Raw genomic sequence first — 115,343 nt, forward strand, 5'->3', positions numbered from 1 at the left:
ACATCCTCGGTGATCAGATAGCTCTGACCGTGTCCTTGCTCGGGCAGCTCGTACATGATGTCGAGCATGATCGATTCGATAATCGAACGCAGCCCGCGGGCACCGGTCTCTTTTTCCTGGGCCCGTTCCGCGACGGCCCGCAGCGCCGTCTCGGTAAACTGCAACTGCGAGTTTTCGAGCGAGAACAGCTTCTGGAACTGGCGCACCAGGGCGTTGCGCGGTTCCTGCAGCACCCGTACCAGGGCATCGGTATCGAGCGGCTTGAGCGCCGTGATCACGGGCAGACGGCCAACCAGTTCGGGGATCAACCCGAATTCCAGAATGTCGTCGCTCGTGACTTGGGAGAGCAGCTTCGACAGGTCTGATTCACTGCCCGGCGCGGCGCTTTCCTGGCCAAAGCCAATCGTGCGGCGGCCCAGCCGTTTGCTGATGATCTTGTCGATGCCGACGAACGTTCCGCCGCAGATGAACAGGATGTTGCTCGTGTCCATCTGGATGTACTGCTGCTCGGGATGCTTGCGGCCGCCTTGGGGAGGCACGTTGGCCAAGGTGCCTTCGAGCATTTTCAGCAAAGCCTGCTGCACGCCCTCGCCCGATACGTCGCGTGTGATCGAGACGTTCTGGCTGGTCTTGCCGATCTTGTCGATCTCGTCGATGTAAAGGACGCCGCGTTGGGCCGCTTCGAGATCGAAATCGGCGGCGTGCAAGAGCTTCAACAGCAGGTTCTCGACGTCCTCGCCGACGTAGCCCGCCTCGGTCAGGGTGGTGGCGTCGCCGATCGCGAAAGGAACGTTGAGAATGCGGGCCAGCGTGCGGGCGAGCAGCGTTTTGCCGCAGCCGGTGGGACCGAGCAGAAGGATGTTCGACTTATCGATTTCAACGTCCGAGGGCTCGCTGCCGAGCATCAGCCGCTTGTAGTGCGTGTGCACCGCGACGGCGAGGACTTTCTTCGCTTCCTCTTGCCCAATGACGTACTCGTCGAGCTGCGTGACGATTTCGCGCGGCGTGGGCACCTTGTTGAACAGTTGCTTGCTGCTGCCGCGACGGCGCCGCTCCTGTTCGAGAATTGACTGACAGAGCTCGATGCACTCGCCGCAGATGTAGACGTCGCCGGGGCCTTCGACCAAGGGCCCTACGTCTCGATAGCTTTTGCGACAGAACGAACAAAAGGCGTTTTTCTTGGTCGTGCCGCCACCTCGGCGGGTGCCGCCCAGATCCCGACTACCAGCCATACCAACTCCTTTTCGAATCAGACTTCGCGGTGGCGCGTCGTGGATACCGCGAAGAATGAAGGGACTCCAGTTGTCGCTCGAGAGGCTTGGCCTGACCGTCCTAGTCTGGGAATTGCGTCGAGCCGCATTTGCTTACGAGATCACGTGGTCGCGTGTTCAGCCAACCTGCCCTCTCCGATCCTGGCAGATTGTCTCACAAGAGTGGTGCTATCGGCAAAGAGATTACCGGCGGTCGATTTCGTTACAATCTAGCGCCAGCGGCCTTAACCCTCTTTGCCGCTATCCTTTAACTCGTCTTGCAGACGGGCTGACAGCGTTGCTTTTATTGTTCGGTATTCGACGTCCGTTAGCTCACCCTGGCTGTGCAATTCTCGGAAATTCGTGAGCATCTCGTTGGTGGTCATGCCGTCTTCGCGGAAGCTGCTTTTCACTCTGCCAACGACGTAAATTCCGATGGACGCCAGAATGGCGACTGCGGCAACTCCCAGGGTCACCTGCGCCGTCGGCGATCGCAGAAAATCCCACATAGATTAGCGTCACGGGCGTACGAAGGATGCGTGCCCCGCCCTCCCCTTTTGCCTCACTCAACTATTATGCATATGCGGCCCGCTACCGTCTAGCATTGCGCGCACTTCCGGCCATGATAGCGAAGTTAAGATCGGCCGTGGCCCGCCCGTAGCACAGTTGCGACCGAACCGCCGCACCATTTCGCTTTTACGCTAATCAATCGAGGAATTTGATGGATAAGGAAAGCAGCCTGCAACGGATTTTGCGCACCGGCATCGTCGCCATCCTGCGCGCCGACGACGGCAGCCGATTGGCCGACGCGGCCGAGGCTTTGGCCGAGGGGGGTGTCGACATTGTCGAGGTCACGTTCACGGTTCCACGGGCCGAGAAGGTTCTGGCCGAGGTCGCCGAGCGCTTGGGAGACCGCGTGCTGTTGGGCGCCGGGACGATCCTCGATACCGAGACGGCGCGCGTGGCCCTGATGTCCGGGGCACGGTTCCTCGTTTCGCCGGTCGTGCGTCCGTCGGTGATCGAGCTGGCCCGGCGCTACGCGGTCCCCGTTTTTCCCGGAGCCTTTACGCCTACCGAAGTTCTCACAGCCTGGGAGGCGGGCGCCGACGTCGTGAAGGTCTTCCCGTCCGATGCGGTGGGGCCTGGCTATTTGAAGGTGCTGCGCGGACCGCTTCCGCAAGTGCGGCTAATGCCCACCGGCGGCGTGAATCTGCAGACCATCGGCGATTTCCTTCGCGCGGGTGCCTGCGCCGTGGGGGTGGGCAGCTCCCTGGTCGAGCCCCAGGCGCTGGCGGCTGGAGACTTTGCCCGCATGCAATCGCTGGCGCGGCAATACATCAAAGCCGTCGCGGAAACGCGCGAGCAGCTAGCGAAGAAGTGACCGGCCGCCGGCCGCGACTTATTGTCCTGGCACCGACCATATTGGCTTGCCACAAACATTCAGATTCGCCGTGACGGTCCCCTCGTTTGCCCGGCGGAGGACACTGGCAACTGCCAGCCTCCCACCCCTGACCATTCAGTTTACGCAGTTCCGCGCGGCGGTGCTCTCTACTCAAGCCGCACGATCGGCAAAGCCGATATCTGATTGCGTGACGGTGCGCCCTTGCGCTTCGGCGGCGCTCGGAATGCGCCGCGCGCAAACGACGCCAATCGCTTCCACCGAGAGACAATCTGTCACGTCAAAGATGCGGCTTAGCTTGAGCGTCCTCGCGATTCTGTTTGCTGCTCCCGTCGTGGGCTGGGCTGAGAATGCGCTTGTGCCCGAGGCACCAAAGCCCATCTACACGCGGCAGAATTCGTTTGGCGTTCCCTTCGTCATGGATCCAGCCGAGCCGGGGGCACGTAAGGCGACGGAAGTGCAACTGCACGTCTCGGAAAATGGCGGCCCCTGGCGTTTGTATGCGAAAGCGGCTCCCACGAGCGGCAGCATTCTCTTCCGCGCGACGCGCGACGGAGACTATCGCTTCCTGGTGCGCACCAAGGATGACCATGGCGAGTTGCAGCCGGCCGGGCCGCCGCATCCCGAGCTGACAGTCGTCCTCGATACGGATCCGCCGGTGCTGGAATTGCTCGCCGAGCGCGGCCAGGGGGGCGAGATGCACGCCCGCTGGCGCGTGCGCGACGCCCATCTCAAGCCCGACAGCTTGCGCCTCGAGTACCAGGTCGGACCCGATGGTCCGTGGGTGCCCGTGGCGATCGACCTGCCGGTGGTCGGCGCGACGACGTCGGCGCGCGAGGCGACCTGGGTTCCCGAGGCCCGCAGCGTGCCGATCACGGTTCGCGCGGAAGTCAGCGACTTCTCCGGTAACTTCGCCAAGACGCAACGCACGGTGGCCGGGATTGTTGCCAAGCCGGATCCGGCGGCCGAGAAGGAAGACACTTTTGCGCACTGGCCGGGCGAGCGCACGCAAAGCACGCCCCTCGGCCCGCATGATCCCCCCGAGATGCCCGGCAATTTCCCTTCGCGGTATGGCGACGTTCGAAATCTCGCGGGCGTTAAACGATACGGCACTATCGCTGAGCAGATTGGTCCGGGCCTGCTCCCTCCTGCGGCCGAAGTACTGCCAGCGCCCCCAGCCGCGGAAGAAGTGGCCGGCGTGCCGGCCGCCGAACGGGCCCTACCGATTCCCAATCAGCCCGAAGAGGTCGGCCTGCCGCCTTCGGCCAATGAAGCACGCCAAAGCGCACCGCGCACGCGTCGCGATTTGGAACAAATCGATGGACCACGTCTGCCGGGACCAGCCGCGCTTCCCGCGTCGACAGAGGCTGGCGTTGCGAATCCCGGCACACCGCCCACAAACGGCGCGGCCACGTCGCCCGCGGATGAATCGCTGCCGCCCGGTGTGCAACCGCGCATGTTCAACACGCGGCGCATCGAGCTGGACTACGACGTCGAATCGATGAGCCCGGGCAGTGTTCCCACGATTGAAATTTGGGGCACGCGAGACAGTGGCCGCACGTGGGCGAAATATGGCAGCCACGACAACGAGCATGGGCCGGCCTCGGTCACCGTCGACGGCGACGGTCTGTACGGCTTTCGCATTCTTGTATCCAACACCGGCGCCACGACCGAGGATGCGCCACGATCCGGCGACACGCCCGACATCTGGATCAATGTCGACACGCAAAAGCCTGCGGGCCGCATCGTGTCAGCCGCGGCGGATGCGAGCGCACCGGGCACGCTCGTCATTCGCTGGGAAGCCGGCGATTCGTTCCTGGCCGCGCAGCCCATCTCACTCTATTGGAGCACGACGGCCACCGGCCCTTGGGCGCCGATCGGACTGGACCTGGCCAACAGTGGCACGCACGCCTGGCAGCCCAACGCGAACACACCTGGCCCGGTCTTTCTGCGGCTGGAAATCCGCGACCGGGCGGGCAACTTGCACGTGACAGACACTCCCTCGCCCGTACCGCTCTCACCCGCTCGTCCGAAAGTTCGCATTCGCGACGCGCGCCCGGCGGCAGCGCCCGCGGCTCAATCGCCTGCTGTCCCAGCGACAGCACCTGCGGCGCAGGCACAGCCGGTGTGGCAGGAATTCCGCCGCTAGCGTGCCGCGCTTGTTAAGTTCCACGCAAGCCAAGGGCCGCTACTTCAAGAGCTTTTCCATGGCCCGCAGCAACACGGGCTCGACGCTCGGCGCCACGCGCGAGGCGATACCCGTTTCGTAGCCTCCCTGCGAATAGGATATTTCGGTGCCGATGTAGCCGGGACCGTAATCGCCGTAGGCCGCCATGGCCACGATCGATTGCGGACGCATCCGCTGGGCGGCCAATTGGTACTCGATAAATAGCTCCGCCGGCATGTGCATCACGTAGGTGTCGCCCAGCCGCAGGCAGCCGATATCGACCGGGTCGCGGCGCTGCGAGCGCGCGAGCCAAGCCAGATCCATGCCCGCCCGCACACGCTGCTTGATGTCCGCCGCCGCATTGCTCAACTCTTGACGTAGCGAGTCTTCGTTCATGCGCGGGCTGACGGGCAGGGTCACCGGCTCAAAAGTCCAGGCTACGTCGGCGCCTTTGATCGGCCGCCGCTCGACCGCCTCCCACGCCTGGCGCATTCCGGCGGCGACCCGCTCGGCCAGTTGATCGCGGCTCTCACGCGTGCCGTCGTAATACTTGCCGACCGTGACGTTGCCCGAGGCCCCGTCGAAATGAATGTGCGCCACGCCGGGAAGCGCGCGCTCGCGCATCGCGCGGGCCAGCCCCACCGTGTCGCCGCTGACAGCTCCTTTGCCGTGATAGCTCTGCGGGTGTGTCGCGTAATACGTCACAAGGACGAGCGGCCGGTCGCCGTCCCAAAAGCTGATGAGCTGCATGTAAGGGTCAATCAAGCCCTCGGGCGCGTCGCGCGCCTCGCGATCGGCCGTGAAGCTCCAGCGGACATGCTTGACGTTGCCGTCCGGCCCGAGGATGCGGCGGTTCGCGGCAACTTTTTCGACCTTCGCGCGCCCCAACCCCAAGTGGCTCACCGGCTGAGGATGTTTGATGCAATCGCGAATGGCGTCGGCCGTAGCGGCAATCGTCCGGCGCGCGAAATCGGCATCGAACATCTTGTTAGCCAGGCCAACGCCCGCCAGGATTTCATCGGCCAGAAAATCGCAACCCGGCGCGTCGTGCTGGTGTAGCGTTTGCACGGCCACGCGATGAATATCGGTGCCGGCGGCGTCGGCCAAGGCCTGGCGCCAGGCGCGATGCCCGTCGTTGCCGATGCCGACCCAATCCACGGCACACAGCACGATCGGCTTTTCATCGGTCAATAGCACCACGCCGCGCGCCGAGAGCGGATCGTCGATCTTTGCCACCGGCGGCACGGCAGCGTCGCACAGCGGAGTTCCCAAGGGGGGCGTCGCGTCGACGCGGAATGTGGCAATGCGCAACGTTCCTTCCGCGGCCACCACGGCGCCGGCGACAAGGCCGCAAAGCACGAAGACGGCGGGCACAACTCGGCGCATGAGGTCACCTTTCGAAAGAGCGGGGTTACCGAGCCTTGGGTCACCTTCGGGATTGTCCTAACGCCACGGCGGAGTATGAACCATGCACGAGCGATTGCAAGCGCGCCGCGGTTGCCATCGCGTAACCCGCAGACGCGTCGACACGGTCCCGATACAATGAGCGGCGACGATTGAGCGTTGCAAATCAGGTCGGCCAATTTACTTTCTCGCTGCCAGCGAATCACCGCATGCCGGGCGTCACTCTCACAGGACTGGAGTTTCTCGACAAGCCTCCGGCCACGATCCCGGCCGTGTGCGTCGTCTTTGGCGACGAAGCATTTCTGAAGCGCGAGTCGCTCGAACATTTGCGCGAAGCGGTGCTGGGCACGGAAGACGCCGATTTTTCGTTTTCCGAGTTCGACGGAGAAGACGCCGAGGTTCACGAAGTCTTCGACTGCCTTTCAACCGTGGCGCTGTTTGGTGGCGGGCGACGGCTGGTCGTCGTGCGCAAGGCCGACGACTTCGTCTCACGCAATCGGCCGGCGCTTGAAGATTACGTCGCGCACCCAAAGGCAAGTGGCGTGCTCGTACTGGAAGCCGGCACCTGGCCGGCGAACACCAAGTTGGCCAAGGCGATCGCGGCCGAAGGGTTGTCGATCGAATGCAAAACTCCCGCGCCGCAGGCAATTGCCAAATGGCTGGTCAGCCGCGCCACGAAAAAACACCAGGCCAGGCTTGATCGGCAAGCCGCCGATCTGTTGCTCGATAGCGTCGAGCCTGATCTGGGACTGCTCGACCAGGAGTTGGCGAAGCTGGCGCTCGCGGCCGGTGAGAATGGCGCGATCGACGCGGCGCTGGTGCGCGAAATGGTCGGCGGCTGGCGCTCGAAAACGACCTGGGACATGCTCGACCTGGCTGCGGGTGGTCACGCCGCGGAAGCCATCTTGCAGCTCGATCGGCTGCTCTCGTCGGGCGAAAGCCCCGTGGCGATACTCGCGCAAATCGGCTCCACGCTGCGGCGCTTTGCCGCGGCGGCCCGCACGGTAGAGCAAGCGGAGTGCGCCGGGCGCCGCACGACGCTCAAGCATGCGTTGGAGGCAGCCGGCTTTCGCTCCTTCGTCGTTGCCAAGGCGGAGAATCAGCTACGGCAGCTCGGCCGGCAGCGTAGCGCGGGTCTGTATCGAGCGATGCTGGAAGCCGACCTGGCGCTCAAAGGATCGAGTTCCGCGCCGACGCGCGCGCGGATTGTGCTCGAGCAGCTCATTGCGCGCATGTCGCGCGCCGCCGACACGGCTGAAGCCCGCTGAGCCAGTGCCAGCATCCACGATAGCGAACCAACGATTCTCACGCCTGCGCAGCTTCTCGCGCGGGCCATCACCCGTTTTGCCCTGTTTATCGCAACCGCGCAGCTCATGGTCCGGCAAGACGGCTACCGGGCCATGCCTTGCGGCAAAATCGGGTTTCTCCTATCCTCTCGCGGCCAATTGCGGAGGAGCAGGCGTTACACGACCGGGCCTCATCGGTCGCCGCAGCGCCCTCGATGGCCTTGCCTCTATCCACCTCGTCGGCTGAAGGTTCGTCTGCAAGGGTCCCGAACGATATGCCTGGGCTTTCAATGATCAGGTTCGCCTCCTGCCGCGGGACATGGCTCGCCGCATGCCTGCTGGCAGTCGCGCTCGCCGGCTGCTCGCTTGCGCCGCCGCCGCCACTGGCCACCGGAAATGTTCCGCGACGCGGCTTCGGTTGGTTCGGCGGGCGCTCAGCCACGAACGATCCCTTGCTCGACGCCGATCAAGACGACCCTCGCGCCGGCAGCACGCTGGCGAAGGGAAAGAGCGCGTCGAACTCCACTGCCGTCGATCCTCGGGCTCTCAATGACGTGATGACGCAGCTTCGCGCGGTCGGCGCCGTCGATCCGGCCGTGCAAGCCAAGCTGATGGAGGACATGCAACGGACCGATCCGTCGCTATGGCCGCTGTTGATGCAGACATACCGCTCGTCGCTGGCGTATCAGAATCAGAGTCGGACGGCGGGGATCGGGGCAAAACCTGGCGTAAATGGTGCAACTTCCTCGCTCGCGCCTGGCGCCACTCTGCCCTCTGAAATTCGCGACGGGCGCGCCGTCGCGCCCGCGCCCAATTCGCAAGCAGCACAAACGCTGGACCTAAAATCGCCGGCCACGGCGCTTGTCCCGCCGGCCAAGGCGCCCGCCGACCAGGTCGTGCTGGCAAGCGTCGCGTCCGCGCCGCCACCACCGGCTGCGAACCCGCCCACCCCCCCTGCCCCGCCACCGGCGACGGCCATCGCTGCGTCGCCAGCATCAGCCGCGCCGTCACCTGCTGCCCCGACGCCTGCTGCGCCCGTAATCGCATCGGCAACCGCGTCATCGGCGCAGTCGCCGGCCGAACCTCCTCCCTTGCCCACGACAACGGCGACGCCGATTGCTCAGGCCACGGCCGCGCCAGCAACCGCATCTGATGGAAAAGTCGAGCAGGCCGCGTTCACCGCACCGGCGCCGAATGCGGCCGCTGCGCCTGACCTGGCCGGAACGATCGCGATGCTCGAGAAGCAGGCCCAGTCGCCGGTGAAGGATGCCGGAGACGTGTCGCGCCAGGTGAGCTTGCGGATGCTGTATCTATCGGCCGGGCGGCGCGACGATGCGCTGCGCCCGATCGACGGACTTAGCGCGCCGGAGCAGGAGTATTGGAACAAACAGTTGGCGAGCGTGGCGGCCCTGCTCGACGCGAGCGGCGAACCCGACGCTGAAAAACGTGCCTCGCTCGCCAGTCAGCAACTCTACGAGGCCGCCGGCCGCCTGGCACAACTCAGCCCGTTGGCCGTGCGAAACATCGCCTTCTGCACAGAGGTGGTCAGCTACGGCGTGATTACGCCATTCAAGGAAACCGAGTTCACGCCGGGGCAGCAGGTCCTGCTGTACGCCGAGGTCGACAATTTCAAGATCGAGCAGGCTCCCAAGGGTTATCGCACCGCGCTCAAGGGCAGCTACCAGGTCGTCGACAAAGACGGGACGAAGATGGCGGGCACCGAGCCGCAGACGATGGAAGAGGTGTGCCAGAATCCGCGGCGCGACTACTTCGTGCGCTATCGCATGAACCTGCCCAAGCCTCTCCCCGACGGCGCCTACAAGCTACAATTGACGATCGAAGACACCTTGAGCCAGAAGACGGCCAAGGCGTCGCTTGATTTCACGATCAAGAACAAGTAGCTTCCAAAAGCCGCGATTCGACGATTTCTTGCGGCCTGTACCTCTCTGACTGACGAGACGCTGCGCGCGGTATGTCAACGTTTGACGTGATTGTGCTGGGAACGGGCGGCATCGGTAGCGCCGCCCTGGCGATGCTTGCCCGGCGCGGGGCCAAGGTGCTGGGACTGGATCAATTTCCGCCGGCGCACGATCGCGGCAGCTCGCACGGCCGCACGCGTATCATCAGGCAAGCGTATTTCGAGCATCCGGATTACGTGCCGCTGCTGTTACGTTCCTACGAATTGTGGCGCGAGCTCAGCGAGCGCACCGGAGAGCGTCTCTTTCAAGAAACGGGGTTCCTGCAAGTCGGCCCGGCCGATGGCGTCGTGGTGCCAGGCGTGTTGGCAAGCGCCGCCGAACATGGGCTAAGCGTGGAACGGCTCGCAGCGAACGAAATCACGCGGCGCTGGCCCGGCTTTGCCGTCGCCGAAAGCGCCGTGGGCGTTTACGAGCCGCGAGGCGGCGTCTTGGCGGTCGAAGCGTGTGTGGCAGCGCACTTGCGCGACGCGCAAGCCGCGGGCGCCGCACTGAAAACCGACGAACCGGTCGTTGAGTTTCAACCGACGACGAGCGGCATCGTCGTGCGCACCGCGCGACAGGAGTACTCCACCCAGCGATTGATCGTCACGGCCGGGCCGTGGGCTGGGCGGTGGCTGGGCGACCTGGGCACGCGACTGGTCGTGCGGCGGAAGCCGCTCTTCTGGTTCGCGACCAATTCGAACGTGTATCGGGCGGAGAACGGATGTCCGGCGTTCCTTTACGAAATGCCGGAAGGCGTTTTCTATGGCTTCCCGGAAGTCGACCCGGGTGAAATCAAGATGGCCGAACATAGCGGCGGCGAACCGGTCGATGACCCACTGGCGGTCGATCGCGAGTGGCGAGCCGAGGACCAGGCGCGGTTGGAATCGTTCATCGCGCGTGCGTTGCCCGACGTGTCATCGACGCGAACCGCACACGCCGTGTGCATGTACACGATGAGTCCCGACGAACACTTTATCGTCGACCATCACCCGCGCGACGAAAGAATCTGCTTCGCCGCCGGCCTGTCAGGACACGGATTCAAGTTCGCGCCGGTGCTGGGCGAGGTGCTGGCCGATCTGGCGCTTGCGGGGCAGACAAAGCTGCCGATCGCGTTTCTCTCTTGCCGCAGACCGGCACTCACGTCGAGCCGCTAGCCACTCGCCTTAAGGTTGCGGTGCTGGGGAAGGACTAGGCGCTCTCGGGCCATTGATGTGGCACGGATATTGAAGTGCGACGTTCTTCAGTCTCGCAATTTTTGCTTCCAGCGCTTGCTGGGCGGCCCGTTGATCCTGCCATCTTCCGACGGCATCTCGCCCCAACGGCAAAACTACTGCCGCCAATGTGATCGCCACGATGAGCGCCCGTAATGAGAACTGCAACCATCGTCGTCGGGCGTGTGGCATGGGGTGTGTCGTGGCGTCGCTAGGTAACCTTTACCACGCGTAGTACAAAACGTATGTCGTATTTTGGGCGTGGAACACGCGCAGCTGCTTACCGCTGGGCTCCCGTTCCGTAGCAAAGGCCTTTCCTGCGAGACCACTTCCCAGCCACTCTTGTTCATCGGGATTGTACAACGCGTCCGATGTGTACGGTTGAAGTTTCCACGGATGCGCGCCGACCCATTGATCGAATTCGGGCTCCGTCATTTTGTATTTCGCGTGCAGAGTATTGAACCCCGGCTCGTACTCAATGCAGGGGAAGTCGCTCGGCACAATGGTGTTTTGCGCTTGATGCCACCAAACGAAGAAGCGCTGGTGGAAAACCGAGTTTGACGCATACATCAGTACCGGAGCCAGCAACACAACGCACAAAATGGCCAACTCTCGCGCTTTAGTCACCCGCATTAATACATAGGCGGTCGCTACCGATAGCAATACGGATAGAACACATAGGATCAGGAACGACTTAAACGCGATCGCGCCAAGGTTCATAGTTAAGAATGCGGGCGGATGCTTGGTGGACTGGTTCAAACACCATTTTACGCGGCCTTCAGAGCGAATCGAACACCGCGTTGTCGGTCCGACCTGCTCTGGCGCAGCGATTGGTGGCATTTCCCGTCGCCACGGCTTATCCTGCGGGTTGTCCACGCAGTCGCTGTTTCTCGCCCCCCTGCCCTGCCCCGTTCCTGAAAATCCCCATGCGCTCTACGTCCGCTTCGATATCCTTGCGAGACTGGTTACTGGCAAGCCTTTACGTTGCTGCCGTGGCGGCGACGACCGCGGCCGATGACCGGCTATCGGTGCTCTTCTTGGGCGACCAGGGGCACCATCGCCCGGCCGCGATGCACGAGTTGGCCGCGCAGGCGCTCGGCAAAGAGGCAATCGACCTCACGTATACCGGCGACGTCGCGACATTGACGGCCGAAAGGTTGGCCAAGTACGACGCGCTTTTGATCTTTCGCGACAGTGGCGATCTGCCGGCTGAAAACGAGGCAGCGCTATTATCTTTCGTAGAAGCTGGCAAAGGACTGGTCGCCGTACACTGCGCGTCGCATTGCTTTCGCAACAGCACGAAATACACGGCGCTGGTCGGTGGGCGTTTTTCGCATCACGACTCGGGCACATTCCGCGCGAAGATCGTCGACGCCCAGCATCCGGCCCTGCGCGGCGTTGAAAGTTTCGAAAGCTGGGACGAAACCTACGTCCACAACGAATTGACCGATGATCGCCGCCTGCTGATGGTGCGCGAGCAGGAGGGCGGCTACGAGCCCTACACCTGGGCGCGCGAGCAAGGTCAGGGACGCGTTTATTACACGGCGCTCGGTCATGACGAGCGCACCTGGCGCAACCCAGCGTTTGCCAAACTGCTGGCAGCGGCGCTGCGCTGGACCGCGGGCCGCGTGAAAGACGACCTTCCTCCGGTGGAATACGTCGACGCGGGCGACGGACTGCCAAACTACATCGCCGGCAAGAAATGGGGGACCGAAGGAGACCGTCTCAAACGGATGCCGAGGCCGCTGGCCCCCTCCGAATCGCTGCGGCAGATGCACACGCCCGAGGGTTTCGACGTCGAGCTGTTCGCGGCCGAACCGGACATCGCCAAACCGATCGCCATGTCGTTCGACGAGCGTGGTCGGTTGTGGGTGATCGAGAGCGTCGATTACCCGAACACTCTGCGGGACGATCCGCACGAGAACGGCGAAGATCGGATCAAAATCTGCGAAGACACCGACGGTGACGGTCGGGCTGACAAGTTCACAATCTTCGCCGATCGGCTGAATGTTCCGACGAGCGTGCTGCCCGTGCGCAACGGAGCGATCGTGGCCGTGGCGCCGCACCTGGCCTATCTCGAGGACACCGACCAGGACGGAAAAGCCGACCGGCGCACCATTCTCTTCACGGGCTTCGGCCGCCGCGACACGCATGCCGTGACGTCGAACTTGCACTATGGGCTGGACAACTGGATCTACGCGGCGGTCGGCTATAGCGGCGGAACGGTAAAAACGGGCGACATCGCGCACAGCTTCAAGCAGGGCATCTATCGCTTCCGCCCTGACGGCAGCGCCTTCGAGGTCCTTACTTCGACCAGCAACAACACCTGGGGCTTGGGCTTGTCGGAAAGCGGCGAAATCTTTGCATCGACCGCGAACAACGAGCATTCCGTGTTTCTCGCCATACCGAACCGGTATTTCGAGATGGTGCGCGGCTGGCACGGAGCCGGTAGCGCCGGAATCGAAGATCACAAGCATTACGATCCGATCGCGGCCGACGTGCGACAGATGGATTGGCACGGCGCTTTCACGGCAGCGACCGGGCACGAGCTGTACACGGCGCGAGCTTTCCCACGCGAGTACTGGAATCGTGCGGCGCTCGTTTGCGAGCCGACCGGGCACCTGGTGCATCTCGATTGGCTCGTCCCGCGAGGAAGCAGCTACGTCGCTCGCGATGGCTATAACCTGCTGGCGAGCACCGACCCGTGGAGCGCGCCCATCGCCGCGCAAGTCGGTCCGGACGGGGCCGTATGGGCGTTGGATTGGTACAACTACGTGGTCCAGCACAATCCGACGCCGCAAGGTTTTGAAACCGGTCCTGGCAACGCTTACGAGACGCCGCTACGCGATCGAACGCATGGCCGGGTCTATCGCGTTGTGGCGCGCGACGCTAGCGCTAGCGCGGCGCCGCATCTGGATCGCAATGATCCAACTCAACTCGTGGCCGCGCTGGGGCACGACAACTTGTTCTGGCGTTTGCAAGCGCAACGATTGCTGGTCGAGCGTGGCCTGGCCGACGTCGTGCCGCAACTGGTGAACCTGGTCGGCGCCGCCGAACAAGCGCCGGCAGTTCTACACGCCCTGTGGACGCTAGCCGGATTGCGCGACGGCGGCGCCATCGCCCGGGAGCCGGATCCGTTCTCGCAGCTAGGGCTGATCGCTTTGAAGAGCGCGGATTCTGCAGTCCGCCGTGCGGCCTTGAAGTTGTTGCCGCGCACCGGCGACTCGGGGGCTGCCATCCTCGCCGCCGGCTGCCTGAGGGATGCCAGTCCCGGAGTGCGGCTCGACGCTCTCTTGGCACTGAGCGAGATGCCGGCCTCGGCCGCGACGGCGGGCGCACTCGTCGAATTCCTGTCGTCGCCTGACGTAGCTCAGGATCGCTGGCTGCCGCTGGCGGCAACCTGCGCCGCGGCGCGTAACGACGCACCGTTTCTCGACGCGATTGCAACGTTTAACGGAGCGCCGCCGGCGCCCTTGCTAACCGCCGCGCGCGTCGTCGCTGAACACTTTGCGCGTGGCAAGCCGGGAGATGCCGTCGCGCCGCTCCTGGCTCGTTTGCCGGAGGCCGACGTCGCGATCAGTACGGCGCTGATTGGCGGCCTGGCGGCCGGATGGCCCGAGGGCGCACCGCCGACGATCGGCAAGCCGCTGGAAGAAGCGCTGGCGGCCACGTTGCGCGCGCTCCCTGGCTCGGCCGGTTTGCCCGTCATCACGCTTGCGAATCGCTGGGGCGCTGGCGACAGTCTCGCTGCCGTGGCGGACGAAATGAAAACGGCTCTGTTGCGCGAAGCGGCCGATGCTGCGCTCGCTGACGAAGCGCGCCGGCAAGCCGTGGTCGGGCTGCTGGCTCTCGATCCGGCGGCCAAGAACGCCGCGCAGATCATCGCCCTCATCACGCCACGCACGAGCCCTGAGCTGGCGGCAGACCTTCTCGACGCTCTTGGGCAATCGACCGCGGCCGAGGTAGGGGCCACGATCACGGCCGGCTGGTCGCAATACACGCCTGCCACGCAAGCCAAGGCGGCGGCCGTTTTGCTGCGCCGGTCCGAGTGGACCAAGGCGCTACTCGACGGCATCGAGAATGAATCGGTCGCGCTTGCCAACTTGTCGGTCGAAACCGAGCAGCGCTTGGCGCAACACCCTGACAGCAATTTGCGCGAGCGAGCGGCGAAACTGCTCGCGGGCCGTGGGCGGCTCGCAGATCCCGACCGGCAGAAAGTCTTTGACGCGTTGCGCCCGCTCGCCGATCGCCGCGGCGATGCCGTGGCCGGCAAAGTCGTGTTCGAAAAGAATTGTGCGAAGTGTCATCGTCACAGCGGCGAAGGCGGAAACGTCGGCCCCGACCTGACCGGCATGGCGGCCCGCAAGCGTGCCGATATCTTGTCCGATGTGTTGGATCCGAATCGGTCGGTAGAAGGGAACTTTCAGCAATACACGGTGACCACGACCGACGGGCGAATTCTCTCGGGCCTGTTGGCCGCCGAGACGCGCACCACGATCGAACTGGTCGATGCCGAGGCCCGCAAGCAAATCATCTTGCGCGAGGACATCGACGAGCTCGCCGGCTCGAAGCGATCGCTCATGCCCGAGGGTTTCGAGAAGCTGCCGGCGGATGAGCTCGTCAATCTGTTGGAGTTCCTGGCCGCGCGCGGGCGTTATTTTCCGCTGCCGCTCGACAAAGCGGCGACGGCCGTCAGCACGATCGGCATGTTCTACGACCACGCGGCGACGGCCGAGCGATTGATTTTTGCCGATTGGAAACCGCGCACGTTGTGTGGCGTGCCGTTTTATCCGATTGACCCTCGGGATGACCGGGTGCCAAACGTCGTGCTGCTGTACGGCCCGCAGGGCGCGTTTCCTCCGCAGATGCCGAAGTCGGTCAGCGTGCCGTGCAACGCCACGGTGAAGGCGATTCATTTATTGAGCGGCGTAAGCGGGTGGGGGTATCCGCTGGGGATGAAAGGATCGCTGACGATGACGGTGCGGCTGGTGTACGCCGATGGAGAGAGTGAGGATCATCCTCTTTTGAACGGCGAGCACTTTGCCGATTACATTCGCCGCGTGGATGTGCCCGGCTCGAAATTCGCGGCCCACCTGCGCGATCAACAGATTCGCGTCATCACGATCGAGCCGGCTCGGCACAGCGCAATCGATCATGTGGAACTGATCAAGGGGGACGACGCCACAGCGCCCGTCGTCATGGCCATGACAGCCGAAGCCGGAGAATGATCTCAAACGCCGCCAAGCGACTCGTGCCGCGCATCAGCCAGCCGCTTGGATCGGTGGCGCCGGGCACTTGAGTCGGAACAGGCCGAAAATCTCTTCCTGCGACATGCCGAGCCGCGGCGTGGCGGCGTCAGAGAAAATGGTATCGAACAGCTCGCGCTTGTCGCGCAACACCTGATCGATGCGTTCTTCGATCGTGCTGGCGGTGAGAAAGCGCGTTACGATCACCGGCCCGGCCGCGCCGATGCGATGCGCACGATTGATGGCCTGGTCCTCGACGGCCGGATTCCACCAGCGATCGAAGAGAAAGACATAACCGGCGAACTGTAGATTCAGCCCCACCCCCCCTGCCCCGTAGCTCATCAGCAGCACGTGGCGGCGGCGGTTCTCGCGAAACTCTGCGAGAATATCGTCGCGCTGCGCCGCCGGGATTCCACCGTGATACTCCAGCGGCTTGAAGCGCCCGAGCCGGTCCTTCAGAGTCTTGAGCGTGTCGACCCACTGGCTGAAGACGAGCGCCTTTTGTCCGCTGGCGGCAACCTCGGACAGATCGGCGGAAAGCCGTTCGAGTTTCGCGCTGGCGCCGGTGGCGCGATCGAAATTGCAGATCTGTTTCAGCCGTAGCACCAGCTCGAAAACATGGTGAATCGTGGCGGCGTCCCCCATCTCGGTCAGACGCAAGACCCCTTCCTCTTCGGCCAAACGGTACGACTCGCGCTGCTCGGGCGTCAGTTGCAGTTGCGGATCGCGGAACAGCTTCGGAGGCATGTCCGTCAGGACTTCCTCCTTGGTGCGCCGCAGGATGTAATCGCCGGCCAGGCGGCCCATGCGCCGCGGCTTCATCCCAGGGTTCAAATGGCCCGGGCGAAGAAAATCGAAGATGCCGACTAAGTCCTCAGGGCTGTTCTCGACCGGCGTGCCGGTGAGCGCCCAACTGCGCGAGCGCGACACGGCACGAATGATTTGCGCCGTGGTGCCCGAGCGGTTCTTGATTCGCTGCGACTCATCGAGCACGACCAGGTCGAAGTGCAAGGCCGGATCGTTCACGATGTCGCCATCGCGCCGCAGAATCTCGTAGTTGGCCACGACCACCGGCGCGTCCGTCTGTTGCCACTGCCAGCGCCGCTTGGCGCGGTCGCCTTCGATCACGAGCACCGGTAGCTCGGGAGCCCAGAAGCTGAACTCGCGCTGCCAGTTGGTCACCAGCGGCTTGGGACAAACGAAGAGCACGTGCCGCACTTCGCGGGTATGGACCAGCAATCGCACGGCCGTGATGGCCTGCATCGTTTTTCCCAGGCCCATTTCGTCAGCCAAGAGAGCCGCCTGACGAGGATAGAGGAAAGCCACGCCCTGCATCTGAAACGGAAACGGCTGCGCGGGAAACTCGAGGCTCGATCGATTCAAGAGCAGCTCCAGCGGCGGCTCCAGGAGCATCGAGAGCCGATCGCTCAATCCCACAACGTCCTCGGGCGGAGCGACGCGCGTGTAGCGGCGCGACGCGCCGCGGGTGCTGCTCTCCCGCTCGCAGATCGAGGCGGCCGCCGAGGTTTCCGGCGTGGCGAGCGGTTTTTCGTCCGCGCGCGGCGTGAAGTAGTAACTCCGCACGGCGATGCGCGAGGCTCGAAAATCGCTGGATGTAACGACGATCGGCGCCGCGCTGGCGCTGGCTGTGTCAGTCCCCAAAAGTGCGGCAAGAGGTTGAGGGCCGGCTACTGCTGCGCCGTCGATCGACTGCTCTGCCGGCGCCAGGACCAGCGAATGCACGATGGGCGCTGAACTGGCCGCGGCGTACCAGGAACTGGCGATGCCGGCGCTCATCGCCAACCTCGTTGCGATTCCTGGATGGCGGCGCGAATCCGCTCGAAGGGTTCCAAGAGATCGATCGTGGCGGCAAACTCGGGGAGTCGCTGCTCCAGGCTTTCGGCGGATAGGCGTGCAGGAAGCTTCGACACAGGCGCTGGAACAAGAACATTGTCGCCGCAGCGAACGGGAGCCGACGGTTCTGACGAGATAGCAGTCGACGTGGGAACCGTGCGATCGTCGGTGTGAAGCGCCCTCGCCCTGCCCTCTCCCGGAGGGAGAGCGTTTTTGTTGGGAATGCTAAGCTTCTCGCCCTCAACGCCAGCCGGGCGCGGTATCACCCACCACAGTGGCGCCAGGATATGATCGGCCGCAGCCAGCGCCGGTTGGCAGTCGGTAAATACCGCGAGGGGCGAAAGCCGAGAAGCTTTGATCAATGTCGCGCCGATTTGTTCGCCGTACAGATACGGCTCGAGCGTCGCCCCGTAGAGAACTTCTTGTGCGCGGTTTGCGCGAACCGGCGCGGTGCAATGAAACTCGAGCGGTCGGGCGTGCGCGTTGAGCAGCAGGTAGCCACCGATCAACCCCTGCGAAGGCAGCTCGATGACGGAGAGGAAGCCGAGCGCCGCCGGAGACGCGTCAGTCGTTTCGATCTTCATGGATGGAACGTCAGGCGCGTGCTGCGTGGGAAGCTGTCCGGGGCGACTGCCCCTCGTGTGGCAGGATGGAGGCGTTATTGAGTCCTATCGAACCGACCTTCCTCGGACTTGATCGCCGGCACCGCCAGGAGCGCAAACCGCTCTAAGCCGAGTTGTGCAAATGAACACCGACTGCATTACCAGCATCCGGAATCTCGGGGGGAGTGACCGGCTTGGACCACGTTCATTAAGTCCAAGCGGCGCGGGGCTTAGGCGCGAAATGCTCGACTTTATCCCCCCGAACTGCTTATACTGGACGCAGTTCCACCTGCCCCCGGGAAAGGTATTTTTGATGCAAGACCGCCAGCCCACGCCCCCGCTGTTTACCCAGGTCGAGATTTCCGCCGGCACACTGAGCAGTGCCCCGATTCAGGACCGCTCGGATAGCGAGCAAGTGCGCCTGTTACGGGACCTGGTGGCCGCGCAGGACCGCCAGAACGAGCTTCTGGAAGAGTTGGTCGGTCAGGTGACCACGGCCGTGAATCAGTTCAGCGCATCGCAGCGGCAGCGCACGCAGGAACTAACGCAGTGGAAAGACGCCAACCCGACACTGGCCCGGGATTGCCGAACGGCGGCCGAGGCGTTGTGCCGGGTACAGACCGAGTTCCTCAACACTCTCACGACGGAAGTGAACGAGAATGCCGAGGCTCTGGCCGACGGCGAGTTCATGCTCACTGAGTTCGTGGACCGTTTCGGGCCGCGTTTGGCCCATCTGAACGGCGTCTTGCAAGTGCTGGCGCAATTGGGGAGCGCAGGCACTGCGCAATCAGGGCAAGCAGGCTCGTAAGCGACGATTCGTTCAAGTAGCGCCAAACGTCGACCCACTTCGCGCACGCGCGATGCCGCGGCTACTTTGCGCGCCGCGGATGCGGCAGGTATGATTCACCGCGGCGTGTAACACTTCGCCCGCGGCCTGTGTCCGGAGCGCGCGCTTGCTCGTCGATCTAATTAATGTGACGACCGAAGACGGCCTGCGGCTCGACGGCGCGCTGCGCGCCCCCGCCGCCGAGGCCCGTCCGTCGCTGGGGGCCGACGCGGTGCTCTGCCTGCACGGGACGGGGAGCAACTTCTACGCCTCGAACATGATGGCCAGCCTGACGGCGGCCTTGGTCGCCAACGGCGCGGCGGCGCTCGCCGCCAACACACGCGGGCACGACGGCATTAGCTCGACCAACGCGCCCGTTGGGCGACGGCTGCAAGGCGCCGCGTACGAGATCATCGACGCATGCTGCCACGACGTAACGGCCTGGCTCGCGCTACTGGGCGAGCGCGGCTATCGGCGCCTGGGCATCCTGGGACACAGCCTGGGCGCCGTGAAAGCGATCTACGCACAGGTGCATCGCGCACATCCGGATGTCGCCTGGGTCGTCGCGATCTCACCGCCGCGCTTGTCGTACTCGGGCTTCCTCGATGACTCGCGCGCGGAAGAGTTCTTGCGCGACTATGGCCGCGCGCACGACCTGGTGCGGCAAGGGCGCTCGCGGGAGTTGATCGAAATCCTGTTTCCGTTGGCGTATGCGATTTCGGCCGAAGGCTTTCTCGACAAGTACGGTCCCGAGGAACGCTACGACGTGCTGAAGCTGATTCCGCGCGTCGCTTGCCCCTTGGTCATCACCTATGGCACGGCGGAACTGCCCACGAGCGCGGCCTTTCGCGGCATGCCCGAGGCGATTGCCGAACTACCCGGCGGCGAACGTCGGCAACTTTTTCTAGTCGGCGGGGCTGATCACTTTTATGCAGGGATGTACTCCGAGCTGTGGGCCAGGATCGCGTTGGGCCTTGGCCGGTTGCCACGCGTTTGAGCTCCTGCGCCATCCAAGTTCGGGCTGTCGCGTTCGGCGTTTTCGGCCAGGTTTCCCCCATCGGTAGGACTCCTCCTCTGCTGGCCAGCCGGCAGCCGAGCAGTTACAACTAAGGGGTTGATCGATCGGAGGTTTGAGCCAGCCGGCAGGCTGTGTTCGCTTCCCCTGCCTTGCCCCGCCTGAATCCCGCGCCTTTCATTGTTCCCGCTGGAGTCGAGAATGAGCGTTACCGAATCGGCCAAGAGCACCGCTTCGCCGGCCGCCGTCAAAGCGGCTCGCGACAAGCTCGATGCCCACACGCACGAAATCGTGCAATGGCATTTTCATGAATCAACGGGCTGTCCTTTCTGGCTGGAATATGCCAAGAGTCTGAAGTTCGATCCGCTCACGGAGATCAAGGGATTCGGCGACCTGGCGAAGTTCGAGCCGTTTCAAGACGAATGGCTGCGCGGCGGCCCTGTGCGGCGGTGGGTGCCGAAGGCATTTGCCGACAAGCCGATTTACGTGTTCGAAACCGGCGGCACGACGGGCATTCCCAAAAGCCGCATCGCGATCGACGACTTCCGCACGGACTACTCGCTCTTCAGCGACACGCTGCCGGACGAATATTTCCCCAAGGGATCGAACTGGTTGATGCTGGGCCCGTCGGGCCCGCGCCGCTTGCGTCTCGCGGTCGAGCACCTGGCCCAGCACCGCGGCGGCATTTCCTTTTGCATCGACCTCGATCCGCGCTGGGTGATCAAGCTGATCAAGAAGGGGTGGATGGAACATCTCGAGGCCTACAAGGAACATTGCATCGACCAGGCGATCACGATCCTGGGCGCGGGGCACGACATCCGCTGCATGTTCACGACGCCCAAGCTGCTCGAAGCCCTGGCCATAGCACTCGAAAAACGTGGCTCGAGCATTCGCAAGGCGGGCATCACGGGCATCTTTTCCGGCGGCACGGAATTCACGCCGCAATGGACGCGTTTCGCCACCGAAGAATTCCTCGACGGCGTCTACATGACCCCCACCTACGGCAACACGCTGATGGGCCTGGCCTGCTCGAAGCCGGTCACGGCCGCCGAAGGCTACAAAATCAGCTACTACGCCCCGCAGCCGCGGGCCGTGGCCGAAGTGGTCGATTTCAAGGATTCGAACCGGGTCGTCGGTTACGGCGAGACCGGGCGCGTCAAGCTGACGACGCTGACCAAGGAGTTCTTCGTTCCGGGCTTTCTCGAACGCGACGAAGGCGAGCGCGAGCCCCCCTACGAGAAATACCCGTGGGACGGTATCAGCGGCGTTCGCCCTTTCCACGAGTTGGCCGAAGCGACGACGGTGGGCGTGTATTGACCGCCGGCGGGCCGCTGCAATGATTCGTCTGCCCACGACAGACGCGACGCACACGACAACGATTTCGCCGGAGACTCATTTGATCTTCGGCCAAAAATGCCACGCCCAGGGAGATTTGTGACGTGTTGAACCTGCCCATCCTGCGTTGGGGAAAGCCCTACGATTCGCTCGAGGTCGACCAGGTCCTGCACTTCGTTACCGGCGAGCCGATCGCCAAGGTTAGCCAGGCCAACGGCGGCTTGTTGCAACGCGACATGCGTTTCGCCCAGCGGGCACGGGACGTGCTACGCGAGTTGTCTCCGGAGGATTTGATCTCTCGCGTCAAGAAGGCGGCCGACCTGTATCTCAACGGCACGCTGCCGATGGGTGACGGGCAGCAAAGCCCCCAGGAATTTGCCCGCCAGCAAAGCGCCTCGACCGGGTTGCCCGAGCACATGTGCACTGGCAACATGCAGAAGAACTATTTCGTGCTGACGAATATGGATCGCATGCTCGACGCGTTGACGCGCGGGCTTGATTTGTCGATCCTGTCGCGCGGCTACGGCGTCGAAGGGCGCGGCGTGGTCGTCAGCTATCAGGCGCAAGCGCCGGCCGTGGGCCTGGTATTGCCATCGAATTCACCGGGCGTACATACGCTGTGGATGCCGGTGATCCCGATGCAAGTCGGTCTGGTCCTCAAGCCGGGTCCGCAAGAGCCCTGGACGCCTTACCGCATGGCAGCGGCGTTCGCCGAGGCGGGCATCCCGCGCGAAGCGATTTCGATCTATCCCGGTGGCGGCGACGTCGGCGCCGCGGTGCTGGCGAATTGCGATCGCAGCATGATCTTCGGCGGCACGGCGACCGTCGAACGCTACAAGGGGGACCCGCGCGTGCAGGCGCACGGACCGGGCTTCAGCAAGATTCTGCTGGGCGACGACGTGGTCGATGACTGGGAAAAGTATCTCGACATCATGGCCGACAGCGTGTACCTCAACAGCGGTCGCGGCTGCATCAACTGCTCGGGCATCTGGGCCTCGCGACATACCGAGAAGATCGCGGCCGCGCTCGCCGAGCGCCTCGGCCCGATCGCTCCCTTGCCGCCCGAGGATCCGAAATCGGGCCTGGCGGCCTTCACCGTGGCGGGCGTCGCTCCGGCCGTGTGGAAGGCGATCGAAGCCGACCTGCGCGAGTCGGGCGTGAAGCACTCGACCGAGAAGTTCGGCCCCCGGCTGGTCGAGCAGGAACGCTGCGCATACTTGCGGCCGACCGTCGTCGAATGCGATTCGCCGGAACGGGCCATCGCCAAGAAAGAATACATGTTCCCCTTCACGACGGTCGTGAAATGCCCACAGGAAAAGATGCTCGAATCGATCGGGCCGACGCTGGTGTGCAGTGCCATCACCGAGGACGCGAAATTCCAGCGACAATTGACCGACGCGGTTCACATCGACCGTTTGAACATCGGACCGATCCCCACCATCAAGCTGGATTGGCTGCAGCCGCACGAAGGGAACATCGTGGAATTCCTGTTCCGCGCGCGGGCCTACCAGCTCGTCCCCGAAGCGGTGAAGCGCGTCGAAAAAGAGATGGCCGCCGCCCACGCCTAGGTTAATGCAGAATGCAAAATGATGAATGATGCGCAATAGCCGCGTTGCCCGAGGGCGCGTGCTTCTGCCGCTTATTGTTCATCAACATCGTTCAGCGCTTGTGCCTGCATGGACTCTTTTGATTTTCAACCACGAACGCGCATCGTCTTCGGCGCCGGGCGGCTCGCCTCGTTGGGCGAATTGGCCAGCGAACTGGGGGCACGGCGGGCGCTCGTCGTAAGCGATGCGGGCATCGTGGCGGCCGGCCATACGGCGCGGGGCATCGCGGCTCTCGAAGCGGCCGGCATCGAAACGCACTTATTTAGCGACGTCGGCGAGAATCCCACCACCGATCACGTCGAGGCCGGCCTGGCGGTCGCCAAGCGCTATGAGCCGGAGTTGCTCGTCGGCCTCGGTGGTGGCAGCTCGATGGATTGCGCCAAAGGGATCAACTTCGTCTACTCCGGCGGCGGCCGCATGCAGGACTACTGGGGCACCGGCAAGATGACGCGCCCCATGCTTCCCATGATCGCCGTCCCCACAACGGCCGGCACCGGGAGCGAGACGCAATCCTTCGCCCTCATCTCCGACGCCAAGACGCACACCAAAATGGCGTGCGGCGACAAGAAAGCGACCTGTCGCGTGGCGCTTTTGGACCCCGAGCTGACCGTGACTCAGCCGCGGCGCGTGACGGCACTGACCGGCATTGACGCGATCGCGCATGCTCTCGAAACATACGTGACGAAACGACGCAACCCGGTCTCGACCGCTTTTAGCCGAGAGGCGTGGCGTTTGCTATCGGCGAACTTCACGCGGGTGCTCGACCTGCCGGATGATTTGGAAGCGCGTGGCGGCATGCAACTGGGTGCGTGCTTCGCGGGGTTGGCGATCGAAAACTCGATGCTGGGCGCCACGCATGCGCTGGCGAATCCCTTGACCGCTCGGTACCAGGTACCGCACGGCCAGGCGATCGCGCTCATGCTACCGCATGTTGTGCGGTTCAACGCCGTAGAAGTCAGTCGCTGGTACCGCGAGCTGGTCGAGTCGGTGCCTGTCAATGGTAAGCCGCGCCCGGCCGCGATCGCCGAGGATCTGGCAGAGACGATTTCCGAATTCGTCGCGAAGGCCGGGCTGGCGCAACGGCTGGCGGATTGCGGCGTCGAGCGCGAGCGCTTGAGCGAACTGGCAACGGCGGCCACGCGCGAATGGACCGGCGGTTTTAATCCCCGCACCGTGACCGAAAGCGACTTGCTGGAGCTGTACCGGGCCGCTTATTGAGTCGGAAGGAAACAAGGCGAATCGATGGCTAGTCGCACGACATTGCTCGGGCTGGGTTTGATGCTCGTCGTCGGTTGCACCCCGGCCACGCAAGCACCGAAGCCGGAACCGGCGTCAGCGACATCCACTTCCGATGTCAAAGCCGGGGGACCCTCCGCCACCGCCGGGCCACAAGCGGCTGCAGAGGATACCGGCGAGTGGCCCGTCTTCCGCGGCAACGCGCTGTCCGACGGTGTCGCCCAAAGCAGCCTGAGCGAGAACCCGATGCTCGTATGGAAGAAGTCGTTCAAGGAAGGGATGTTCGAATCGACGCCCGTGATTGTCGACGGCGTCATCTATGTCGGTGGTCTCAACGGCTACTTCTACGCGCTCGACCTGGCCACGGGTGACGAGAAATGGAGTTATCACTCCGAGCTGGGATTTCGCGCACCGGCGGCCGTGCGCGATGGGTTGGTCTTCGTGGGCGACACCGAAGGGCTGTTCGTCTGCCTCGACGCGGCAACCGGCGAAAAGAAATGGAGCCTGTCGACCGATGCCGAAATCAACGCCGGCGCGAACTTCTACAAAGACAACGTGCTGATCGGTTCGCAGAATGGCTCTCTCTATGCGCTCAATGCCAAGACGGGCGAGCAGGCCTGGAAATACTCGATCGACAACATGATCCAGTGTTCGCCGACGATCGTCGAGGATCGCATCTTCCTGGCGGGTTGCGACAGCATTCTGCACATCATCAACGTCGAGACGGGCGAGCGCGTGGCGCAAGTCGATATTCAAGACCCGACCGGCGTCACGCCGGCCGCCAGCGGGGACATGATCTATTTCGCCACCCAAGGCGCGCGGGTGTTTTGCGTCAACTGGCGCGAAGCCAAAGTGGTGTGGGTCTACGAGCACCCGAAAAAGAAATCACCCTACCAGTCGTCACCGGCAATTGCCCAAGGGGTCGTAGCCATTGGCGGCCGCGACCGGATGATTCATGGGCTGAAAGCCGCCGATGGCGAAGAACTGTGGACGTTTCCCACTCGCCGGAATGTCGACGCCTCCCCCGTCATTGTGAAAGACCGCGTTTACGTGGGCACAGGCGACGGGCGGATCTACGGGTTGAATCTGGCCAGCGGAGAGAAAGTATGGGAGTATGAAGCAGGCGGGGATTTTGTCGGCTCGCCAGCGGTGGCATCCGGGCGGATGGTGGTTGCCAACGGCGGCGGCGACGTGCTCTGCTTTGGCACGGCCGCGCCTTAAAACGTGAAAGGCCGTGAAAGATCGTCCCGAGCGTAGTGAGGATTATGTCTACCGAAACGGTCAAAACCGAAGTCGGCAGTTACTTCATCGCCAACTATCCGCCTTTTTCGCAGTGGACGACCGACGGGCTGGCCGACGTCCGGCGCGCACTCGAAAGCCCGCCGGCTGACGTGCCGCTGGGCTTGTACTTGCACATCCCGTTCTGCCGCAAGCGCTGCAAGTTCTGCTACTTCCGCGTCTACACGGACAAGAACGCCGAAGGTGTCGAGCGGTACGTGGCGGCGCTCGCGCGTGAGATCGAGCTCGTGAGCCGGCTGCCGGTCATGGGGGGGCGGCCGTTCCGCTTTGTTTATTTCGGCGGCGGCACCCCATCATTCCTAAGTGCTCGGCAGTTGACCTCGCTCGTGGACCGGTTGCGCGCGAACATCAATTGGGATCATGCCGAGGAAGTCACCTTCGAGTGCGAGCCGGGCACGCTGTCGCAGCCGAAGCTGGCCACGCTCAAGGAGCTGGGGGTCACGCGGCTCAGCCTGGGCATCGAGAATTTCAGCGACGCCGTGCTGGAAGAAAACGGCCGCGCCCACCTGTCGGGCGAGGTCTACAAAGCGTGGGACTGGATCACGGCCCTCGGCTTTCCGAACACGAACATTGATCTGATCGCCGGCATGGTCGGCGAGACCGAGGCCAACTGGCGAGACTGCGTCCGCCGCACCATCGACCTGGGGCCCGACAGCGTCACGATCTATCAGATGGAGTTGCCCTTCAACACCGTCTACTCGCAGGACATCCTGGGCAACAAGATCGAGACACCGGTGGCCGACTGGCCGACGAAACGCGCGTGGGTCGATTATGCGTTCGACGAGCTGTCGGCGGCCGGCTACTCGGTATCAAGCGCCTACACGATGGTGCGCGACACGTCGAAAGTGAATTTCAGCTATCGCGACAATCTGTGGCGCGGCAGCGATCTGCTCGCGACGGGCGTGGCCAGCTTTGGGCACGCTTCGGGCGTTCATTATCAGAACCTGCCTGACTGGGATGGCTACTTGAGCACGCTCGAACGGGGCGAGCTGCCGCTATCGCGAGGGCTAAAACCCAGCCGGCATCAGCTGCTGGTGCGCGAGTTGATCCTGCAGCTGAAGACGGGCAAGATCAACGCGGATTACTTCCGCAAGAAGTTCGGCGTCGACGTGCTGGCCGATTGGCGGCACGTCTGGCAGCATTATCAGGACGAAGGCTGGCTGTCCGTGGACGGCGATCGCGTGACTCTGTCGCGCGAGGGGCTACTGCGAGTCGACTCTTTGTTGCCGCCGTTTTTCGAGCCGGAACACCAAGGGGTCAGATACACGTAGACCTATTCAGGCGCAAGCGCGCCCCTGCACTCCCCTGCTCTGCAACCATCGCACGCCCACCAGAGCCCTGCCCCGAGTAACCCCCGCCGAGACGAAACTGTGTTGGAAACCGATGCTCCGCAACCGTTGACGCCGGATCTGGCGACGCTCGTCGCGCTGTTCTATGAGTCACCGCAGATCCTCGGAACCTTTGACGTTGTTCAGCCGGCCGAGATGCCGGCGCGCTACGCCAGCCTGCTCGCCCACGAAGCCCATATGACCGTGACGGTCGAGCGGTTTCACAAGAGTCCTGTAGACGTGGCGGTGCTGGATCGCCAGGTGACCGACTCGCATTACGCCCGCAAAATCCTGCTGTCGCGGCAAAGCGACGGCCGTGTCGTACAATATGGCATCATGCGGGTGAATTTCGCGTACCTCGAACCAGCCGTGCGCCGGCAGATCGAGGCCGAGGACACGCCGCTCGGACGCGTGCTGATCAATAACAACGTGCTGCGCAGCGTGCATCTGGCGAGCCTGTGGCGCGTGGCCGCGGGCGAGGAGTTGGCCCAGCTTTTCGACATGGCGCCGGGCGAGATCACCTACGGTCGCACAGCGCTGATTATGTGCAACGAGGAGCCGGCCGTAGAATTGTTGGAAATCGTCACGCCGCTCGACTAGCCCGACTTGCGAGCCAACGAGCGCGTGCGGGAACAACCGAGTCCATCGAGTGCGCTTTGGTACATCGCGCTATTCGCGGTATGAAAATCGTCTATCTAGCCGCCGGGGCGGGAGGCATGTATTGCGGCAGTTGCCTGCACGACAATACCCTGGCCGCGGCGCTGATGCGGCTGGGCGAAGATGTTTTGCTCGTGCCCACCTACACGCCCATCAGGACCGACGAGCCGGACGTCAGCCAGAAGCGCGTCATGTTCGGCGGCATCAGCGTGTACTTGCAGCAGAAATGGGCGCTGTTCCGGCGCACTCCTTGGTTGCTCGACAAGCTGTGGGACCGCCCGCGGTTGATTGATTGGCTTGCCAAGCGCAACATCAGCACCGCCGCTGAAGAACTGGGAGATATAACCGTCTCGATGTTGCGCGGCGAGGAGGGAAACCAGCGCAAAGAAGTCGAGAAGATCGTTTACTGGCTCGAACATGACGTGCGGCCCGACATCGTTCACCTCTCGAACTCGATGCTGGTCGGCATGGCCCGCGAGATTCGCCGCCGGTTGAACGTGCCGATCGTCTGCACGCTATCGGGCGAGGACATTTTTCTCGAAAAGCTATCGGCCCCCTGGTATCAAAAAGCGCGGGATGCGCTGCGCGAGCGCGTGCAGGACGTAACGGCCTTCGTCGCGCTCAACCGATACTATGCCGACTTCATGGTCGACTACGCGGGAATCGAGCGCGAGAAGATCCACATCATCCCACACGGATTGAATCTCACCGGACACGGCACACGGTCCCGCGCGGAAAATCAGCGCGAATTTCGTATCGGATACTTCGCGCGGATTTGCGAGGACAAGGGACTGCATCATTTGGTCGATGCGTTCGCACTCTTGGCGCAAGACGGCGATCTGCCGCCCGTTGTCCTGCGCGCGGCGGGCTATATGGGCCAGGCCGATCGGCCGTACCTGGAACGCTTGCAGGCCAGATTGCGGGCCGCCAACTTGCACGACCGCTTTGAATATGTTGGCGAGCTCGATCGCGCGGGCAAGATCGATTTTCTCTCGTCGCTGGACGTAATGAGCGTGCCCACGGTCTATCACGAGAGCAAGGGCCTGAGCATTCTCGAAGCCTGGGCCAACGCCGTGCCGGTCGTCCTGCCCGCGCATGGTACTTTCCCGGAGTTGATCGAGGACACAGGCGGCGGCATTCTGCACGAGCCCGAAAACCCGCGAGCCTTGGCCACGGCGCTGCGGCAGATGATCCTCGATCCGGCGGCGGCGGCGCGCCAGGGGCTTGCGGCGCAGCAGGCGATTCGCGATCGTTATACCGACGACGTGATGGCCCGCCGCACCCTGGATTTATACCGCAGCCTGGTGCGCACTTCCGTACCCGAAAGGGCAATGCTGACGTGAGCCGATCGACGAAACGCCCGCCCGCCGGACCGCTGACCTATCAAACTTCGCGGCGCGTCGAATTCCGCGATACCGACGCCGCGGGCATCATGCACTTCTCGGCCTTCTTCAATTACATGGAGCAGGTCGAGCACGAATTTCTGCGCCACCTAGGTCTGAGCGTCATCACGCACGACGAAGAGGGCACCATCAGTTGGCCGCGCGTCAGCGCCAGTTGCGACTATCGTGGCGCCGTGCAATTCGAGGACGTGCTGGACGTCGAAGTGCAGGTCGTGCGCCAGGGCGAGAAGAGTATGACCTACGGATTCGTCTTTTCTCACGACAAACGCCCCGTCGCCCAGGGCCAACTCACCACGGTCTGCTGCCGATTGGACGCCAAGGCGCCGCCGCGGTCGATTCCGATTCCGGATTGGATCCTGGCGAAGTTGGCCGGCGGCACGCGGCGCAAGCGCCGCGGCTAAATAGTCCATGCACGTGTACGTCGTTAGTTATTATCCGCCGCGCCCTAGCCCCGGACTGTTCGTTTCATGCCCGACTTGATCGTTCAAGACCTGGTTCGTTCCTTTCCGACGCGCGGCGAGCCACTGGTCGTGCTGCGGGGCTGTTCCTTGGAACTCAACGGCGGTGACAGCGCAGTGATCGTCGGGCCGAGCGGATCAGGCAAGAGCACGTTTCTGTACATTGTCGGCACGCTCGATCGCCCGACCGGTGGAACGGTCACGCTGGCCGGCGAAAATCCTTTCGCGCTCGACGAGCCCCGCCTGGCGGCCTTTCGTAACGAGCGCATCGGCTTTGTTTTTCAAGATCATCATCTCTTGCCGCAGTGTACGGTGCTGGAAAACGTGCTGGTGCCGGCGCTGGCCACGGGAGGTGTTTCGCCCGAACTGACCGAGCGGGCCCGTGAGCTACTCGCGCGCGTGGGCCTGGGCAACCGGCTGGAACATCGGCCCGCCGAGCTATCGGGAGGAGAGCGTCAGCGCACGGCCGTGGCCCGGGCGCTTTTGCGCCGTCCGCGATTGGTGCTGGCCGACGAGCCGACCGGAAACCTTGACCGCACCACGGCGGCGGCGATCGGCGACCTGCTGTTGGAAATGCAAGCCCAAGAGGGGACGATGTTGATCGTCGTCACCCACAGCGTGGAACTGGCGCGGCGTTTTGAGCGGAAATACGAGCTCGACGACGGGCGACTGAAGTCGATCGAATTGTAAGTCGCATTGCGAACCGCTACGCCACGAACGCCAGCACGTAGAAAATCCAGCCCGTAAGCGCCGTGAAGCCCATGTCGATGGCCGCCAGCCAGGCCCAGAACTTGTGCTGGGGGCTGTAATCGTTGGGCGCGGGGGGCTTGGGAAAGCGCCGCAGCGCCTGCACGATCACGCCAATCCACAACAGCGCCGTGGTCACGGCGAAAAACAAGTGGACCGCGAGTGACGTGAAGACCAGGCCCGGCACTTCGGGTCTGTGCAGCAACTTCAAATACACGGTCGACAGCAGCCACGGCGGCGACTGCATTGGTCCGTAGAACTTCGACGCCGCGGCACGGTCCATCCAGCCGTTGATGCGCATGTCGGCCTCGAACAGCGCGACCGTGACCAGTAACACGATGCCCAGGAGCAGTTGGATGCGCTTGTGCCAGACATAATGACGGCGGTAACGAACCAGGTAGATGCTGGCCGCCAGGATGACCAGCACGGCAAACATGGCCAGAAACACCACGTCGAGCATCAGCGACGCACGGGTCCCCAAGAAGCCGTCGAAACGGAGGTGTTCCATGAAATCCGTCGTTCGAATCAGAGGATTGCCCACGACCGGGCGCGGACGTTGTGCCGCGATTTTATCGCCACAAGACGCAGCACCATAGGGGGGCTTTCGCCGGTACGGCGTACCTCCCTGACGTGAAATCCTCAAGCAGAGCGCGTCTCCGCGACCGCGATGCGGTAGAACTCGTAACCGCGCAGCAGCCGGGGTACGGCTGGCAAGTAGAGGGCGCGATAGTCGACCGAGCCAACGTCTTCGAGCAAATGAAAACCTCGCGACGCCAGGTACTCGGGCAACTCGGCCGGATCGAGACCGAAGGTCCACACTTCGCCGGCTTGCGCCAGGGTCTTCTGCAAAGCGGCCTTTCCAGGAAACTCGGCGACGCCGTCCAGAGCGCCGCGATGCACGTACGTGAAAACCAGGCGGCTCCGCGGCGCCGACGTGCGCATGGAATCGAGCGTGGCGCTGACGGCCTCGCCGGAGAGATAATTCGTGACGCCTTCCCAAATCCAAAACGTAGGGGTATCGGCAGAAACTCCCTCCTCGGCAAGGCGAACGTCCAAGCCTTGCGAGTTGAAATCGACGGCGACGAAGCGCACGTGACCGGGCAACGCATCGAAGCATCGCCCGAGGCACGCGCGCTTGGCACGCTGCGTCGCCGGATGATCGACTTCAAACACCCGGGTTCGAGAAAGTTGTGGCAAGCGGTACGCGCGGCAATCGAAACCCGCCCCCAGGATGACCACCTGACTCATGCCCTCATCGAGTGCTGCGATCAAGCGATCGTCGATGAAGCGTGTCCGGGCGACGGCCGAGGTTCGCGCGCCTGGCCAGCGCCCATCGATCAGCCATGGAATCCACGAGCCGAACACGGGCAGCCGCGCGGCGCTCACGACGCGCCGCAAATTCGGGCTGAGAAACTCACAGGCGAACGGATCATCGAATAGCCGGTCCTGCGGTGCGCGGCCCGACTCCAAGGCGCGAAACAGCGCCATGTATTCGGCTGTCCTGCTCGCCTGGTTGGACTTCATGCTTGCCGATCTCAGACTCCGCGCACCTGGCGAATCGCCCGGGACGAATTACGAATTCTGCGTGACTCACAGCTACTTCGCTCGTGAAGCCAGAATCTTGGCCACTACGAAGTGAAGAGTTCCGGATACGCGAATAGTCCCGCCGAGCCGCCGGTGTGCCAGAAGACAACGGTATCGCGCGAAGTAAAACCGCCTTTCCGCACCAGGTCGATCAAACCCGCCATCGCCTTGCCCGTGTAGACAGGGTCGAGCAGGATACCTTCCAACTCGGCAACGAGGCGTACGGCTTCGATCATACCGGGTGTCGGCTGCCCGTAGCCGGCGCCGATGTACTGGTCGAGAATACGAACGCGCGCCGCAACCGCCGCCGGATCGAGGGCGTGACCCGCCAAGCCAAGTGCGTCAACGGCCAGTCGCGTCACGAGCGGTGTACGCTCAGCCGCCGCGCCCGAGACCGAGATCCCGGTGACCGGAACCGCATGGCCGTCCGCGATCAAACCGGCGACGATGCCCGCGTGCGTGCCACCGCTGCCGCTGGCGACGACGATCGCCGTGGGGTTGCAGTCGGAAGCGTGCGCCTGGGTGAAGAGTTCAGGCACCGCCGCCATGTAGCCAAGGGCTCCGAGCGCGGTCGATCCGCCGATGGGGATGAAATACGGCTTTCGGCCCGCGGCACGCAGGCGCTCGAGCGCGGCGTCAAACGTCTCGGGCTTAAAATCCTCTTTGGCGAGAAACTGCACGTCGGCGCCGAACAGTCGATCAAGCAGCACGTTGCCCGACTCTTCATAGGCGGGCGAACGTCCGGCGACGAGCCGCGGCAACAGCAACTGGCATTTCAGCCCAAGGCGGGCCGCGGCCGCGGCCGTTTGGCGCGCATGGTTCGATTGGGGGCCACCGGTGGTCACCAGCGTGTCGCAGCCCTGGGCCAGGGCGTCCGCGACGAGGAATTCGAGCTTCCGCGCTTTGTTGCCGCCGGTGGCCAGCCCAGTTTCATCATCGCGCTTGATGTAGATAGCCGGTCCGCCCAGGTGCGCCGAAAGTCGCGGCAAGGACGCAAACGGCGTCGGCAAGTGTGCCAACGAGACGCGTGGAATTTTCGACAGGTCCATAAGGTCCTTCTTTTGCGCGGGCGAGAGCCCCCTTTTCGTGGGCAAGCATGCCGCAGATATACCGGCCCGCCCGCGTGCCGACAATCGGGCCGCCTGGGCCACGAAGCGCTCGAGTCCGCCAGGACGCGGCGAAGCCGCCTCCGCAAGCAGCCCGCGCCAGCCGCGGTTATACTCCGCTCATCCCTGCCTACGGCCCCACCTGGAAGCCTCTGCTATGCAGCGCACCCTCGGTAAGCGGCTTGTTGTCAGCGTCTACGTTCTGGCCATAGGCGTGTTCCTGGCCGCGTCACAACGGACGACGGCCGCGGACATCAAACAAACGCCCCTGTATACGCGGATCAAGGCCACGATCGACGCGGTCCCGGCGATCGACACGCACGACCACCTGCGCCCCTTCGATCAGTTGCCGAATAAAGACGAGACCGACCGCGGACCGGGCATGACGCTGCACAGCATTTTTGCCGGGGGTTACTACCCTGGCATCAATCGGCTCTCTCCCTGGCCGGCCGGAAAATCGTTCGACGCCTGGTGGAAGGTCGCGAAGCATGATTTCGACGACGCCCGCGCGACCAGCTTTTATCGCTATCTGCTGCCAGGCTTTCGTGACCTCTACGGTGTGGACTTCGACACAATTACCGACGAGCAGGCGCGCGCGTTGAACGACAAGATCTTCGCCAATTACCAGAACGACGCCTGGCTGCTGGACGTCATCACGCGTCGCGCCAATATCGAGCTGATGTTCATCGACCCCTATTGGAACCGCCTGCAATTCGCCCGGGCGTACAAGTTCTCGGTGCCCGTTTTGAACGTATCGATGATGATCGGCGGAACGCACCCCAGCCGATTCACGAGTGCCAACGACAGCCCTTACGCGTTCGCGGAGAAGCAAGGCAAAAAGGTCGCGTCGCTGGATGATTATTTGGCAACGATCGAAGAGATTTTTCAACAGGCCGTGGCGGCCGATACGGCTTGCCTGAAATCCACGCAGGCCTACCAGCGGACGCTGCGCTACGAGGATGTGCCCAAGGAGCGCGCGGCGAAGGCCTTTGGCCGCAAGGCCGACGAACTGACGGACGCCGAATTCAAGGACTTCGAGGATTTCATGTTCTGGCAGATCGTCAAGCTCAGCGCCAAGTACGACCTGCCGTTTCAGATTCACACCGGGCAAGCGCGCATCCAGGGCTCGAACCCGATGCTGCTCGTGGACCTGATCCAGGCCAACCCACAAACCAAGTTCATCCTCTTTCACGGGGGCTATCCGTGGGTCGGCGAGACAGCCGTCATCGGCATGAAGTATCGCAACGTGTGGATCGATTCGTGTTGGCTGCCGACGCTCAGCTATACGATGGGCAAGCGCGCCTATCAGGAATGGCTCGAGGCCATGCCGTCGGATCGGATCATGTGGGGCGCCGACACCGCGCAGGCCGAGGGGATCTACGCCGCGACCGAATTCACGCGACAGTGCCTGGCCGAAGCGCTCGCTGAAAAAGTCGAACGCGGCGAGCTGCGCGAAGAACACGCCGCGCGCATCGGCCGACAGGTGATGCGCGACAATGCGCTTAAGCTTTTTCCGAAATTGCGCCGGCAATTATGGCGATCGACCGATTGATCGTTCCCCAACCATTTCGCGGCCTTTGCAACCTGGCGGAGCACGGCCACGACAGGGCTTCAAACCAGTGGCCTGGCCGAAAAATGGCCATTTGCTAGCTGCGGTCTTTGCTCAAAGGCCGTCGTGAGATAGGCTTAAGTCAGAGGGACATACCGCCAGTGACGCCACGGCGGGCAGCGGCATCCAATACAAGGAGGTACAGTCATGCAAAAGATCGAAATTCTCGACCGCGTGCTCGCCTTCTGCGATGTCCGCGGCGATACATTCTTGTGGCGCAACGAGCCGTTCCGTAGCGAGCTGTTCGCCTTGTTCCAGGAATCGCACTGCGGGCCGGCCGTCAGCGGCGATGAGATCATGGCTCACGTGCGCTGCCACATGGAGCCGGCCGGTCGTTGGCACGTCCCCATGCAGGAGCGGGTCGCCGACATTTGCACGGCGTGGGACGATTGGGACTACGCGGCCCAGCAGCTTCTGGAGACGGTCGACAACCGCTAGAGGCGGGCGGCCCCTCGTGCTGGCGCGTGCGCTTCAGGCGCTGCGGCACGCGATACGCGGCGTTTCTTCGAACTTCTTCGCGTCCGCCGCGGGAACGGCGCCCATTCCTAGCGTGCCGCAGATGATCCGCGCCGCGATATGTCCGGCCGGCTTCATGGTTTGTGCTTGAGCTCGACCAGAATGGTCACTTCCGCGGCCGTAGCGGATTCGTTCGGCGCGATGCGCACGTCCGCCACCATGGCACCGGGCGGCAGCAATTCGTTCATCTTGCCCGATCGAAATGCCAGCAGCGCGGCGTTTTCAGCCGTGTGCGGAACTTTGAACTTCAGACTACCACCCAAAAACTTGGCATTCATCGCAATTGAGCTCGCTGTCTCAATTGCCCCTGATATCTCTACGCAAGCATATCATGCCCGCGCAATCTCGGCTTTGGACAATCGGCAAATACGATAGAACCGTGCGAGCGCAGCAAGGATTTCGGCGGCAAATCCACTGTGTCTCCGCAGATTGTTACGCGTCGAGCGCTTCGAGAAGCTTTTTCGGAGCCCTGTTGGCCCAGGCCGCAACGAGCGCGGGAAGGAGCGTGGCCTTGGTGGCTTTCTTCAGCAGCACATTGGTGCTCCCCTTCCGGCCCCACGCACCTTTGACAGGCACAAACACGTCCGCATTCAAAGCGACGAAGTACGTCTGCTGCTTCGGCGTCAGTTTGACCATTCCCCAATGCGCGTCAGGGTAGCCGAGTGTGGCAAAGATTTTTCCGGCGACGCGCAGATCCTCGTGGCCTTGGTGCGCGCCCGCGCACGTTTCGGGCAGCGTAAGCGTCAAGCGGCGAAATTGATCGGCTGTCATCGAATTCCCTTGTGTTGGTCGGCGAGCGGCGTCGCGCGCTAGCGGCATTTTACCGCGTATGTAAATCGGCCCTCGGTAGCCCCGTCGCCTGTCACACGAACGTCGCCGTGCCGCGAAACTTGAGCGCCCCGTCATGGCAGCGGCAAACTCTTCGCTGAGCGCTGGCTTTATCGTTCGAGCATGCCCACTTAAGGACTTACTCACCGCACTCGCCCTGCTATCACCCAAATTTGGTGCCTTGCTTGAATCGTGGTCAAAAATCGGCCGATAGGCAAAGACTAGTGTGTATATGGCAAATATGGCAAATCAAGGGCTCGGAAAAATGTGCCGGTGGTCGATTGTGATTTTGGTGGCCTCGATCTTGGGATTGAGCACTAATCTTGCCGCGGACGTCGTGGACAATCTTGCGATCGCGAACGCGGCGGCTGGAAACGGGGCGATCGACAACAGTGCGATCGCCGAGGACGCGTCCGCAGGCGATAGCGACTCGTGCGATTCGACCGGCTGTTGCGAGCAGGCAATCTGTGACTCGTGCGGCTGCTCGAACGATTTTGCCGAATGCTGCGACTCCTTCAACAATCGTAAGCGCTTCCTCGGGTTCTTGCCGAGCGACCATTGCTTCGACAATTTCATCAGTCCGATTTCGAATCCCTTCTTCTTCGAAGATCCGCGCTCGCTCACGGAGTTCCGCGGAATCTTTATCGATAACGCTTTGCCGGCGGGGCAGGTCGGCGGCGGGGATGCACAAATCTGGGCCGGCCAGTTCCGCGGCCGGGTCACGGATCGCTGGAGCATTATCGCTCCGCGCCTCGCTTACTTCACCGTCAACCAGGCCGACAGCGGTGGCAGTCCGGTCGGCTTCCTCTCCGCACCGGTCGGCGCCAAATACAATTTGATCCGCGACGTGCAGAATCAGTTTCTGGTATCGATCGGGCTGACGTACTTCATTCCCGGCGCGCCCAGCGCGCTAGCCAACTTCGGCAACGGCGATTTTCACCTGTTCTTGACCGGCGGTAAGCAGATCCTCGGCAACGGTCATTGGCTAAGCGGCACGGGCTTTCGCCTGCCCGAGGATCGCAACTGGGGCACGCAGCTCTGGTACTGGTCGAACCAGTGGGATTACCGCTTGCCGGGCGGCATTTATCCGCTCATTGGCGTGAACTGGTTCCACTACATGGATAGTGGCGCCGTGCCGATAGGCGTTCCGTTCGGGACGCTCGACATCTTGAACCTGCCCTCGAGCGGCGTTGCCGGTTCGAATGTGGTGACCAACGTCATCGGAGCCCGCTGGAAGCCTGGCGGCCATTTCGAACTCGGCTTTGGCTGGGAATACCCGATGACACAGCGCGAGGACGTGCTGAAGAACCGCGTCTACACGGACTTCATCCTGCGCTACTAAGAGCGCCCCGGCGTACCTGCCCTCCGGTAGAAGGCGTGCTGCTAGCCGCGGCTCCCTCGACCATCGACGACCAGGTACAGGGGTTCCTGCCGCCTTTCTCGGCCTGGATCCAGCCTTCGCGGCGCGCGCTCACCTTGCATGGCGCCGATGCGGTACAATGAGCTTCCGGTCCGCGCCCGGTGTGCCGCCGCCGGACGGCGTTGGCGCTTTTGCTTCGGGCGCGACCACTCGCTACTAATCCCCCGATACCCAAACACCGTATCAGGAGCCTTGCGATGTCATTTCGAATCGCCGCCGTTGTGACTCTCGTATGCCTCGCTCCTATTGCTGCCAAAGCCGACGAAATCCTCAACATCGGCGATCCGGCGCCCGCCCTAAAAGTGTCGGGCTGGGTCAAAGGGGACAAAATCGAACGCTTCGAGCCCAAGAAGATCTACGTCGTCGAATTCTGGGCAACCTGGTGCGGACCCTGCCGCGCCAGCATTCCCCATCTGACGGAACTCGCGCACAAGTTCAAGGAGCAAGGCGTGCAGTTCGTGGGCGTTGACGTCTTCGAGCATGACGTGCAACTGGTCGAACCGTTCGTCACCGAGATGGGCGACAAGATGGACTATAGCGTGGCCCTGGACAGCGTCCCTGCGGACAGCGAACCCAAAGACGGCGCCATGGCCAAGGCATGGATGGACGCGGCTGACGAGCATGGTATCCCCACGGCCTTCGTGGTTCACGATGGCACGATCGCCTGGATCGGCCACCCTCTCAGGCTTGACGAACCGCTGGCTAAAATTCTTGCCGACGACTGGGACGCCGGTGAGATGGCCAAAAAGCGGCTCGTCGATAAAGCCCAGGAGCGCGCGGTCCGGCTCGTGCGCCAAAAGATTTACGGACCGTACCGCGCGCACGACTATCAGGGCACGCTCGCGGCCATCGAGGAGGTGACCAAGGAGAGCCCGGAGCAAACCGATCGCTACGAATCGCTGAAATTCATCTGCCTCGCCAACAGCCACAACGTCGAGGCGGCCCTGACGCTCGGCCACGCGCTACTCGAAAAGTACGATGACCAGGCCGACAACCTGAATAACATCGCCTGGGAAGTGATCGATCCGAACTTAAAGCGGGATCCCGATCCGCGAGTCGCACAACTGGCGCTGAAGGCGGCTCAGCGCGCGGTTCAATTGACCGAAAGCGGCAACCACTATTACCTCGACACCTTGGCCGAAGCCCAGTTCCGCACGGGCGACGCGAGCGCGGCCATCGCGACCGAGGAGAAGGCCATCGCGCTGCTCAAAGCCGACAAAGATGGCGGTTCGCCGGCGAACGCCAAAGAACTCGAGCAGCACCTCGAGCGCTACCGCCGCGGCACGAAAGACGCGGCCGGCGGGTAAACCGATCGCGCATCGAAATGCACTAGATGAACCGGCGATTCGCGACCGCCCGCGGCCTGGTCATCGCGCGGACATGTCACGGCGCGAAAGCCTTCTGTAGCGCGGACGTGATCGACTTCGACATGCTGTAACCCGGCAAGCCGGGCTGCGGTTTGAGCGGCGGCAGCGGAGGCCTCTCCTCGGCCTCTTGGTGCCATTGGCTCTTGTATTTTGCGACGTCGATCGGCATGGCGTTCCGCTTGACGTCTTCTTCCCAATAGGCATTGTGTTTCGTCGCGCCGGCGGCCACCACAATGCCCACGACGATGGTTCCCAGAGTGAACCACCCAAGACCGATCCCTGCACTCTGCTCACGCATGTGCGTCCCTCTTCCACGTGTTCCGTTCCATTCCGCAGTGAATAGTACAGTGCGAGGCGGAAATTAATTAGGCCCTCGTTGGGGTGGCTACTAGCGCGCTGAAATATGGGGCGACACTCGCTGTGCGATGTGCAATCTACAGTTACCGGCGCTGCTGTTGTCTTTCGTCTGTCGCGCGAAATTCTTAACGATTTGTCACGAGAAACGATGAAATCCAAATCGATGCACCGGTGTTGCGAGCGCGCAATACGAGCTATCGCGAGCTCAATACGATGAGCAATCCCACGAAGCGCGAATAATCAAAGAAGCGAATGGATACGGCGCTAATGGAATCCGCCGCTTAACTGTGCTCAGAGACCCGTCGCCGTACCTTTATGTTCGCGCGCATTCGGGAACGAACGTTTGTGATTCGTGGCCAGTTTTCGACGGACTCTTAAGCTCGTGCTCCGACTCGTGAAAAAATCGAAGCGCCTAGCGCGGCGAAGACGATCGCCGGATAACGCCTCTCGGCGCGGGCATGCGAACAGGAATCGTTCGCGCGGCTAACCAAGCGAGCGCCGCCGCCATGCGTAACGTCGAGAGATCATCGGCATGCGCGATGTCGCCGCCTTTCGATGTCGTCGCCTTGCGTGGTCGAACGGTGCGACGAGGTAGAACAAGCGTTCGTGCAGTCGATTTGACGATCAGCAAGCAACGCTAATAGCTAGCAACGCTGGAAGAGTCGGGGAGGGCTTCGCCTGCCACGGCATATGGGGGGCGTTGTCAATTTCTCCGGCAATCGATAGACTCCTCCGCGGATGCTGGCGGGACCTTCGACGATCCCCACTCCACCTTCGTCGTCGCGTCCCGGCGTTTTTTCTTGCCTTGGTGACCAAGGCGCCGATGGAACGCTCGCACGTCGCTCTTTTTTCAGTCGATTTCGACCCGGTCGTCGCGGTCCTCCAGCTTTCCCGCGATCGGAGAAGATGACGTGGCGCCGACCCATGCCATGTCCATTCTTGGCAATCTGAATTGCATCGCCAGCTCGTTATGGCGCGTGAGATAAGCAATAAGGGACTCGCGGTCCCTCACCTGACTTTGCAGCGTATATAACGACTCGAGTTCTTCTCTATCTGCGACTGCCCTTAGCCATGTTTCGGTTCGCTCGATGTTGAATCTGATTTGTGCGACGGCGGCAGCGTCCCAGGGAATGAGGGCGAACAATGCGATTGCTGCGACGCTCATTGCCGACATAAACGAATACGTCGTTACGTAACTCCGAAAAGGAAGGTCGTCCACTTCCCTCTGTAATTCCTCAAGGGTCATGGACGACGCACGGCCCCGCGCGATGTCCACGTTTGCCTGAACCCGTTCAGTCCTTAAATGCAGAGAATACGCCATAAGAGCGGTTGCGATCAGGACGGACGCCAAGAGCAATGCTGTCGGTAGCCGAATGAAATAGGCAGTGGACCCTGCGTCCGCGCTCGTGACCGCTCGAAGGACGAGTCGAGCTAGCCACCAGCGCCCGAACCTTCCAAGCAGAAGGAGGGCTCGCGGACTGATCCGCCTTAACATCCACAGGAGCGCGAAAAAAAGGACCGTGACCAGAAACTTGTCGAATAACTCGCGCGCATAGTCAAGCATCTTCTTGCGTGGCCCTGTAGCTATCGGTAAGGATCGCCTGACGCTGCGCCGAGGATGCAGCAGAGGTGCAGCACCAAACCGGGAACGATGAGGGCAGCATAGCCAACCAGGACGACTATGCACCATATGACTCCATTAAGGAGTTGACCCTTATAGAGTTGGCCGAGTCCCGGAAAAATGAGGCTGAGCAGCGCCGCGACCGCCGGGCTCCAGCGCTTATAGCCCTGTTGCTGTCCGATTACATTCGTGTTCACGTTGGTGATGTTAATCACTGGTTGCTGGTAGCCGGGCGGCATCTGCGCCATTACTTGTGGCTGCGGGGCGACGGGCGCGGGCTGTTGTTGCTTGGCTAGCTCGCGATCGCGTTCGGCTGCTATTCGTTCGTTAGCCAGCTTGGCCAGCTTGATTTCATGGCGACGCTGCGAGCTTACAGCGATGGCACTTTTAGTGGCAGATGCGGCTTTGACGATTGGCTGTGTGACGACCCGCGCCGTGACCTTCGATGCCCGCAAGATGGCGAACACCGGTCCCGCTAGCTCTTGCATATCAGTAGGCGGCGCCGCCGGGGCTTCAACGACTGCCGGCACCTGAACTGACGCAGCTTGCTGTTGCTGCGGCACCATCGCTGTCGATGCGGCGGGGAGTGCCTGCGCGAGCTTTGTCTTAGCGACTACTGACCACGGGCCGCCTGGCTCCTTGGCAATCTCGTCAGTGGGCAATAGCTTGCCCTCGCTGGCCCACAGTTTCAGTTGATCGGTCGAGTTGGGACCAGCGACCTTGTCGCCTCGGCGAATGTAGTAACCGGCCACGCGTTACACCCCTGTATCGCGAAGAGCACTGGCGAATGCCTCAGCGGGTAATTATATGCCAGCAACTTCTCACCGCTCCACTGGGGGGAGCGAACTTTCTTCGATCTCGGCGCGGGGCATGAACATACGTCCCGCATAGCTAACTGTAGGTAGTTGCTAATTAGATAATATCTCATTATTCGCAACGCATTTGCGCGAGCACAATTCGCGCCTCGCGCGTAGGATGCCCTAACGACAGGGACACCAGCCGCGGGGACTATTGCTCCTCCGGCTCACCTGGCCCAGCAATTGGGGAACGGTAGGACAGTCAGGCGACTTCTTTTCTAGGAATCGATGAATGCACGACGACGAGGACGGCACGATGCTGACCGATCGGGCAGTCGCTCTCCACGAGGCAGCGCACGCTGTAGCGGCTTGTGCCTCACGGCATCGCGTTTCGGCATGTGACTGTCGCTTTCTACCGCAGTAAGGGACCACGATGTGAGCTGTTGAGCGAAAAGCACTGCGACGCGGAAGCCGATAGTCCCGAGTGGCCAGCGTGCAAGGATGGTCATTTTGTGATGTTGCTGGCCGGCGGCGCGGCCGTGAAGAAGTTTGCTCCAAAAGCAGCACACGATGGCGGCTCATGCGACGTTGTGGAGGCTCGGAAACTCATTCACTCTCGCTATGGCGCCGAAGCGGTTGAAGCGCAATTGCGCCGGTTGCTGGCCCGAGCGAGGGCATTTGTTGCCGTCTGGCAGGGGCCGATGGACCGAGTCGCGCGTGATCTTGCGGATGACGGGATCTTATCGTCAGAAGATTTGCAGTCGCAATGCGAAAGTATGCTGCGCGAGCCCTGGAGAAATGAAGTGGGAAGGGTCGCGAAGGGATCAGAGAGCGACGAATGAAAGCCCTCCTGCGCCACCTACTCGTCCTGCAGGCATCCCCCAAGGCGCTGGCCATTACGTCGCCGGCAAACTCCCTTTCGTCCTCGGTAGCGAGGTGTCGCGAAGCTCATCCAAAAAGGAAAAAGCCAGGACCGACATAAATGCCGTCCTGGCTTAGCCTTGAATAGAAAAGGCGCTGGTGGGAGTCGAACCCACGGTGGCGGATTTGCAATCCGCTGCCTTAGCCACTTGGCTACAGCGCCCAGAATTCCTCGGTAACTTAGGGGAACTGGCCGGAAGGGTCAAGTCGAGCTGGCAATGACGCTGCCAGGCTCTGGCGCGAACGTAACCCTCAGTCCCCCAAAGTCATCTCCCCCAAAGTCATGGCGTCGCCACGACGCCATCGCTCGCCGACGGTGCGACTCTGCCGACGCTAGCAGAACGGCTGAAGATTATCACCGCGCGAATCGATCTGTGGATACTGACGGAGCGCACAAGGCGGCCGCCGCGATTTCAAAGCGGCGCGGCCATGGCAAGGAGGCCACCGTTGGGGCAGAACGAACAAGCGACGTTGCGTCGCGCGGCCGCGGGTTGATTTCCGGCCGTCAACACAAGGTGCCGCCGGCCGCGCCTCACGCGCGTCCGGAGGGCACGGAAGTCTTTCTTGGGAAAGGAATCCGGACGAATGCCATTGCTCACCTTCCTTGCTGATTTGCGCGCCGCCCGTATCGTCGATGAATTCACGCAAAACCTCGCCCGCCAGACGTATGGCACGCTGCGCCACATGTGCGAGCGCCGTGTGTTGACGATGACGCACGCCGAGGCGCGCGGGTACGTCTGGGCCAAAGCGCGGCCCGTCGTCACGACCGAAGTGGCGGCAGTCGCCGTGGCCCACCCGACCTTGAATGCACGCACCCTGCAGATGCTCAGCGAACAGACGCACGATCGTCTGGTGCGCTCGGTCGTGAGCGACCTGATGCGCGAGCGCGTCGAGCAGGCGCGGTCTCGTCGGGCCGCGTAGCACATCGGCGACGGCGCAAAGCTTGAGATGGGCCGGGAACCGTTGCGCGCCGCCTCGTCGGGAGGAGGCGGCGCGTCAGATCTCGGGCCAAGACTGCGGACCGTCGTCGACGTCACGCTCGATCGTCTTCTGGTCGTACAGGCGGAAGCCGCGCGCCTGGTAATGGGCGAGGGCCCGAGGATGATCGAGCGTGCAGGTGTGCAGCCAGACGCGCTTTGCGCCGCGCTGCCAGCCGCGCTCGACCGCGTGTACGAGCAGATGCCCACCGATCCCCTGCGCGACGAAGTCGGGCAGCATGCCGAAATTCACGATCTCGGCGTTGCCCTCGGGCTGGAGATCTTGCTCGTAGTAGCCGGCCGGCGTGCCCGCGACGTACAGGACCCAGGTTTCGAGCTCGGGGCGTCCCATGTAGGCGAGCCACCGCTCGCGCGACCATTTGAGCCGCTCGCGCCAAAAATAATCGCGTCCCACGGCGACGTACAGAAACCGGTTCAGTTCCGGCAGCGGCCGTTCGGCCTGGCGAATGTCGATCGGCACGGTGGGATGGCGCGCCGGCCGTAGCGCCGCGCGATCCGTGATTTCCAGGTAGTAGGTCGTGACTTCTCTGCGCATGCGCTGCGGCGTCCTCCGTCTTAAAGGCCTTGCTCCGGCGCAGCCGTGATTTGCCGCGCACTCATCGGTCGAGGCTGCGGCCGCCGATCTTTCTCCGTCGCGCCAACAGTATAGAGTCTGTCGGGTGCCCTGTGGCACCATGACCCGAACACTTTCGTTCGTGGTGCGCATTGCGCACCCTACAATTCCCGACCTCACTGGGGCCGACAACAGAAGGCACGTTCGCAAATTATCGACTTTGCAGTTCTCCTGCGCGCGTCCGTCGCATCGTTGCTCACGGGCGGCAGCGGGGGTACAATCGCGGGCTTTGAAACGGGCGGAAAAAGGCCGTCGGGCCCCGGATCTCTGTCGGCACATTCGCGGCAGCCGCGCTCGATGGACTAGAAGTTCCCCTGCCCCAGCACTCGAACATCATCTGCGTTAGCAAGCAATCCTCATGACGCGCCCTCGCAATATGGTCATCGCCCAGAGCGGTGGCCCTAGCCCGGTCATCAACAACAGCCTCCGCGGCATCATCGAGACGGCCCGCGAGCTCGACGAAGTGGTCACGGTCTACGGCGGCCGGCACGGCATCGAAGGGGTACTGAAAGAAGAGCTGCTCGACCTGTCGGCGCAACAGCCCGAGGAAGTGGCTTTGCTGCGTTGCACACCGGCGGCCGGTTCGATCGGCACGTGCCGCTATAAGCTGCGCGAGCATCAAAAGGAGGATTTCGACCGCGTGATCGACGTCTTCCGCGCGCACAACGTCGGCTATTTCTTGTACATCGGCGGCAACGACTCGATGGACACCGCCAACAAGATCGCCGCCCTGGCGCGTGAACGTGGGCTGGACCTGGTGGCGGTCGGCGTTCCCAAGACGATCGACAACGACGTCGGCGACAGCGCGTTCAAGCTGATCGACCACACGCCGGGCTATGGCTCGGTGGCGAAATACTGGATGCACGCCGTCCAGAACGCCAACGAAGAGAACGCCGGCTCCTGCCCGGCCGATCCGGTGCTCGTGATGCAGGCCATGGGACGCAAAATCGGGTTCATCCCGGCGGCGGCTCGGCTGGCGGATCCGGCGCGCGAGATGCCGCTTTTGATCTATCTGGCCGAAAGCCCCTGCTCGCTTGCGCAACTGGCCGACCAGGTGAACGACCGGCTGAAAAAGCACGGCCGCTGCCTGGTCGTGGTGAGCGAAGGGTTCGACGTCGGCGAGCTGGGCGCGGTGAAAGATTCCTTCGGGCACGTCATGTTCAGTTCGAGCCAGACGACCGTCGCGCAGACCGTCGTGAATTATTTGAATCGCGCGGGGCTGGCCGCGAAGGGAGCGGCACGCGGCAACGTGTCGGGCACCGATCAGCGACACTCGATGGCTTACGCCTCGACGGTCGACCTTGAGGAGGCGTACCGCAGCGGGCAGATGGCGGCTTTACTGGCCGCGCGCGGTGAAAGCGGCTACATGTCGACCATCCTGCGCGAGGCAGGCGACATCTATTCGGCGCGTTACGACAAGGTGCCGCTGGCCGAAGTGGCCAACAGCGAGCGTGCGTTCCCCACCAGGTGGATCACGCCCGACGGCTGCGACGTGACCGACGATTTTATCAAGTACGCGCAGCCGCTGGTCGGCGAGGACATGGTGAGCCTGCCGATGATCGGGGGGCGTCAGCGTTTGACGCGATTCTCGCCGATTTACGCCGATCAGAAGTTACCCCAGTACACGCCCGAGGCAGATCGAAAGTGAGCCTGCGCGTGGCGCCGGCTCGATGGATTTCACTGTCCGCAGAACATCCACGGATTTAACCACAGCGACGCATGTTTGACCTCACGCCCAAGCATAAGTATCTGGTTGGCATCGACTCGGACGGCTGTGCCTTCGACACGATGGAGCTGAAGCATAAAGAATGCTTCATCCCGAACATCATCAACAGCTACGAGCTGCAGGGCGTGAGCAAGTACGCCCGCGAGGCAGCCGAGTTCGTCAACCTGTATTCGAAGAGCCGGGGGATCAATCGCTTTCCGGCGCTCATTGAAACGCTCGAATGGCTGCAAAAGCGGCCCGAGGTGACGGCGCGCGGCATCAAGATTCGTGTGCCCGACGGACTGGTCGCGTGGTTGAAAGTGGAAACGAAGCAGGCGAACCCAGCGTTATCCGCGGCGGTGGAAAAAAGCGGCGACGCGGACCTGCGGCAGGCCCTTGCCTGGTCGAAAGCCGTGAACGAGACGATCGCCAACGTGGTCCGCGGCGTCCCCCCCTTCCCTTTCGTGCGCGAATGCCTGGAAAAGCTGCAGGGCAAGGCGGACGTGCTCGTCGTGTCGGCCACGCCGAACGAGGCGCTTGTGCGTGAATGGGAGGAGCACGGCCTCGATAAGTACGTGGCGGCAATTTGCGGCCAGGAAATCGGCACCAAGAAAGAAACGCTAGCCAACGCCGCCAAGTATGCGGCGAACCATACGCTGATGATCGGCGACGCGCCGGGCGACCATAAGGCGGCCATCGCGAACCATGCGCTGTTCTTCCCGATCAACCCGGGCGCCGAGGAAGCAAGCTGGCGACGCCTGTACGAAGAAGGCATCGATCGCTTCTTCGCCGGCACCTTCGCCGGCGACTATCAGCAAAAGCTGCTCGACGAGTTCGACAAATGCCTGCCGGAACACCCGCCCTGGCAAAAGCGCTAGGAACGGATCACCGAATATCGCAGCGCTACGCGTCAACTGACTACTGTCTACCGACTACTGACTACTGCTACTACCATGAAAGAAACTTGCGACATCGGCCTGATGGGCCTGGCCGTGATGGGCGAGAACCTGGCCCTGAACATCGAAAGCCGGGGCTTCAAGATCGCCGTCTTCAACCGCACGACCAAGGTGGTCGACGAGTTCGTGGCCGGCCGCGGCGCCGGCAAGCAGGTCGTGGGCGTCCATACGATCGAGGACCTCGTCGCCAGCCTGAAGCGGCCACGCAAGGTCATGATGATGATCAAGGCTGGTCCGGCGCTGGACGAGGTGATCGACCACCTGATTCCGCTCCTGGCGCCCGGCGACGTGATCATCGACGGCGGCAACACGCACTATGCCGACACCGAGCGGCGCACGCGCTACGTCGAATCGAAAGGCTTGCTGTACATCGGCACGGGCGTCTCGGGAGGCGAAGAAGGCGCGCTCAAAGGACCGAGCATGATGCCCGGCGGCAGTCAGGCGGCCTGGCCGCTGGTGAAGCCGATCTTCCAGGCGATCGCCGCCAAGGTCGGCCCCAAGAACGATATTCCGTGCTGCGAATGGGTGGGCCCGCGCGGCGCCGGCCATTACGTAAAGATGGTGCACAACGGCATCGAGTACGGCGACATGCAGTTGATCTGCGAAGCGTACGCGCTCTTGAAGAACGTGCTCAATCTCTCGAACGACGAGTTGTACGACGTCTTCGCCGAATGGAATCGGGGCGAGTTGGACAGCTATCTGATCGAAATCACGCGCGACATCTTCAGCGTCAAAGACGATCAGACCGGCAACAGCCTGGTCGATATGGTCCTCGATACCGCGGGCGCCAAGGGGACCGGCAAGTGGATGAGCCAATTGGCGCTTGACCTGGGCGTGCCCAGTACACTGGTGACCGAGGCCGTGTACGCCCGCTCGCTGTCGGCCCTCAAAGAGCAGCGCGTGCATGCGAGCAAAGTGCTGCCCGGCCCGACGGCAAAGTACAGCGGCGACCGCAAGAAGTTCGTCGAGCAGGTGCGGCAAGCACTCTACGCGGCCAAGATTTGCAGCTACGCCCAGGGCTTCGTGCAAATGCGCGCGGCCGCCAAGGAGCACGACTGGCCACTCGATTACGGCAACATCGCGATGTTATGGCGCGGCGGGTGCATCATTCGGGCCCGCTTCTTGGACCGCATCAAGGAAGCCTTCGACGCCGACAAGGCGCTCGAGAATCTGCTGCTCGCTCCGTATTTCACCAAGGTCGTTTCGAACTCGCAGGAAGCGTGGCGCCACGTGGCAGCCACGGCGATCGAGTTGGGAGTGGCAGTGCCGGCCCTGACGACGGCGCTAACCTATTACGACGGCTACCGCAGCGAACGGCTGCCGGCCAACCTGTTGCAAGCGCAGCGCGACTACTTCGGCGCCCACACCTACAACCGAACCGATCGGCCTGGGACGTTCCACTCCGATTGGCTGGGCTTGCGCCGGCAGCCGCAGCAGTAGTCGCGCGGACTGATAACGTACTCTTCGATTCTTGCGACGCGGCGGCGATTGCCATGGCCAACGAATATCTCGACCAGTTGTTTGGACTTGCCGGGCAGGTGGCCGTCGTCACCGGCGGGACCGGCGTCCTGGGGGGCGCGCTCGCCGAAGGGCTGGCCCGGGCGGGCGCCGCGGTCGTCGTCGCCGGGCGAAATGCCGAGCGCGGGCAAGAGCGCGTGCGGTCCATCCAGGCCGCCGGCGGCACGGCGTCGTTCGTGCCGGTCGAAGTCAGTGAGCGGCTATCGGTCGAGTCACTGCTGGCCGCCGTGCTCGCACGGCATGGACGCGTCGACATGCTGATCAACGGCGCCGGAGTCAACGCGGCGAGTGCGTACCTTGACGTCGCAGACGAGGATTGGAACCGCGTCTTGGCGAGCAACCTCACGGCCGTACACCGGGGGTGCCAAATCTTTGGCCGACAGATGATCGAGTCAGGCACAGGGGGCGCGATCCTCAACATTGCCAGTGTGACGGCCGACAAGCCGCTGTCGCGCGTTTTCGCGTACTCGGCCACGAAGGCGGCCGTCGTCAACCTGACACGCAATGTGGCGCGCGAATTCGCACCGCACAACGTGCGAGTGAACGCCTTGTGCCCTGGCTTCTTCCCCGCCGAGCAGAATCGCAAGATCCTCGATGCCGAACGAACGGCAAACATCATGCAGCAGACGCCGATGGCCCGTTTTGGTAAGCCGGAAGAGTTAGTCGGCGCGACTCTGCTCTTACTGTCGCGCCAAGCCGGCAGCTTCATCACCGGCGCGACGTACTACGTCGACGGCGGCTTCACGGGGATGCGGCTGTAGCCGCCCTCGTCCATCCGCTTGAGCGGCAATGGAAAAACAAAAGCGACCGCTCGACGGTCGGCTTCTCGCACCGGTCGCCCATTTGGGCGAAGTACCGCGAAAAAGCCTACTGCCGAGCGGCCGCGTCGTGTGGGCCGCCTGAGGACCGCGCGGGCGCGGTCCTTAGTGGATTCTGACTACAAGGGATTTTGATCCCTCGAGAAGTTAGACCATGTCCTTCAGGTTCTTCAGAGCGCGGATGGCGACCTTGTTGTAGGCCGGACGCGCCTTGACGTCCATCAACTCTCCCGGCTTGAAGGGGTTGGGCACACCCTTCTTCGCAGGACGAGCGGGAACCTTCTTCTTCGTGATCTTGACCAGGCCAGGAATGCCGAAGACACCCGGACCACGATTGCTGAGCGCCTTGCGCACTTCGCCGGCGAGGGCTTCCAGAACAGCCGAGACGTCCTTGCGGCTCACGTCGGTCGCGGACGAAATGTTGTTCAGGATCTCGCTCTTGCTCGGTGCTTTCTTGGCAGCGGTTGCGGCTTTCGCCATGACTGGGTGAACCTCCTTGCAAATGGGTAGGTAATGGGCTTTTGACCGCCGCGGCGGCGGTCGTGACTGATTAAAAATAGACTAAAACAAAAAAGCAACCCAAAAAACCCGGGTTTTTTTCAAGAAAGTGGCAAATTTCCCGGGAAATAAGCCATTTCAGCGTGCAAAATCGGCGTGAACCAGCGCACGCACGCGCCGCAAAAGGCGCACAACACGCACGACCGTCCGCGCGAGTGGTGATGATTTGTGCCGAGCGCGGGTGGGGTTGAGAAAGGCAAATTCGCTCTCCTGTCCCCCTCCTCACCCACACGCGCCGGTCGGCAAGCTTGGCTGGCGGCCGCGTAGGCAGGAGCGATCCTCCTGCGGCGATACGGTTGTGGAGCGCAGGTGTCTGGTTCATGCCCGCCGCGTAGGCGTACGCGACGTCGCTCGAAGGAAACGGGCCGAACATGTCGGTCGCACCGGTCGTAAGCGCTTCGGAGCGCGCTGGCCGGGGGTCGAGAAACTTGCTGGACCAGTGCTCTTCATGTAAGATATTGCTAAGGCTTGTCTTACGACGTGCCGGTAGCGGCGCCAGCTTACCTGCAGGGCTTCTGGACCCGGCGCCGCGCTCGGTTTTTCTCCGCGCGGAGCGAGAACTCGAGTGCCGTGAAACCTATCTAACCCTTACGGAGTCGGGGAGCGGTAGTTGGCGGAACATTGAGCACGCCCAGCTAGGCACACATCGGCGTGGTTCGGCGAACGCGTTCGTCGACCACGACACAGCTTGACCAGCAAGAACGGGCCTTGATCGGCAGGAAAGGGAAGGCGCATGGATCATGGTGGATACAGGGGCTGGCGAGCTCTTTGCGTCCTGGCCCTCTTCGTAGCGCTACTGGACGGCGGCGGGTATTTGCTGGCCGAGGAACCGGCGGCTGCGGACCCTTTCGGTACCGAGAAGCCCGCAGAGAAGCCTGCTCAGGCGGACAAAGCCAAGCGGGAGCCGGCCCCTGCCAAGACTCCGCCGCAGGCCGAACCTCCCAAGGTCCGTCCGCTGCCGGGCCAGCTTCAGATGCGCGGCGGCGCCGTGCCGCTGATCCGCGGTCGCATCGCCATCGGCCGGCCTGACGCAGTAGACGACGACCCGATCTTTTTTCCCGCCGATCGCGCCACCTTGCAACGACTGTCCAAAGCCGAGGAGCTGCTGAAGGAAAAGCGATTCGGCGAAGCCGTGCGACTGCTGGGCGACATCCTCGAAGCGCCGGAAGACTTCTTCTTTCAGCCGAAGCGCGACGAGCCGATCCACCGCAGCCTGAAGGCCGAGGCGCAGCGCTTGATCGGCGAACTACCGGCCGAGGGGCGCGAAGCGTACGAATTGCTGTTTGGCGAGATGGCACGCCGGAGTCTCGACGGTGCGGTTGCCAGCGGCGACACCTCGGCGCTAACCGAAGTGTCGCGCCGCTTTTTCCACACGAGTGCCGGCTACGAAGCGACCTACCTGCTCGCCGCTCAGCAGATCGATCACGGTCAGCCGCTGGCCGCGGCGCTGTCGTTGAAAAGATTGCAAGGCACGCCGGCCGGTGCGAAGTTCGAGCCGGCGTTGTCCGTCAAGCTGGCGGCTTGCTGGTTGCAGGCTGGCATGAGCGACAACGCGCGCGAAACGCTCTCCCAGCTCCTCCAGCAGGATCGGGCGCAGCGAGTGATTCTCGCCGGCAAGGAAGTGCCGCTGTTCCATCGCGATGACGAAGCCTTGAGCTGGTTGGCACAGGTGGCCCACGTCGAATCCACGACGCCGGTCGACGGCAGCGACCAATGGCCGATGTACCGAGGTAGCGCCAGCCGCAACACGATTTCCAGCGGCAGCAGCCCGTTGCTGAGCCGCCGCTGGGCGATTCCGACTTCCGACACGTTCGGCCCACCGGTCGAGGAGATGGTCCGGCAACTGCGCGAAACGTCGCAGGATCAGGGGAGCCTGCTCTTGTGCAGCTTGCACCCGCTGGCCGTGAAGGACCTGGTACTCATGCGCACGGTCGGCGGATTGTTGGCGGTCAATTTCACGACGGGAAAACGCGTCTGGCCGGGCCCGGTCGACGAATCGATACGCCACTTGCTCGATCCGGGCGCCCCTTCGCACTCGATCAATCAGCCGATGCGCGTCGGCGCCGCGCGGCAGGTGCCGAATCCGGCGCTGGCGAATGGTCCGCGCTGGCTCAGCCATCGGCTGTATGAGGACACGACGTACGGCACGATGAGCAGCGACGGTCTGCGCGTCTTTTGCATTGAGGACCTCGACTCCGGCCTGGGCGTGACCGACCAATGGCAGGTTGTGAACCCCAACGGCCGCCGCGTAACGCAAACCGTCGGTGCGCGATCGTTCAATCGCCTGGCGGCCTACGACATTGCCACCGAGGGAAAATTGAAATGGGAAGCGGGCGGCCCGCTCGGCGAGCCACAGTCGGAGCTGGCCGGCGCGTTCTTTCTAGGACCACCGCTTCCGCTGGCCGACAAGGTCTACGCACTCTCGGAGCTCAAGGGTGAAATTCGCCTCGTGGCGCTCGATGCGGCGACCGGCAAGGTCGAGTGGACGCAGCAACTGGCCGTGCTGGAAACCATTCTGGGCGCCGAGCAGGTGCGCCGCTCGGCCGGTTTGTGCCCGTCGTATTCCGACGGTGTCCTGGTCTGTCCGACGGCCGCCGGAGCCGTCGTAGCGCTCGACCTCACCACGCGCTCGCTCTTGTGGGGTTACCAATACGCGCGCAATGACGGCAACGCGCCGGAAGCAGTGCGCTTGGGCATGATCCGCAATCCGGCGCTGGCCGCCAACAACGTCGGCAACGGACAGCGCTGGACCGACGCCAGCGTCACGATTGCCGCCGGACACGTGCTGCTCACGCCGCCGGAATCGAATCAGCTCCACTGCCTGAACCTGCTTGATGGCAAGCTGCTGTGGCAAAAGCCGCGCGACGACGGGCTTTACGTCGGCTGCGTTCATGAAGACAAGGTTCTCGTGATCGGCCGGAATTCGCTCCGAGCATTGGCTCTGCGCGACGGTTCGTCGTGCTGGAACGAAGCCTCGTTGCCGCTGCCGGTGGGCAGCATTCCGACGGGCCGCGGCTTTTTTAACGGTAAGCGCTATCACCTGCCGCTCAGCACCGCCGAGGTAGCGGCCATCGACGTCACGACCGGGCAGATCGTGGCCCGCTCGAAGTCGCGGACCGGCACCGTCCCCGGCAATTTGATTTGCCATCGGGGGGCGGTGATCTCGCAAAGCGTCGACGTGATCGAGCGATTCGACCAGCGCGACGATCTTTGGCAGCAGATCGGCGCCGCGATCGAAGCCGATCCCAAGGATGCCGCGGCGCTAGCGCGGCGCGGCGAATTGCTCTTGGACGAAGGGAACTTCCGCAAAGCCACCGAAGACCTGCGGACGTCGTTCGATATCGCGCCGGACGCCCGCACCCGCGACCTGCTGGTCGATGCGCTGCTCGAGGGTTTGCGGGCCGACTTCCCCGCCTACCGTGACCAGTTGGCTGACATCGAAAAACTCATCGATCAGTCGGCGCAGCGGGGCGAGTTTCTGCGGTTGGTGGCCGTCGGCTGGCAAAAGGCAGGCAACGTGCCGGCAGCGTTTGACGCCTACATGAACATCGCCAGTTTGGGAGCAAATGCCAACGATCTGGAACGAGTGGACCACGTGCTGTCGGTCCGTCGCGATCGCTGGGTGCAGGCGCGGCTGAAGGAATTGCTCGAGGCCGCCTCGCCCGCCGATCGCGCCGCGATGGAGAAAACGATCGAGGAGCGACTGGCGACGGCCGTGCAAGCCGCCGGCCCGATCCCGCTGCGCACGTTCCTGACCTATTACGGAACGCTACCTATCGGAGACGTCGCCCGCGAAGCTTTGGTGGCGCGACTGGAGGAAGAAGGATCCTTCGCCGAAGCCGAGCAACTGCTGCGGCGGCTGGAGGCCTCGGGCGACCCGCGCCGGGCGGCCCGCGCCACGGCGCAGTACGCGGCCCTGTTGCAGTCGGCCAAGCGCTACGACGATGCGGCGATCTACTACCGGCGATTGGCCGATCGCTTCGCCGACGAGGAGTGCCTGGACGGCAAATCGGGACGGCAGATCGTCGAAGCGCTGCCGGAGAAATCCGATGTGAACAGGCTGCTGGCGATGACGAACCCCTGGCCCGTCGGGGTCGTCGAGCGCGAGGAAGGCAAGAGCCCGGTGGGCGTGGTAACGCGTCACTTCGCGTTGGATTTAAGCGGCCCGCTCGCTCCTTTTTATGACAATTCGACCCTCTGCGTGGATCAGCAGCAGCAATCGTTGGTCGGGTTCGATGGGGTCGGCCGTGAACGTTGGCGCGTGCCGCTTCGTGATACGACCTCGAACAATAACAACAACCACACGTTCTTCGGCAACGGCCAGATGAACCCGGCCCGGGTTAGCGGCCACGTCGTGCTCGTATCGATGGGTTACCAGGTTTTGGCGATCGACACCTTGGGCGGTCCCGGGACGGACGGCGCCCGCGTCTTGTGGCGGCACGACTTGATCGATCGCGCTCCGGCGGTCCCCTTTCAGCCGCAGCCGCACGTCATTCAAGTTCCGTGGGCGGTCCCGCGCCTGGTGGTAGCCGATCAATTGGGGCGCCCGCTGGGGAGCATCGGCCCGATCACGCCGGAGTTGGCCTGCTACCAGCGTATGCGTTCGGTGATTGCGGTACATCCGCTGACCGGTGAATCGCAATGGACGCGCAGCGACACCGAACCGGGCAGCGACATCTTCGGCGACGACGAAATGCTGTTCATCGTGGCGCCCAACAGCGAAGACGCCCTGGTCGTGCGTGCTCTGGACGGCTGCGAGTTGGGACGACGCAAAGTCGCCGCTTCGCCGCAGCGCATGCTGACCATGGGGCGGCGTGTGGTGAGCTGGGTCCTCGAGCGTGGCCACGTCACGCTGGAAGTCAAGGACGCGTGGGCGGAAAAGTCCATCTGGCAGCGCCAGTTCCATGCCAACGCCAAAGCCTGGGTCGTTCACGACGAGGCGGTGGGCGTGATGACGCCCGACGGCAAGTTCACACTCTTGAACCTGGCCGATGGCCAGGCGCTCGTCGACGAAAAACTCGATGCCGAACTGAACTTGAGCGAGATTTACGTGCTCCGCAGCCCCGACCAGTACATCCTGGCCACGAACCGGCCCATTCAGGTCCGCAACAACATCAATCGCCAGCCCGTCACCAGCAGCATCGGCAATCCTTTGATCACGGGGCACGTGCATTTCTTCGACCGCTCGTCGGGCAAGAAGATCGGCTCGCTGGAGGTCGATCGTCAGGGTTTGCTCCTTAGCCAACCCGCGTCGCTGCCCGTGCTGACCTTCGCCACGCACGTCTATGACCAGCGGAAAAACCGCTCACAAAACGTCGAGGCGGAATTGCTGTTCGTCGACAAGCGTACGGCCAAAATCGTCCACGAGGAAAAGCTGGCGCAGCCGGTTCAGCAGGGAATAGATATCTCGGGCGATCCAGAACTTCACGAAGTACTGGTCCGCGCCCATGGTGTCTCGCTGCGGTTGAAGTTCACCGGAAAGCCTCTGGCTGATGAAGCCGCGGCTCCCGCCAGCAACGATGACGCGAAGGAGTCCGACACCGCGCGCGCCGGCAAGGCCGTCATGCGCGGGTTCCAGAATTGGCTGCAGATCCTGGCTCCTCGACCACAATCGCCGGGGCCTCAACCGCAGGTGCCGAAGCCGGCGGCGCCCATGGGGGAGGCACCAAAATGAAGTCGTTACGATTGCTGCTTTGTGCCCTGGTGGGCGTTGTGCTCGGTGACGCGTCCTTACCTCCGCGCGCCGCGGCCGAACCAATCAACGATCCCAAGGTGCGCGCCGCCATTCATCGCGGCCTGGATTGGATCGCGAATTCCCAATCGCGGTTGGGCCACTGGTCGGCCAACGATGGTCGCTACTCGACGGCCATGACGGCCCTGGCGGGCATGGCTCTCTTGGCCGAGGGGTCGACCACCACGCAAGGCAAATACGCCCCCAACATTCGCCGCGCCGTCGATTACCTGGTTAGTCGGGCGCGCCCCAACGGGCTGATCGGCGAGCAGCGCGACGACCGCTATACCTACGGGCACGGCTACTCGATGCTCTTCCTCTCGCAGGTGCTGGGGGAGGAAGAGGATCTGGACCGCCGCGAAACATTGATCGAGGTCCTCACCAAAGCCGTGCAATTCACGGGTGAAGCCCAGACACAGGCCGGCGGTTGGGGCTACGTGAGCGCCAAGGACGGGCACGATTTCGACGAAGGGTCGACCACGATCACGCAAGTGCAGGGATTGCGCGGCTGCCGCAATGCCGGCATACCCGTGCCAAAAGAGATTATCGACAAGGCCATTAAATACATCCGGCAATGCACCCTGCCGGATGGAGGCGTGCAGTACAGTTCGAAGGGCGGTGGCGGCCGGCCGGCCATTACGGCGGCGGCCATCGCCTGTTTGTTCAATGCCGGAGATTACGACAGCGAGTACGTGCCCAAGCTGTTGGAGTACGCCAATCGGAACCTGGCGAACATCGGCAACGAGGGTTTTGGCCATTGGCATTACGCTCATTACTACTACGCCCAAGTGAAATACCGCGAAGGGGGCAAGATCTGGTCCGAGTATCGTGACAAGATTTTCGGCCGCATCGTTTCGGAAGCGAGCCCCAACGGCTCCTGGAACCAGGGCTACATCGGCACGATCTACACCACGGCCATCAACTTGACGATCCTGCAGCTGGAAGACGCCATGCTGCCTATTTATCAACGCTAGAAGCGCCGCACTTAGACACCGCAGCACCTTGAGGAATCGTGCATGACCGCCGACAGGACATCCATGAGCGACGCGTCCGCCATCCGGCAATTGGGACAGGCGCGCGAGAAGATTCTGCAGCAGCTTTCCGAAGTGATCGTCGGTCAGCATGAGGTGATCGAGGAGCTGTTGATCTCGCTTTTCAGTCGCGGCCACTGCCTGCTGGAGGGGGTGCCGGGGCTCGCCAAGACGTTGATGATCAGCACGCTCAGCCGCACGCTCAACCTGTCCTTCAGCCGCATTCAGTTCACGCCCGACTTGATGCCGGCCGACATCACGGGCACCGAAATCCTGGAAGAGAACCGCTCCACGGGGGCCCGCGAATTCCGTTTCCTACAAGGTCCGCTGTTCGGCAACGTGATTCTGGCCGACGAAATCAATCGCACGCCGCCGAAGACGCAAGCTGCGCTTTTGGAAGCGATGCAAGAACGACAGATCACGGCCGGGCGGGTGCGGCACCGGCTGCCTGATCCGTTTTTCGTGCTGGCCACGCAGAACCCGATCGAACAGGAAGGAACGTATCCTCTGCCCGAGGCGCAGCAGGATCGCTTCATGTTCAAGGTGTACGTGAAGTACCCGTCGTTCCAGGAAGAATTCGAGATTGCCCGCCGCACTACGAGCACCGTAACCGACCACGTGGTGCCGGTGCTGACGGCCGAAGAGATCATGGCCCTGCAGCGGTTGGTGCGCGAGGTTCCGGTTTCGGACCACGTGGTGCGCTACGCCCTGTCGCTGGTCCGACAGACGCGCGTCCGCGAGCTGGGTGCGCCCGACTTCGTGCAGGACCAGTTGAACTGGGGCGCGGGGCCGCGGGCCGTGCAATTCCTGGTGCTGGGGGCCAAGGCGCGGGCCCTGCTGCACGGCCGCACGCACGTCACGACCGACGACATCCAGGCCCTGGCCAAACCGGTGTTGCGGCACCGGTTGATCGTGAACTTCGCGGCCGAAAGCGAAGGGGTCACCACGGACCACGTCATCCAACAACTGCTCGAAGTGACACCAACGAAGGAAGACGAACTGACCAATGACGTCCGCTTCCAAAAGATTTTTGCATCCTGAGGCGATCGCCCGTATCGCGCACCTGGAAGTGCGCGCGCGGCACGTCGTCGAAGGCTTTCTCTCCGGCATCCACCGCAGCCCCTACTTCGGTCAGTCGATCGAGTTCGTGCAGCACCGCGAATATACGCGCGGCGACGATCCGCGGCACATCGACTGGAAAGTGTGGGCCAAGCAAGACCGCTACTACGTCAAGCAGTTCGAGGAAGAGACGAACCTGCGCTGCACGCTGCTGGTCGATGTATCGGCCAGTATGCGGTACGGCTCGCAGCCGCTGAACAAGTACGCCTATGGCTGCACCATCGCGGCCAGCCTGGCGTATTTGCTGTTGCGCCAGCAGGATTCGGTGGGCTGCGTGTCGTTCGACGCCGCGGCGCGCGTCACGGTGCCGCCGCGCAGCAAGCGCACGCATCTGCAATCCATCATTCAAGCCCTGGAGGTCAGCGAGCCCGAGGAAAAAACCGATCTGTTCCGCGTCCTGCGGCACATGGCCGAGCAGGATCCGCGCCGCGGCATGGTCGTTTTGATCTCGGACCTGCTGGTCGACCGCAGCGGACTGTTCAAGGGGCTGCGACTGCTCAAGCAGCGCGGACATGACGTCCTGGTCTTTCACGTCATGGACGACGACGAGCTGGATTTCGAGTTCAACGGGCCGATGCGCTTCGACGGGCTCGAAACCGCCGATCGCTTGACCTGCAATCCCCGGGCACTGCGCGAAGGATATTTGCAAGCCTTGCAGACGTATCTCGACGAAGTACGGCGCGGCTGCGCGCAGCACGTCGTCGACTACGCGCTGGTGCGCACCAGCCAGCCCTTGGACGTCGCCCTCACCACCTACTTGAACAATCGCCTGGGCATGCACCACCGCAACTGAAAGATCGAATTCCTCGAAATAGTTCCAACTGCGTGATCGGTTAAAGCGTTATGGCCTCGTTCGTTCATCCAGGGCTTCTGTGGGGTTTGGCGATCCTGGCCGTGCCAATATTGATCCACTTGATCAATCTGGTGCGGCACCGCCGAGTCCGTTGGGCGGCCATGGAGTTCCTGCTGGCCAGCCAGCGGAAGAACAGCACGTGGATCCGGCTGAAGGAAATGCTGCTCTTGGTCCTGCGCTTGGCCATTGTCGCCGGCATCGTGCTGGCGCTGGCGCAGCCGCTCTTGCAGAACCAATGGGGCCGCCTGTTTGGCGCCGTCAAAACGCATCATATCGTGTTGTTGGACGACAGCTTCTCGATGTCGGATCGTTGGGGAAACACCAACGCCTTCGAAGAAGGGCGGCGGTTGATCGGGCGATTGGCCGTTCAAGCTTCGCGGCAGTCGACGCCGCAGACCTTTACGCTGCTACGTTACAGCCAGGCCAAGCGCGACAGTGGCCAGCGCTTCGATCTGCTCCAAGAGCGCGTCAACACAAGCTTCGACCAGGAGCTCGATTCCCGCTTGCGGCGCATGGAACCCTCGCAAGAGGCGGTGGGCGCCGGTCCGGCGCTCGAGCGCGTGGAAGAGCTGCTGCCCGAGTTGACTGGTGACGACGTCGTCGTACACATCGTGTCGGATTTTCGTGCCCGCGACTGGCAAGATCCAGGCCCCGTGGCGGACAGCCTGGCCCGCATCAGCCAGGTGGCGGCGCAAACCTACCTGATCAATTGTGTCGACGCCGCGCGACCGAACCTGGCCATCACGGATGTCGCGCCGCTCGCGGGCACTCGCGCGGCGGGCGTGCCGGTGGCGATGGAAGTCACCGTACACAATTACAGCAGCGCGCCGGTCGAGAACCTGGCTGTGCTCTTGGCCGAGGATGGCCGCGAACGTCCGGCGATCACGATCGACCAGGTCGGCGCAGGCCAGAGCGAAACACGACGCTTCGAAGTGTTCTTTACCACCGCCGGAACCCATCAGGTCGAGGCGCAACTGGCCAGCGACGCGGTCTCGGCCGACAACGCGCGCTACTGTTTAGTCGATTTGCCCTTGGCGGTGCCGGTGCTGATCATCGACGGCGATCCCGACAATCGCAACGCCCATTTCCTCACCACCGTGTTTCAACCGGGCGGGTCGGCGCACACCGGCCTTCAGCCACAGGTCGAACGCCCTGATTTCCTGAACAAGCACGCGCTCGGGAAGTTTCAAGCGATCTACGTCACCGACGTCGACCGTCTTGATCCGCCGGCCGTGACGGCCTTGGAAAAGTATGTCGAGGCGGGCGGAGGGCTGATGTTCTTCGTCGGCCCGCGCACGCAAGCAAAGTTTTACAACGATCGCTTGTATCGCGACGGCGAGGGGGTATTTCCGCTGCCTTTGTTGCGCGATGCGCAACTGCTGGTCGATCGGCTGGAGAAAGCCGCCGATATCGAGCCGGCCGCCGACGGCGCCCTGAGCATCTTTTCGGGCGAACGAAACAGTTATCTGGCCGGCGTCACCGTCGAGCGATATTTTCTGGCCCCAAAAGGTTGGTCGCCGGCGCCCGACTCGGGCACAGAGGTAATCGCCCGGCTGCGCAACCACGATCCGCTGGCCGTCGAACACGAGTTCGGCAAGGGGCGATGCGTGGCGATGCTAACGACAGCAGCGCCGGTTTGGAACAACTGGGGGCGCAACCCGAGCTTCGTGGTGGCGCTGCTCGAGTTGCAATCGCACCTGGCGCAGGGGAGCGCGCCGCGGGAAACACGCCTGGTGGGTGCCCCCATCACGGTCGATCTCGACGCGTCGCGCTATCAGCCGCAAGTTCGCTTCCAGCCGCCAGGGGGCGATGTCGTACCAGTCACGGTCGATGCCGTGAACACGGCCCAAGGCTTATCGGCCTCGCTTTCTCCGACCACCGTAAGCGGCATCTATGAGGCGCAGCTGTCGACCGCCGAAGGGCAGCCCGAGCTGCGTCAGTATGCCGTGAACGTCGAGGCCGACGAAGGCGACCTGGCCCTTATGCATCGCGATCAACTCGCGGCGCGCTTGCCGGACGTCCACTACGAGTATCGTGCGGCGAGCGACGTGCAGGTCACGGCACAACAGTTGGCCGGCTCGAATCTGAGCGATTGGATTCTATACCTCTTGATCGGTATTCTCATCGGCGAGCAGTTGTTGGCCTACTCGGCGAGCTACCATCCCCTGGCCCGGAAGGAGGTGCGCTCATGACGAGCTTCCTTCTGCTGGCTGCCGGAAATTTGCGCACGACGTTTGAGTGGGGGCGCATCGACAGCGGCGTCGATTGGCTGCTGCCCGTGGCAGCGATGATCGGCCTTGTCGCGTTTACGGTTTACATGTACCGGCGCGACAGCGTGGATCTACAGCGGCCGGTCGCCGTTTTGCTCACCGCGCTACGGCTGACGGCGCTCGGCGTGCTGGCTCTGGTTTACTTGCAGCCGCAATGGCGCAACGAACGCGAGATGGTGACGAACTCGCGCGCTGTCGTCATGGTCGATACCAGTCTGAGCATGGGGCTGCACGACGCTGACGCTTCCCCCATTCCGGCCGAGCCCAGCCGTGCCCAGCAAATTCAAGCGGCGTTGGCCGGCTCCTCCTTTTTGCGTGACCTGCGGCGCACCCACGACGTGGTGCTCGTCCGTTTTGATCAAGACTGCGCGCGGGTCGCGACGTTGAACAAAGTTACTGCCGACGCCGCAGCCACGGGCGCGGCGACTGACGACGACGCGCTGGAACACTTGAAGTGGGACGAGCTGTTCGCACCGCACGGAGCGGAAACGCGCTTGGGCGAGGCCCTGGCCCAGGTCCTGAACGAGGAACGCAGTGAGCCGGTCGCGGGCATCATCGTATTCACCGATGGACAGCAGAACGCCGGCGTCGAACCGGCCGCCGTGCTCGCGAGTGCCCGCGAAGCGGGCTTCCCCATTTACCCGATCGGGGTCGGCTCGAACCGGCAGAACGTGAACGTCCGTGTTAGCGATTTCGTCGCTCCTGCCCGCGCTTATCCCGGTGATAAATACACGGCCACCGGCTACCTGCAAGCGCAAGGGCTGGCCGGGCAAACCGTGACGGTCGAACTGCTCGCAAGCGACGCCGCCCCCGGCGCACGCGACGCAGGTGCCAAGGCCGGCACCGTGGTCGCCACGCGACAAGTCGTCTTGGGCGGAGACGGCGAAGTGGTGCCGGTCGCTTTTGAAATGGTGCCCGATGCCGTCGGGCGCAAGACGCTCTCGCTGCGCGTTGTCCCGCCGCGCCAGGACAGCTACGCCGGCGACGATCTGCAAGAAGTCGATATCGAAATCGTGGATCGCAAGACCAAAGTGCTGCTGTTCGCCGGCGGGCCAACGCGCGAATATCAGTTTCTGCGCAACCAGCTGCGCCGCGACAAGGACATGATCGTCGACGTGCTGCTGCAGACCGGCGAAGAGGGAATGTCGCAAGACGCCAACGAAATCCTCGACGCATTTCCAAGCACGCGCGAGGAGCTGTTCGAGTACGACTGCATCGTGGCGTTCGACCCCGATTGGCGCGTATTGTCCACGGCACAGATCGAAGCCGTCGAGCGCTGGATCAGCGAGCAGGCGGGAGGCTTGATCGCCATCGCCGGCCCGATCTATAGCGACGCGCTGGCGCAGGATAATCGTCTGGCCAAGATTCGTTCGCTCTATCCGGTCGAGTTCAATCGCCGGTTGTCGCTCTTGGACGACGGGCGCTACGGTTCGAAAGAGCCGTGGCCGCTGGAGTTCACCCGCGATGGCAGCGACGCCGATTTCTTGTGGATCGAGGAGTCGGGCCCGACGAGTGCCCAGGCCTGGAGCGAATTCAAGGGCGTGTACGGCTATTTCGGGGTCAAAGGGCCGAAGCCGGCGGCGACCGTTTTTGCGCGCTTTTCCGACCCGCGCGCCCGCGAGGGGGACCAGCAGCCGGTTTACCTGGCCAGCCAGTTCTTTGGCGCAGGACGCGTCTTCTATTTGGGCAGCGGCGAGATGTGGCGCCTGCGGGCCCAGAGCGAAGCGCAATTCGAGCGTTTCTACACCAAGCTGATTCGTTTCGTCTCGCAGGGACGCTTGCTCCGCGGGTCGAATCACGGGGTCTTGCTGGTCGAGCGCGATCGTTACCTGTTGGGCAATACCGTGGCCGTCCGCGCGCAGCTCAACGGCGCGCAGCTGGAACCGCTCGTGGCGCCGCAGGTCACGCTGCAGGTCTATCTGCCGGATACTACCGAGCAGAACGTGACGCTCGTGGCCGATCCGAGCCGGCCAGGCAACTTCGCGGGCCAGTTCACCGTGCGCAAAGAAGGGGTCTACCGTCTCGAGCTACCCGTGCCCGAGGTGGCCGACGAGCGACTGTCGCGGCGGATTCAGGTCAAGGTACCCGACCTGGAACGAGAGAAGCCACAGCGCAACGATGCACTACTTACCGAAATCGCGACAAAGACCGGCGGCAGCTATTACATGGGGATCGATGCGGCGCTGGGAAGTGTCGCGGAACCGGGCGCGCTCGTCAAACAACTGCGCGACCAGAGCCGCGTGACGATCGTTTTGGATACGCCGGCCCGCCTGTGGGACAACGGCTGGGTGCTGGGAATCGTGTGCGGTTTGTTCTGCACGGAATGGTTCATTCGCCGGCTGGTGAAGTTGGCATAACGCAAATTGCAGAGACTCAGAAACCTCATCCTGAAAACTCCGCTCGCGATCGAGATCTTTCAAGTCGATGGCCACGATCACGGAACGACCACAACTGGAATCGCACGTCACCGCACTTTTTGAGCGGCTGCGTGCGAGAATCCGCCGCTACGTCGCCCTGGAAGGGGTGGGATTGTGCGTCGTCGCGCTGTGCTTGGCGTTCTGGTCGTGCCTGGCCTTGGACTGGGTGTTCGAGCCCGTCGCCTGGGTTCGCCGTGGGCTGCTGATTGCGGGCGCCGTCGCGACGGGCGCGGTGTTCTATCAACTGGTCGTGCGGCGGCTGGCCGTGCCGCTACCCGATTCGCGATTGGCGCTACTACTCGAACGGCGCTTCCGCTCGTTCGACGACAGCCTGCTGACCTCGGTCGACATGACGCAATCGGATCGGGAGTTGGGCGACCTCGCGCGCGAGATGCTCGACAGCACGCTCGGCGAGGCCGGCCGGCAGGCACAGCACGTGAAACTCGACGACGTCTTCCGGCGCGAGCCATTGCGGCGGGCCATCGGCAGCGCGGGATTATCCGCCGCTACGCTTGTCGTCGCCCTGCTGACCGTGCCTGGCACACTGCTGTTCGGCGTCGAACGATTGACCGGCATGACCAATGATCCCTGGCCACGGCGCGTGCGGCTCGTGGTGCCCGGTTTTGAGGATGGCGTGAAGGTCGTGGCTCGCGGCGACGACGTCGACGTGCTGGTGCAGGCCGATTTGTCGATGCCTTCGGTGCCGGAGGTCGTGCAGATTCGTTATGTGACGGACGAGGGAGTGCGCGGTCGCGAGACCATGACCCGCACCGGGAACGCCGTGGCCAATCAGGACGCGTTCCAGGATTTTCGTCACACGTTTAACAACGTGCTCTCTTCGTTGACTTTCGAAGTGGCCGGCGGTGACGCGCGCGTGCGCGACCTGGCGATCCACGTCGTCGACAGCCCGACGATCGCTGAAGCCACGCTGGTCTGCGAATACCCCGGCTACATGAACCGCAGCCCCCGCGAGCTGCGCGTGACTGGCGCGATGCAGGTGCCGCTGGGGACGAAGGTGACCGTACGGGCCCGGGCGAGCAAGGACCTGCGCCGCGCCGAGATCAGCTACCCGATCGACGCATCGACGAATCACACCGAGTCGATCGATCTGCCGCAGCAAGGAAATGACCTGCGGACGATTCAATTCCAACTGCCCGATCTGGCGGCCGACACGACGCTGAACTTCACGCTGTTCGATACCGATGGCATTCACAATCGGCGACCGTTTGTCGTGTCGCTGTCGGCCGTCGCGGACGAGCCGCCGCAATTGTCGTTGCAATTGCAAGGGATCGGCTCGGCGATCACGCCGCTGGCCAGGCTCCCCTTGGTGGGCCAGATGGTCGACGATTACGGAGTGGCGTCAGCAGCGTTCCAGCTCACCGTAGATGACAAGGAGACCGTACGGGCGCCGCTGGCCGACGCGCCCGCGGGCCGTAGCGAGATCGAAGTCGACGAGGCGTTCGAGGTTCGTGATCTTGGCCTGAAGGCCGGGCAAAAGGTCCTCTTCGGCGCCGAGGCGCAGGATGCCTATCACCTGGCCGACGGCGACCAGCCACACACGGCCACGAGCGAACGCTTTCAGCTCGACGTGGTCACGCCCGAGACGTTGCGCACCATGCTCGAATCGCGCGAGCTCAACCTGCGGCAGCGGTTCGAGACGATCATCTCGGAAATGAGCGAAACGCGCGACTCGCTGGCCCAACCGCCGGAGTCCGGCGGGCAGCCAGCGGATGAAGACAAAAGCGATGCCGAATCGCCTGCCGACCAGGCGGCCACGGACCAACCGCCAAGCGCCGAGCACGCGGCTCAGCGGCATCCGAAACTCGATTTGCGCGTCGAGCGAGCCAAGCAAAATTGCGAGAAAAACGGGCAGGAAACGCTGGGCGTGGCAACTGGATTTGACGAGATCCTTGAAGAATTGGTTAATAACCGCGTAGACACCGAAGAATTGCGGGTACGCTTAAGAAATAGGATCGCCGAGCCATTGCGCGGGATCGGCGAGCAGATGTTCCCCGAGTGCGACCGCCGGTTGCAGGCCTTGTTGACGGCGCCAGGCGACGCGACGGCCAGAACCGCGGCGATCGAACAGGCCGACGCGATCCTGGTGGCGATGGAACAAATCCGCGATCAAATGCTGGAGCTGGAGAGTTTTAACGAAGCGGTCGACATGCTGCGTTCGATCATCGGCTCGGAAAAGGCGTTGCAAGAACAGGTGCGCGAGCGTCAAAAGCGCAAGGTGCGCGACCTGCTGGAGGATTCGGAATGAGCTGTAGCTCAAGCGCGCGACGAACGGGTAGCCCCCTGCCCTGCCTGGCGGCAATGCTTGTCGCGGTGGTTGGATGGAGCGTTATGGCGCGTGCCGACGAGCCCACCCCGCACGACGAGCAACAGCAGCAACCGGCCCCCGGCTCGGCCGCGGAGCTCGCCCGCGAACAACAGCAACTTGCCGAGAAATACAAGCGCTTCGAAGAAGTGCTCTTGCGCATGGCCGAGCTGACGGCTCCCACCGACCCGAAGCGGGCGGCACTTCTGCGCAAAGCCGTGGCCGAGAGCAAGCACCAACTCATCGGCATGCAGCTCGACAAATTGGCGGAATTGCTGGGCCAGGATCGACTCTCGGTCGCGCTCAACAGCCAGAACGACGTCAACAAGGACCTGGCCGAGCTCTTGGATTTGCTGCTGACCGAGGAACGCGACAAGAGTCTGAAAGACGAGCGTGCCCGGCTGAAAGAGCAAATCCGCAAAGTCGGCGAGCTGATCAACAAAGAGCGGCAACTGCAAGGTCAAACCGCCGGCGGCGGCGAAATGCGCGAGCTGGCCCAGGGACAGGGGAAAGTCGCGGAAGACGCGCGCAAACTGGCCGAGGAAATGAAACCGGCCGGTGAGAAAGAATCCAAGAACGGCAACGGCGAAAAGGGCAAAGACGACGCGCAACAGGGAGACAACGAAAAACAAGATGCAGCCGACGGAAAACAAGGCCAGGGCGGCGACAAGTCCGACGACAAGAATCCAGGAGACAAATCCTCGGGCGATAGGGGCTCCGATCAATCCGGCAAATCGGGCGCGAAGAAGCCGTCTGACGACAATCAAAAGCCCGGTGACGAGAAGGGCAAGAAGCAGGACGCCGAGTCCGACGGCGAAAAGACCGACGACGAGAACGAAAAATCGCCGCAAGACGACAAAACGCCCGCGGAGTCGGGCCAAGGTCAACAAAGCAAAGGCGACAAAAAGAGCGACAAGAAACAGGGACAGCAGAAACCCAACGAAGGTCAGCCCGGGCAACAAGGCGAGTCGCAAGACGGGCAGCAGCAGGATCAGGAGTCGCAGAAGCAGGACTCGTCCGCCTCGGCCCGCAAACGTGTCCAGGCAGCCCAGGAAAAAATGGAAGCGGCCCGACAAAAGCTGGAAAAAGCCCAGCGTGAAGGGGCCACCGAAGAGCAAGAAGCCGCGATTCGCGAGCTGGAGCAAGCCAAGGCCGAGCTGGAAGAGATCCTCCGTCAGCTCCGCGAAGAAGAACTGGAACGGATGCTGGCCATGCTCGAAGGGCGCTTCCGTAAAATGCTGCAGGCCCAGGTCGAGGTTTACGAAGGAACCAAGCGCGTCGACCAGACGCCGCCAGCGGAACGCGATCGCGACGACGAAATCGAGGCCGGTCGCTTGAGCCGTAAGGAATCGCAAATCGTGCTCGAAGCCGAAGGCGCCCTGGCCATCTTGCGTGAGGACGGTTCGGCCGTGGCCTTCCCCGAGGCAGTCGAGCAGATGCGCGAAGACATGGAGCTGATCGTCGGGCGACTCGCCAAGGGAGACGTCGGCGACCTCACCCAGGGCATCGAGGAAGACGTGATCGCGGCGCTGGAGGAGACGATCGAATCGCTGCAAAAGGCCCAGCAGGACATGGAAAAGCAGAAGCAGCAACAGGCGCAGGAGGGTGAGCCGCAGGAGCCGCCGCTGATCGACGGCCTGGCCGAGTTGAAAATGATCCGTTCGCTGCAAATGCGCATCAACCTGCGCACCAAGCGGCTGTCGCGGTTGGTCGAAGGCGAGGTTGGCCAGGCCGACAAGCCCGAGTTGCTCGAACAACTCGAGCGCCTCGCCGAGCGCGAAGAAAGCGTGTTCCGCGTCACGCGCGACATCGTTACAGGGAAGAACAAATGAAGCGACGTGCAATATTGACACTGCTGCTGCTTGTGGTTGCGCGCGGTGCTGCACGCGCCGACTCGCACCCCGACGCGCTTGGCCAGATTCCCGTGATCAAGGCCGCGACCAACGACGAGGTGCAGAAGCGCGCGCTGGCCTACCTGACCGAGCGCCAGGCGGCGCCGGAGGTCAACACGGCGGCCGCGGCGATTTGGGCCGGCGACACGAGCGCCGCGACGGCGCTCGATCGGCTCGTGGCCACGATCGCCCTGGTTGAACCGCGGGCCAAGGCGCTTTTGGAACTCTGCGCTCATCAGCGCGAAGCGCGGGCCCTGGCCGCCCAGGATTGGCTCACGGCCGACGACACGCCCGCCTGGGTGCGCAACAATCTCCGCTTGTATTACGGGCGCTGGTTGTCGCAGCAACGACTCTACGACGAATCGCTCGAGCAACTGGCCGGACTCGAACCAACGGACGTCGTCGATCCCGCCGCACTCTTGTTCTATCAGAGCGTGGCGCATCATCGTCTGCTGAACAAAACTGATGGGCTGCGTACGATCGACCGGCTTTTGAGTCAGGTTGTCGAAGGGCCCTCGCGCTATGTGACCGTGGCTGGGTTGATGCGCGAAGACCTCAAGGGGCTCGAAGATGATTCGCTCGATCACATCGCGCGGCGCATGGACGACATTCGTCGGCGGCTGGATTTGGGCCGAGCGGGCGAAAAAGTGCGCAAAGAAGAAGACGGCGTCATCGCCTCGCTCGACAAACTCATCGAAGAGATGGAAAAACAGCAGCAGCAACAACAGCAAAAGAACGCCGGCGGCGGCACCGCTCCCCCGTCCCAGCCCATGCCCGACAGCCGCATCGCCGCGGCCAAGGGACCTGGCGAAGTCGATCGCAAGAAGCTCGGCAACACGGCCGGGTGGGGCGACCTGCCGGCCAAGGAACGTGAAGAGGCCCTACAGCAGATCGGCAAGGATTTTCCCTCGCATTATCGAGATGTTATCGAGCAATACTTCAAGAAGCTGGCCACCGAAAAGGAACCGTCTGGTAAGTAGCATTGGGCCCTGACGTGAAACATCGACCGGACCGATAGTCCGCCAAAAAGTCGAAGGAATATTCGCGCGTGGATTTTTTGATCGTAACAGTGTTGTTGATGGCATCGCCCGGCGTCCAAGTGCAGACGCTGGCCGGCGGCTCGATCGAGGGGCGCATCACCGCGCTCATGGACGAGTCATTGACCGTTACGACCGACGCGGGCGAACAATCGCTGGCCCTCAAGAACGTGCAGTCGATCACTGTCGCGGCGCCCACTTCCGCACTCCCCGTCCCCGCGATACGGATCAAATTGGTCGACGAATCGCTGATCGTCGGCACTTCGTTCACCGTCAGCGGCGCCGAGGCTCACGTCATTCAAGCAGGCGGCACGGAGTTGCTGGTGCCGACGCGGCTGATCGAAAGCGTGCGGCTTCGCGAGCCGACAGGTCCCGCCGCGGCTCAATGGGATGAAATCGCGGCCGCCGAGCGCAGCGGCGATTTGCTCGTGACGCGCAAGAACGACGCTCTCGACTTTTTTACGGGCGTAATCCACGACGTAACGCATGAGGCCGTGAATTTCGAGCTCGACGGCGAGGCCTTAAAGGTCAAGCGGGCCAAGGTCGAGGGACTGCTCTATCACGAGGCGGGCGACGCGCAACTGGCGCCGTCGCGCGGCGTCGTCAGCGACGCTGCCGGCTCGCAATTCCACGTCGCGCGGCTGAAAGTCGAAGGGGACCAGCTGCAAGTGCGGACGGCGGCTGGCCTGGAAGTCGCCTTCGCGCTGGATCGGCTTGCTCGCATCGATTTCGCCCAGGGCAACCTGCAATACCTGGGCGAGCTCAAACCTGAGTCGGCCGTTTGGACCCCCTACTTCGGCGATCCCAATTCCTCGCCCGCCACACGCGCCTTTTTCCAGCCGCACTTCGATCGGTCGATGGATGGCGGCCCCCTGCAACTGGGCGGCAAAGAATTCACCAAGGGTATCGCCGCGCACAGCCGCACCGAACTGGTCTATCGCTTGCCTGACAAGTTCCGCTCGTTTCAGGCACTTGTGGGCATCGACGATCGGTTGCGGCCCGGCGGTAACGTGCGTCTGACAATACTTGGCGACGATCGCACGCTCTTCGAGGACACTATTACGGGCAAGGACGAGCCACGTTCGCTGGACGTCGACATCACCGGGGTAAACCGCTTGAAGCTTCTGGTCGATTTCGGCGAAATGACCGACGTGGGGGACGCGCTCGATTTCTGCGAAGCTAGGATTTTGAAATGAGATTTGCGTGCGCTGTAACTCTGCTGCTGATGACTTTCCCTGCGCTCGCGCGCGCCGATGTCGATGAGGGCGTGCTGCGCGCCGAGGCCGAGCGGGTGGCCGTGGTCGCCAAGGCACAAACGGCCGCCGTGGCCATTTTCGCCGCTGACGGCCAAGGGGGCGGTTCGGGTGTTGTTATCTCGCACGACGGCTACGCGCTGTCGAATTTCCATGTCACCAAGGGGTCGGGCGACGCCATGAAATGCGGCATGGCCGACGGCCGCCTGTACGACGCCGTGATCGTCGGCATCGATCCCGTGGGGGACGTGGCGCTCGTCAAGCTGCTCGGCCGCGATGATTTCCCCCACGCCGAGTTGGGCGATAGCGACCAGGTTCAAGTCGGCGATTGGGCCTTTGCGATCGGCAATCCCTTCCTGTTGGCCAATGACTTCACCCCGTCGGTCAGCTACGGCATCATCTCCGGCGTGCATCGTTATCAATATCCGGCGGGCACGCTATTGGAATACACCGACTGCCTGCAGACCGACGCGTCGATCAATCCTGGCAACTCGGGCGGTCCCTTGTTCGACAGCCGTGGACAACTGATCGGCATCAACGGCCGCGGCAGCTTCGAGAAGCGCGGCCGCGTGAACGTCGGCGTCGGTTACGCGATCTCGATCAACCAGATCAAGAACTTTCTCGGCCATCTGAAGGCCGGGCGCATCGTCGATCACGCCACGCTCGGCGCCCGCGTCTCGACGCGGCCCGATGGCACCGTGGCGGTCGCCGATATTTTGGAAGACTCCGACGCCTTTCGCCGTGGCCTACGTTACGGAGACGAGGTCGCCCGTTTCGGCGGCCGCGCGATTCGCACCGTCAACGCGTTCAAGAACGTACTGGGCATCTTCCCCAAGGACTGGCGCGTGCCGCTGACGTATCGTCGCGAGGGAAAGACCTACGATGTGGCGGTCCGCCTGGAAGGTTTGCACAGCCCCGAGGAATTGATCTCGAAGGTGCAGGGGCGCGTGCCTTCACCGGAAAAGCCGACACCCGACCAACCAAAAGGTCGGCCGATTCCCAAGCCCGGCGAGCAACCGCCCGACGATGGGCCGGATGATCAACCGCGGCGGCCGCAGCGGGGCCACGCGCGCACGCCTCCCATGCCTGACGAAGTCAAGGCGTTGTTCGAGGCGCGACGCGGTTTTGCCAATTTCTACTTCAATAAGGTCGAACGCGCGCGGACCTGGAGCCGGGCCGTGGCTCGCGGTGATTTCCACGAGCAACTGGGCGAATGGACGCTGACCGGCGAGCTGGCCGGCGGTGGCGAAGCGCAGTTCGTCCTGTCTGAGAACCTGGTGGCTTGCACCATGCCGGGCGGCCATCTGGCTGTGCCCGTCGCCAACGACCTGGCGAACATCACCGACCCGCCGCGCAGTGGCGGCATGTTGGCCGCGCTGCATTTATGGCGCCGCCTGTTGGTGCTTGGGCCCGATCGTTTCGGCGATGTTCAATACCTGGGCACCGTCCCCTTGGTGACGAGCCAGGACCTGGTCGATCGCCGCGCGATCATGCTGTTGGGGCGCACCCGGGAAGCCGCCGCGACCGGCGTTCCGGCGCTGTGCGACTGCCTGGTCGGAACGTACGGTGGCGTCGAATGCCGGTTCATTTTCGATCCGAAGAGCGGCAACCTGGCCGCGCTCGAGATGTTCCGCGCGCCGGACGACGATCCGTGCGAACTGTACTTCACCGACTATGCCGAGATCGAGGGGCGCGTCTTCCCGCGGCAGATCGAATGCCGCTACGGCGACGAGACGTACGCCAGCGTCAAATTGCTCACCGTCAAGTTAAACAAACTGGGAGACCGCTAAGCGTGGGCCAGGTTCGTCCCATCTGTCGTTTGCTGCCGGCGCTTTGGCTGCTGGCCATCTGTTGCTGCGCGATTGTGATGGCGCGCGCTGAAGAGCCGCGCGCCGCGGGCCTGATCGAAACGATTCGTACGATCGAGCCGAAGATCGCCAAAATCTACGGCGCCGGCGGCTTCCAGGGGCTCGAGGCCTATCAAAGCGGCATCCTCATCTCCGCCGAAGGGCACATTCTGACCGTGTGGAGCTATGTGCTCGACACCGACGAGATCCAGGCCACGCTCTCCGATGGCCGGCGGTTCAAGGCTGCGGTCCTCGGCGCCGATCCGCGTCTGGAACTGGCCGTGCTGAAGATCGAAGCCGCCGGGCTACCGCATTTCGAGCTGGCGGCCGCCGCCGCGGCCGAGCCGGGCACGCGCGTGCTGGCCTTCAGCAATCTGTTCGGCATCGCCACGGGCGACGAACAAGCGAGCGTCCTGCACGGCATCGTGGCCGGCAAACCACGACTGGAAGCGCGCCGCGGCGTTTTCGAGACGACCTACAAGGGGCCCGTTTACGTCGTCGATGCGATGGCGAACAACCCCGGCGCCGCCGGGGGCGCCTTGACCGATTACGACGGGCGGCTGTTGGGCATGCTCGGCAAGGAGCTGCGCAATTCGCTCTCGAACACCTGGCTTAACTACGCCATTCCGATCGATCAAATGACCGCAACGATCGACGAAATTCGCTCGGGTAAATTCGTGCGCAAGCCGGCCGACGAGCCCAATCAAAAACCGCAAAAGGCGGTTACGCTCGACCTGTTGGGCCTGATCATGGTACCCGACGTTCTGGAGCGCACGCCCCCCTTTATCGACGCGGTACGGTCGGGCTCGCCCGCCGCCGCCGCGGGCTTGCGCCCGGATGACCTGGTGCTGTTCGTCAACGATCGGCTGGTGCAGTCGTGCAAGGCGCTCGGCAACGAGCTCTCGTTCGTCGACCGCATCGACACCGTCAAGCTGACGATCATTCGCGATCAAGAGCTGGTCGAAGTGAAATTAACCGCCCCGAGCGAGCCCTGAATCGGGCCAGCCATGAGACGACACACGCTATTGTCGATGCCAATCCTCGTGCGCACGCTCGCTAGCGCCTGCGCGCTCGCTATCGGCTGGGCGGCGCCGCTACGGGCCGACGAGCAACTTTCGCAGTTGGAGCAGGCAGCCATCCAGGCCGCCGCGGCGCGCGTCGCTCCGTCGGTCGTCAGGATCGAAACCGTGGGGGGACTGGAGCGAATCGGCAATCTGCTGCTCAATACCGGTCCGACGACGGGCCTGGTGGTCTCGCCGGAGGGGCACATCATTTCGAGCGCCTTTAACTTCATCGCGCGCCCCAGCTCGATCCTGGTGACTCTGCCCGATGGTACGCGCACGCCGGCAAAGCTCGTGGCGAACGATCGACAGCGAATGCTGGTGCTCTTGAAAATCGACGTCGAGGAAAAGCTGCCTGTTGCCGAGGCGGTGCCCGAAGGCGAGATGCGGGTGGGCCAATGGGCCATCGCGCTGGGGCGCACGCTGGACACGGCGCAGCCGAACCTTTCGGTCGGGATCGTCAGCGGTTTGAACCGCATCTGGGGCACCGCGCTGCAGACGGATGCGAAAATTTCTCCCAGTAACTACGGCGGACCGCTCGTCGACATTCGCGGCCGGGTGTTCGGGGTGCTCGCCCCCCTCTCGCCCGAGAGCCACGAAGATGTTGCTGGCGTGGAATGGTACGACTCGGGCATCGGGTTCGCCGTTCCGCTGGCTCATATCTACAAGGTTCTGCCGCGGCTCAGCGAAGGGCACGATCTGAAGCCGGGTATCCTGGGCGTGAGCTTGAACGGCCGCGACATTTACACCAAACCGGCCACGATCGTCGCCTGTCGCCCGAACTCCCCCGCCTATAAGGCGGGCTTGAAGCCGGGAGACAAAATCATCGAGATCGACGGTCGCCCCGTAGAACGCCAGGCGCAACTGCGCGAGCGCATGAATCGCCATTATGCGGGCGATTCGCTGAAGGTCGTCGTATTGCGCGGCGAAGAACGGGTGGAGCGCGACATCACGCTGGTCGACACGCTCGAGCCCTATGGCCGGCCCTTCCTGGGTCTTTTGCCGCTGCGCGACGCGCCGGTGTCCGCCGGCGGCGTGCCGATCCGGTATGTCTATCCCGACAGCCCGGCTGCGAAAGCGGGCCTGCAGGCGGGGGACGTGCTCGTTTCCCTCGACGATCATCCCACGGCGACGCGCGAGGCGCTGGTTGAGCATACGGCCGCTCTTGAAATCGGCACGGTCGCGAAGATCGTCGCGCGGCGCGGGGCCGAGACGCTGTCGCTCGATGTGACGCCGGTGGCCGAGCCGACGACGATTCCGGCGACGCTTCCGCCGGCGCGCGAGGCGGACGGACCGGCTGCCGAGGCCGGCGAGGGACGACCGCAGGTCGGTTCCTTTGCGGTGAAGCTCGCCGAGCACAAGAACGAATGCTCGGCCTATGTGCCCGAAAGCTACGACGCGCACACTTCGTACGGCCTCGTAGTCTGGCTGCACCCGCCCGGAGGCACGAAGTACGAAGACCTTTTGGGCCGCTGGCGCGAGGCGTGCGATGCGCAGAAGCTGATCCTGCTGGCGCCGCGCGCGGCTGATCCGGCCCGCTGGATGCCGCCCGAAGTCGAATTTATCGCCAAGGCCATTGCCCAGATTCGCGAGCAGTACAACATCGACCCGCAACGCATCGTCGTTCACGGCCAGCAGGCGGGCGGATCACTGGCCTACATGGTGGCGCTATTGCATCGCAACGTGGTGCGCGGCGTGGCGGCGATCGACGCTCCCTTCATGGGGCGCAGCCCCGATAATGATCCGACCATGCGGCTGACCATTCTCACCACGACGGCGAAGAAGGCCAATTTCGCCGAACAGATCGCGGCCGGCATCGAGCAATTCCGCAAGCTGAAGTACACCGTGACGGTCGTCGACCAGGGCGAAACAGCCCGCAATCTGGATGCGAACGAATTCGCCGAGCTGGTGCGGTGGATTGATTCGCTGGACAAGTTCTGAGGCGGGAATGCATCGCCCCACGGTCGGCATTCTTGCCTTGCTACTGCTCGCGGTCGGTGGCGTCGCGGTCTTGACGCCCGCCGGCCAACTGGCGCGGCCGGAGCTGGGCGCGGCGTGCCTGCGCATCGGCTTGATCTTGGGCGTGCTCTGGTTGGCTTTGCCGGATATAGCTCGCCCGGTGAACCGCTGGATTGCGCTGGGAGTGATCGCCGCCGTGATCCTGATCGCCCGGCAGCCAAAACTGGCCATTCTGGCCGCGGTGTTCCTGGTGGCGATCGCGATCTTACGGCCGCGGGTTAAGTCGTACGTCGCGCGAGGTAAATGACGCGGCAGTGAACAAACCAGAGGTATCACTGGTGGCTTGCCCGGCTTGCGCATCAGTGTCGAACAGCGACTCGCCACGGGGTGGACGAGCCACCAGTGGCACGCGATGGCAGAGAACAAGGCGCACGGCAGGAAGTCCGTCTACGCCCCGGCGGCGTCGAGATAAGGATCCTGGCCCAAGTGCTCGTGCATCTTGCGCCGTTCCTTTTCGTAGTACATGAGCACGCGGCGATCGCGAAAGTGCCTGCGCTCGATGCGCCGCTGGGCCTTGGGGAACAGCGACGCGTAGCTGTCCAGGCCCGTCGCCTGTTTCTCACCGAGTTCTTTCAACTGCTTCGAGCGTTTGGGGCCCAGGCCGGCGAGCAGAATATCGTCGTCCAGCCCCAGGTACTGCCGCCAGGTGCCGGGATCACCTTGCCGTCCGCAGCGGCCCAGCAATTGGCGGTCGATGCGGGCCGAATCGTGCATTTCGGTGCAGATGACGTGCAGGCCGCCAAGCTCCGCGACGCCGGGACCGAGCTTGATGTCCGTGCCGCGGCCAGCCATGTTCGTCGATACGGTCACTTTGCCAAGTTCGCCCGCGTGGGAAATTATCTCGGCCTCTTCGGCGATCTTGTTGGCGTTCAAGATGGCGTGCGGAATGCCGACAACCTTGAGCATCTGCGACAAGATCTCGGATTTATCGATCGAGCGCGTGCCGATCAGGATCGGCCTTCCCGTGGCGTGTACCTGCATGACTTCTTCGACGATCGCCTGCCATTTGGCGTCGGCGGTGCCGAACGTGGCGACGGGCAGCTTCTCGCGGATGGCTGGCCGATTCGTGGGAATCGGCACCACGCGCAGCTTGTAGATCCGGCTCAGCTCGCGCGCGGAGCTGCTGCCGGTGCCCGTCATGCCGGCCATGCGCGGATAACGGAGAAAGAAGTCTTGCACCGTGATGCGGGCCGCCTGGCCCGTGGCCACGGTAACTTCGACTTTCTCCTTCGCTTCGACGGCCTGGTGAATGCCGGCGCGCCATTTGCGCCCTTCGGCCAGTCGTCCCGTGAATTCGTCGACAATAACGATTTCGCCTTTGTGCACGACGTAATGGCGGTCGCGCGTGTAGACGCGGTCGACCTTGATGGCCCGCTCGATGAATTCGTACATCGTGAACAGGCCGACCGAGTCGAGCGCGGCTGGCTTGGGGATGGTGCGAACGAGTTGCCGGCCGGCCGCGTTCAATTCCACGGATTGCTTGTCGTGATCGAACTCGTAGTGCTCATCTTCCTTGAATTGTGCGACGGCGTCGGCGCTCCAGCGATGGCACTCGGCGGCGATCAATTCTTCTTCGGTCGGCAGGGCGCTAATAATCAGCGGGGTGCGTGCCTCGTCGATCAGGATGCTGTCCGCCTCGTCGACCAGCACGAAATGCGACGCCCGCTGCACCGGCTCGTCACCGCCGGCGGCATAATGCCCCAGCATGCCGCCGACCACGTCGGTCATGCCCTCGGCCACGCGGCGCAGAAGCAATCGATCGCGCAAAAAGTCGAAACCAAACTCCTTGCTCGTGCCGTACGTGACGTCGCAGGCATAGGCCTCGCGTCGGGCCGGAGTTTGCATCGGCGTTTCGATGACCCCCACCGAAATGCCCAGTGCCTGGTACAAGGGGCGCATCCAGTCGGCGTCGCGGCGAGCCAGGTAATCGTTGACCGTAGCCAGGTGGGCCCCCTTGCCGGCCAATGACTCGAGGTACATGCACAGCGTAGCCGTCAGCGTTTTGCCCTCGCCCGTCTGCATTTCCGCGATCGAGCGATTGTGCATGGCGATGCCGCCCAGCAACTGCACGTCGAAGTGCCGCATGTTGAGCGTCCTCCGGCCAGCCTCGCGAACCAGGGCAAAAGCCTCGGGGAGCAAATGCCCAAGAGGCTCGCGGCTACGTGCCCGATACTTGAGCGACAGGCTCCGCTTGCGCAGTTCCCCGTCGGAGAGCTCCATCAACTCGGGTTCCATGGCCCCGATGACCGGAATGAGCTTAGACCACTGCGCGAGGCGCATGCGGTTTGTGCCGCCCAGCGTAGCCAGGAATCGCGCCGACAGACTGGTGGGGAGAGAGGTCAAGAGCCTGGGTTCCGACGTGCGTAAAACGTGCGGCGGCCCAGACGGCCGCACAGCATCAATTGAATCACCCTCATCATACCTTATGCGTCAGACGGGGCGATGGTTCGGCTTATGCCGGCCTTCAGGGCGCGGGCACAATGGCCAGCCACGGACTTTCAATCGGTCAAACGATCGGCCGCGCTCACCTGATACAGTGGCGCGTAGGAGCCTTGGTTTGGACTGGCGCCGGCGACTTTTCCTTTGACCGATACGAAATCGCCGGCCCGGAAACCGGCGAGCGCCGGAGAGGGCGCCAAAACAACGCTGCCGCCGTACTTGTCCGTTGGTCCGCTCACGGGCACATAGCGCAGTTTCCACTGCTTGGTCGCATCGGAATACTCAAGCTGTCCTTGTAGCCAGGCGTAGTTGGAATCGTAGCCATAGGTCGCGCCTCGATCGGTCGGCCCTTTGCCCGCGACGACGGCCGTCGACGATGCCTGCCGCACCGTTCGATTCGAGGGCCCCACCGCGGCGTACGCGCCTTGAATGACGCGCGGCGGCGCGCCCTGCGGCATGTTGTAAGACGCCGGCTCGATCGCGCGTGTGTCCTGCGCGTCTTGCAAGGGGCTGGCCATGGGGGTCTTCGATAGTTTGTCGCCCGGGTCGAGCCCTTGTTCGCCGGGCGCGATTCCTGCGTCGCTGGGAATATCGTTGGCGGCAGCGCCGAGGACGCCGGCGCGCGTCGTCTCGCCCAGAGGACGCAATTCGCGCTGCATCGTTTCGCGGCTGTACATCGACGTCGTCGGTGGTCCGTTGACCGAGCTGGTGGGAGCCCAACCTCCGCCGGGCGGCGAGTAAGGAGGCGAGCCGGCGGGCGGTGGCGCCGAAGTCGGCATCGCGCCTGGCGTTTGATAGGTCGGCGTCGCGGGTGCCCCATAAGGCCCCGTGGGCGGAGCCGCGGCCGGTGGTGGCGGCGAACCGGGGAATGTCGACGAAGCGGGCGGCGCCGCGCCAGGGGGCGGCGTCACGGGCGTGAGTTGCCCACCGCCGTAACTAAAACTTCCGCCCGGCGGCGCGTAGCCTGGCGGAGGCGGCGCCGATGTGGCGACAGGCGCTCCATAGGCTCCGGTAGGAATGGGACCGACGTCCCCTGTTGCCGGCGGTGGAATGCGCGTGCGCACGAACGGATCCATGGCCTGCGGGCGCGATTGGCAGCCGATCGCAACCAGCGCAAGCGCCGGCAACAACCCGCGCAAGCCACGCATGGGTAGACTCCTTTCCACCATGGCAAACTCACCGAACGGCTGTCATGACGCCGCAAGCGCGGCAACAAGTGTCTGCTGCGCGGGCGGCCAGAAATCCAACGACCCCAGAAGCAGGCGAAGAAGTGCAAATGCGGCCGGAGCCGTGAGAAAGGGGAGCGCTACGGGACCGGCCGGGCAGGTAGATTAGCGATTTCCGGCTACTTGTCTATATCGATTTGGCCTGTGCTAGCGGCGGCAACTTCCTGCGTGGTCACCGTCTGGGGCGCGGGGCGGCCGTCCGAGAGCCGGGAGGGTCTGTCGTCCTCAGGAAGCACGAACGGATTCTTGATGATCGGCCCCCAGGCGGTGTTGTTCGTAGCCGGAGCCGATCTGGCTTGCCGGCGCGGCGGCACATAAGGAGTCGACGGCATGCGAATCCGTTCCGGAGTCGGCATGAAGCCGGGATAAGCAAACGGGCTGAAGCCGTAAGGGCGCGGCGTCACGTGGCTGTAATAGACCGGAGGAAAGAGTGAGAAATACGGCGGTGGGTCGAGCGTATACGCCCCGTTGGCCCAACCCCAGCCACCCCAGCCGAACCCGCCACCAAAACCCCACTGGGCCTTGGCCGTCGAACCGCAGCTGACAAGCAGAACGCCAACAACCAATGCGGGGAGCAGGCGACGCAGACTCATGTTTGATTCCTCGCAGAAAAAGCACTCGGTGCGCAGCCGCGCAGGACGCGCCCTACAATCTCCACGCTAACTGGGGTGTTTGCCGGATACAAGCATTCGCGGCAGTGCGTCTCCCCGGCGGGCGGTCCCGTTGGGCCCGAGCAGGTCCGATTATAACGCCCAATTTCCCGGCGGACGGCGGATATCGACAGGCTCGCCGAGCGGGCATACTTTGGGAACGTTCGAATTCCCCAACGCCCCTTCGACGAGTCCCTGAGCGATGCGCCACGAACTCTGGAAGCGAATTGCCGATATCCGGCTCCGCCGCGGTGCAGGCGTCATCGGCAGACGTATCGAAAGACCGGCCGCGATCCTCGGCGCGATCTTGCTGACGATAACCCCTGCCGCTTTAGCCGCCGAGGAGCCAGGTGATATTCGCCAGTTGAAGCTGCGCGACTGGCAGCCACGATCAATGCTGGTCACGACCAGCCACGAGCCGCCGAAGCCCCGATTTCCAGCAATCGACGTACACAATCATTTGGGCGCCGGCAAGGAACATCTCTCGCCGGAACGTGTCGCGAACTATCTCACCGAAATGAACGAAGCCGGCGTCCGCACGGTCGTCAACCTCGACGGCGGTTGGGGCGAACGGCTGGAAGAAACGCTTGCGGCGCTCGATCGCGCGCACCCGGATCGGTTTCTCACCTTCGCGCAGATTGATTTCAGCGGCATCGACGAACCCGGCTGGAGCGACCGGGAAACGGATCGTTTGGAGGAGAGCTTCCGCCGCGGCGCAAAGGGCCTGAAGATCCACAAATCGCTCGGGCTTGGTGTTCGTTATAAGGACGGACGCCTGATGCCCGTCGACGATCCGAAACTCGACAAGCTGTGGGCGACCTGCGGTAAGCATCATCGACCCGTGATGATCCATACGGCGGACCCGGCGGCTTTCTTCACGCCGCTTGACCGGTTCAACGAGCGCTGGCACGAGTTGAACGAGCACCCGCAGTGGCTGTTCTAGGGCGAGAAGTTTCCGCAGCGCGAGGAATTACTCGCGCAGTTCCTGCGCGTCGTCGGTCGGCATTCAGAAACCACCTTCATCGGGGCTCATTTCGGCAACAACGCCGAGGACCTGGCGGCGGTGGGCCGCGCGCTCGACGAGCACCCGAACCTGTACGTCGACATCGACGCGCGCATCTCGGAACTCGGCCGGGCCCCCTACTCGGCGCGACGGTTCTTCATCAAGTACCAGGACCGGATCATGTTCGGCACCGACACGACGCCGCGGCGCGACGCCTTTCGGATTTATTACCGGTTCCTGGAAACGGACGACGAGTACTTCGACTGCGCGGCCAGCCATCATTTGCAGGGCTTTTGGCGGATCTATGGGCTGTTTCTGCCGGACGAAGTGCTGGCCAAGATCTACACCAAGAACGCTGAACGCGTGCTCTTGGCGCAAGTAGAATCGTCGAACGCGGCCGCGGCTGAAGCAACCACCCAAAACAAACCTGATGCGGAACAAAAGCCGATGCCCGAGATGCACGTGCCGCGGACAGTGGATTTCCAGGTCACCGGCGACGGCAGCGATAAAGCGTGGGAAAAGGCCACCTGGACACCCCTCGTGCGGCGCGGCAAAACCGGCGCGGATTACACGACCCGGGTCAAGGTCCTCTATTCCGAGAAGGGCTTGTACGTCCTCATGGACGCCACCGACAAGCTGCTGACCGCGACCATGAAAGAGGACTTCCTCGACCTGTGGAACGAAGACTGCTTCGAGTTCTTCGTGTGGCCTGACGAGCGGCAGACGATCTACTTCGAGTACGAGATTTCACCGCTCGGCTTCGAGTTGCCGATCCTGATCCCGAACGTCGACAATCGTTTCCTCGGCTGGCGTCCCTGGCATTACGAAGGAGAGCGCAAGATCCAAAAAGCCACGTCGATCACCGGCGGGCCGAAGGAGTCGGGCGCGCAAGTGACCGGCTGGCGGGCCGAGATCTTTACGCCGTTTGAGCTCTTGAAGCCGCTGGCCAATGTGCCGCCTCGCCCGGGCAGCCGGTGGCGGGCGAACTTCTATCGCATGGATTACGATCAAAAGCGCGAAACAAGCTGGGACTGGGCCCGCGTCGGGCTCAGCTTCCACGAGTTTCGCAAATTCGGCACGCTAGTCTTTGACGAGTAATACGATTCGATCCGCAGCGAAGCTTTTGCGACCGATCGCTACTTCTTCATAATCGCTGCTTCGTCAAATACGGCGTGATTGATCACGCTGCGGGCTTGCGATGTGTAAACCAGGTGAATCTTGCCGTCTTTCCCTTGGATCACGTACGGATAACCGAACGAGTCCTTGCCGGTGGCGATGTTGCGGCGGTACGGATACGTCTTGTCGACGTCGGTCGAGATGGCCACCGTCAAGGGCGTGCGGTCGTCCATGCTGTCGTTGAAGACCAGCAGCAGATGTCCGTTGCGCAGCCGAAGAAAATCGACGGCGGCGTTGGGATTTGGGAATTGCGAGTCCTGCCCTTCGCTCCACGTGTGGCCGCCGTCGTGCGATTCGCTGCGCACGACGTAGCCATCCTTGATCGGCTCATAGCTGCCACCGCGACGGCAATACGCGATCAAGCGTTTGTCGTCGATCTGGGCCACGGCCGGCTGAATGTTGCCCATCCGTGAATGGATGCGGTTCGTCTCGCTCCACTTTTTGGTTTTCGGATCGAAGCGAAGAAACAGCGACGTGCTGTCGGCGCCGACCTTCTCCTGGTCGAAGCCGGTTTCGTGGTAGATGGGCAGCAAGTAATCGCCATCGGCCAACACGATCGGCCGGCCGCGGACCATCATTCCCTCTTCCAGGGCGACCATGAACGAGTCGCTCCAGGTGTTCGCCCCGTCGTGCGATACCTTCCCCTTGATGCGAGACGTGCTCCACGTATCGCCGAAGCGGCACACATAGAAGAGCCACACCAACCCATCGGGCGCCTGCCAGATGACGGCGTTACCGTCGGAGTGAAACGGCGTATCGGCGATAATCTGCGGCGCCGACCATTTGGTCTCACCCGCCTTGCGCCGCATGCCGTAGCAGGCAGTCTGCTCGGCGTATTCCCCGTCGCCGCCGTAATAGGCGATGTACAAATCACCGTTCGCCAGCTCCTCGATCGAGGCGGGATGCTTGTACTTGCCAGGAAATTCGGGGCCGATCACGCGCTCGATGACTACGTCGTCGTCGGCCGCCCACGATGGGGCGGAAATCATAGACAAACCGATGATGATCGCCACGGTGAAGCGCCAAAGAATTGTCATGGGAAGGCTTTCGGAATGAGTTCGGGGGCGGGAATCGGGCGAGGGGCTCAAGAACGCTCCGCTCGCGGCAATGCTCCACGATTGTAATCCGCGTACGGGCCCACCGGCAGGCCCGTCGCCGCTGGCGGCTTTTCCCGCGCGCCCGGCGGTTAATCGTCTACAAACGCGCGAACCACGGCTGACCTTTCTGATTCACGAATCACTGGATACCTTAAGGCAACAAGCCCCCACTCGCCGGCTTGAACGGCGAACATTCTCGCAGCCCCCAGTCCCCATGACCGACTTATTGCGACAAGAGATTGCCACCGCGGCCGATATCGTCGTGGTCAAGGTCGGCACGCGTGTTCTCACGACTTCCGAGGGCACACTGAACGAGGAGCGGATCGCGGCCCTGGCTGAGGAGATTCATCAACTGCTCGCCGGCGGCCGCAAGGTGGCCGTCGTCAGCTCGGGAGCCGTCGGGGCGGGCATGGGGCGCATCGGCATGCGCGAGCGCCCTCGCGATCTGGCGCAGCTGCAAGCCGTGGCCGCGATGGGCCAGAGCTACCTGGTGCAGGTTTACGATCGATCGCTGCGCGCCCACGGGCGGCATGCGGCGCAGATCCTGCTCACGGCCAGCGACCTGGACGAGCGCACGCGGTACTTGAACGTGCGGAATACGATCTTCACCCTTTTCGAGCTGGGCGCAGTGCCGATCATCAACGAGAACGACACGGTCAGCGTCGAGGAGTTGCAAACCACCTTCGGCGATAATGATCGGCTGGCGGCGATGGTCACTAACCTGATTCGCGCGCCACTCTTGGTGCTGCTCTCGGATGTTGACGGACTTTATGACGGCGATCCTCGCGAACCCGGCTCGAAATTGATCTCGACCGTGACCCGGCTCGACGATTCCGTGCTGGCCCTGGTGCGCGACGTCAAGACGGGGCTGAGCAAGGGAGGCATGGCCAGCAAGCTGGCCGCCGCCCGTATCGCCACGGTCGCGGGCGAAAACGTCGTGATCGCCAACGGGCGCACGCCCGGCAACCTGGCGCGCATCCTGGCCGGCGAGGAAGTCGGCACGCTGGTCGTCTCGCAAGGAAGCGTCATCACGTCACGCAAGCGCTGGATCGGCTTTACTGCCCAGCCGCGCGGGCACCTGGTCTTGGACGACGGCGCCCGTCGCGCGGTCGAGAAGCAAGGGCGCAGTCTGCTGGCGATCGGCGTCGTGGAAGCAGTCGGGAATTTCAAAAAAGGGGACGTGGTCTCGCTACGCGATCGGGCGGGCGCAGAATTCGCTCGCGGGCTGATCAATTACGCGGCGGACGAAGTCACGCGGATCAAAGGGCTCAAGACCGACGCCATCGCCGCGGCCCTGGGGCATTGCCCTTATGAGGAGGTCGTACACCGCGATAATATGGCGGTGACGACTTCGGCGGCGCCCTAGTTTCGCGGCATTCCCAGCCTGCGGGGCGGCCATTTGCGGTATCCGCCGAGGGCGATTTGCGTCATACTAGATGGTTCCGCCGAGCCCTTTTCAAAAGGTTTGACGGCCCGCCCCATTTTCACACTAGTTTTGCACCCTTCGCCGCTGTCGATGGCTACTACGCTCCCCTTCAGTACGACCACGGGCGCCCGCCGGGTGCCTGGTGTGCAGATTCCCAGTTACGTCTTTGATTCGAACCGCGAATTGGCCCGGCATGTGGCCCACACTATCGCCGGCGTGATTCGCGAGCGCAATTCCTTCGGCCAGATGGCCGTGCTGGGCTTGCCGACCGGCTCGACGCCGCTGGGCATTTACCGCGAGCTGATCCGCCTGCACCGCGAAGAGGGGCTCGATTTTTCGGGCGTCGTGACGTTCAACCTCGACGAGTACTACGGTCTACAGCCCGATCAGTTGCAGAGCTACCACCGCTGGATGCACGATCACTTCCTGCGCGATGTGAACGTCGCGCCAGAGAACGTCCACATTCCCGACGGCACCATTCCGCTGGACGACGTGGACGATTATTGCCGCCGCTATGAAGCCGCGATCGAGCGGGCCGGCGGGATCGACGTACAGCTGCTGGGAATCGGCCGCAACGGGCACATCGGCTTTAACGAACCATTCAGCTTGCGCAACAGCCGCACGCGTCTTGCCACATTAGATCCGATCACACGGCGCGACGCGGCCAGTGATTTCTTCAGCGAAGACAACGTGCCTACACAGGCGCTGACGATGGGTTTGGGCACAATCCTCGACGCGCGGAAAATCCTGCTCATCGCGCTAGGCGAACATAAAGCCGGGATCATCCGCGAGGCCGTCGAAGGGCCACTGACCGACCGCGTGCCCGCGAGCCTGCTGCGCGATCATGCCGACGCCACGGTCCTGTTCGACGAAGCCGCGGCCGGCCAATTGACTGGCATTGCTACGCCTTGGCTCCTGGGCCCTGTGGAATGGACCGACGTGATGATCAAGCGGGCCGTGCTGTGGCTGGCGCAGCAAACCGGCAAGGCCCTGCTGAAGCTCGACGATCAGGATTATCGCGACCACAACCTGCACCGGCTATTGCGGCACCATGGTCCCGCGCCGAGCCTGTCGCACCGCGTATTCCGCTGGATGATGGACACGATCGAGTACCATCCAGCCGGCAAGGAAACGAAGCGCGTCATCTGCTTCAGCCCGCACCCGGACGACGACGTGATCAGCATGGGGGGCACGCTGATCCGGCTGGTCGAGGATCATCACGAAGTACACGTCGCGTACATGACCAGCGGCAACATTGCCGTGTTCGATCACGACGCGCAGCGGATTGCCGACCTGGTCGTGGAATTCAACCGCCGCTTCGGCATCGACGTCGAACGGTCGCTGGAACTCGAAACACAGGTCAACCAGGCCCTGGCGGCCAAGGCGCCGGGCGAGCCTGACATCGACGCGGTGTTGCGGATCAAGGCGCTGATTCGCTGGAGCGAGGCGAAAGCCGGCGCGTTCGTCTGCGGCTGCCGCGAAGACCGGCTGCACTTCCTCGATCTTCCCTTCTATCGCACGGGCACGATCGCCAAGAACCCCATGGGCGATGAGGACGTGCAGATCATTCGCGAGTTGCTCGACCGCGTGCAGCCGCACCAGGTGTACATCGCCGGCGACCTGTCGGATCCGCATGGCACGCACCGCGTGTGTGCCGAGGCCATCATCCGCACGCTCAAGCAGATCGAGGCCGACACGGGCAGCCGCCCCGAAGCGCTGCTCTACCGCGGGGCGTGGGAAGAATGGCCGCCGCATGAAATCGACATCGCGGTGCCATTGAGTCCGCGCGATTTGAAACAGAAGAAAGCCGCGATCTTTCGCCATGAATCGCAAAAGGATTCAGCCCTGTTCCCAGGCCCTGACGCGCGCGAGTTCTGGCAGCGGGCCGAAGATCGGAATCGGCACACCTCGGACGTCTACAACCAGCTAGGCCTGCCCGAGTTCTATGCCCTGGAGGGCTTCGTTCGCTGGAATGGCGAGCCGCTCTAAGCGATCCATCGGTTCGCATCTCTCGGCAACGCAGCTCAAGTCTGGCACCGCTCTCGGCCGATGTGTACAGATGCTATTGACTCTGTACACGCGTATATTATATTCAATGGCGGCGGAAGCGGAGCATCCCCACCCCTTTAGGGTCCACCGGCCATGGCCGATCTCGAACGACTGACGAAGCGACAAAAAGAAGTCTACCAGTTCATCCGGGACAAGATCCGGCACCGCGGCTACGGGCCGACGGTGCGCGAGATCGGTACGCAGTTCGAGATCAGCTCGCCCAATGGCGTCATGTGCCATCTCAAGGCTCTGGAAAAGAAGGGGCTGATCAATCGCGAGCCGAACATGTCGCGGGCCATCATGCTGGCCACGGAAACGCCCGAGGGGGGCGGCGGGTTGCCCCTGGCCGGACGTATCGCGGCCGGTCGCTTGCACGAGGCCGTTGCGCAAGAGGAGCGTATCGATTTCGGCGAGATGTTCAGCGCCGACGATCAATTCGTGCTCGAAGTGCGCGGCGATTCGATGATCGAAGATCAGATCGCCGACGGCGATTACGTGGTCGTTCGCAAGCAGGATACGGCCCAGCGCGGCCAGATTGTCGTGGCGCTGACGGACGAGAACGAAGCCACGCTCAAACGCTGGTTCCCCGAAGCCAATCGCATCCGGCTCGAACCGGCCAATTCCAGCATGGAGCCGATCTACGTGAAAAACGCCCGCGTCCTGGGCGTGGTGGTCGGCGTGGTGCGGAAAGTGGGCTGAGCGGACATCGCTTCTGTTCAAGAATCGACTACCGGAACAATCGCGCCTAAGGATCGTCGGTCAGTAGTGGCCGACGGATTCAGATTGGTCACGACATTCACCTGGCTCTGCCAGTAGTCGTATTGCGGATCGCCCGCGCGGAAGGAAAAGACGGCATCTGGCAGCCCCGCGCCATAAGCACCGGTCGATGGCACTCTGACCAGTACCACGCCATCGTCGCGGCGTTCGACAAGCCAGTTGGGGGCGACAATCATCAAGCAAACTCCGGCGGAGCCGCGCCACAAGCGGCACAGGGGTGACTTGTCGGTGGGGGTGCGGATTTCGACTATGGGCAGGAAGCTTTCCCTTGGAAAGCCTAGTGCATCTTCGCCGATTATGCCCGACGCTTCCAGCCCGGTATTGAGCATTTTATCGATGTTGCCAGACGGGACGGCTATCACACGACCAAAGCAGCAGTGACACGACTTCGTTGGGGGCGGACGTCTCCGTTGCGGCTCCTACCGTCGCTTGGCCGCGCGTCGCGGCCGCAGCGGGTTCTCGGCCTCCAGGGCCAACAAGCGTTTTTTCATCGCCAGGCCGAGGCGATTGGAATAGCCGCCCAGCCGGCCCCCCGCGGCGAGCACGCGATGGCATGGCACGATCAGAGAAAACTGATTGTTGGCCATCACACTGCCAACGGCCCGCGCCGCGCGGGGATATCCTGCGGCCGCGGCCAATTCGCCATAGCTCATCGTGCGGCCATAAGGTATACGACGACATGCCTCGAGCACGCGCCGCTGGAACGTCGTGCAGGAACCAAGATCGACCGGCACGTCGCGGAAATCGTCCTTGCCGTGCTCGATGAAGGCCTGCAAGCGAGCGACAAGTCTTGGATTCCAAGCTCGTGAGTTTCGTGGCTCTAGAGCCCCCTCCTCAAGTGCGGTCATGGCCTGTTGCGGTGAATCGTGACCGAAGGTGACCCGCTGGACCACGTCACCCCGCCCCAAGATGGCAATCCACCCCAGCGCACTAGGAAATACCGCTGTCCCTCGGTCGGCCATCTCCTTGCCACGGCGCGAAGAGACAGGCCGACGGCCTCCTCGGGCTGCCTTGCGACGGGCGATGGGGGCCGTGGTGCGGGGCATCGCCCCCTCCTTTGACAGTACAAACTGGGGCATTTTATACTGCGTTCGTCGGGCAACAAGCTTCAATTGATCGACCCGCCGCCAAGTCGCGCCGCATATCAACCCGAGAAGGGCGTTCCTGCATGAATCGATACAGCTCTCTGTGCGACGACTTCTATGTGAATATGAATCTCAGCACGGAGATGGAACTGCCGAACAATCGCGAGACGATTCTGCACTACTTCGAGCGCATCCAGAAGAACTATCCGACGATGCGCAATTTCTACTGCCGCGAGAAGGGAGACTTCGTCCTCGAGGAGGACAAGGACGGCGGCCGCTACCGCTGGTCGACCGTCGAGGCGCGGCGGCTCTGCTCGGGCCAGGTGAATCCTTCCTCGGTCGAGGACGTGCTCGCCCAACACGAACTGGTGTTGGAACTGGCCCCCTACATGCTGTCGGTGAGCCCGCTGGACTGCGAGGCGCTGGACCTGCTGTTTGGCTTCGATTTCACCTTCCGGGGAAATCAGAATCAGCTCGTGGCCGAAGCCCTGGGCTTGAGCCCGGCCCTGGAGAAGTTCGGCGAAATTCCGGGCGCTACGCCGATCAACTTCGAGCCGTCGTTCACGCTCGCGCTCGACGAAGATTGCCGCGTGCAGGCCCGCATCAGCATCGAGACGCGGACCAACGCCTACCAGGTGCGGACCGGCGATTATCCCGAAGAGCAGCTCAGCGTTTACCTCACGGCCCGGCAGTACGGCAGTTTAGGCCCGGGCGTGACATACGTCTCGGCCCTGTCTGAGTTGGGCCGCATCTGTCAGGAGATGGTCGACACCTACGTGATCGACAACGTGCTGCGGCCGCTGGCACGGACGATCGCCCTGAAGTAATTCCTGCTGCGGCCCTTTCGACCGATTTGCCGATAGAGCTCCCATGGCCGTCCGTTTCAGTGAGTTTGCGGCAAACGTTGGCATTGAATCCGCGTTCAGCGTGCTCGCCGTCGCGCGGCGGCTCAAGGCGTCGGGCAAGAGGGTCATCGAGCTCGAGATCGGCGACAGTCCCTTCCCTGCCACGCAATCGGCCAAGCGCGCCGCGATCGAAGCCATCCAGGCCGACCAGTCGCATTACGGGCCGTCGATCGGCTTGGGCGAGCTGCGCGAGGCGGCGGCGGGCTACATCCGCGCGGAACATGGAGTCGCGGTGACCGCCGACAACGTCATCATCGGCGCCGGTGCCAAGATCTTCGAGCAATTGTTTTGCGAAGCGTTCCTGAATCCCGGCGATGGCGTGCTGGTTTTCAGTCCCTACTTTCCGACGTATCTGCCGAACATCGCTCGGCGCGGTGCTCGGGCCTGGCTGGCGGATTTGCGGTCGGCGGATCGCTTCCGGCCGCGGATCGATGAAGTCGAACGGTTCCTGAAAACCGATCCGCGTCCCAAGGCGATTTTTCTCAACAGCCCTCACAACCCCACGGGCGGCGTGGCCACGGCCGAGGACATGCGCGCCCTGGCCGACGTCGTGCGCGGTCGGGATGTGGCCATTTTCAGCGACGAGCCATACGACCAGATGGTGTGGCGCGGCAAGCACGTCACGCCGCTTTTTGAGCCCGGCATGCTCGAACAGTGCGTAGCCGCCTACACGTTCAGCAAGTCCTACAGCATGAGCGGCTACCGGTTGGGCTTCGCAGTCGCGGGAATGGCGATCATCGAACGGCTGGCGACGCTTTTGAACACGACGCTTTCCTGCGTGCCGCCGCTCGTGCAATTGGCGGGCACGGCGGCGCTTTTGCACGACGGCGAAGAGCGTGACCGGAATATGCAGCGTTTCGCCGAGCAGGTCCAGACCCTGGCCGAAGGTCTGGCATCGATCCCCGAAGTGCGCTGCCAGCCTCCCGACGGGACCTTCTACGTGTTTCCCGACGTCAAAACGGTGTGCAACCGGCTCGGCCTCACCTCGCATGGGCTGGCGATGTTTCTGCTCGAAGCGGCCGATGAGAAAGTAGGACTCGCCTGTCTCGGCGGCGAGTGTTTCGGGGCCACCGGAGCAGGCTTCTTGCGATTTAGCTGCGCCGAGACGCCCGAGGTCATGCGCGAGGCCGTCGCGTTCTTTCGCGAGGCTATCACGCGGCAGGAGCGAGCCAGGCCATTCGCTGAGAAAAACCCGCACTTCGCGCTGCGACAGCCGTATAGCGGCTGATCCATACACGAGTGCCAAAGCCGCAGGGCGTGCGTGCGTTCTCGCAACTCACAGAATTGTCACGCCCATCGCAGAAAACCTACGCCGTCGCTGATCGGTCTCGGCTGCAACGCAGCCATGATGCGCTGGTGCATCGCATGAGCGAGCGCGGCATTCGACATCAATCGCGATTCGCCTCAGCGCATCGATTCGACAAATCGTGACGAGCGCGCGCAGCCTTCGCGCGCAATGAGGTGATCCGTGCATCGCGCGCAAAAAAAGTCTTGCACGGTTTCGGCAAACTCCGTAGGATGAGCGAGGTGACACTTGCTGTCGCGCTTGCAAAGGGATGTTCAAGCAGGCGCGGCGCGATTTGATATCCTGCGTTTCTTTTAACTTACTTCGACGCGCCGTCCTGAGACGGAATGAATAGGCAACCAACAATCGGCGGTTCATGGATTTCGAGGTCGCCGATTTGCTGAGTTTTTCTGTTTCGCGGCGAGATGCCTTTCGGCCCCTTCCCAGCCTGGCGGCCGGATCAGCAGCTCGCCTTCCCACTCCCTTAAGGAGGACTTCTGGTGGCCAAAAAGAAGGCAGCCAAGAAGAAGACCGCTAAGAAAGCGGCCAAGAAGAAGGCCAAGAAGAAGTAGTGCGTCCCGGTCTTTGGACCGGTGAATAACGCGAAACTTCGCGGCAATTGCTACAACGAGAAAGGAATGCCCGGCTAAGGTCACCCTTAGGCCGGGCGTTTCTATTTCTGGACGGCCTTTTCTGGTAGAGCGGAGCAATCGCGGTTTTCGGACCGTTTCCGGAAGGGAAACCCGAGGCACTAACCGCAAAACCTCCCGCAAGTCAGCCGATGGCTGCCTCGTCAGCCAAAGCTTTCAGTCGGCGCAGCGCCTCGTTTCCGCCGTGCTTAAGCCGGGCGGAGAGAACCTCGGAGCCTGAAGCCTTGGCGTACTTCTGCATCAGGCCGCCGGCGAAATCCAGCGCGGCCTCCGACACGCGGCCGATCACGACCGCGCTGGGGCCGACGAAATCGTGCGGTACCAGTAGCGCCACCTCCGCGGCCGACGGCCGCGCGGCATGAAGCGCAAGCTGATCGTTCTCCTCGGCACGCCGACCCAGTACGACCTTGGTCGCGCTATCGAAGCGGACGTGCCGTCCGATCTTCAAAAGCTCGAATTGCCAGCGGTCCGCCTCGGCGTCGCTTCCCAAGAGGTCATGCACCTTGGCCGCAAAGCCAGGCTCGGTGAGCGCACAGCCGTTCGAGGGCTGCGGGATGCGCTCGAAGCCGAACTCGTGGGCCAGCGCAATCAAGCCAGTGCGGCCGCGGCCGGAAAACGCGTACAGCTCCTCGCGATTCACAAGGCCCGCGCGTTCCGGCGCCGTCACGGGCAACAAGCGCGCCGAGAGGGGTCGCAGCAAATCATCCGTCAGGCCGGCGCGGTGCGCGATGAGTGCCAGGTCGCGTTTCTTCTGGCTCATGGGGCGCTGGCCGACGACTTCGCCGCTGACGACCAGTGACGCCCCGTTCTCGCGCATCCACTGCCCCGCGATGCGGAACATGTAGATGCGGCAGTCCAGGCACGGATTGGCCCCGCGACCATAGCCATGGCGCGGGTGACGGACGATGTCGAGGTAATCGTCCTTCTCGGCGATGATCGAGAGCCGCACCCCGAGTTCCTGGGCCGCAAGCGCCGCCTGGTCCTGGCAGCAGGTAAAGGTCGTGCGGAACGTGAGCGCCTCGACCTCGATGCCCTGCCGCTGCAGGATGCGGATCGCCAGCATGCTATCCAGGCCGCCGGAAAGAAGTGCCACCGCGCGCACCGTCAAGAGAACGCTCCTTCGTCGTGGCGGCGGTCAATCCGACGGAAAGGGGATGTCATCCCCGCGGATCTCGTTCAAGGCATTTTGCGCCGCCCGCTGCTCGGCTTCTTTCTTGTTGCGCCCCCAGGCCGGATGGTAACGGTCGCGGCCGATCTGGGCCGAGATCTTGAAGCACTTGCTATGATCCGGCCCTTTTTCATCGAGCAGTTGGTACGTGGGCGTGCTGCCGAATTCGCGCTGGGCAAACTGCTGCAGCTGCGACTTGAAGTTGCAACCGTTTTCGCCCGAGGCCGCCATCTCGATTTCAGGACCCAGGTGCAACTCGATGAACGAACGGGCCGCGGCGTCGCCCCCGTCGAGGTAAATCGCCGCGATCAGCGACTCGAATACATCGGACAAGAGCGAGGATGGCACCGTGGGATGGCAGGTCATACCCTTGCCGAGAATCAAGAATTCGTCGAGACGCAGGGCCTCGCTGATCTTGGCGCAGGTCTGGCGGCTGACGACCACCGACTTGATCTTGGTAAGCTCACCCTCGAGCAGATCGGGGTAATTGTGATAGAGAATCTCGCACACAATGAACCCGAGAATGGCGTCGCCAAGGAATTCCAGCCGCTCGTTCGAGGCCAGCCGGTGCTGGGCGCCCGAGGCATGAGTCACCGCCGACAAGAGGAGCGAAGCGTTGCCAAAACGGTAATTGATGCGTTCTTGGCAGCGTTCAAGCTTGTCGAGGATTTGTGTTCGGTCCGTTTCAACGATGTCGCTCATGCAATCTGCACAATACAACGGGGATGAACACGGAGGAGAGGCTTGAATTCCACCATAACCCTAACTGCCATACCGAGTTTTGTCAATCGAACTTGGCTAATCTTACCGATTCTGCTATGACGTTTTTCGATTTCCGGCTGTTATGCACGCCCCTCGTGCAAGAACCAGTCGGCCCCTGGCAACTACCCGATAGCGAACCGACGAGCGCCCGTTTTCGTAGCCCAAAGTGTACCGGCTCGTTAATCGACAGCCTTCAAAGCACCTCGCCACCGCCGGTCGACGGAAGGCCCAGCACGTTCAGCATTCGTTAAGGAGGAGAGTGTATGAGTTCCATGAATCAGCACGGCAGTACCCGACTATGGGTAGTGGCCTTGGTAGCTGCCAGCGTATTGACCGGTGCCGCAGTATGGCATGCCCCCAGCGTTGCCGAAGACAAGACCACACCGCCTGTGCCGCCGACCATCGCGCACAAGGCGGAACAAAGTTTCGCGAAGGCGCTGTCCCATGCGTTCCGCTCGGCCGCCGACGCCGCCATGCCGAGCGTCGTGACGGTGATGTCCGAGACGCGCACGCGGCAGGTTAAAGGCAACGGCCGCACGGGCGAGAACCCCTTCAAAGGGACGCCTTACGAAGATCTCTTCAAGGATTTTCAAGGGCGTGGGATTCCCTTCAGCATGCCGGCACCTGAGCGTCGCGCGGGCGTGGGCGCCGGCGTGATCATCGACAAGTCGGGGATCATTCTCACGAACAATCACGTGGTCGAAGGGGCCACGGAAGTCACGGTACGTTTGTCCGATGGTCGCGAGTTCGAAGGTTACGACATCAAGACCGACAAGTCCTCGGACCTGGCCGTCGTTCGTATCAAGGGCGCAGGCGACCTGCCTGCTGCCACGCTCGGTGACTCGGACAACTTGTCGATCGGCGATTGGGTCATCGCTGTCGGCAATCCGTTCAATCAAGAAATGACCGTCAGCGCGGGCATCATCAGCGGCAAGGGACGTACGCTCCCATCGGGCCAGCGCGCTCAGTACTTGCAGACGGATGCCGCGATCAATCCGGGTAACTCCGGCGGACCGCTCGTGGATCTCGATGGCGAAGTGGTCGGCATCAATACGGCCATTGCCTCCAGCAGCGGTGGCTTCCAGGGTGTCGGTTTCGCGATACCGATCAACCAGGCCAAGTGGGTTGCCGATCAGCTCGTACACGGCGGGGCGGTAAAACGCGCTTACGTGGGCGTGGTTGTCGGCGAGATTTCCGGTGACCTGGCCGAGCAGTTCGGCGTGCATCGTCACGACGGTGTCTTCGTCAATGAAGTGATACCCAACTCGCCGGCCGCCAAGGCAGGCCTGCAGGAAGGCGACATCATCACCGAGTTCGGTGGCAAGCACGTCGGTACGCCCGGCCAGTTGCAACAACTCGTCGAGCGCACTCCGCTGTCGAGCAAGGAAGACCTGGCGGTCCTCCGCGATGGCAAACCGCTGGCCTTGCGGATCGGCGTGGAAGCCATGCCTGACGAACCGCAGATCCGCAACGTAGGAGGATCGCACGGCGATCACGATCCGCGTTCCTTCACCAGCGACCAACTGGGGCTGGAAGTGGCGGACTTGAAACCCGAAGAGGCCGAGCAGCTCGGCTACAAGGATGTCAAGGGCGTCGTGATCACGAACGTCGATCCTGATGGCCTCGCGGCCGAACACGGCCTGGCCGACGGCATGCTCATCAAGAAAGTCGGTAAGAAGGAGGTCACTTCGGTCGAAGACTTCAAGAAGGCCATGGCCGACGAATCGACGGAAAAAGGCGTGTTACTGCTGGTGCGGACATCGGCGGGCAATCGCTTCGTCGTCCTGAAAAAGTAAAGCAAGCCCGAGCCTCGGCGAAACTCGGCAACTTTGCCAGAACCGCTATAGTCAGGCCGGTGCCCCCGCGGGCACCGGCCTTTTTTTATTGACTCGTTAACTTGGCACCCTAAGAATGCAGTAACAAAGAGGGGCACGGTCGGCGTCGGGCCTAGGCCCATATCCATCTGGCGCGCCCGACACGTCTTAACGTCAAGCAACCATCGCTTCCCCGGATCGCGTGGAAACTTCCGGCATGTCTCAATTGCCACGCCTAGCGATCGGATCCGTTCACCCGGGCGTCGACGCTCAGCCCCTGTGCTGGGCACTCTTGGCGCTGTGGTCCGCGCGGGGGCAGCAAGTTCAGCATTTTCATGCCACGGCGTCGTTCCCTCGCCTCGAAGGGGCGCGGGCAGCAACGGGCACAAGCTCCCGGCATCTCGATAGCTGGCTGATGACGCCCGAGGCATGCCGCGAAACGTTTGCCCATGGCGCGGCCCAGGCGACGATGGCTGTCGTCGAGGGCCGCTTTGCACAAGCGAGCGAACAGCCGTACCGAGGCGGTTGGCTGGACGAGCTCTGCGATTGGCTCGATTTGCCGCGGGTGGCCGTCGTCGACGCTGCACAGATCGGCGATTGCCGTCTGCCACCGCGCCCGCGCCAGGTCGACGCGCTGCTGATCGACAATCTGCGCGGCCCGGCGCACTTTGCTCAACTGCAGACGACCTTGGAGGCCTTGTGGAAGCTCCCGGTGCTGGGCGGTATGGACGCGCAAACCTCCGTGCGTGAATCGCTCGCAGCGCTTCCGTCGGGCACCATGCCGCCGCAGGAATTATGCCGGCAACTCGCCACCGGATTGCAGCGTTACGTCCGGCTTGATCGGTTGCGTGCGTTGGCGGCGCGGCACTCGTTTCCCACCGTGCGTCCGTTTGTCTTCCACGCCGACGATCCACGGCGTTCTTCTCGGTTGACGGTCGCGGTGGCCTTCGACGAGGCGTTTCGCTGCTACTTCGCCGACGCGCTTGAGTTGCTCGAGATCTCGGGTGCGACGGTGATCGACTTCTCACCGCTACGCGACGAATCGTTGCCGGCCGACGTCGACCTGGTGTATCTCGGCTGCGGCCATCCGGAACGCCATGCGGCGGCGCTGGCCGAAAATCACTGTATGCGGCTGGCGCTGCGCGAGCATTTGTGCGCCGGGCGGCGCATCTACGCCGAAGGGGGAGGCCTGGCGTATCTTTGCGAGCATCTGGTCACGCCCTGTGGAGAGCGGTTGCCGATGGTGGGGGTCTTTCCAGCGGTGGCGGCAGCCAACCCGCGTCCGGAACCACCAATTCCCACCACCATGACACTCGGCCAGAAATGCTGGCTCGGTCGGCCTGGAACGAAAGTGCGCGGCTACCTCAGCGGCAACTGGCGCATCGAATCGACGGGAAGAATCGAAAGCCTGGCCACGGAATCGGCTTATCGGCACGATCTTGTGAGTCGCTACCTGGCGATCGGCAGCCGGATGCACATCAATTTCGTTCCGCAGCCGGAAATCCTGCATAGTTTCTTGCAGCCCACGCTTCAGCACCAGACATTGTGTTGAGTTGCGTTTGGCCCACACAATCTTCGACGGTGCGAGCTTTTGTGGGGGCAGCTTCGATCTGGCAGCTTCGGCCTGGCCGTGGCGCGATCTCGATTTCTCAGCTCACCAGGATTCCGGCGATCAAACTCACGGCGATCACGGTTTCGACCAGCCCCATGACCTGCATCGTGCGCGGATCGGTTTGCACCAGGAATTCCTTGAACTGGGTGGGAAAGACGCTCAGTGTGAACCCCTCCATCAGGAAAAGTGTCAACGCGATGAGGGTAATCCAGCGTGCGGCGTCCATCGACAGGCCCTATTGATCGAGACGAGCGCGGGCCAACAATCGGCTCTTCCGCCCGGCATTCACCCAACTATAATCTTCGCTTCACCGACGGCAACGCCGCTCTCCCCCTGTAAGCAATCGTTCATGCCATGGCCCAGTTAGGCGTCAATATCGACCACGTAGCGACGGTGCGGCAGGCACGGCGCACTTATGAGCCGGATCCCGTGTGGGCGGCGGCCGCCGCCGAACTCGGGGGCGCCGATGGCATCACGATCCATCTGCGCGAGGATCGCCGGCACATTCAGGATCGGGACCTTCGCATCCTGCGCGAGACGGTCACCGTGAAGCTGAATCTCGAGCTGGCCTGCGACAACGACGTGCTCGATCTCGCCTGCCAGGTGAAGCCCAATCAGGCCACGCTGGTGCCCGAGCGGCGCGAGGAAGTGACCACCGAAGGCGGTCTGGATGTTGCCGGTGCAGAAAAGAAGGTCGCCACCGCCATCAAGCGCCTGCACGACGCCGGTATCATCGTCAGCTTGTTTCTCGACCCCGACCCGCGCGCGATCGAGCGCGCGCATCGCCTGCAGGCTGACGCCGTCGAGTTGCATACCGGCCAGTACGCGCTGGCGAAGGAGCAAGAGCAGGCCGCGGAGCTCAAGAAGCTGTCCGACGCCGCCCGGCTGATCGTCGAACGGGGGCTGACCCTGCACGCGGGCCACGGGCTGACCTATCGGAACGTCGTGCCGGTTGCCCGGCTGCCGCAGATGTGCGAACTGAACATCGGGCACAGCATCGTCGCCCGGGCCCTGATGGTCGGCTTCCAGGCGGCGGTACGCGAGATGAAACAACTGGTTTCGACCTGATCAACGGCAAGGGCCCTGCCCTGCCCCCTTTGCACGCAAAATCGTCCTGCTCTATGATGCGCGGACGTTAGCCATTCCTCATTCTATAAGGATGCGCGGCCGCGGACCGCGACGATTTGCGAACATGACGACCAAGGGTGAAGCGTTCGCCGGGCTGTCGGTGGCCATTACCACGCCGTTCAAGGACGGCGAAATCGATTTCCCGACCCTGCGCAAGCAGATCGATTTCCAGGTCGCGGCCGGCACTCATTGCATCTGCCCCGTCGGCACCACGGGCGAGTCCCCGACCCTCTCGCACGACGAGCACGACCGCGTCATCGCGGAAGTCGTGCAGATGGCAGCCGGCCGCATCAAGGTGATGGCTGGCACCGGCTCGAACAGCACGCGCGAGGCCCTGCGGCTGACCAGGCACGCCGCCAAGTCCGGCGCCGACGCGGCGCTGGTCGTCGCCCCCTATTACAACAAGCCGACGCAGGAAGGGTTCTATCAACACTTCAAGGCCTTGGCCGAGGCCACGGACCTGCCGATCTGCGTCTACAACATCCCAGGCCGGACGGGCAAGAACATCGAGCCCGAGACCATCGCCCGGATGGCCGAGTTGAAGAACATCACGATGGTCAAAGAGGCCACCGGTTCGATGGACCAGGCCTCTCAGGTTCTTGCACTGACGAATCTCACCGTGCTCAGCGGCGACGACAGCCTGACGTTACCTTTGTTGGCGATCGGCGGGCGCGGCGTGATTTCGGTGGTGGGCAACATTGTCCCAGGCGACATGCTGGCGCTTCTGCGCAGTTTCGAGGCCGGCAAGTTGGCCGAAGCGCAGGCCTGGCACAAGAAGCTCTTCCCCTTGTGCCGCGACATGCTGGGACTGGCCACCAACCCGATCCCCATCAAGGCAGCCATGCGACTGCTGGGTCGCGACAACGGCGAAATGCGCCTGCCGATGACGCCGCTCGGCCCGGCTGACGAAGCCAAGTTGCGCTCGACTCTGGCCGGCTACGGCCTGCTGTAGTTTGCTCTCGCGGCATGGAACACGGCCAGCCGGTCGGAGCGAACGGAGGATTTCGCAGCAATGCGCCGGGTGCTGCTTCTCTGCGAATATCCAACGCTCAACGGTGGCGAGCAATCCCTGCTGGCACTTTTGCCGCTGCTGCGCACGACGGCCGATTTCCACTTCGCGGCGCTAGCGCCGCCGAGCGGGCCGCTGGCCGAAGCCTTTGCCGCACATGACGTCGAAGTGTTGCCGCTGGAGGTCAGCGCCGACGGCCAGCGCTCGCAAGCGGCGCTGCGTGCGCAAATCGTTCGCGCGATCCAGCAAACGAAGCCAGACGTGGTTCATGCCAATAGCCTGGCGATGGGCCGGTTGGCCGGTCCCGTGGCCGCAGCGCACGGCGTGCCGAGCATCGCGCACCTGCGCGATATTATCGGGCTGAGCGGCCAGGCCATTGTGGACCTGAATCAGAATACGCGACTACTCGCGGTCTCGGCCGCCACACGCACGCACCATATCTCGCAAGGCATCGACGCGGACAAGGCGTTCGTCGTCTACAACGGCGTTGACCTGGCCCGTTTTCATCCGCGACCGCACAGCGGCTGGCTGCACCGCCAGTTGCAGCTACCACCAGATGCCATGCTCATCGGCACGATCGGCCAGTTGGTATTGCGCAAGGGGCATGACGTGCTGGCCGAAGCAGCGGCGTTGCTCGCGCGCCATTTTCCACGGGCCCATTACGTGATCGTGGGCGAACGGTATTCGACGAAAGATGAAGCCCGCAACCACGAAGAACATGTTCGCCAGCGGTTCGCACGCGGCGACCTGGCAGGGCGCGGCCATTTCCTTGGAGTTCGCCAGGACGTGCCGGAAATCCTGACCGAGTTGTGCCTGCTTGTGCATCCGGCCCGTCAAGAGCCGCTGGGACGCGTGCTGCTCGAAGCGGCAGCATCAGGCGTGCCTGTCGTCGCGACCGACGTGGGGGGAACGAGCGAGATATTCCCGCCGGGTACGGCGCTCTTGGTTCCGCCGAACGATCCGGTGGCGCTGGCCGAATCTATGAGCGCTATCCTGAATGATGGTGCGCTGCGGGAAAAGCTTGCCGCTTCGGCGCTCGACCGAGCGCGGCGTTGTTTCGATGCCGCGGTAGCCGCCGCGGAATTGGCGCGGCATTACCTGGCCGCCATCTCTCGGTCGGGGGCGCAGCGGACGGGGTGACAATCGCCTCGCGGCGCCGCTAGATTAAAGCCTGCAAATACACGCCGCACACCGCCCGAGAAGATCCGATGAGTGACACGCATTCGCCCCTGATCGACGCCTACTGCAAACGCACGCCGACGTCGGCGCGGCTTTATGGACGGGCCAAGGATATCTTTCCGAGTGGCGTGACGCACGACGGCCGGTTTCTCGAACCGCATCCGATTTACGTCGACCGCGCCGCCGGCTCGCGCAAATGGGATGTCGACGGTCATGAGTACGTCGACTACGCCGGCGGGCACGGGGCTTTGCTGCTCGGTCATAGCCACCCGACGGTCGTCGAGGCGATCGCGCGGCAATTGCCGCGGGGCACGCACCTCGGTTCTGGACACGAGTTGGAAATCCGCTGGGGCGAGTTGGTCCGCGAATTAGTACCCTCGGCGGAAATGGTGCGCTTTACCAATTCCGGCACCGAGGCCACGATGCTGGCCTTGCGATTGGCCAGGGCGTTTACCGGGCGCCCGAAGATCCTGCGCTTCGCTGGGCATTTTCATGGCTGGCACGATCACATGGCCTTCGGCGTGGGATCACATTTCGACGGTACGCCCACGCCGGGCGTCCTGGAAGGCGTCGCCGATAACGTGGTCCTGGCGCCACCTGGCGATATCCAGGCCACGCGTGCCGTACTCGACAGTCATAAAGACATTGCCGCCGCGATCATCGAACCGACCGGCGCAAGCTGGGGGCAGGTGCCGATCTCGCCCGCGTTCATCGAGGCGCTCGTCGAGATGACGCGTGCCCGCGGCGTACTCTTGATCTTTGATGAAGTGATCAGCGGCTTCCGCTGCACGCCGGGGGGCGCGCAAGCGCATTATGGGGTGAAGCCCGACCTCACGACACTGGCCAAGATTCTCGCCGGCGGACTGCCGGGAGGCGCACTCGTGGGGCGACGCGACATCATGGAGTACCTCGATTTCACGAAATCCGTGGCGGCCGGCCGAGAAAAAATCTCGCATCATGGCACCTACAACGGCAACCCGTTGTCGGCCGCGGCGGGAATCGCCACGCTCGAGATCGTGCGCTCGACCGACGCTTGCCGTCGCGCCAACGACTACGCGGCGCGGCTGCGCGACGCGGCCAATCAGGCGCTCCGCGACGAGAAACTGCCGTGGATCGTCTACGGATCGTTTTCCGGGTTCCACATTTTCACCGATCCGACGGGCCTGCGCCCCTCGGCCGCGGACATCGAGGCGGGCAAGCTCGACTATCGCGTCTTCAAGACGCCGCCGGCGCGCTCGCTAGCCGTGAAACTGCGTTTGGGGATGTTGTTGCACGGCGTAGATATCTTTTCCTGGCCCGGTGGCCCCACGTCGGCCGCGCACACCGAGGACGATCTGGCGCAAACCGTTGAAGCCCTGCGGCGAACGGTGCGCATGCTGCGCGACGAAGGAGAGATTGCGTAAAGCGGCAAACGCAGGCGCTTTGCTATAGAAGACGTTGTAAAGGGTGCCACTGGTGGCTCACCCACTAGTGCAGGATTAGGTGATTCACACTGGTGGACAAGCCACCAGTGGCACGCAGTGGATAGTCGTTCCACCCAGCACGGACATTTAAAATCATGACGATTTGGGATTCCTTGAAGCTCGACGGCCGGAGGGCGCTCGTGACCGGCGGCAGCCGGGGTCTGGGGCTGGAAATGGCCCGCGCGCTGGGCGAGGCCGGCGCCGCGTTAGTCCTGGTCGGCCGCGACGCCCAGCAACTCGAAGCCGCCCAGCGCGAGTTAGCAGCCACGTGCAAGGCGCCGATCTCCCTGCTACCGGCCGATCTGTCGGCACCAGCAGAAGCCGAGAAGATGTGTCAGCAGGCGCTTGCGCAGTTCGATTCGATTGACATTCTGATCAATAACGTCGGCGGCCGGCGGATCAACGTTCCGACCGAAAGTCTGGAATTGGCCGATTGGCAGCGGATTGTCGATTTGAACCTCACCCAAGCGTTTCTATGTACCAAGCTGATTGGTGGCGCGATGCTCCCGCGCGGGCGCGGACGCGTGATCAACGTGGCGTCGATCTCGGCGCTCGTGGCCGGCAAGCAGATGCGCGGCCGCACTTACGAAACGACCAAAGCAGCACTGGCCATGTTCACCAAGGCCGTGGCCGCGGATTGGGCTCCGCATGGCGTCACGATCAATGCCATCGCGCCTGGCACATTTCTCACCGACGCCAATCGTCGCTGGTTCGGCGAGCGACCCGAACTGCGACAAGAGATCGAGGCGACGATTCCCATGGGCCGCCTGGGCGAGCCGCGCGAAATCGGCGGCCTCGCGCTGTACCTGGCCAGCGATGCGGCCAGCTACGTCACCGGCTCGATGATCGTCGTCGACGGCGGTCGATTGCTGTGGTAGCCGCGAACGCTAGTGCGACAGCCGACGCGAGATTTCCATAACGTCGGAAAAGTAAGTGTGACAGTGCGGGCAGAGCGTGTAGCAGACACGCACCTCGCGTTTGCACTTCGGACAGATTTTCGTATCCCGCGCCGCCATGCTCGATTGAATGAGGCTCGAGCCCGAGCTGCCCGCCATGTCGTTTGACGGCGCCTCCTCGTGCACCGGACGATCGTCGATCGCCGGCGGCGGCCCGATCAGGTCGGCGATGGCATCCTCGCTCAAGGGCTCGGGGAGCTTGGGAACGAGGACGCGGGCCTGACACTTCGGGCAAAGCCCGGTCTGGCCGGCGTACTTGTCCTTGACCTTCAACAAGTGCCCATTCGGGCACTGAAACTGAATCGACATCCGGCGACCCCTCCGGCTGCGCAGCAACCGAAACGTTTGTGTCGCGATGCCTCGCCGCGCCCGTCGCGGCGTCTCTATCCCCAGCCTTCGGCCACGCGCCAAAGGGTGTCCGTCAATGATTGAAGGAGCAAGCGCGGCTTCAGCGCGACTTGCTGACTAGGACACGACAGGGCCGGATGAAAAGAATGGATGAAACGGACTAGCGCCCCCGCCACGCCCGAGAGTCAGGCGCAACCGCGCGAGCCGCACATAAGAAGCCCCCGCGGCAACAACCCATCCCCCTGCTCGTACTGTACTCACAGCCTTACAGGAAATCCAGAGAAGTTGCTCCAAGCTGCCTTCCAGCTTGGCAGAGCACACACTCACACGCGACGCGGGAGAGGCCTGAAGGCGCCCGAGCGCGACCGGGTTACCCGTCGAGGACCTCGACGCGCGCCGGCTCGTTTAGGGCGCAAACGATCTGACTTGTAACATCGCGACCGAGAGGTCCCTCGCTAAGTTGCGTGCGCACCTGCCGGGCCGTTTCTTCGCTTGGCAATGCGGCGAAGATGGTCGGTCCCCAAGACGACTGTGCGACGCCGACAACGCCCAGGCGCCGCAACTCGTCGACCGTGGCCTCAGCCAGGCTCGTGGCGAAGACACCCCCTTGCTGCGGCGCAAAGCAGCGGCCTGCTTCCTGGCCGTAGCGATACAGCGCCTGACTGAAGAGATCGAAGCGCCCTTCCATGGCCGCCGGCAGCAGGCCCAGCATCGCCTCTCGGCACATGCGTGCCGAGGCCTCAAGCGACACGGCAGGCAGGCCTTCAAATGCCCGACGCTCTGCCTCGCCCGAGAGCCCTTCGCAATTTGCCTGTCGCACGAGGAGGAACCGCCACTGTGTGGGAATGGGGACTCGACATAAAAGCGGTGCCACTTCGCTCTCGGCGCTTTTGCCCGCCTCGGCAATCAGCCCTCCGTGAAAAAACCCGTACAGGCCCACGGCCGAGCGCCGGCCTCGCCCAAGCGTTTGCGCCAAGGCAGCCGTCGCAGGTTCAGGCAAGTTAAAAAGCGCCGTCATGCCCTCCGCGACAGCCAGCGCCAATTGCGTGCCGCTTCCCAGGCCGACGTGCGCCGGGGGGGTTTCGAGGATTTCGATGCGGCAAAGCCCCGCGCGATTGAACCAATCGGCCTCGGCGACCCGTTCGGCATGGCGCAGCGCGATCTCAGCCGACGGTCCCTCGGTCGAGAGTCTGTCGGCTGCAGTCATCCTCAGCCGCACGGCCGGCGCGTCGACCATCGCCCCCACCCCGCCGAACTCGCGCGTTCCGGGCTGACCAAAGGCGAACAAACCGAAGTGCAATCGGCTGCCCGTAGTGACAAGAACCGCGCGGCGAGACATGCACTTCCTTACGGCGCGGAGGACGCGCCCGGGCGGGAGGGGTGAAATTCAGGATCGGCCGCGTTTTCTCTCTGGTCATCGAGCGCGTGCCGAAGGAAATCTTCGAGAAACGCAAAGGCGCGATCTTCGGCAGGGCCGGCGGTTTTTTCCACCAGCACCGCCAGGCGACGCATCTCGGCCGTGATCGTCTCGGCCGGCAGAAAGTTGACGCGTGTGGCCAGGATCGCTGCCTCGACCACGGCGTGCTTGGCCCGATTGAAGCCCAAAAAATCGCGCAGCACGCCCCGTTCGACGACTTCGGCAATCAGGCAGGCCCGGGGCTCGCTAAGATCGATTTCTCGAACTTCGAAGGCGAACCAGCGGCAGGCATCAGCCAGGACCCAAATGTCCCTTCGCGAACCCGGAATGAGCCGCGGCAAGGTCTCGAGCCGGCCCACGGCGGCCCGCGCCAACAGCTCGACATCATCCGTGACGTGAAATACGCCCTGCCGGCTGCGCACCAGGTTTTTGAGCGTGGTTGAAGTCTGATACGGGCGCAACCTCAGCCGCGAGATTCCCTCGTCGACAATCGGGCCCATCGGTGCAATATGCACCGAACCGTCGTCGTTCGTGGTGGTAACGATGCCTTCGAGAATCATGTTGGCGGCAGGGGTAGTTAAAGGCCCGAACCTAAGCGGCCATTGGCGCACACCCGGGAAAAATCCAGCATACCGCCGCGCGGCTTCACGCTGAAGGACCGGCCGCGCGAAGGTAGTGGCCGCGAACTCCCTCTCCCTCCGGCCGCCGGGAGAGGGACCCGACCGCAAACGCCGTCCTTAAGATTTCTCATCCGACAGATCGCAAGGAGGGGAGTTTTTAACGCGCCGGCCCGCGTGGCTGTCCTCGGCCACGGTGAGCAGTCCCCAGTTGAGCGCTTCGTCCTGCCGATAGTCCTTGCCAAGCGTCAGGGCCGTGCGCGCTTTGGCCAGTTCGTAGCCAAGGTAAAAGGCGTGGCTTGCCTCGAGCGGACGCTTGCTTTCGTTCTGGATGCGCGCCAGTAGCTCGTAGGGATCGGTGCCCTGCAGGTGAAGTCCGGCGCTGATCACGTGCAATTGGCCCGAGTCTACGAAAACTCGATAATTCGGATCCTTGATCTCCCGCGCAAGTCGCTCGAGCTCCGCGGCCCCGCGCTCGTGAACACGCGCGTCTCGCAGCATCACCAGTCGCTCGTCGACGTGCTTCGGCAGAACCTTCTTCTCGACGGCATGAAACGCCAGGCGCCGCGCCACATCGCATTCCCGCACTGAGCTGCGCGCCCAGTTGATGACCTGCGTCGTCAGCACACTGTCGATGCGCAGCTCCTGACAGAAGCCGATCAGCATGGCATTGACGCCAGCCGAATCGACGTCGGTCAGCTCCGTGAGGTTACCGATCCCCATCATCATCGCCGTGTTGGGATAGCGGCGGCGCACGTCGAGGTACCGCCCCAGGCTGCGGGCAAAGCCGAAGCCGATCGGCTCGAGAATCGGGTCGAGGCGCACAGGCACGTTTGCGGCCTGCAATCGCGCAATCGTATCGTCGAGTCCAGCCAGCGATTCCGGGACGTCCGGCACGACGACGACCTCACATCCCCAATCGACGGCGCGCTGGACGTTTGTGGAATTCACCGACAGGACCAGCTCAGCCCCGGCCCGGACGGCGCGTTCGACCTCGTCGGGATTCATGCTGTCGATCGAGATACGCAACGACTCGTCGCGGAGCATGCGCACGGCATCAGCAACGTCGGCCCAGTCCTCGCCGGGATTGCAGCCCAGGTCGATCACATCCGCGCCGTCAGCGGCCAAAGCACGGGCCTCGCGCAGCAGTTCCTCACGTGAGAGGCGCGGCGCATGATTGATTTCGGCCAGTATTTCCATCGAGTATTTGCCGTAATCGGTGTGCTGTGTCCCCTCGGCGCTAAACCACTCAGGCAGGTCGCGCAAATCCTTCGGTCCGCGATCGACGGGGACGCCCGCCGCCGTCTGCACGTCGTGCAAGTCGCCCAGGCAATAACCGGGCAGAACCACGCGCGTTGTGCCGGCAGGGAGCGCCAGTCGCTGCGCCACCCAGCGCGGGGTCATCAGCGCCGCGACCGATATGCCCAACACGCTCACCGAGTAATCGAAGTCGGCGCGCGGGGCCAGATCCGCCAGCACGTTGTGCAGGCTCTCCGCGGCCAATCGACCCGTGACGAAATGGACATGCTCTCGGTTCATCGATCGATGGCGCGCCGTGCTGCCCGGCAGTTTGCAAATACCAAGGCGCGGGTCCTCAATGGCCTCCGTTAACGGCCACAATTTGCCCGGTGATGAACGCGGCCGCCGGCGAGGCAAGGAACGTTGCGGTGCGGGCCACATCCTCGGGCGTGCCCCAGCGGGCCAACAGCGCTTCGCGCACCGCGCGGTCTTGCCAATCCTGCGAGGCGTTTTCACCCCAGGAGGTTTTGATCCAGCCCGGCGCCAGGCAATTGACGCGCACGTGCGGGGCGAGCGAACGAGCAAGGCTTTTGGTAAAGGCCATGATCGCCCCCTTGGTGGTCGCGAACAGTTCGCCGCTGTCACCGGCCATGCCGCTTTCGGCCTGATCCCAACCGACGTTCAAAATCACGCCACGGCCGGCCGTTTTCATTCGCGCACCGGCGAGCCGCGAAAGCGCGATCGTTCCGCGTACATCGACCTGCCAAAGCGCGTCGAGTTTCTTTTCAAAGGGCCAACGTGCGGCTTCGCCCGTGAGCGTGTCGGCGCCGGCGTTGTTGACCCAAATATCGACCTTGCCGCGCCAGGCCCAGGCGCGGTCGACAAACTGTCGCGCTTGCGCCGGATCGGCAATGTCGGCCATTTCCACGGCGGAGTCCGCTCCCTGCCGGCGCACGGTATCCGTCACCGCCCGGGCGGCCTCGCTCGAGCGCCGGCCGTGGACCAGCACCGCGGCGCCGGCGGCCGCAAATTCGAGCGCAATCGCGCGACCGATACCGCTGGTAGAGCCTGTGACGACCGCGGTTAGTCCCTGAAGCGAGGTCATGAAGCTTATTTGGAGAGTGAGCGATTGAGTTCGGATGAGCCGGTTTATACTTAACTTGTAGTCCCGGCCAGGGCCGCGGACAAGGAATGCCGCGTGGCGCTGCGGGCCTTCCTCCGCCCGCACTATCGAGCGCTCGAGGTGCACGCGCCACCGTTCGGTCAGGCGCGGCTCGCGTTAGCGGTTCGCGGCGTTACAATCTCTGCTTCTCGGCGATTTGTTTTCCACTCACGCGTCCTCTCTCGATCCGCCCGCGGAGCCCCGATTCCTGAGCGACATGGACAATCCCATCCGTGCAGAACTGATCCGCGACCGGCTGGCGACGACCGCCTTTGCATTCCGCGGGTACAACAACACCAACTTGGGGCGGACGGCCGAGCTGCTCGAACATCGAGTCTACGGGCCCGTCGTCGAGCGGTATCTGCGCGAAGACTCGGAAGCCTGCTCCGAGGCGACGGGCCGCAAGTTCGATCTGGTGAGCCGCGTGCGATCGCGGCGCGAAAGTTCGCTGGACACCTTCGCCGAAGACATTCCGCTGATCGTGGCCGTAGAGCGCGCCCAAATCGCGCTCTTGAAAGAATTCTTCGACATCGACTATCGCCGGTCGCGACTGGCGCTGGGCTACAGCATCGGCGAGATCGCGGCCCTGGTGTGCAGCGGTGTCTACGAAATGCCCGACCTGCTGAGACCGCTTCTGTATTTGTCGGATGATTGCGTCGAGTTGGCGAAAACCGTGACCATGGGGGTCGTCTTCTCGCGCGGGCCGGCGCTCGACCTGGACGCCATTCTCCGCCTGTGTACCAAGATCACGGCCGAAGCGCACGGCATCATCGATATGTCGAGCCATCTGGCCCCTAATACCGTGCTGCTGCTGGGGCAGAACGCAACGATCGACCGCTTCAAGGAGCTCATGCCCGAGGCGCTGGGAAAGCAGGTCCACCTGCGGAAGAATTCCTACAAATGGCCGCCGTTGCACACGTCGATCTTGTGGAGCAAGAATCTTTCGAACCGGGCGGCTGCCACCATGCAAACGGTGCGCGGCGGTTTTATCGCGCCGGTGCCCCCCATACTTTCGATGGTAAACGGTAAGGTCGCGTACAACGACTACAACAGCCGCAACCTGATGAACCGCTGGGTCGATCAGCCGCAGCGAATGTGGGATTCGATCAACGAGCTTTTGACGATGGGAATCGATCTGATTCTGCACGTCGGCCCCGAGCCGAATCTGCTTCCGGCGACGTTCCAGCGCATCAGCGATAACGTCAACGCCCAGGTGAATCGCTGGTCCTTAAAGAGCAGCCTGGGCCGGCGCGCCGTGATGGGCATTGTGCGACGCCCGTGGCTGGCGAAGGTGATCACCTCGCGGGCGGCGATTCTACGTACGCCGTTCGTCGCGCATGTGGTTGTCGAGGACTGGCTGCTGGCACAAGAAGTGCGATAGCACGGAGTCCGGCGAGAAAGTTACTTTTCGGCGGACGGTTCGGCCGCATCCGCCAGCGGCAGTTCGTAGCACACGGCTTCCTCGTGATTCCGCACAAGTAGCTTGTTGCCGGAAATCGCCGGATTGTTCCATGTCTTAGCCGTCAGCGCCGTGATGCGCCCCAGCTCGACGAAGGATTTTGGCTGCGGGTCGACCAGGGCCAGTTCGCCCGCTTCCCCTTGCACCAGCAGCAAATCACCGACCAGCAGCAGTTGCCCGTGCTGGTAGCGACCGCCGCGCCAGCGGCGCTTCCCGGTCTCGGCTTCGACGCAGCACAGGACACCGTCGTCCAGTGCGTAGACGAAGTTGTCGAGAAGAACCATGTCGGCAAACTTCGATTTCAGATTGCGCAGATTCCGATCGGCCCACAACTGCTCAGCGGTGAATATTCCATCGCTACCAGGCACGATGCGCAACAGCGCGCTACCGATTCCGTAGCCGGCCGAAACCAGCACCGTGTCGTCGCCGGTGACCAGCGGTTCGGCACACTTGGGATTCGGTTCTGGCCAGTCAAAGGTCCACAAGATCCGACCGTCGGCCGGGTCATGCCCGGCAACATTCGGCCGATTGATGATCACGATCTGCCGCCGCCCGGCGAGCGTGGCCAAGAGAGGCGAACTGTAGCTGGAGGCCGCGCTGCCGGCGTGCCATAGTTCGTCGCCCGTCCGCTTGTCGTAAGCGACCAGCGAATGCCCGTCCGGCCCGCCGGCCGAGACGACTACCGCGTCGTCGACGATGAGCGGCGAGCAACTCTTACCCCATTGGGGCTGAAGCTCCGGCGTGTCGGCGCCGTTTTCCTTGGCCACGTCGTGCGACCAGAGTCGCTTTCCCGTCGCCCCGTCGAGGCAATTCAAAAGGCCCCGCGCCCCCATCGTGTAGACGCGTCCCTCATCGATCGTCGGCGTGGAGCGTGGGCCGACGCCGGCCAGGACCTCTTCGAACCGGGTCTTGTCGGCGTGATACCAGACGGGCTTACCGGTCGCCAGTTCGTAACAGACCACCAGCTCGTTTTCGCCGCGCTGCTCTTGCGTGACGGCGTAATTACCGACGATGGCAAACGAGCTCCAGGCCGCGCCGATCGGGCGGCGCCACAGCTCGCGCGGTGGGTGGCTCGACCAGTCCCGCGACAGCCGTGGCTCCGACACGCGACCGCTGCGATCCTTTCCCAGGAATTGGGGCGAATCGTCAGGCGTCGTCGTGCTCAGGTCGGCGGTGCCCCCCACGAGATCGGCAAATTCGCCGGCCAAGGCGACATCGTGCTTGGGCGTCCAACGCCAGGCGAGCTTGGGAACGACGTCCCCGGATGTTTCGTCGATGCGCACCAGGAGCATGCCGATGCCGACCAGGCCCCCAAACGCGGCAAGCGTCCTCAGCCGCCCGCCCCACGACCAGGGCGCGGTGACCACCAGCCAGCCGAAGATTCCCAATGCCGTGCCGGCGATGGTCGAGGCCGACGTCAGGAAGGCAACCTGGTGATCCTTGTTTTCGCCGATCTGCGCCCATGCGCAGACGGCGCCAGCCGCCACGATCGCCAACGCGACCAATCCCCACCGCAGCGCGGGGGCGGGGCTCGCGTTTCCCTGCGGCCAACGTCGCGCCATCTCGGCCATCATGGTCGGCTATTCCGTGCGACTGGTGACTTCCAACAGGTGCCAGCCGAATTGCGTGCGCACGGGCCCTTGCACCTGGCCGACCGGCGCGCTGAACACGACTTTGTCGAATTCCGGCACCATCCGGCCGGGCGCAAATTCGCCGAGATCACCCCCTTGCTGGCCCGACGGGCATTGCGAATGCTTCTTCGCCAGGTCGGCGAAATCAGCGCCCGCTTCGATCTGCGTTTTCAGGCTTTCGCAGGTTTCCTTGGAAGGGACCAGAATGTGACGTGCTTTGGCTTTCTTCGCCATCGATTTGCCTCCACGGTTGGCAGAAAACTGACCCCTGGTGTTGTTATCGAGCTGAGCATGCGCCGGCACGCGGGCTGGCCCAGCGCACGCTCGTGCAGCATGACCACCATGCGGCTGATCGACGCTCTAGTCCGCAGCTACGGGCGCGGCTGTCCCGGGTTCTCTTGCGTTCCGCCCGGCGGCGGCGAATCGACATTTTCCGACGGTGGCGGCGGAGTATAGTCTTTGTCCGATTTGCCACAGCCGGCACAGATTAAAGACGAGAGCACCACGAACGTGGAGAAAAGCCTGAACTTCACGGGTAACGTCCTTGTGATTGATGATCCTGTCATTTGACGCGCAACGAACTTCGTCGCGCCATCATTATCCTTGTCAGCAAAGTCGACCGCGCCCGCCACGCGCCGCGGGGGGCGCGGTCGCCAATGCGTCTACTTCTTCGGAGGCGATGCGATGCCGATCGCGCCTACCGCGACGCGGCCGCCGGCGTCGCCGACGGGCTGCGTGAACTTATCAGGATTCGCGTGTACGACCAGCCCACGCCCCAGGATCGAATGCGGTCCTTCGAGCTCGAGCATGCTGTCCTTGATGTCGATCTTCGCGACGCCGTCTGCGCCGGCCGTGATATTTCCCAGGTCGCCGACGTGACGTTCCTTGTCACCGGGCTTGCCGTGCATCTTGTTTTCCGGATTGAAGTGGCCTCCGGCGGACATCCCGTCGGTGCTGGTCACGTCGCCGAACTGATGGACGTGGAAGCCGTGTTCACCCGGCTTCAGACCGGTAACCGTGCCCGAGACGTGAACCGACTTGCCCTCTTTGGTGAAATACACCACTCCGGTCACGCCACTATCGCCCATGGGGATAAGGACGGAGACGGCACGGTCGGGACCGGCGGCCTCGCCTGCCGGCGCCTTGGCGTGCTGCCCCGTAACAACCGCGACGCACGCGAGCACGAAAGTGAGGGAAAGTAGAACACGCATGGGATCAAGTCTCCTCGGAATGGGAATCTCGGTGATGGACGAGCAGATGCGGCGCTCAGCGTGCAAAATTAGGGGTTAAACAGTGCTCACGCAAGCCTTCGCGCCCCTCTTTTCGCAGGGCGGGTAACCCTTGGGGGCCCGAACGGGTCGGAGCGCACCCTGTTAGAAATCGAAACGGGGCGATAGGATGGCGGCGTTCCCTCCCGCGCTGTGTGCTGATGAATGCCTCTTCGTGGGGGAGGCATGGCCGTGTCGTTCATTCCCTGGCCGCCTGCCCGCCGCGCGTTAAATGCCCGCCCTTCGGTTAACAAGGAATTTCACGATGCGAATGCTTGCTTTGCTCTCACTGGCCATTACGTGTTGCTCATCCCCAGCGGTCTTCGCCCAGGGACAGGGAAAGAAGCTGACGCCGATTCCCCGGCCTGGCGCAGCCGCCGCGCCGACCAAGGTAAATACCGCCGACGCGAGTTACGCGATGGGCTACAAAATGGGAACCAGCATCAAGCGCGGCAAGGTGCCCGTCGACACCGCGGCGCTGCTCAAGGGAATTCAAGAGGGAGTCACGGGCGCCAAGAGTGCCATGAGCGAAGAGGACATGGTCGCGACCTTAAAAGCGTTCGAGCAGGAAATCGTCGCGAGGATCCCCGAACAGAATAAACAAGAGGGTGAAGCTTTCCTGGCGGCCAATGCCAAGGCCGAAGGCGTGAAGACGACGAAGTCCGGACTGCAGTACAAGGTCGTGAAGGAAGGGACCGGCAAGGCGCCGACGAAGAACGATCAGGTCACGGTCCACTACCGAGGGACGTTGGTCGACGGTACGCCTTTTGACAGCTCATACGATCGCGGGGAGCCGGCGAAGTTTCCCGTGGCCGGCGTTATCCCTGGCTGGACCGAGGCGCTGCAGCTTATGAAGCTCGGCTCGAAGTACATGCTCTACATTCCCGCGGACCTGGCCTACGGACCTGTGGGTAGCCCGCCCGTGATCGGCCCGAACTCGACGCTCGTTTTCGAAGTCGAGTTGCTGGGAATTGGGGAATAGTGCGTCAGAGCCTCTTCCTCGGTCTAGCCTGCGTCCTCTTCGAGCTCAAAGGGATAACAACCGTGATTCACGTCATCGCCTCGATTCGCGTTGCCGCCGGGCGGCGCGCCGAGTTTCTCAAGGAGTTTCATGCGCTGGTGCCGGCGGTAAAGGCCGAGGCCGGCTGTATCGACTACGGCCCCACGGTCGACGTCGCTAGCGGTATCCCGGTGCAGGGTGCCTTGCGTGACGACGTGGTTACGGTCGTTGAGCGCTGGAAGGACCTCGACGCCTTGAAGGCCCACCTGGTCGCGCCGCACATGCAAACGTACCGCGAGAAGGTCAAAGGGCTGGTGCTCGGCATGGAACTCCAGGTGCTCGAACCGGCCTAACCGCGGTTCCCGGTGCGTAAGGATTGGCAGCCTTCGAGCGTTCGAAACATGAGTTGCCCGCGTGCCTACGCCTGACTAGGCTGACGGCGAGTGCCTGCATTGCTTCGCGCGGGCGCTACGCGACCCCATAGATGCTTCGCGCCCGCGGCCTCGTATAATGCAGACAGACCCTCTCGGTACTTGTCCGTCAGCCGACTTTCCATGATGCGAGAACTGCTCCAGCGGCTGCTTGACGACCTGGCCGCCGATCGGGCGACCGCTTATTGCCGCCTGGTCGAGACGCGCGGGTCGACGCCACAAAAAGCCGGCGCTGCCATGCTCGTGTTTGCTGACGGCTCACAGGCCGGCACCCTCGGCGGCGGCTGCGTCGAGGCCGAGGTCAAACGGCGGGCTCTGGCGGTGCTCGACGGGCACCGGCCCGAGATCTGCTCGTTCCAACTCGACAGCGATTACGGCTGGGACGATGGGCTGATCTGCGGGGGCCGCATGTTGGTGCTGGTCGAACCAATCGCGGCGCTCGGCGAAGCCGACTATTTCGTTCGCCTGCGGCAGGCTCTCGACCGAGGACAGGGATGCATCGAAGCGATCGTCTTCGACGCCGAGAAAAGCGGTCTGCCGGCCGCGGCCTCGTTCCTGGTAAGTCCAGACGGATCCTTGATCGCCAGCCGCCATACCGGCACAACGCAAACGCTGCCGGCCGTGGTAGCGGAAGGCCTCGCTGAAGCCGCTTCTCGCCCCCGCGCTCAAACCAAATCCGGAATCGCTTATTTACCGCAGCGCGCCCGCGCGAGGCTCTTGATCGTTGGCGGCGGACACGTTGGCCAGGCCGTTGCGAATTTGGCCGTGGATCTGGATTTCGACGTGTGGGTACTGGATGACCGGGCTGAGTACGTCGAGCCATCGCGATTCCCGCGCGCTCAGCGGCTGATTCACGGCGACGTCGGCGTTATGCTCGCGCAGCTCGACATTACGACTGACACGTATGCCCTGATCGTGACGCGCGGGCATAATCACGACGAGGAGGCTCTCTATCATTTGGTCGATCGCGGCGCGCGCTACGTCGGCATGATCGGCAGCCGGCGGAAGATCCGCCTGATCTTCGACGATCTCGAGGCGCAAGGCGTATCGCCCGAGTCCTTGGCCAAGGTCTTCGCTCCCGTGGGGATCGAGATCGGTTCGCAAACCGTTCCGGAAATCGCGGTGAGCATTCTGGCCGAGCTCGTGGCGCATCGAAACTGCGGCGGCCAGGTTCCGGGGCGCCCCACAGCAATCCACGCGTGCGACCCGTGAACGGCGCCTCGGCACGAGCGACCACTGGGCAGCCGCGTTACTTTGCCATTGTTCCCGCCGCCGGACGCAGCGCCCGGATGGGACAGCCGAAACTGCTGCTTCCCTGGCGCGGGAGCACCGTGATCGAGCACGTTCTGTCGGCATGGAAAGCCAGCCGCGCCGCCCGGGTCGTGGTCGTCGTCCATGCTGCCGATCAAGCGCTGGCCGAGGTGTGCCGGCGGGCGGGCGCCGAGGTCGTGGTACCCGCCGTGCCGCCGGAAGACATGAAAGCGAGCGTCGGCCACGCGCTTCGCTGGCTCACGGATCATGCGGCGCCTGGGGCCTTCGATGCGTGGCTCGTCGCGCCGGCCGACATGCCGCGCTTGTCGGCCGCGCTGATCGATGCCGTTATTGCGGCGCATGGCCCTGACGAAGCATCCATCCTGCGGCCGGTCAGTAATGGCCGGCGCGGACATCCGGTTCTTTTCCCGTGGACCTTGGCGTCGGCGGTCGAAAAACTGTCCGCGGACGAAGGGCTCGACGCACTTGTCCGGCGCAACCCGGTCCGAGAAATCGCCTGGACCGACGCGGGCACCTTCGAGGATCTGGACCTGCCGGCGGACTACGAGCGGTTGCAACGTGAAGAGAATCCGTGACGGCGGGCTATCCGTCCGGGGTGTGTGGCGCGAAAAGCGCGGCTTTTACGGCGTCCGGCCGTCCTTTACACTCGACTATGGGCACCCCGTCACTGACTGAACACCACGAAATTCCAGATCCTGGGCGGGCAAATCGGCTGGCAATCGGCCACGCGCAAGCCCCGCAATCTTTAGCCGCGATCTTTCAGCCATGGATGAATCCTCCACTGCCGGTGATGCGGGGCCGGGCGAGCCGTCTCCGGCCGCCGCCGCGCAAGCAGTTGGCGGGGGGAACAAGGCTGCGTTCTTGCGCAAACGTTGGAAGCCGCTTTTACTCGTGGCCGCCGTGTTGGCGGCCTTGGCCGGCTTGATCGTGCAGCGCATCCGGCAGGACGCCGCGAACGTGGCACGGATCGCCGCGGAGGAAGCTGCGGACGAAGACAAAAAGGTCTCGCGCCCTATCGACCCTTTCCTGTTCGGCGCCTTCACGCTACGCCCCAGCGAGACCGACCGGGTGGAATCGGGCATCAAGCCGGGGCATTGGACGATGGCGACGTTGGAAGTGCGCGCCAATTTCGATGATTTTCGCGGCGACCTGGTTTCCGAAATGGTCCCGTTCGGCGTTGAGCTCGCCAATCTGAGCAACCGTGGCCCGAGTCTGCTTTCGTCCCGCCCGGCCATTCTGCCCAAGATGCAAAAGAAGCTGCTCGACGTGGCATTGTTTACACCGGTTCATGGCCCGCAGCGTCAGGTAGCTTCCCGCTTGCTATCTTCCGGCGGGCGTGACGTGTGGAACGCTCGCGAGCTTTTGACGCTGCTCCCCGCCGAACAGTTCTTTCTGACCGTACTGACGCCCGAGATCGAGGACTATCGATATTTGCAGAAGCTCGATTCCATCCGCGCGCCCCGGGGCAGCCTGGACGACCGCGGGGCGCAAGCGCATTACCGCGTGTTGCTGCCGAAAATCACCGCGGCGGCGCCTCTGCCGGATCATGCCCTGTTCTGGACCAATACGGCTGTCGTGCTGTGGGACGGATTTGATCCCAAGCTCCTGAGTTCGGCGCAGCAGCAGGCCATGCTCGATTGGCTGCACTGGGGAGGTCAATTGATCGTCAGTGGGCCAGGCTCTTTGGAATTGCTGCGCGGCAGCTTTTTGGATGGCGCTCTGCCGGCCGCGGCGGGCGATAGCTGGGAGATGCACGACAAGACGCTCGCTCCCTTGGCGCGCGTCTCGCCCGATGCCTCGCGCACGCTCACGCTCGTGCACCCCTGGACCGGGCAACATCTGGATATCGCGGGGCGTGGCGCTTTGGTGCTTGTCGAAACCGACGAGCACGAGCCCCTCATTGTCGAGCGACAGGTCGGCCGAGGTCGCGCCGTGATGACTGCCTTTCGTCTGACGCAGCGTGGGCTGGTCGATTGGGCAAATTACGATGCACTTTTCAATTCGGTGCTGCTGCGCCGTGCATCGCGGCGCTTTGTGCGCAGTTGGGAGAATCGTGTCGGAGTCGCCTGGGCCGACGGTGTCGTCGAAGATTCGGCGCGCGTCTCGCAATTGCGTTTCTTCAGCCGTGATGCCGGTCGTGCGGCCGTTGAGCCACCGTCGGAGGACAGGTCTCCCTGGAAAAACGGCTTGCCGCCGCGCCGGTA

General features: G+C 63.1%; 94 protein-coding genes, 1 tRNA gene and 1 pseudogene (2 of these 96 cut by a window edge). 61 read left to right on the top strand and 35 right to left on the bottom strand.

What is annotated here, in order from left to right; translation table 11 throughout:
• Both clpX and VHD36_06180 read right to left on the bottom strand, forming a co-directional pair.
• Window positions 1-1,232: the 5' portion of an ATP-dependent Clp protease ATP-binding subunit ClpX gene (clpX, locus tag VHD36_06175; protein HVU86887.1), read on the bottom strand. 58 nt of this gene lie to the left of the window's left edge; only the first 1,232 of its 1,290 coding nucleotides appear in the window; it begins with the start codon at window positions 1,230-1,232; the stop codon falls past the left edge of the window.
• Window positions 1,233-1,495: 263 nt separating this feature from the next.
• Window positions 1,496-1,663: a hypothetical protein gene (locus VHD36_06180; protein HVU86888.1), complete on the bottom strand. Its 168-nt coding sequence runs from the start codon at window positions 1,661-1,663 to the stop codon at window positions 1,496-1,498.
• 308 nt (window positions 1,664-1,971) lie between these two features.
• On the opposite strand from VHD36_06180, the gene eda reads away from it, so the two are divergent.
• Both eda and VHD36_06190 read left to right on the top strand, forming a co-directional pair.
• Window positions 1,972-2,631, top strand: coding sequence for a bifunctional 4-hydroxy-2-oxoglutarate aldolase/2-dehydro-3-deoxy-phosphogluconate aldolase (gene eda / locus VHD36_06185; GenBank protein HVU86889.1), 660 nt, complete (start codon window positions 1,972-1,974; stop codon window positions 2,629-2,631).
• 316 nt (window positions 2,632-2,947) lie between these two features.
• Entirely contained in the window at window positions 2,948-4,798 is a 1,851-nt protein-coding gene (locus VHD36_06190; protein HVU86890.1) for a hypothetical protein, read from the top strand.
• A 39-nt stretch (window positions 4,799-4,837) separates the two neighbouring features.
• Here VHD36_06190 and VHD36_06195 read toward each other — a convergent pair whose 3' ends face one another.
• Window positions 4,838-6,202 (bottom strand): neutral/alkaline non-lysosomal ceramidase N-terminal domain-containing protein, encoded by a 1,365-nt coding sequence (locus tag VHD36_06195; GenBank protein ID HVU86891.1) that lies wholly within the window; start codon window positions 6,200-6,202, stop codon window positions 4,838-4,840.
• Window positions 6,203-6,429: 227 nt separating this feature from the next.
• Here VHD36_06195 and holA point away from each other — a divergent pair, with 227 nt between their 5' ends.
• The 3 genes from holA (at window position 6,430) to solA (ending at window position 10,621) form a co-directional block, all read left to right on the top strand.
• On the top strand, window positions 6,430-7,488 hold the full coding sequence (holA, locus tag VHD36_06200; GenBank protein HVU86892.1) for a DNA polymerase III subunit delta: 1,059 nt from the start codon (window positions 6,430-6,432) through the stop codon (window positions 7,486-7,488).
• A gap of 308 nt (window positions 7,489-7,796) precedes the next feature.
• Entirely contained in the window at window positions 7,797-9,407 is a 1,611-nt protein-coding gene (locus VHD36_06205) for a hypothetical protein (protein HVU86893.1), read from the top strand.
• Between the two features lie 71 nt (window positions 9,408-9,478).
• Window positions 9,479-10,621 (top strand): N-methyl-L-tryptophan oxidase, encoded by a 1,143-nt coding sequence (solA, locus tag VHD36_06210; GenBank protein HVU86894.1) that lies wholly within the window; start codon window positions 9,479-9,481, stop codon window positions 10,619-10,621.
• Window positions 10,622-10,900: 279 nt separating this feature from the next.
• Here solA and VHD36_06215 read toward each other — a convergent pair whose 3' ends face one another.
• Window positions 10,901-11,554 (bottom strand): hypothetical protein, encoded by a 654-nt coding sequence (locus tag VHD36_06215; GenBank protein ID HVU86895.1) that lies wholly within the window; start codon window positions 11,552-11,554, stop codon window positions 10,901-10,903.
• A 77-nt stretch (window positions 11,555-11,631) separates the two neighbouring features.
• On the opposite strand from VHD36_06215, the gene VHD36_06220 reads away from it, so the two are divergent.
• Entirely contained in the window at window positions 11,632-15,906 is a 4,275-nt protein-coding gene (locus tag VHD36_06220) for a PVC-type heme-binding CxxCH protein (protein HVU86896.1), read from the top strand.
• Window positions 15,907-15,939: 33 nt separating this feature from the next.
• Here VHD36_06220 and VHD36_06225 read toward each other — a convergent pair whose 3' ends face one another.
• Window positions 15,940-17,721: a DEAD/DEAH box helicase gene (locus VHD36_06225; protein ID HVU86897.1), complete on the bottom strand. Its 1,782-nt coding sequence runs from the start codon at window positions 17,719-17,721 to the stop codon at window positions 15,940-15,942.
• Window positions 17,718-18,362, bottom strand: a complete 645-nt coding sequence (locus VHD36_06230) for a hypothetical protein (GenBank protein ID HVU86898.1) — start codon at window positions 18,360-18,362, stop codon at window positions 17,718-17,720. Before VHD36_06230 ends, VHD36_06225 begins: the two co-directional genes overlap by 4 nt.
• Before the next feature lie 331 nt (window positions 18,363-18,693).
• Here VHD36_06230 and VHD36_06235 point away from each other — a divergent pair, with 331 nt between their 5' ends.
• From VHD36_06235 to VHD36_06285, 11 genes are all read left to right on the top strand, one after another.
• Entirely contained in the window at window positions 18,694-19,188 is a 495-nt protein-coding gene (locus VHD36_06235) for a hypothetical protein (GenBank protein HVU86899.1), read from the top strand.
• A 145-nt stretch (window positions 19,189-19,333) separates the two neighbouring features.
• Window positions 19,334-20,203, top strand: coding sequence for a hypothetical protein (locus VHD36_06240; protein ID HVU86900.1), 870 nt, complete (start codon window positions 19,334-19,336; stop codon window positions 20,201-20,203).
• 219 nt (window positions 20,204-20,422) lie between these two features.
• Window positions 20,423-21,538 carry a hypothetical protein gene (locus tag VHD36_06245; GenBank protein HVU86901.1) on the top strand — a complete coding sequence of 372 codons (1,116 nt, stop codon included), beginning with the start codon at window positions 20,423-20,425 and terminating at the stop codon, window positions 21,536-21,538.
• 122 nt (window positions 21,539-21,660) lie between these two features.
• Window positions 21,661-23,124 carry an aldehyde dehydrogenase family protein gene (locus VHD36_06250; GenBank protein HVU86902.1) on the top strand — a complete coding sequence of 488 codons (1,464 nt, stop codon included), beginning with the start codon at window positions 21,661-21,663 and terminating at the stop codon, window positions 23,122-23,124.
• Window positions 23,125-23,232: 108 nt separating this feature from the next.
• Window positions 23,233-24,381, top strand: coding sequence for an iron-containing alcohol dehydrogenase (locus VHD36_06255; GenBank protein ID HVU86903.1), 1,149 nt, complete (start codon window positions 23,233-23,235; stop codon window positions 24,379-24,381).
• Window positions 24,382-24,405: 24 nt separating this feature from the next.
• Complete coding sequence (locus VHD36_06260) at window positions 24,406-25,620, top strand: PQQ-binding-like beta-propeller repeat protein (GenBank protein HVU86904.1); 1,215 nt, start codon at window positions 24,406-24,408, stop codon at window positions 25,618-25,620.
• A gap of 44 nt (window positions 25,621-25,664) precedes the next feature.
• On the top strand, window positions 25,665-26,969 hold the full coding sequence (locus tag VHD36_06265) for a coproporphyrinogen-III oxidase family protein (GenBank protein ID HVU86905.1): 1,305 nt from the start codon (window positions 25,665-25,667) through the stop codon (window positions 26,967-26,969).
• A 99-nt stretch (window positions 26,970-27,068) separates the two neighbouring features.
• Window positions 27,069-27,626 carry a hypothetical protein gene (locus VHD36_06270; protein HVU86906.1) on the top strand — a complete coding sequence of 186 codons (558 nt, stop codon included), beginning with the start codon at window positions 27,069-27,071 and terminating at the stop codon, window positions 27,624-27,626.
• A gap of 80 nt (window positions 27,627-27,706) precedes the next feature.
• Window positions 27,707-29,026 (top strand): glycosyltransferase family 4 protein, encoded by a 1,320-nt coding sequence (locus tag VHD36_06275; protein ID HVU86907.1) that lies wholly within the window; start codon window positions 27,707-27,709, stop codon window positions 29,024-29,026.
• Window positions 29,023-29,487: a thioesterase family protein gene (locus tag VHD36_06280; GenBank protein HVU86908.1), complete on the top strand. Its 465-nt coding sequence runs from the start codon at window positions 29,023-29,025 to the stop codon at window positions 29,485-29,487. Before VHD36_06275 ends, VHD36_06280 begins: the two co-directional genes overlap by 4 nt.
• 66 nt (window positions 29,488-29,553) lie before the next feature.
• On the top strand, window positions 29,554-30,234 hold the full coding sequence (locus VHD36_06285; protein ID HVU86909.1) for an ABC transporter ATP-binding protein: 681 nt from the start codon (window positions 29,554-29,556) through the stop codon (window positions 30,232-30,234).
• A 16-nt stretch (window positions 30,235-30,250) separates the two neighbouring features.
• Here the strand turns inward: VHD36_06285 and VHD36_06290 are convergent, their stop codons facing one another.
• The 3 genes from VHD36_06290 to VHD36_06300 all read right to left on the bottom strand — a co-directional run bounded on the left by VHD36_06290 (window position 30,251) and on the right by VHD36_06300 (window position 32,924).
• Complete coding sequence (locus VHD36_06290; protein ID HVU86910.1) at window positions 30,251-30,799, bottom strand: DUF420 domain-containing protein; 549 nt, start codon at window positions 30,797-30,799, stop codon at window positions 30,251-30,253.
• Window positions 30,800-30,930: 131 nt separating this feature from the next.
• Window positions 30,931-31,815, bottom strand: coding sequence for an SAM-dependent methyltransferase (locus VHD36_06295; protein ID HVU86911.1), 885 nt, complete (start codon window positions 31,813-31,815; stop codon window positions 30,931-30,933).
• A gap of 104 nt (window positions 31,816-31,919) precedes the next feature.
• Window positions 31,920-32,924: a D-cysteine desulfhydrase gene (locus VHD36_06300; GenBank protein HVU86912.1), complete on the bottom strand. Its 1,005-nt coding sequence runs from the start codon at window positions 32,922-32,924 to the stop codon at window positions 31,920-31,922.
• A gap of 214 nt (window positions 32,925-33,138) precedes the next feature.
• On the opposite strand from VHD36_06300, the gene VHD36_06305 reads away from it, so the two are divergent.
• Complete coding sequence (locus VHD36_06305; protein HVU86913.1) at window positions 33,139-34,533, top strand: amidohydrolase family protein; 1,395 nt, start codon at window positions 33,139-33,141, stop codon at window positions 34,531-34,533.
• A 204-nt stretch (window positions 34,534-34,737) separates the two neighbouring features.
• Entirely contained in the window at window positions 34,738-35,028 is a 291-nt protein-coding gene (locus VHD36_06310; GenBank protein HVU86914.1) for a hypothetical protein, read from the top strand.
• Between the two features lie 33 nt (window positions 35,029-35,061).
• Here the strand turns inward: VHD36_06310 and VHD36_06315 are convergent, their stop codons facing one another.
• From VHD36_06315 to VHD36_06325, 3 genes are all read right to left on the bottom strand, one after another.
• Entirely contained in the window at window positions 35,062-35,184 is a 123-nt protein-coding gene (locus VHD36_06315) for a hypothetical protein (GenBank protein HVU86915.1), read from the bottom strand.
• Window positions 35,181-35,384 carry a hypothetical protein gene (locus tag VHD36_06320; GenBank protein HVU86916.1) on the bottom strand — a complete coding sequence of 68 codons (204 nt, stop codon included), beginning with the start codon at window positions 35,382-35,384 and terminating at the stop codon, window positions 35,181-35,183. Before VHD36_06320 ends, VHD36_06315 begins: the two co-directional genes overlap by 4 nt.
• Window positions 35,385-35,538: 154 nt before the next feature.
• Window positions 35,539-35,877 (bottom strand): hypothetical protein, encoded by a 339-nt coding sequence (locus VHD36_06325; protein HVU86917.1) that lies wholly within the window; start codon window positions 35,875-35,877, stop codon window positions 35,539-35,541.
• Window positions 35,878-36,244: 367 nt separating this feature from the next.
• Between VHD36_06325 and VHD36_06330 the strand changes: the two genes are divergently transcribed.
• Both VHD36_06330 and VHD36_06335 read left to right on the top strand, forming a co-directional pair.
• A complete protein-coding gene (locus tag VHD36_06330; GenBank protein ID HVU86918.1) occupies window positions 36,245-37,276 on the top strand; it encodes a hypothetical protein in 1,032 nt (343 codons plus the stop codon).
• Between the two features lie 275 nt (window positions 37,277-37,551).
• On the top strand, window positions 37,552-38,661 hold the full coding sequence (locus VHD36_06335) for a thioredoxin domain-containing protein (protein ID HVU86919.1): 1,110 nt from the start codon (window positions 37,552-37,554) through the stop codon (window positions 38,659-38,661).
• Between the two features lie 76 nt (window positions 38,662-38,737).
• On the opposite strand, the gene VHD36_06340 is transcribed toward VHD36_06335, so the two are convergent.
• The 3 genes from VHD36_06340 to VHD36_06350 form a co-directional block, all read right to left on the bottom strand.
• Complete coding sequence (locus tag VHD36_06340) at window positions 38,738-39,019, bottom strand: hypothetical protein (GenBank protein HVU86920.1); 282 nt, start codon at window positions 39,017-39,019, stop codon at window positions 38,738-38,740.
• A 909-nt stretch (window positions 39,020-39,928) separates the two neighbouring features.
• Window positions 39,929-40,324, bottom strand: coding sequence for a hypothetical protein (locus tag VHD36_06345; GenBank protein ID HVU86921.1), 396 nt, complete (start codon window positions 40,322-40,324; stop codon window positions 39,929-39,931).
• Window positions 40,325-40,662: 338 nt separating this feature from the next.
• Entirely contained in the window at window positions 40,663-41,451 is a 789-nt protein-coding gene (locus tag VHD36_06350) for a hypothetical protein (GenBank protein ID HVU86922.1), read from the bottom strand.
• A gap of 488 nt (window positions 41,452-41,939) precedes the next feature.
• Here VHD36_06350 and VHD36_06355 point away from each other — a divergent pair, with 488 nt between their 5' ends.
• A complete protein-coding gene (locus tag VHD36_06355; GenBank protein ID HVU86923.1) occupies window positions 41,940-42,338 on the top strand; it encodes a hypothetical protein in 399 nt (132 codons plus the stop codon).
• Window positions 42,339-42,508: 170 nt separating this feature from the next.
• Here VHD36_06355 and VHD36_06360 read toward each other — a convergent pair.
• A tRNA-Cys gene (locus tag VHD36_06360) sits at window positions 42,509-42,580 on the bottom strand.
• A gap of 422 nt (window positions 42,581-43,002) precedes the next feature.
• On the opposite strand from VHD36_06360, the gene VHD36_06365 reads away from it, so the two are divergent.
• Complete coding sequence (locus tag VHD36_06365; protein ID HVU86924.1) at window positions 43,003-43,338, top strand: hypothetical protein; 336 nt, start codon at window positions 43,003-43,005, stop codon at window positions 43,336-43,338.
• Window positions 43,339-43,413: 75 nt separating this feature from the next.
• On the opposite strand, the gene VHD36_06370 is transcribed toward VHD36_06365, so the two are convergent.
• Entirely contained in the window at window positions 43,414-43,950 is a 537-nt protein-coding gene (locus VHD36_06370) for a GNAT family N-acetyltransferase (GenBank protein ID HVU86925.1), read from the bottom strand.
• 436 nt (window positions 43,951-44,386) lie between these two features.
• On the opposite strand from VHD36_06370, the gene VHD36_06375 reads away from it, so the two are divergent.
• The 4 genes from VHD36_06375 (at window position 44,387) to VHD36_06390 (ending at window position 48,968) form a co-directional block, all read left to right on the top strand.
• Window positions 44,387-45,676, top strand: a complete 1,290-nt coding sequence (locus tag VHD36_06375; protein ID HVU86926.1) for a diphosphate--fructose-6-phosphate 1-phosphotransferase — start codon at window positions 44,387-44,389, stop codon at window positions 45,674-45,676.
• 71 nt (window positions 45,677-45,747) lie between these two features.
• Window positions 45,748-46,611: an HAD hydrolase-like protein gene (locus VHD36_06380; GenBank protein ID HVU86927.1), complete on the top strand. Its 864-nt coding sequence runs from the start codon at window positions 45,748-45,750 to the stop codon at window positions 46,609-46,611.
• Between the two features lie 75 nt (window positions 46,612-46,686).
• Window positions 46,687-48,129, top strand: a complete 1,443-nt coding sequence (gnd, locus tag VHD36_06385) for a decarboxylating NADP(+)-dependent phosphogluconate dehydrogenase (GenBank protein ID HVU86928.1) — start codon at window positions 46,687-46,689, stop codon at window positions 48,127-48,129.
• A 53-nt stretch (window positions 48,130-48,182) separates the two neighbouring features.
• Window positions 48,183-48,968, top strand: a complete 786-nt coding sequence (locus tag VHD36_06390) for an SDR family oxidoreductase (protein ID HVU86929.1) — start codon at window positions 48,183-48,185, stop codon at window positions 48,966-48,968.
• Between the two features lie 204 nt (window positions 48,969-49,172).
• Here the strand turns inward: VHD36_06390 and VHD36_06395 are convergent, their stop codons facing one another.
• Window positions 49,173-49,505 carry an HU family DNA-binding protein gene (locus VHD36_06395; GenBank protein HVU86930.1) on the bottom strand — a complete coding sequence of 111 codons (333 nt, stop codon included), beginning with the start codon at window positions 49,503-49,505 and terminating at the stop codon, window positions 49,173-49,175.
• Window positions 49,506-50,316: 811 nt separating this feature from the next.
• Here VHD36_06395 and VHD36_06400 point away from each other — a divergent pair.
• The 14 genes from VHD36_06400 to VHD36_06465 all read left to right on the top strand — a co-directional run bounded on the left by VHD36_06400 (window position 50,317) and on the right by VHD36_06465 (window position 74,683).
• A complete protein-coding gene (locus VHD36_06400; protein HVU86931.1) occupies window positions 50,317-55,257 on the top strand; it encodes a PQQ-binding-like beta-propeller repeat protein in 4,941 nt (1,646 codons plus the stop codon).
• Entirely contained in the window at window positions 55,254-56,288 is a 1,035-nt protein-coding gene (locus VHD36_06405; protein HVU86932.1) for a prenyltransferase/squalene oxidase repeat-containing protein, read from the top strand. Before VHD36_06400 ends, VHD36_06405 begins: the two co-directional genes overlap by 4 nt.
• 42 nt (window positions 56,289-56,330) lie before the next feature.
• Window positions 56,331-57,386: a MoxR family ATPase gene (locus VHD36_06410; GenBank protein ID HVU86933.1), complete on the top strand. Its 1,056-nt coding sequence runs from the start codon at window positions 56,331-56,333 to the stop codon at window positions 57,384-57,386.
• On the top strand, window positions 57,352-58,257 hold the full coding sequence (locus tag VHD36_06415) for a DUF58 domain-containing protein (protein ID HVU86934.1): 906 nt from the start codon (window positions 57,352-57,354) through the stop codon (window positions 58,255-58,257). The genes VHD36_06410 and VHD36_06415 overlap by 35 nt, the downstream gene beginning before the upstream one ends.
• 50 nt (window positions 58,258-58,307) lie before the next feature.
• Window positions 58,308-60,509 carry a BatA domain-containing protein gene (locus tag VHD36_06420; protein HVU86935.1) on the top strand — a complete coding sequence of 734 codons (2,202 nt, stop codon included), beginning with the start codon at window positions 58,308-58,310 and terminating at the stop codon, window positions 60,507-60,509.
• Window positions 60,506-62,944 (top strand): vWA domain-containing protein, encoded by a 2,439-nt coding sequence (locus VHD36_06425; protein HVU86936.1) that lies wholly within the window; start codon window positions 60,506-60,508, stop codon window positions 62,942-62,944. The genes VHD36_06420 and VHD36_06425 overlap by 4 nt, the downstream gene beginning before the upstream one ends.
• 67 nt (window positions 62,945-63,011) lie before the next feature.
• Window positions 63,012-65,270 carry a hypothetical protein gene (locus VHD36_06430; GenBank protein HVU86937.1) on the top strand — a complete coding sequence of 753 codons (2,259 nt, stop codon included), beginning with the start codon at window positions 63,012-63,014 and terminating at the stop codon, window positions 65,268-65,270.
• A gap of 83 nt (window positions 65,271-65,353) precedes the next feature.
• Complete coding sequence (locus VHD36_06435) at window positions 65,354-67,159, top strand: hypothetical protein (protein HVU86938.1); 1,806 nt, start codon at window positions 65,354-65,356, stop codon at window positions 67,157-67,159.
• A complete protein-coding gene (locus tag VHD36_06440) occupies window positions 67,156-68,199 on the top strand; it encodes a hypothetical protein (GenBank protein ID HVU86939.1) in 1,044 nt (347 codons plus the stop codon). The genes VHD36_06435 and VHD36_06440 overlap by 4 nt, the downstream gene beginning before the upstream one ends.
• A gap of 68 nt (window positions 68,200-68,267) precedes the next feature.
• The gene (locus VHD36_06445; protein HVU86940.1) at window positions 68,268-69,452 is read left to right on the top strand and encodes an NPCBM/NEW2 domain-containing protein; all 1,185 of its coding nucleotides are present in this window, start codon (window positions 68,268-68,270) and stop codon (window positions 69,450-69,452) included.
• Entirely contained in the window at window positions 69,449-71,299 is a 1,851-nt protein-coding gene (locus tag VHD36_06450) for a trypsin-like peptidase domain-containing protein (GenBank protein HVU86941.1), read from the top strand. The genes VHD36_06445 and VHD36_06450 overlap by 4 nt, the downstream gene beginning before the upstream one ends.
• 77 nt (window positions 71,300-71,376) lie before the next feature.
• Window positions 71,377-72,351, top strand: coding sequence for a trypsin-like peptidase domain-containing protein (locus VHD36_06455; protein HVU86942.1), 975 nt, complete (start codon window positions 71,377-71,379; stop codon window positions 72,349-72,351).
• A gap of 12 nt (window positions 72,352-72,363) precedes the next feature.
• On the top strand, window positions 72,364-74,358 hold the full coding sequence (locus VHD36_06460) for a PDZ domain-containing protein (GenBank protein HVU86943.1): 1,995 nt from the start codon (window positions 72,364-72,366) through the stop codon (window positions 74,356-74,358).
• 7 nt (window positions 74,359-74,365) lie between these two features.
• A complete protein-coding gene (locus VHD36_06465; GenBank protein ID HVU86944.1) occupies window positions 74,366-74,683 on the top strand; it encodes a hypothetical protein in 318 nt (105 codons plus the stop codon).
• Window positions 74,684-74,823: 140 nt separating this feature from the next.
• On the opposite strand, the gene VHD36_06470 is transcribed toward VHD36_06465, so the two are convergent.
• The 3 genes from VHD36_06470 to VHD36_06480 form a co-directional block, all read right to left on the bottom strand.
• Window positions 74,824-76,779, bottom strand: coding sequence for a preprotein translocase subunit SecA (locus VHD36_06470; protein HVU86945.1), 1,956 nt, complete (start codon window positions 76,777-76,779; stop codon window positions 74,824-74,826).
• Between the two features lie 155 nt (window positions 76,780-76,934).
• Window positions 76,935-78,023 (bottom strand): hypothetical protein, encoded by a 1,089-nt coding sequence (locus tag VHD36_06475; GenBank protein HVU86946.1) that lies wholly within the window; start codon window positions 78,021-78,023, stop codon window positions 76,935-76,937.
• Window positions 78,024-78,220: 197 nt separating this feature from the next.
• Window positions 78,221-78,694 carry a hypothetical protein gene (locus VHD36_06480; protein ID HVU86947.1) on the bottom strand — a complete coding sequence of 158 codons (474 nt, stop codon included), beginning with the start codon at window positions 78,692-78,694 and terminating at the stop codon, window positions 78,221-78,223.
• 574 nt (window positions 78,695-79,268) lie between these two features.
• Between VHD36_06480 and VHD36_06485 the strand changes: the two are divergent.
• Window positions 79,269-80,111, top strand: a pseudogene (locus VHD36_06485) (amidohydrolase family protein).
• Window positions 80,112-80,210: 99 nt separating this feature from the next.
• Window positions 80,211-80,852: a carbohydrate-binding family 9-like protein gene (locus VHD36_06490; protein HVU86948.1), complete on the top strand. Its 642-nt coding sequence runs from the start codon at window positions 80,211-80,213 to the stop codon at window positions 80,850-80,852.
• 38 nt (window positions 80,853-80,890) lie between these two features.
• Here VHD36_06490 and VHD36_06495 read toward each other — a convergent pair whose 3' ends face one another.
• Window positions 80,891-81,967, bottom strand: coding sequence for a sialidase family protein (locus tag VHD36_06495; GenBank protein ID HVU86949.1), 1,077 nt, complete (start codon window positions 81,965-81,967; stop codon window positions 80,891-80,893).
• A 274-nt stretch (window positions 81,968-82,241) separates the two neighbouring features.
• On the opposite strand from VHD36_06495, the gene proB reads away from it, so the two are divergent.
• From proB to lexA, 3 genes are all read left to right on the top strand, one after another.
• Entirely contained in the window at window positions 82,242-83,393 is a 1,152-nt protein-coding gene (gene proB, locus VHD36_06500; GenBank protein HVU86950.1) for a glutamate 5-kinase, read from the top strand.
• A 150-nt stretch (window positions 83,394-83,543) separates the two neighbouring features.
• Window positions 83,544-85,442 (top strand): glucosamine-6-phosphate deaminase, encoded by a 1,899-nt coding sequence (gene nagB / locus VHD36_06505; protein ID HVU86951.1) that lies wholly within the window; start codon window positions 83,544-83,546, stop codon window positions 85,440-85,442.
• 153 nt (window positions 85,443-85,595) lie between these two features.
• A complete protein-coding gene (gene lexA / locus VHD36_06510; protein HVU86952.1) occupies window positions 85,596-86,201 on the top strand; it encodes a transcriptional repressor LexA in 606 nt (201 codons plus the stop codon).
• A gap of 17 nt (window positions 86,202-86,218) precedes the next feature.
• On the opposite strand, the gene VHD36_06515 is transcribed toward lexA, so the two are convergent.
• Window positions 86,219-86,608, bottom strand: coding sequence for a hypothetical protein (locus VHD36_06515; GenBank protein HVU86953.1), 390 nt, complete (start codon window positions 86,606-86,608; stop codon window positions 86,219-86,221).
• A 90-nt stretch (window positions 86,609-86,698) separates the two neighbouring features.
• Window positions 86,699-87,325: a methylated-DNA--[protein]-cysteine S-methyltransferase gene (locus tag VHD36_06520; protein HVU86954.1), complete on the bottom strand. Its 627-nt coding sequence runs from the start codon at window positions 87,323-87,325 to the stop codon at window positions 86,699-86,701.
• A 122-nt stretch (window positions 87,326-87,447) separates the two neighbouring features.
• Here VHD36_06520 and VHD36_06525 point away from each other — a divergent pair, with 122 nt between their 5' ends.
• Together VHD36_06525 and VHD36_06530 are read left to right on the top strand one after the other, a co-directional pair.
• Entirely contained in the window at window positions 87,448-88,191 is a 744-nt protein-coding gene (locus VHD36_06525) for a hypothetical protein (protein HVU86955.1), read from the top strand.
• Window positions 88,192-88,234: 43 nt separating this feature from the next.
• Window positions 88,235-89,497 carry an aminotransferase class I/II-fold pyridoxal phosphate-dependent enzyme gene (locus VHD36_06530; GenBank protein HVU86956.1) on the top strand — a complete coding sequence of 421 codons (1,263 nt, stop codon included), beginning with the start codon at window positions 88,235-88,237 and terminating at the stop codon, window positions 89,495-89,497.
• An 831-nt stretch (window positions 89,498-90,328) separates the two neighbouring features.
• On the opposite strand, the gene VHD36_06535 is transcribed toward VHD36_06530, so the two are convergent.
• Both VHD36_06535 and rnc read right to left on the bottom strand, forming a co-directional pair.
• On the bottom strand, window positions 90,329-91,306 hold the full coding sequence (locus VHD36_06535; protein HVU86957.1) for a hypothetical protein: 978 nt from the start codon (window positions 91,304-91,306) through the stop codon (window positions 90,329-90,331).
• 33 nt (window positions 91,307-91,339) lie between these two features.
• On the bottom strand, window positions 91,340-92,074 hold the full coding sequence (gene rnc, locus VHD36_06540; GenBank protein ID HVU86958.1) for a ribonuclease III: 735 nt from the start codon (window positions 92,072-92,074) through the stop codon (window positions 91,340-91,342).
• Window positions 92,075-92,397: 323 nt separating this feature from the next.
• Between rnc and VHD36_06545 the strand changes: the two genes are divergently transcribed.
• Both VHD36_06545 and VHD36_06550 read left to right on the top strand, forming a co-directional pair.
• The gene (locus tag VHD36_06545; GenBank protein ID HVU86959.1) at window positions 92,398-93,930 is read left to right on the top strand and encodes a Do family serine endopeptidase; all 1,533 of its coding nucleotides are present in this window, start codon (window positions 92,398-92,400) and stop codon (window positions 93,928-93,930) included.
• 235 nt (window positions 93,931-94,165) lie between these two features.
• The gene (locus VHD36_06550; protein HVU86960.1) at window positions 94,166-95,500 is read left to right on the top strand and encodes a hypothetical protein; all 1,335 of its coding nucleotides are present in this window, start codon (window positions 94,166-94,168) and stop codon (window positions 95,498-95,500) included.
• Window positions 95,501-95,597: 97 nt separating this feature from the next.
• Here the strand turns inward: VHD36_06550 and VHD36_06555 are convergent, their stop codons facing one another.
• Window positions 95,598-95,786: a hypothetical protein gene (locus VHD36_06555; GenBank protein HVU86961.1), complete on the bottom strand. Its 189-nt coding sequence runs from the start codon at window positions 95,784-95,786 to the stop codon at window positions 95,598-95,600.
• 128 nt (window positions 95,787-95,914) lie between these two features.
• Here VHD36_06555 and VHD36_06560 point away from each other — a divergent pair, with 128 nt between their 5' ends.
• The 5 genes from VHD36_06560 to VHD36_06580 all read left to right on the top strand — a co-directional run bounded on the left by VHD36_06560 (window position 95,915) and on the right by VHD36_06580 (window position 101,217).
• The gene (locus VHD36_06560) at window positions 95,915-96,628 is read left to right on the top strand and encodes a pyridoxine 5'-phosphate synthase (GenBank protein HVU86962.1); all 714 of its coding nucleotides are present in this window, start codon (window positions 95,915-95,917) and stop codon (window positions 96,626-96,628) included.
• Window positions 96,629-96,752: 124 nt separating this feature from the next.
• The gene (gene dapA / locus VHD36_06565) at window positions 96,753-97,640 is read left to right on the top strand and encodes a 4-hydroxy-tetrahydrodipicolinate synthase (GenBank protein HVU86963.1); all 888 of its coding nucleotides are present in this window, start codon (window positions 96,753-96,755) and stop codon (window positions 97,638-97,640) included.
• Window positions 97,641-97,700: 60 nt separating this feature from the next.
• Window positions 97,701-98,837 carry a glycosyltransferase family 4 protein gene (locus tag VHD36_06570; protein HVU86964.1) on the top strand — a complete coding sequence of 379 codons (1,137 nt, stop codon included), beginning with the start codon at window positions 97,701-97,703 and terminating at the stop codon, window positions 98,835-98,837.
• Window positions 98,838-98,905: 68 nt separating this feature from the next.
• A complete protein-coding gene (locus VHD36_06575) occupies window positions 98,906-100,279 on the top strand; it encodes an aspartate aminotransferase family protein (protein ID HVU86965.1) in 1,374 nt (457 codons plus the stop codon).
• Between the two features lie 155 nt (window positions 100,280-100,434).
• Window positions 100,435-101,217, top strand: a complete 783-nt coding sequence (locus VHD36_06580) for a glucose 1-dehydrogenase (protein ID HVU86966.1) — start codon at window positions 100,435-100,437, stop codon at window positions 101,215-101,217.
• Between the two features lie 9 nt (window positions 101,218-101,226).
• Here VHD36_06580 and VHD36_06585 read toward each other — a convergent pair whose 3' ends face one another.
• From VHD36_06585 to VHD36_06605, 5 genes are all read right to left on the bottom strand, one after another.
• Entirely contained in the window at window positions 101,227-101,604 is a 378-nt protein-coding gene (locus VHD36_06585) for a hypothetical protein (GenBank protein HVU86967.1), read from the bottom strand.
• A 409-nt stretch (window positions 101,605-102,013) separates the two neighbouring features.
• A complete protein-coding gene (locus VHD36_06590; protein ID HVU86968.1) occupies window positions 102,014-102,982 on the bottom strand; it encodes a hypothetical protein in 969 nt (322 codons plus the stop codon).
• Between the two features lie 8 nt (window positions 102,983-102,990).
• Complete coding sequence (locus VHD36_06595) at window positions 102,991-103,620, bottom strand: DUF447 domain-containing protein (protein ID HVU86969.1); 630 nt, start codon at window positions 103,618-103,620, stop codon at window positions 102,991-102,993.
• A gap of 177 nt (window positions 103,621-103,797) precedes the next feature.
• Window positions 103,798-105,216 carry a DUF6513 domain-containing protein gene (locus VHD36_06600; protein HVU86970.1) on the bottom strand — a complete coding sequence of 473 codons (1,419 nt, stop codon included), beginning with the start codon at window positions 105,214-105,216 and terminating at the stop codon, window positions 103,798-103,800.
• A gap of 55 nt (window positions 105,217-105,271) precedes the next feature.
• Entirely contained in the window at window positions 105,272-106,021 is a 750-nt protein-coding gene (locus VHD36_06605; protein HVU86971.1) for an SDR family oxidoreductase, read from the bottom strand.
• Between the two features lie 274 nt (window positions 106,022-106,295).
• On the opposite strand from VHD36_06605, the gene VHD36_06610 reads away from it, so the two are divergent.
• Window positions 106,296-107,459 (top strand): hypothetical protein, encoded by a 1,164-nt coding sequence (locus tag VHD36_06610; protein ID HVU86972.1) that lies wholly within the window; start codon window positions 106,296-106,298, stop codon window positions 107,457-107,459.
• A gap of 20 nt (window positions 107,460-107,479) precedes the next feature.
• Here the strand turns inward: VHD36_06610 and VHD36_06615 are convergent, their stop codons facing one another.
• The 3 genes from VHD36_06615 to VHD36_06625 form a co-directional block, all read right to left on the bottom strand.
• A complete protein-coding gene (locus tag VHD36_06615; GenBank protein HVU86973.1) occupies window positions 107,480-109,111 on the bottom strand; it encodes a PQQ-binding-like beta-propeller repeat protein in 1,632 nt (543 codons plus the stop codon).
• Window positions 109,112-109,117: 6 nt separating this feature from the next.
• Entirely contained in the window at window positions 109,118-109,402 is a 285-nt protein-coding gene (locus VHD36_06620) for a peptidylprolyl isomerase (GenBank protein HVU86974.1), read from the bottom strand.
• 428 nt (window positions 109,403-109,830) lie between these two features.
• Window positions 109,831-110,379 (bottom strand): superoxide dismutase family protein, encoded by a 549-nt coding sequence (locus VHD36_06625; protein ID HVU86975.1) that lies wholly within the window; start codon window positions 110,377-110,379, stop codon window positions 109,831-109,833.
• A 322-nt stretch (window positions 110,380-110,701) separates the two neighbouring features.
• On the opposite strand from VHD36_06625, the gene VHD36_06630 reads away from it, so the two are divergent.
• The 5 genes from VHD36_06630 to VHD36_06650 form a co-directional block, all read left to right on the top strand.
• Window positions 110,702-111,418, top strand: coding sequence for an FKBP-type peptidyl-prolyl cis-trans isomerase (locus VHD36_06630; GenBank protein ID HVU86976.1), 717 nt, complete (start codon window positions 110,702-110,704; stop codon window positions 111,416-111,418).
• Between the two features lie 62 nt (window positions 111,419-111,480).
• Window positions 111,481-111,789 carry a putative quinol monooxygenase gene (locus tag VHD36_06635; protein ID HVU86977.1) on the top strand — a complete coding sequence of 103 codons (309 nt, stop codon included), beginning with the start codon at window positions 111,481-111,483 and terminating at the stop codon, window positions 111,787-111,789.
• 201 nt (window positions 111,790-111,990) lie between these two features.
• Window positions 111,991-113,079 (top strand): XdhC family protein, encoded by a 1,089-nt coding sequence (locus VHD36_06640; protein HVU86978.1) that lies wholly within the window; start codon window positions 111,991-111,993, stop codon window positions 113,077-113,079.
• The gene (locus VHD36_06645; GenBank protein HVU86979.1) at window positions 113,067-113,714 is read left to right on the top strand and encodes a nucleotidyltransferase family protein; all 648 of its coding nucleotides are present in this window, start codon (window positions 113,067-113,069) and stop codon (window positions 113,712-113,714) included. Before VHD36_06640 ends, VHD36_06645 begins: the two co-directional genes overlap by 13 nt.
• A 190-nt stretch (window positions 113,715-113,904) precedes the next feature.
• Window positions 113,905-115,343 carry the 5' portion of a hypothetical protein gene (locus VHD36_06650; GenBank protein ID HVU86980.1) on the top strand. It continues 1,198 nt past the right edge of the window, so the window shows 1,439 of its 2,637 coding nt (coding positions 1-1,439); the start codon lies at window positions 113,905-113,907; the stop codon falls past the right edge of the window.

This window comes from Pirellulales bacterium (genome assembly GCA_035546535.1).
Classification (GTDB): Bacteria; Planctomycetota; Planctomycetia; order Pirellulales; family JACPPG01; genus JACPPG01.

Bases quoted from the DNA above. Each gene is read 5' to 3' on its own strand.
- eda (HVU86889.1), top strand. From the start codon at position 1,972: ATGGATAAGGAAAGCAGCCTGCAACGGATTTTGCGCACCGGCATCGTC.
- VHD36_06195 (HVU86891.1), bottom strand. From the start codon at position 6,202: ATGCGCCGAGTTGTGCCCGCCGTCTTCGTGCTTTGCGGCCTTGTCGCC.
- holA (HVU86892.1), top strand. From the start codon at position 6,430: ATGCCGGGCGTCACTCTCACAGGACTGGAGTTTCTCGACAAGCCTCCG.
- VHD36_06205 (HVU86893.1), top strand. From the start codon at position 7,797: ATGATCAGGTTCGCCTCCTGCCGCGGGACATGGCTCGCCGCATGCCTG.
- solA (HVU86894.1), top strand. From the start codon at position 9,479: ATGTCAACGTTTGACGTGATTGTGCTGGGAACGGGCGGCATCGGTAGC.
- VHD36_06225 (HVU86897.1), bottom strand. From the start codon at position 17,721: ATGAGCGCCGGCATCGCCAGTTCCTGGTACGCCGCGGCCAGTTCAGCG.
- VHD36_06230 (HVU86898.1), bottom strand. From the start codon at position 18,362: ATGAAGATCGAAACGACTGACGCGTCTCCGGCGGCGCTCGGCTTCCTC.
- VHD36_06235 (HVU86899.1), top strand. From the start codon at position 18,694: ATGCAAGACCGCCAGCCCACGCCCCCGCTGTTTACCCAGGTCGAGATT.
- VHD36_06245 (HVU86901.1), top strand. From the start codon at position 20,423: ATGAGCGTTACCGAATCGGCCAAGAGCACCGCTTCGCCGGCCGCCGTC.
- VHD36_06255 (HVU86903.1), top strand. From the start codon at position 23,233: ATGGACTCTTTTGATTTTCAACCACGAACGCGCATCGTCTTCGGCGCC.
- VHD36_06260 (HVU86904.1), top strand. From the start codon at position 24,406: ATGGCTAGTCGCACGACATTGCTCGGGCTGGGTTTGATGCTCGTCGTC.
- VHD36_06265 (HVU86905.1), top strand. From the start codon at position 25,665: ATGTCTACCGAAACGGTCAAAACCGAAGTCGGCAGTTACTTCATCGCC.
- VHD36_06275 (HVU86907.1), top strand. From the start codon at position 27,707: ATGAAAATCGTCTATCTAGCCGCCGGGGCGGGAGGCATGTATTGCGGC.
- VHD36_06285 (HVU86909.1), top strand. From the start codon at position 29,554: ATGCCCGACTTGATCGTTCAAGACCTGGTTCGTTCCTTTCCGACGCGC.
- VHD36_06290 (HVU86910.1), bottom strand. From the start codon at position 30,799: ATGGAACACCTCCGTTTCGACGGCTTCTTGGGGACCCGTGCGTCGCTG.
- VHD36_06295 (HVU86911.1), bottom strand. From the start codon at position 31,815: ATGAAGTCCAACCAGGCGAGCAGGACAGCCGAATACATGGCGCTGTTT.
- VHD36_06300 (HVU86912.1), bottom strand. From the start codon at position 32,924: ATGGACCTGTCGAAAATTCCACGCGTCTCGTTGGCACACTTGCCGACG.
- VHD36_06305 (HVU86913.1), top strand. From the start codon at position 33,139: ATGCAGCGCACCCTCGGTAAGCGGCTTGTTGTCAGCGTCTACGTTCTG.
- VHD36_06310 (HVU86914.1), top strand. From the start codon at position 34,738: ATGCAAAAGATCGAAATTCTCGACCGCGTGCTCGCCTTCTGCGATGTC.
- VHD36_06315 (HVU86915.1), bottom strand. From the start codon at position 35,184: ATGAAGCCGGCCGGACATATCGCGGCGCGGATCATCTGCGGCACGCTA.
- VHD36_06320 (HVU86916.1), bottom strand. From the start codon at position 35,384: ATGAATGCCAAGTTTTTGGGTGGTAGTCTGAAGTTCAAAGTTCCGCAC.
- VHD36_06325 (HVU86917.1), bottom strand. From the start codon at position 35,877: ATGACAGCCGATCAATTTCGCCGCTTGACGCTTACGCTGCCCGAAACG.
- VHD36_06335 (HVU86919.1), top strand. From the start codon at position 37,552: ATGTCATTTCGAATCGCCGCCGTTGTGACTCTCGTATGCCTCGCTCCT.
- VHD36_06340 (HVU86920.1), bottom strand. From the start codon at position 39,019: ATGCGTGAGCAGAGTGCAGGGATCGGTCTTGGGTGGTTCACTCTGGGA.
- VHD36_06345 (HVU86921.1), bottom strand. From the start codon at position 40,324: ATGACCCTTGAGGAATTACAGAGGGAAGTGGACGACCTTCCTTTTCGG.
- VHD36_06365 (HVU86924.1), top strand. From the start codon at position 43,003: ATGCCATTGCTCACCTTCCTTGCTGATTTGCGCGCCGCCCGTATCGTC.
- VHD36_06370 (HVU86925.1), bottom strand. From the start codon at position 43,950: ATGCGCAGAGAAGTCACGACCTACTACCTGGAAATCACGGATCGCGCG.
- VHD36_06375 (HVU86926.1), top strand. From the start codon at position 44,387: ATGACGCGCCCTCGCAATATGGTCATCGCCCAGAGCGGTGGCCCTAGC.
- VHD36_06380 (HVU86927.1), top strand. From the start codon at position 45,748: ATGTTTGACCTCACGCCCAAGCATAAGTATCTGGTTGGCATCGACTCG.
- gnd (HVU86928.1), top strand. From the start codon at position 46,687: ATGAAAGAAACTTGCGACATCGGCCTGATGGGCCTGGCCGTGATGGGC.
- VHD36_06390 (HVU86929.1), top strand. From the start codon at position 48,183: ATGGCCAACGAATATCTCGACCAGTTGTTTGGACTTGCCGGGCAGGTG.
- VHD36_06395 (HVU86930.1), bottom strand. From the start codon at position 49,505: ATGGCGAAAGCCGCAACCGCTGCCAAGAAAGCACCGAGCAAGAGCGAG.
- VHD36_06400 (HVU86931.1), top strand. From the start codon at position 50,317: ATGGATCATGGTGGATACAGGGGCTGGCGAGCTCTTTGCGTCCTGGCC.
- VHD36_06405 (HVU86932.1), top strand. From the start codon at position 55,254: ATGAAGTCGTTACGATTGCTGCTTTGTGCCCTGGTGGGCGTTGTGCTC.
- VHD36_06410 (HVU86933.1), top strand. From the start codon at position 56,331: ATGACCGCCGACAGGACATCCATGAGCGACGCGTCCGCCATCCGGCAA.
- VHD36_06415 (HVU86934.1), top strand. From the start codon at position 57,352: ATGACGTCCGCTTCCAAAAGATTTTTGCATCCTGAGGCGATCGCCCGT.
- VHD36_06420 (HVU86935.1), top strand. From the start codon at position 58,308: ATGGCCTCGTTCGTTCATCCAGGGCTTCTGTGGGGTTTGGCGATCCTG.
- VHD36_06425 (HVU86936.1), top strand. From the start codon at position 60,506: ATGACGAGCTTCCTTCTGCTGGCTGCCGGAAATTTGCGCACGACGTTT.
- VHD36_06430 (HVU86937.1), top strand. From the start codon at position 63,012: ATGGCCACGATCACGGAACGACCACAACTGGAATCGCACGTCACCGCA.
- VHD36_06435 (HVU86938.1), top strand. From the start codon at position 65,354: ATGGCGCGTGCCGACGAGCCCACCCCGCACGACGAGCAACAGCAGCAA.
- VHD36_06440 (HVU86939.1), top strand. From the start codon at position 67,156: ATGAAGCGACGTGCAATATTGACACTGCTGCTGCTTGTGGTTGCGCGC.
- VHD36_06450 (HVU86941.1), top strand. From the start codon at position 69,449: ATGAGATTTGCGTGCGCTGTAACTCTGCTGCTGATGACTTTCCCTGCG.
- VHD36_06455 (HVU86942.1), top strand. From the start codon at position 71,377: ATGGCGCGCGCTGAAGAGCCGCGCGCCGCGGGCCTGATCGAAACGATT.
- VHD36_06460 (HVU86943.1), top strand. From the start codon at position 72,364: ATGAGACGACACACGCTATTGTCGATGCCAATCCTCGTGCGCACGCTC.
- VHD36_06465 (HVU86944.1), top strand. From the start codon at position 74,366: ATGCATCGCCCCACGGTCGGCATTCTTGCCTTGCTACTGCTCGCGGTC.
- VHD36_06475 (HVU86946.1), bottom strand. From the start codon at position 78,023: ATGCGTGGCTTGCGCGGGTTGTTGCCGGCGCTTGCGCTGGTTGCGATC.
- VHD36_06480 (HVU86947.1), bottom strand. From the start codon at position 78,694: ATGAGTCTGCGTCGCCTGCTCCCCGCATTGGTTGTTGGCGTTCTGCTT.
- VHD36_06490 (HVU86948.1), top strand. From the start codon at position 80,211: ATGCACGTGCCGCGGACAGTGGATTTCCAGGTCACCGGCGACGGCAGC.
- VHD36_06495 (HVU86949.1), bottom strand. From the start codon at position 81,967: ATGACAATTCTTTGGCGCTTCACCGTGGCGATCATCATCGGTTTGTCT.
- proB (HVU86950.1), top strand. From the start codon at position 82,242: ATGACCGACTTATTGCGACAAGAGATTGCCACCGCGGCCGATATCGTC.
- nagB (HVU86951.1), top strand. From the start codon at position 83,544: ATGGCTACTACGCTCCCCTTCAGTACGACCACGGGCGCCCGCCGGGTG.
- lexA (HVU86952.1), top strand. From the start codon at position 85,596: ATGGCCGATCTCGAACGACTGACGAAGCGACAAAAAGAAGTCTACCAG.
- VHD36_06515 (HVU86953.1), bottom strand. From the start codon at position 86,608: ATGCTCAATACCGGGCTGGAAGCGTCGGGCATAATCGGCGAAGATGCA.
- VHD36_06520 (HVU86954.1), bottom strand. From the start codon at position 87,325: ATGCCCCGCACCACGGCCCCCATCGCCCGTCGCAAGGCAGCCCGAGGA.
- VHD36_06525 (HVU86955.1), top strand. From the start codon at position 87,448: ATGAATCGATACAGCTCTCTGTGCGACGACTTCTATGTGAATATGAAT.
- VHD36_06530 (HVU86956.1), top strand. From the start codon at position 88,235: ATGGCCGTCCGTTTCAGTGAGTTTGCGGCAAACGTTGGCATTGAATCC.
- rnc (HVU86958.1), bottom strand. From the start codon at position 92,074: ATGAGCGACATCGTTGAAACGGACCGAACACAAATCCTCGACAAGCTT.
- VHD36_06545 (HVU86959.1), top strand. From the start codon at position 92,398: ATGAGTTCCATGAATCAGCACGGCAGTACCCGACTATGGGTAGTGGCC.
- VHD36_06550 (HVU86960.1), top strand. From the start codon at position 94,166: ATGTCTCAATTGCCACGCCTAGCGATCGGATCCGTTCACCCGGGCGTC.
- VHD36_06555 (HVU86961.1), bottom strand. From the start codon at position 95,786: ATGGACGCCGCACGCTGGATTACCCTCATCGCGTTGACACTTTTCCTG.
- VHD36_06560 (HVU86962.1), top strand. From the start codon at position 95,915: ATGGCCCAGTTAGGCGTCAATATCGACCACGTAGCGACGGTGCGGCAG.
- dapA (HVU86963.1), top strand. From the start codon at position 96,753: ATGACGACCAAGGGTGAAGCGTTCGCCGGGCTGTCGGTGGCCATTACC.
- VHD36_06570 (HVU86964.1), top strand. From the start codon at position 97,701: ATGCGCCGGGTGCTGCTTCTCTGCGAATATCCAACGCTCAACGGTGGC.
- VHD36_06575 (HVU86965.1), top strand. From the start codon at position 98,906: ATGAGTGACACGCATTCGCCCCTGATCGACGCCTACTGCAAACGCACG.
- VHD36_06580 (HVU86966.1), top strand. From the start codon at position 100,435: ATGACGATTTGGGATTCCTTGAAGCTCGACGGCCGGAGGGCGCTCGTG.
- VHD36_06585 (HVU86967.1), bottom strand. From the start codon at position 101,604: ATGTCGATTCAGTTTCAGTGCCCGAATGGGCACTTGTTGAAGGTCAAG.
- VHD36_06590 (HVU86968.1), bottom strand. From the start codon at position 102,982: ATGTCTCGCCGCGCGGTTCTTGTCACTACGGGCAGCCGATTGCACTTC.
- VHD36_06595 (HVU86969.1), bottom strand. From the start codon at position 103,620: ATGATTCTCGAAGGCATCGTTACCACCACGAACGACGACGGTTCGGTG.
- VHD36_06600 (HVU86970.1), bottom strand. From the start codon at position 105,216: ATGAACCGAGAGCATGTCCATTTCGTCACGGGTCGATTGGCCGCGGAG.
- VHD36_06605 (HVU86971.1), bottom strand. From the start codon at position 106,021: ATGACCTCGCTTCAGGGACTAACCGCGGTCGTCACAGGCTCTACCAGC.
- VHD36_06610 (HVU86972.1), top strand. From the start codon at position 106,296: ATGGACAATCCCATCCGTGCAGAACTGATCCGCGACCGGCTGGCGACG.
- VHD36_06615 (HVU86973.1), bottom strand. From the start codon at position 109,111: ATGATGGCCGAGATGGCGCGACGTTGGCCGCAGGGAAACGCGAGCCCC.
- VHD36_06620 (HVU86974.1), bottom strand. From the start codon at position 109,402: ATGGCGAAGAAAGCCAAAGCACGTCACATTCTGGTCCCTTCCAAGGAA.
- VHD36_06625 (HVU86975.1), bottom strand. From the start codon at position 110,379: ATGCGTGTTCTACTTTCCCTCACTTTCGTGCTCGCGTGCGTCGCGGTT.
- VHD36_06630 (HVU86976.1), top strand. From the start codon at position 110,702: ATGCGAATGCTTGCTTTGCTCTCACTGGCCATTACGTGTTGCTCATCC.
- VHD36_06640 (HVU86978.1), top strand. From the start codon at position 111,991: ATGATGCGAGAACTGCTCCAGCGGCTGCTTGACGACCTGGCCGCCGAT.